Below are 112,750 nucleotides of genomic sequence, written 5' to 3'. Positions count from 1 at the left end.
GGGCAATGCTGGTCGAGTCCAGCTCCGGCAACCGGGAGTTGTAGAGCAGCGCCACCGAGACCAGCAGCAGGCAGCCGGCGGCAATCAGCGCGCCCTGTACACCCATGGTTTCGGCGAAATGCCCCCAGAGGAAGGAGCCCGCCGCCAGGCCGCCGTAGATGGCGGTCTGGTACAGCGCCAGGGCGCGCGCCTTGACCCAGTCGGGCACGAGGATCTGCACGGCGGAGTTGTAGGTGGCGACAGCGGCGATCCAGCAGGCGCCGCCCAGTACCAGTGCGGGGAAGATCACCCAGAGGTTGTCCACCCAGCCGAGGATGAGCATGACCACCGCGAGCGTGGCGGCGGCGAAGCTGATCAGCCGGCTGCTGCCCAGCCACTGCCGCGCCTTGCTCACCACGGTACTGGCAACGATGGCACCCAGGCCCAGGGCGCCGAGCATGTAGCCGTACACCGAGGCGCTGCCGTCCGGGTTGCGGTGCGCCAGCAGCGGCAGTAACGCCCAGACGGCGCTGGCCGAAAGACCGAAGACTGCCGAACGCAGCATCACCAGGCGGGTGACGCTGGAGTACTGGGTGAAGCGCAGCGCGGCGATCACGCCCTCGAAGATGTGCTCCGGCGGCAGCGTGCGCTTGGGCACGTCGCGGCGCCATTGCCAGATTGCCCAGATCAGCGAGGCGTAGCAGATGCAGTTGAACAGGAATACCCAGGAGGCGCCGGTGGCCGACAGCAGCAGACCGCCGATGGCCGGGCCGACGGCGCGGGCGACGTTGTAATTGACGCTGTTGAGCAGCACCGCATCGCCGAGCATGCGCGGCGGCACCTGCTCGTTCACCGCCGCCTGCCAGGCGGGAATGGTGATCGAGCTGCCCAGCGACAGCCAGAGGATCGACACGATCAGCATCAGGGGGTCGAGGTAACCCATGAACGCCAGCACCGTCACCAGCGCGGCGCCGGAGAGCTCCACCGTCAGGCCTACCAGCATGATCTTGCGCCGGTCGTGGTTGTCGGCCAGCACCCCGGACATGATCGACAGCAGCACCAGCGGTAGCGCCGACGCCACCTGGATCATCGCCACCATCAGCGGGCTCGCATGCGCCTCGGTGACCACCCAGGCGGCGGCGACCGATTGTGCCCAGGTGCCCAGGTTGGCGAACAGGTTGCAGATCCAGATGATGCGGAATGCGGCGATGCTGAAGGGGGCGAGGACGCCGCTGCGGGGTTCGACTGGATCGGGCTTGAGGGGGAGGTCTTGCTTGGGTGAAACGGACTGCAGCATGGGAACGCCCTTATTTCGAGTGGTCGGCACACCTGCGGAACCGGTGCCTTTCCATGCCGGGCAAGTGTAGTGGCTGGGGCGGTTCGCGCCATTGATGATGGTCAGGCGTGGCGTTATCGGTGATACGCGCTGGCAAGCTTGGACAGTGCCGATGGGGTTTCTGATTGGTAGGCTGCGTCGGAATTTTCCGCATTGCACTGCCAAATAAGAGCGAAGAGCCGATGAAGCGACTTTCCATCAGCCTGCCCACCTGCCTGCTGGTGGGCCTGCTGGCCCTGCCGCAAAGCCTCTGGGCCTGGTCCAATCACACCCTGGGCAGCTACATCGCCCTGCAACAGTTGCCGGCGCTTGCCCAGGCGCCGGAAGTCGAGGTGGAGCCGCTGGAAAGCTTCGTCAGCCAGCAGCGCGCCGGCCTGGTGCAACTGCTGGACGAGCAGGAGGCCTACGCCCGCGAGCACTTTCGCCAGTATCCACCGCGCCCGGACGACCTGCGCCTGACAGAAGAGGGCCGTGACGACCTGCGCAAGGCCTTCCTCATGGCGCTGCGCCTGAATCCCGAGATCAAGCTGGCCACTGCCGTGCAGCCGCCGCCCGGAGGTGAACTGCCCAATCATGCGGCGTTGCAGCCGGCGGACGTGCTGGTGTTCCGTAACCTCTCCGGCTGGAACCCATGGCGCTTCGTGCAGTTGCAGGCGGGGGAGAAGATTCCCGCGCTGGACGTGCTGGCCAGTGCCGCCGATGAGCCGGACTTCGGCCACGACATCAACCTGTTCAGCGACAACCCCGGCGAAGCCGGCCAGCGCTACGGCTTCGGTACCCAGCCGTTCGGCGACCCGCGCTACGAATTCAGCTCCCAGGCGCCATTCCACATGGGCTTCTACCACGAGGACGCGATCATCTTCACCGGCGCGCCGTACCTTGAGCGCAACTGGCCGGAATGGCGCGCCTATCAGTTCTACGGCCTGGCGCGTTTTGCCTTCGAGAAGGGGCATCCGTACTGGGGCTACCGCTTCCTCGGCTGGGCGATGCACTACATCCAGGACATGACCCAGCCCTATCATTCGACGCCGCTGCCGGGTGAGACCACCGCCAGCATGCTGTGGACGGCGGGCAAGTCCATGGCTGGCTTCGATGCCGACAAGCAGGCGGCGATCCAGCGCGTGGCGGACCGGCATACGGGCGTGGAACGCTACGAGGTGGACTGGCTGCGCGAGACGCTGCGCCTGGGTGGGCAGTCGCCGTTGCTGGCGGCCTATGCGGATGTGAGCGAGGACGGCAGCTATCCGCCGTATTCGACCCAGTATCTGCGCGAGGTGGTGGCGAGCGAGTCCCATGCCCGTGCCGCGGCTTTTGATGCGGCAATCGGCCATTGGCTGGAGAGCGAGAAGGCGCCGGCGGGGGATTTCAGCGCGGGGAACTCACCGGAGCCGTTCCGCCACGATGAGGCATTGGATGAGCAGATCGTGCAATTGATCCGGCATTTCGGCGCGCACAGTCGCAACATTGCGAAGGCGGCCCTGCAGCCGTAACAGGGGTGTGCATTCCCGCCGGGGCTGCGTGGGCCGCGGCGGGAGTGCGCAACTCGCTTAGCCGCCGGAGCAGCCGTTGCCCCACACCTGGTATTCGACGGTGTGGCGCTGGCCCTGGGAGTCTTCGTAGGTCATGCGTGCCGGCACGATGCCGCACGCGTTGGAGACGTCGGTGGTCGAGATGACGTGGGCGACGTCCATTTTCATGTCGTAGGTGTACTGCTCCACGGCCGTGCTTGGCGCCTGGTCGGCGGCATTCACCTGCTCGGCCAGGGCGAGCGAAGAGAAGCCCAGCATGGCCAGGATGACTACAGCTTTCATGAATTTACCTGCCTTGTTCCCGGAGTCCGGACGTGACGGGGCCGTGACGTTCAGCTCATGGCTGCATCGGGAAGCGTTGGGGAATGATTACGGGTCTTGGGTGGTGTTGCGGCGCGCGCTGTAACAGCACGGAAATAATAGAATTTGCCTGACTTGAGTCATATATCCAGGCGCCAACAAGACTTCGTACTCAGAGGCAACAATCCAGACGTGGTGCGGGTTTGAGGAGTGGTCTTGCGGCGGGCTGTCGCAGATTCGAGGGATTCGCGCGGGGTTGCCGGCGGCGTAGGAGCGGACTCCGTCCGCGATCGGTCCGCATCGCGCCGGAAAACATCGCGGACGGGGTCCGCTCCTGCGGAAGATGGCAGTGCTGTGCGCTGATCTCAATCGCGCAGCGGCGACTGCGGATCGAGCAGCGAAGTGCGGATGAAATGCAGGTAGCTGCACACCCGGCGCAGGGGCGAGGAATCGAAGTGCGGCGGGCGCCGGTCGTCCGTGGTGCGCGTGGCGTGGATGGCATGTTCCACCGCCGCCAGGGCGCGCTGGCGGTTGCTCTCGCTGGGCTGGATGAACAGCCGGATCAGCGCCCTGCCCAGCGCGCGAATGGCCCGGCGCCAGGGCATGCGCTCGGCGTACCAGGGCTCTTTCGGCAGCGCTTCCTGCTCGCGGCGCAGTTCGATGATCGACAGGCCGATCTCCTGTACCTGGAAGGTCCAGCGCAGCAGCCGCCGCTGCACGTCCGGACGGCCTGTGGATAACCCGTAGGCCTGGTTCAGCAGGTCGCGGGTGCCGCTTTCGAAGCTCGATGACAGACCCTTCAGCGGATCGCTGATCACCCGCACCACGCGCAGGCGCAATTCGGCCTCCAGGCGTTCCCACAGCCAGGGCCGGTTCGGCGGCAGGATGACGATCGCCGCGACCACCGCCATGCCCATGGACAACAGCATCGCCAGGTATTCGTTGATGAAGGTGTAGGCGTCGTAGCGCGCGAGGTTGGCCGGCAGCGAGGCGATGCAGAACCACACCAGCAGGCCGACGCCATAACCGCTCCATTTGGGCCGGGTAATCAGGAAGGCGCCGAGGGCGAACACCGGCGCGAGCACGAAGCACAGCAGCGGGAAGCCATCGATGTGCGGGAGCACGCGGAAGGTCAGGATGAAGCCCAGCGTCGCGCCGAGCAGCGTGCCGAGCGTCAGTTGCAGCGACAGGCGCTTGGGATTGGGCGAAGCGGAGGAGAGTGCGGCGATCAGCACCGAGGTCAGCGCGAAGGTCGCGCCGCTGAGCCAGGAGGTCTCGATCCAGAACACCCCTCCGACTATCACCAGCAGCGCACAACGGAAGCCCGCGACTGCGGCGGCGAGTGCATTCGCCTTGGGCGTGAAGCGTTCCTTCCACTGCTCGCGTTCGTGCTTGTGCGCAGCCAGCGAGGCGTGGGTCTGGGCATAGTTGTGCATGTCGTCGGCGAAGCGGTAGAGCAGTTCGGCGGCGGTCTCGAAATCCAGCTGATCGGCTTCCCGCGGGCAGGTGTGGCCGAGGGTGGCGCGAGCTTCGCGGATGCGCGGCATCAGGTGGTGCTTGCACAGCTCCAGCTGCACGCTCAGGCGCTCCGCGTCCGCCTCGCTCAGAGGGCGGCCATGCCAGCTGGCGAGCAGTTCGCTGACGTCGATCAGGCACGGCATGAGCACTTCCAGCACGTTGCTGGCCTGGCGCTCGCGCAGGCGATCGAGCAGGCGCTGCAGGGCGTGGAAGCGAGTGGTCAGCTGCATGAACTCGCTGTTCAGCCGCGCCAGGCGGCCGCTGCGCAGGCGCATGTGAGGGTCTTCGAAGGCGGTGACGTTGCGCAGGCTTTCCAGGCCCACCACTTCGGCGGCGATGCGCGCGCTGGCCTGTTCGAAGCGCTCACGGTCCAGGGTGCCGTCGAGACCGGCGCTGGCCAGGCCGGCGAAGTCGCCGAAGCGGGTGTTCAGCGCGTTGCGCAGGGCGGCGGTGCTGGTCTGCGGCAGGACCACGGCGCTGATCACCCCGGTGCAGAGAATCCCCAGGGTGATCTCGATCACCCGCCACAGGGCCTGCATGAAGGCGCCTTCGGGGTGCAGGGTGGCGGGGATGCCGATCATTACCGCTGTATAGCCGGCGAGCAGGCAGGCGTACGCACGGAAGTCCCGGTAGCGCGCCGCGCCGGCGGTGCACAGGCCGACCCAGATCGCCACGCAGAGCAGGAACAGCACCCGCTCCTGGGCGAACAGGGCGATGAAGGTGACCATCATCGTGAGCCCGGCCAGCGTGCCGAGGATGCGGTAGAAACTCTTCGCCAGCACCTGGCCGCTCTGCGGTTGCAGCACGATGAAGGCGCTCACCAGCACTGTGCTGGGCTGCGGCAGCTCCAGGCGGTAGGCCAGCCACAGCGCCGTGAAGGCGGTGACCAATGTCTTGAGGATGAACATCCAGGTGACGCCGTCGGTGTGCGCCCAGTCGGACAGGGCGAAGCGCAGCGCGGCAGCCTTGGGCAGGCGCACGGAGAGACTGCTCATCAGGCTTATCTCGGCAGGCGTTGTTTGGGGCGGATCGGGTTTTGATAACCCTGTAAATCGAAAGTGGAGCGAAGGGGTGGAAGCACGTTGCACGAAAGGCGGAGCACGGCTGCTTGTCCTGGGAGGTTGCGGGAGACCGCGTTGGGGACGGCGATTCTAGAAGTGCGCCGGGGGCAGGATAAGCTGACGGATGGGCGAATTATTGTTACCTGAAAGTACAATAATCCCCGCCCGGCACCTGTGCGACAATTCGCCGCCTGTCATGAAACTGTAACAAGGCGTTGCTCGTTCGAGCGCCGTTGCAGAGGCCGCCCGCCGTGGCGTGGACAGGCTCTCAGGAGAAATGATGGACCTGCTGCACAATATGCGTGCTTTCGTCTGTGTCGCCGAGACCGGCAGCTTCACCGCCGCCGCCCAGCGCATGGACCTCACCACCGCCTACGTCTCGCGGACGGTGGCCAAACTCGAAGCGCACCTGCGCACCCGACTGCTACATCGCACCACCCGCCGCATCGCCCTCACCGAAGCCGGCCAGCGCTACCTGCTGCGCTGCCAGCAGATCCTCGGCTACATCGAGGAAGCCGAGGCCGAGGCGGGCGACGCCCACGCCCGGCCCCATGGCAAGGTGAAGGTGCATGCGATGACCGGCATCGGCCAGCACTACCTGATCCGCGCGATCTCCCAGTATTGCGAGATCTACCCGGAGGTCACCTTCGACCTGACCCTGGCCAACCGCATCACCGACATCCTCGACGAGGGCTACGACATCTCCGTGGTCATCGCCCAGGAGCTGCCGGATTCGGGCTTCGTTTCCAAGCGCATCGGCAAGACCTACAGCGTGCTCTGCGCCTCGCCCGACTACGTGGCGCGCCATGGCATGCCGAAGAAGCTCGGCGAGTTGACCGAGCACCGTTGCCTGCGCCTGGTGAACTCGGTGATGTCGCTGGACAAGTGGCTGTTCGACGGTCCTGATGGCCAGGAAATGGTCGGCATCAACCAGACCCATTTCCAGGTCAACACCGCCGACGCCATGACCGAGGCGGTACGCGCCGGCATGGGGATCGGCGCGCTGCCGGTTTACTCCGCCGTGCAGGGGCTGAAGGACGGTAGCCTGGTGCGCGTGCTGCCCGACTACAGCCTGTTCCACCTCAACGTCTATGCGCTGTATCCGTCGCGCCAGTACCTCGACGCGAAGATCCGCACCTGGGTGGAGTTCCTCCGCGACTGCGTGCCCGGCATGCTCGAAGAACACGAGCGGATGATGCTCGAGCACCGCGCCCGAGTGCCTGCCTGACCCACCGCCGCATAGCGGCATGCTGTGGAAACCCCAAGCGCCCGGCCCTCGCCGGGCGCGTCTTTTTCGTACCTTGCGTTCTGCTTTGTCGAACGCCGCTTTGGGAAAAGACGAATTCTCCGAACGCGAATATTTGCGTCAGTCTCCTCACGGGCCTGCCACCGGGCTCACCTCGCAAGCACAAGAACAAATTGAGGGTGACGCGATGTTTGGATCGATGTTCGGATCGACGGGGCGGGCGTTGCTCGCCGTCCTGGCGTTGGCCTGCGCTTCTGTCATACAGGCTGCCGATGAACCGCAGACTGCCAATCAACCGACTATCCATGAACCGACTGTTCATGAACCGGCTATTCATGAACCGATAGTGATCAAGTTCGCCCACGTGGTCGCGGAGAACACGCCCAAGGGGCAGGGGGCGCTGATGTTCAAGCGCCTGGCCGAGGAGCGCCTGCCCGGCCGGGTGCGCGTGGAGGTCTACCCGAACTCCTCGCTGTTCGGCGACGGTAAGGAGATGGAAGCGCTGCTGCTGGGCGACGTGCAGATGCTTGCGCCGTCCCTGGCCAAGTTCGAGCAGTACACCCGGAAAGTGCAGCTATTCGACCTGCCATTCCTCTTCGACGACATCGATGCCGTCGACAGATTCCAGCGCAGCCCGCAGGGCCAGGGCCTGCTGACCAGCATGCAAGGCAAGGGCATTCTCGGCCTCGCCTATTGGCACAACGGGATGAAGCAGCTGTCGGCCAATCGCCTGCTGCTGGAACCGGGCGATGCGCGCGGGCTGAAGTTCCGCGTGCAGGCTTCCGACGTGCTCAACGAGCAGTTCCGCCAGCTGCGTGCGATCTCCCGCAAGATGTCCTTTGCCGAGGTCTATCAGGGCTTGCAGACCGGCGTGGTCAATGGCACCGAGAACACCTGGTCGAACTACGAGAGCCAGAAGGTCAACGAGGTGCAGAAGTACTTCACCGAGTCCAACCACGGCCTGGTGGACTACATGGTGATCACCAACGCCAAGTTCTGGAACGGCCTGCCGCCGGACCTGCGTGCCGAGTTGGAGCAGATCATGGCCGAGGTCACCGTGCAGGTGAACCAGGAGGCCGAGCGGCTGAACCGCGATGCCCGCCAGCGTATCCTCGCCAGCGGCAGCAGCGAGATCCATTCGCTCACTGCGCAGCAGCGCGCCGACTGGCGCGAGGCGATGCAGCCGGTGTGGCGGAAATTCCGCGACAACGTCGGCGCCGATCTCATCCAGGCCGCTGAAGCCTCCAACCGTCCCCATTGATCCGTCCGGCCCTGCCGGATGGCGGGGCTTTCTGGAGCCTTTCCCATGAACCGACTCGTGCGCGTCTGGAACCACTTCGAGGAGGGCGCCATCGCCTTCCTGCTGGCGGCCATGACGCTGGTGACTTTCGTCTACGTGGTGATGACCAACGTCTTCACCCTGTTCTATGACCTGGGCGACCGCCTGCCCTCGCTGCAAGGGCCGTTCTACGGCATCGGCGACGCGATCCTTGGTGTCGCCCAGGACATGTCCTGGAGCAACGCGCTGACCAAGGCGCTGTTCGGCTGGCTGATCTTCTTCGGCATTGCCTATGGCGTGCGCACCGCCGGCCACCTGGGCGTGGACGCGCTGGTGAAGCTGGCGCCACGCCGGGTGCAGCGCTGCATCGGCGTACTCGCCTGCCTCTGCTGCCTGGGCTACGCCGGGCTGTTCATGGTCGCCAGCTTCGATTGGGTGAAGACCCTGTTCAATGCCGGCATCGGCGCGGAAGACCTCGACCACTTCGGCATCCTCCAGGCCTACATCGCGGTGATAGTGCCCATCGGTTTCGGCCTGGTGCTCCTGCGTTACCTGGAAATCCTCGTCAACCTGTTGCGCGGCCGCCAGCTCGGCCTGGGCCTTGCCGACGAGGCCGCGGAAGCCTCGAAGCTGGCCGGCGAAGAAGCCGCGGAGAATCGTCCATGACCGTGATGATGCTGTTCCTCCTGCTGTTCGTCTTCATGTTCATCGGGGTGCCCATCGCGATTTCCCTGGGCCTGTCTGGCGCGCTGACGATTCTCTTGTTCAGCCCGGATTCGGTGCGCTCGCTGGCGATCAAGCTGTTCGAGACGTCCGAGGCCTACACGCTGTTGGCGATCCCGTTCTTCCTGCTCTCCGGTGCCTTCATGACCACCGGCGGCGTGGCGCGGCGGCTGATCGACTTCGCCAATGCGTGCGTCGGCCACATCCGTGGCGGTTTGGCTATCGCCGCGGTGCTGGCATGCATGCTGTTCGCGGCACTGTCCGGTTCCTCGCCGGCGACCGTGGCGGCCGTGGGCTCGATTGCCGTGGCCGGCATGGTGCGTTCGGGCTACCCGCGCGAGTTCGGCGCCGGGATCATCTGCAACGCCGGTACCCTGGGCATCCTGATCCCGCCGTCGATCGTCATGGTGGTGTATTCCGCGGCCACCGAGACCTCGGTGGGCAAGCTGTTCGTCGCCGGCGTGGTGCCGGGTCTGCTGCTGGGCGTGATCCTGATGGTGGTGATCTACATCGTCGCGCGGGTGAAGAAGCTGCCAGCGCAACCGCGCGCCAGCCTGCGTGAATGGCTGTCCGCCGCGCGCCGGGCGATCTGGGGGTTGTTGCTGCTGGTGATCATCCTCGGCGGTATCTACTCCGGACTGTTCACGCCCACCGAGGCGGCGGCGGTGGCGGCGGTCTACTCGGCCTTCGTCGCGCTGTTCGTCTACAAGGACATGCGCCTGCGCGACTGTCCCAAGGTACTGGTGGAATCGGGGCGGCTGAGCATCATGCTGATGTTCATCATCGCCAACGCCATGCTCTTCGCCCATGTGCTGACCACCGAGCAACTACCCCAGCAGATCACCGAGTGGGTGATGCAGGAAGGACTGACGCCGATCGGCTTCCTGCTGATGGTCAACATCGTGCTGCTGGTCGCCGGCAGCTTCATGGAGCCTTCGGCCATCGTGCTGATCCTCGCGCCGATCTTCTTCCCCATCGCCATGCGCCTGGGGATCGACCCGATCCATCTGGGGATCGTCATGGTGGTGAACATGGAGATCGGCCTGGTGCATCCGCCGGTGGGGCTCAACCTGTTCGTCACCTCGGCGGTCACCGGCATGCCGCTGGGCGCGACCATCCGAGCGGCGTTGCCGTGGCTGATGATCCTGCTGCTGTTCCTGATCCTGGTGACCTACGTCCCCTATATTTCGCTGGCGCTGCCCCACGCCCTTGGCATGTGACAGGTTGTCGCGGCCCCCTGAGTCCGTTGCCAAAACAACGGCTTATGGGGCCCATCACTACGACTAAGGATTGGTAAGACCATGGTCGTATGGTTCGGAGGAGGGTGTCGCCGTTACAACTGGTGGCAACAAAAACAACACTCTTCACCGAGGTAGAACGCCATGACAGCGGCATCCGTGTACCCCGTGCGTCCCGAAGTGGCCGCGACCACTCTGACCGACGAGGCCACCTACAAGAAGCTGTACCAGCAGTCGGTAGTCAACCCCGACGGCTTCTGGCGCGAACAGGCCCAGCGCATCGACTGGATCAAGCCGTTCACCAAGGTCAAGCAGACCTCCTTCGATGACCATCACGTGGACATCAAGTGGTTCGCCGATGGCACCCTGAACCTCTCCTACAACTGCCTCGACCGCCACCTGGCCGAGCGCGGCGACCAGCTCGCCATCATCTGGGAAGGCGACGATCCTTCCGAGCACAAGGAAATCACCTACCGCGAACTGCACGAGCAGGTCTGCAAGTTCGCCAACGCCCTGCGCGGCCAGGATGTTCACCGTGGCGACGTGGTGACCATCTACATGCCGATGATTCCGGAAGCCGTGGTCGCCATGCTGGCCTGCGCCCGCATCGGTGCGATCCACTCCGTGGTGTTCGGCGGCTTCTCCCCCGAAGCCCTGGCCGGCCGCATCATCGACTGCCGTTCCAAGGTGGTGATCACCGCTGACGAAGGCCTGCGTGGCGGCAAGAAGACGCCGCTCAAGGCCAACGTCGACGACGCCCTGACCAACCCGGAAACCAACAGCGTGCAGAAGATCATCGTCTGCAAGCGCACGGGTTCGGACATCAAGTGGAACCAGCACCGCGACGTGTGGTTCGAGGACCTGATGAAGGTCGCCGGCTCCACCTGCGCACCGAAGGAAATGGGCGCCGAGGACCCGCTGTTCATCCTCTACACCTCCGGCTCCACCGGCAAACCCAAGGGCGTGCTGCACACCACCGGCGGCTACCTGGTCTACGCCTCGCTGACCCATGAGCGCGTGTTCGACTACCGTCCGGGCGAAGTCTTCTGGTGCACCGCCGACATCGGCTGGGTCACCGGCCACACCTATGTCGTCTACGGCCCGCTGGCCAACGGCGCGACCACCGTGCTGTTCGAGGGCGTGCCGAACTACCCGGACATCTCCCGCGTCGCAAAGATTGTCGACAAGCACAAGGTCAACATCCTCTACACCGCCCCGACCGCCATCCGCGCCATGATGGCCGAGGGCAAGGCTGCGGTCGAAGGCGCCGACGGCTCCAGCCTCCGCCTGCTGGGTTCGGTCGGCGAGCCGATCAACCCGGAAGCCTGGCAGTGGTACTACGAGACCGTCGGCCAGTCGCGCTGCCCGATCGTCGACACCTGGTGGCAGACCGAAACCGGCGCCTGCCTGATGACCCCGCTGCCGGGCGCCCACGGCCTGAAGCCGGGCTCCGCCGCCAAGCCGTTCTTCGGCGTGGTGCCGGCCCTGGTGGACAACCTGGGCAACATCCTGGAAGGCGCCACCGAGGGCAACCTGGTGATCCTCGATTCCTGGCCGGGCCAGGCGCGCACCCTGTACGGCGACCACGACCGCTACGTGGACACCTACTTCAAGACCTTCAAGGGCATGTACTTCACTGGCGACGGCGCCCGTCGCGACGAGGACGGCTACTACTGGATCACCGGCCGCGTGGATGACGTGCTCAACGTCTCCGGCCACCGCATGGGCACCGCCGAGATCGAGAGCGCCCTGGTCGCCCACCCGAAAGTGGCCGAGGCCGCGGTGGTTGGCGTACCGCACGACATCAAGGGGCAGGGCATCTATGTCTACGTCACCCTGAATGCCGGTGAGGAATCCAGCGAGCAGCTGCGCCAGGAACTGCGTGCCTGGGTGCGCAAGGAAATCGGCCCGATCGCCACCCCGGATGTTATCCAGTGGGCGCCCGGCTTGCCGAAGACCCGCTCGGGCAAGATCATGCGCCGCATCCTGCGCAAGATCGCCACGGCCGAGTACGACACCCTGGGTGATATCTCCACCCTGGCCGATCCGGGTGTGGTGCAGCATCTGATCGATACGCACCAGGCCATGCGCGCGGCCTGACCGCCGCTTGATGAAAACGCCCCGCTTGCCGGGGCGTTTTTCATTTCCGCGTTCTTATTCCAATGGCCGGCCGATACCGGAATACCCGCCGAGCGCGAGCGCAGGATGGCGTGGAGCGCAGCGATACCCATCAGTTCCGGCCAGGGTGCGATGCGGTTCGCGAGCAGGCTCGCCCCTGCGAAAAGCCCAAGAGCCAAAAGCAGTGTGCTTCCTGCCCACCGGTAACATTTCCCCGCGACAAAATGAGGCGGCAGGAAACATTTCGCACAGCTTCGGTGCGTCTTTTCTCTGCGCACAGAATGAGTCAATATCGCGCACCCCGCGCAGGGGCTGGGTTCTGATATTTGTGGCCCAATTACTGCAAGAACATTGGGTTTTACTATCCGCTTTCAGATCACGTAAAATCCGCGCCGTCAAGCCATCGGGGCTCCGCCCCCAGCGCTTCTATAATTACTTGTCGCATTGAAGAAATAACCGCTCGGGGGCTGTCGCTAGAATGCCGCTCACCCCGGTAGGCGCGCCTTTCACAAGAATCGCGCCGGCAATGCGCAGACGAACAATAACCTTCACTTCTGCACGGGCAGCCTGGGCCAACCCCTTTCTCCTGCCAATCGAAGTCCTACCCTCGAAGGAGTTACTGATGAAGAAGTTTGCACTTCTCGGTGCGCTGGCCCTGTCCGCGCTTTCCCTGGTTGCCCACGCTGACGAGAAGCCGGTCCGCATCGGCATCGAAGCCGGCTATCCGCCTTTCTCCTTCAAGACTCCCGACGGCAAGCTCGCCGGTTTCGACGTGGATATCGGCAACGCCCTGTGCGAAGAAATGAAGGTCAAGTGCACCTGGGTCGAGCAGGAATTCGACGGCCTGATCCCGGCGCTGAAGGTTCGCAAGATCGACGCCATTCTCTCGTCCATGACCATCACCGATGAGCGCAAGAAGTCCGTCGACTTCACCAACAAGTACTACCACACCCCCGCGCGCTTCGTGATGAAGCAAGGCGTGACCCTGAACGATCCGCTGGCGGACCTGAAGGGCAAGAAGGTCGGTGTGCTGCGCGCCTCGACCCATGACCGCTATGCCACCGACGTCCTGGCCCCGGCCGGTATCGAAGTCGTGCGCTACAACTCCCAGAACGAAGCCAACATGGACCTGGTCTCCGGCCGCATCGACGCGACCATGGCCGACTCGGTCAACCTCGACGACGGCTTCCTGAAAACCGACGCCGGCAAGGGTTACGCCTTCGTAGGTCCGGAATACAACGATCCGAAGTACTTCGGTGGCGGTGCCGGCATCGCCGTGCGCAAGGGCGATACCGCCCTGGCCGAGAAATTCAACACGGCCATCGCCGGCATCCGTGCCAACGGCAAGTACAAGCAGGTACAGGACAAGTACTTCAAGTTCGACGTCTACGGCGAGAACTGATCCACGTCCAGAAGTGGCGCAAACCCAGGCCCGGTCCTGAAGTTTGTGCCACTTTTTTATTGGGGGTGAGCCTGCAGTCGCGCTTGCCCTGAGCGTCCGTGTCGTTGCGGGCGGCGTCCGGTTTCACGAGGTACGAAATTATGCTCAATGGCTACGGAGCCACCATCGTCGATGGTGCCTGGCTGACGCTTCAGCTGTCGTTGCTGTCGATGGCCCTGGCAATCGCCCTGGGCCTGCTCGGTGCGGCCATCCGCCTGTCGCCGGTGAAATGGCTGGCCTGGTGCGGCGACCTCTATTCCACCGTGATCCGCGGCGTACCGGACCTCGTGCTGATCCTGCTGATTTTCTACGGCGGCCAGGCTGCTGTGAACTGGGTGGCGCCGATGGTCGGCTACGACGACTACATCGACCTCAACCCCTTCGCCTCCGGCGTCGGCACCCTGGGCTTCATCTTCGGCGCCTACCTGTCCGAGACCTTCCGTGGTGCCTTCATGGCCATTCCGAAAGGGCAGGGCGAAGCCGGTTTCGCTTACGGCATGAGCCCGCTTCAGGTGTTCTTCCGCATCCAGGTGCCGCAGATGATCCGCCTGGCGATTCCCGGCTTCACCAACAATTGGCTGGTGCTGGTCAAGGCCACCGCGCTGATCTCCGTGGTCGGCCTGCAGGACATGATGTTCAAGGCCAAGCAGGCCTCGGACGCCACCCGCGAACCCTTCACCTACTTCCTCGCCGTGGCGGCGCTGTACCTGGTGGTCACCACCGTCTCCCTGGTACTGCTGCGCATGCTCGAACGCCGCTATTCGGTCGGCGTGAAAGTCGCCGAGCTTTGAGACCGGGAGCCTGATCATGATTTTCGACTTCTCCGTCATCTGGGACAGCCTGCCGCTCTACTTCAGCGGCCTGCTGGTGACCCTCAAGCTGCTGGCGATCTCGCTGTTCTTCGGCCTGCTCGCGGCGGTACCGCTGGCGCTGATGCGCTGCTCGAAGAACCCTGCGGTGAACCTGCCAGCCTGGCTCTACACCTACGTGATCCGCGGCACCCCGATGCTGGTGCAGCTGTTCCTCATCTACTACGGCCTGGCGCAGTTCGAGTTCGTGCGTGAAAGCGCGATGTGGCCGCTGCTGTCCAACGCCACTTTCTGCGCCTGCGCGGCGTTCGCCATCAACACCAGCGCCTACACCGCCGAGATCCTCGCCGGCAGCATCCGTGCGACCCCGCACGGCGAGATCGAAGCGGCCAAGGCCATGGGCATGTCGCGGATCAAGCTGTACCGCCGCATCCTCCTGCCCTCGGCCCTGCGCCGCGCGCTGCCGCAGTACAGCAACGAAGTGATCATGATGCTGCAGACCACCAGCCTTGCGTCCATCGTGACCCTGGTGGACATCACCGGCGCCGCGCGCACCGTCTACTCGCAGTACTACCTGCCGTTCGAGGCGTTCATCACCGCCGGCATCTTCTACCTGATCATGACTTTCACCCTGGTGCGCCTGTTCAAGCTGGCCGAGCGCCGCTGGCTGGCCTATCTCGCGCCGCGCAAGCACTGAGGAAAGACCGTGGAACGTATCGATCATCTGTTGCCATGGAGCAGCCTGGGTAGCGAGCGCCGCCTGAGCGTGTTCCGCTACGGCAAGGGGCCGCGCAAGGTCTACATCCAGTCCAGCCTGCACGCCGACGAGCTGCCGGGCATGCGCACCGCCTGGGAGCTCAAGCAGCGCCTGGCCGACCTCGAGTCGCGCGGGCAGCTCAAGTGCGTCGTCGAACTCGTGCCGGTGGCCAACCCCATCGGCCTGGGGCAGACCCTGCAGGCCAGTCACCTGGGCCGTTTCGAGTTCGGCAGCGGGAAGAACTTCAACCGTGACTTCGTCGAACTCTCCGCCCTGGTGGCCGAGCGTGTCGGCAGCCAGCTGGGCGCCGACGAAGCCGCCAACGTCGAGCTGATTCGCCAGGCCATGCGCGATGCTCTCGACGCTCTGCCGCCGGCCTCGTCCGAGCTGCAGGGCATGCAGCGCATCCTGCTGCGCCACGCCTGCGATGCCGAGGTGGTGCTCGACCTGCACTGCGACTTCGACGCCGCCATCCATGTCTACGCGATCCCGCAGCACTGGCCGCGCTGGAAATCCCTGGCTGCACGCCTGAAAGCCGGCGTGGCGTTGCTCGCCGAAGATTCCGGTGGCAGCTCCTTCGACGAGTCCTGCTCGCTGCCCTGGCTGCGCCTGGCGCAGGCCTTCCCGCAGGCGGCGATTCCCCTGGCGTGCCTGGCGACTACCGTCGAACTGGGCGGCGTGGGCGATACCCGCGTCGAGCAGGGGCAGGCCAACGCCGAAGCCATCCTCGGCTTCCTCGCCGAGCAAGGCCTGATCGGCGGCGACTGGCCGGCGGCACCGGCCGAATGCTGCGAAGGCATGCCTTTCGAAGGCACCGAATACCTCTACGCACCCCACGTTGGCGTGGTGAGTTTCCTGCGCAAGGCGGGGGAGTGGGTGGAGAAGGGCGACGCGCTGTTCGAGGTCGTCGACCCGCTGAACGACCAGGTCAGCACCGTTTGCGCCGGGACGTCCGGCGTGCTGTTCGCCATCGAGCGTGGGCGCTACGCCCAGCCGGGGCTTTGGCTGGCCAAGGTGGCCGGGCGTGAGCCGTTCCGCAAGGGCCGGCTGATCAACGACTGAATTCGAGAACCGACACCATGTACAAACTGGAAATCCAGGACCTGCACAAGCGCTACGGCACCCACGAGGTACTCAAGGGTGTCTCCCTGGCGGCGAAGGCGGGCGACGTGATCAGCATCATCGGCTCCTCCGGTTCGGGCAAGAGCACCTTCCTGCGCTGCATCAACCTGCTCGAGCAACCTCACGCCGGCAAGATCCTGCTCAACGGCGAGGAACTCAAGCTGGTGCCGAACAAGGACGGCGCGCTCAAGGCCGCGGACGCCAAGCAGCTGCAGCGCATGCGCTCGCGCCTGTCGATGGTGTTCCAGCACTTCAACCTGTGGTCGCACATGAGCGCCCTGGAAAATGTCATCGAAGCGCCGGTCCACGTGCTGGGCGTATCGAAGAAGGAAGCGCTGGAAAAGGCCGAGCACTACCTGGCGAAAGTCGGTGTGGCGCACCGCAAGGATGCCTATCCGGCCCACATGTCCGGCGGCGAGCAGCAGCGCGTGGCCATCGCTCGTGCCCTGGCAGTCGAGCCGGAAGTGATGCTGTTCGACGAACCGACCTCGGCGCTCGACCCCGAGCTGGTCGGCGAAGTCCTGCGCGTGATGCAGGACCTGGCCCAGGAAGGCCGCACCATGGTGGTGGTGACCCACGAGATGGGCTTTGCCCGAGAGGTCTCCAACCAGCTGGTGTTCCTGCACAAGGGGCTGGTGGAAGAGGCGGGCTGCCCGAAGGAAGTCCTGGCCAATCCGCAATCGGACCGCCTGAAGCAGTTCCTTTCCGGCAGCTTGAAGTAAGCTGTCTGTTACCGTCGCCTGGTGATCTAGCCGCATGACCGCACAACGCATCGGATTCCTGCTCTGGCCGCACACGCGGGCGCTGACGCTCGGTCTGGCCGAGGAGGCCCTGCGGGTCGCCCGCCGGCTGCACCCCGAGGCGCTCTACGAACCGGTGTTCATGAGCGCCGAAACGGTGGCCGAGGCCGAGGGCTGGCGCCTTCCGGGGCAGCCCTGGAATGGCGCGCTGGAACAGTGCCAGCGCATCTTCCTGGTGGCCGACGAGGTTCCGCAGGCTGTTTCCGCGCCCCTGGCCAATACCCTCAAGCAGCTCTCGCGCAGCGGCGTAAGCATCGGCGCGCTGTCCGCCGGTATCTATCCGCTGGCGCAACTGGGCCTGCTCGACGGCTACCGTGCCGCCGTGCACTGGCGCTGGCACGACGATTTCACCGAGCGTTATCCCAAGGTCATCGCGACCAACCACCTCTTCGAATGGGACCGTGATCGCCTGACTGCCTGCGGCGGCATGGCAGTGCTCGACCTGCTGCTGGCCGTGCTGTCGCGCGATCATGGTGCCGAGCTGGCGGGCGCGGTCTCCGAAGAGCTGGTGGTGGAGCGCATCCGCGAAGGCTCCGAACGTCAGCGCATCCCGCTGAAGAACCGCCTCGGCTCCAGCCACCCGAAGCTTACCCAGGCGGTGCTGCTGATGGAGGCGAACATCGAGGAGCCTCTGACCACCGACGAGATCGCCCAGCACGTGTGCGTTTCGCGCCGCCAGTTGGAGCGCATCTTCAAGCAGTACCTGACCCGCGTGCCCAGCCAGTACTACCTGGAACTGCGCCTGAACCGCGCGCGGCAGATGCTCATGCAGACCAGCAAGTCGATCATCCAGATCGGCCTGTCCTGCGGCTTCTCCAGCGGCCCGCACTTCTCCAGCGCCTACCGCAACTTCTTCGGCGTGACCCCGCGCGAAGACCGCAACCAGCGTCGTGGGCAGAGCGCCGCGGAAGCTGCTCCGGTGGCCGCCGAACGCGGCTGAGTCCGCGCTTTTGTAGGATGGCGTGGAGCGCCGCGATACCCATCAATGGGTTTGCGCCGAACGCCGCCCCCACCATTACCTTCGGCGTGCAAAAAGTCCTCGGCCGGTTCGTTGGCAGCATGGGTATCGCTGTGCTCCACGCCATCCTGCGAACGCCAACCGCCTATCTCGTGGCTTATTCCTTTTCCCGCCCTTCGCCGGGCGAACAAATTCCACGGTAGCTTGTACCCGCAGCGGGTCGCAGGCCTTACACTGCGCCTTCCCGACGCTTTCTGTCGCATTTGCGTAAGCCTCGGCAATTCGCGGGTTGGCGCTATAACAAGTTGTCGCATGGCGGCAATGCCGGCCCGCTGTTCGTCCCTACAATCCATCCATCGATAGCCGCCTCAACCAGGCAGGAGAACACCGATGTCCGCTCCGCAAGCTCAGGTCCAACGCTCCGACTTCGACCAGGTCATGGTTCCCAACTATTCGCCGGCTGCCTTCATTCCGGTGCGTGGCGAGGGTTCCCGAGTCTGGGATCAGAGCGGCCGAGAGCTGGTGGACTTCGCTGGCGGGATCGCGGTCAGCTCCCTGGGCCACACCCATCCGGCGCTGATGCAGGCGCTGACCGAGCAGGCCGGCAAGATCTGGCACGTCTCCAACGTCTTCACCAACGAGCCGGCGCTGCGCCTGGCCAAGAAGCTGATCGACGCCACCTTCGCCGAGCGCGTGTTCTTCGCCAACTCCGGCGCCGAGGCCAACGAGGCTGCGCTCAAGCTGGCGCGCCGCTATGCCCATGACGTCTACGGCCCCGAGAAGTTCGAGATCATCTCCATGGTCAACAGCTTCCACGGCCGCACCCTGTTTACCGTCAACGTCGGCGGCCAGGCCAAGTACTCCGATGGTTTCGGCCCGAAGATCGAAGGCATCACCCACATTCCGTTCAATGACCTGGAAGCCCTGAAGGCCGCCATCTCCGACAAGACCTGCGCCGTGATCATCGAGCCGGTGCAGGGCGAGAGCGGCGTGCTGCCGGCCGACAAGGCCTACCTGGAAGGCGTGCGCAAGCTGTGCGACGAGAACAACGCGCTGCTGATCTTCGATGAAGTGCAGAGCGGCTTCGGTCGTATCGGCTACCTCTACGCCCACCAGTACTACGGCGTGACCCCGGACATCCTGTCCAGCGCCAAGGGCCTGGGCGGCGGCTTCCCGATCGGCGCCATGCTGACCACCGCGAAGATCGCCGAGCACCTGGTCGTCGGCACCCACGGCACCACCTACGGCGGCAACCCGCTGGCGTGCGCCGTCGCCGGTGCGGCCTTCGACGTGATCAACACCCCGGAAGTGCTCGAAGGCGTAAAGGCCAAGCACGAGCGCTTCAAGGTCCGCCTGGAGAAGATCGCCGCCGAGTACGGCATCTTCACCCAGGTACGTGGCATGGGCATGCTGATCGGTGCGGTGCTCAACGATGCCTTCAAGGGCAAGGCCAAGGACGTGCTCAACGCCGCCGAGAAGGAAGGCGTGATGGTCCTGCAGGCCGGCCCGGACGTGGTGCGCTTCGCCCCCAGCCTGGTGATTCCGGACGCGGACATCGACGAAGGGCTGGATCGCCTCGAGCGCGCCATCGCCAAGCTGACCCGCGGCTGATCCCCCGGCTACGCTGAACCGGCGAGGCTCGCGCTTCGCCGCTCAACCGGCCGGATCGTCCCGGCCGGTTTCCGAGAATGCCCTGATGAGCGCGGCACAGGCTGTGTCGCGCCCGCGAATCAGAAAGCAAGAATCACGAACTTTTGTCTGGTTAGAGGAGTGACGCCATGCTGGTGATGCGCCCCGCCCAAGTGGCCGACCTGCAGCAAGTGCAGCGTCTCGCCGCGGACAGCCCGGTCGGCGTCACGTCGCTGCCGGACGACGCGGAACGCCTGCGCGAGAAGATTCTCGCTTCGGAGGCTTCGTTCGCCGCCGAGGTGAGTTTCAACGGTGAAGAGAGCTATTTCTTCGTGCTCGAGGACAGCGAGACCGGCCGACTGGTCGGCTGCTCGGCCATCGTTGCTTCGGCCGGCTTCTCCGAGCCGTTCTACAGCTTCCGCAACGAGACCTTCGTGCACGCCTCCCGCGAGCTGAAGATCCACAACAAGATCCACGTCCTCTCGCTGTGCCACGACCTCACCGGCAACAGCCTGCTGACCAGCTTCTATGTCGAGCGCGACCTGGTGAATACGCCGATCGCCGAGCTCAACTCCCGTGGTCGCCTGCTGTTCATGGCCAGCCATCCGGAACGCTTCGCCGATGCAGTGGTGGTGGAAATCGTCGGCTACAGCGACGAGCAGGGCGAGTCGCCGTTCTGGAACGCCATCGGTCGCAACTTCTTCGACCTCGACTACACCGAGGCCGAGAAGCTCTCCGGGCTGAAGAGCCGCACCTTCCTCGCCGAGCTGATGCCGCACTACCCGATCTACGTGCCGCTGCTGCCGGACGATGCCCAGGAAGCCATGGGCCAGGTGCACCCGCGTGCGCAGATTACCTTCGACATCCTGATGCGCGACGGCTTCGAGTCCGACAACTATGTCGATATCTTCGACGGCGGCCCCGCGCTGCATGCGCGCACCAGCAGCATCCGCTCCATCGCGCAGAGCCGGCAGGTGCCGGTGCGCATCGGCGAAGGCGCCAAGGGCAGCCGCGGCTACCTGGTCACCAATGGCCAACTGCAGGACTTCCGCGCCGTCGTCGCCGAACTCGATTGGGTACCGGGCAAGCCCGTCACCCTGAACCAGCAAACCGCCGAAGCCCTGGGCATCGGCGAGGGCGCCAGCGTGCGCCTGGTCGCGATCTGAGGGGAGAGAGCATGATCGTCCGTCCCGTAACCAGCGCAGACCTGCCGGCTCTCTTTGACCTGGCGCGCAGCACCGGCACCGGCCTGACCACGCTGCCGGCCAACGAGCAGCGCCTGCAGCACCGCGTGAGCTGGGCCGAGAAGGCCTTCCGCGGCGAAGCCGAGCGCGCTGACGCCGACTACCTGTTCGTCCTCGAGGACGACAGCGGCAAGGTCGTCGGCATCTCCGCCGTGGCCGGCGCCGTCGGCCTGCGCGAGCCCTGGTACAACTACCGCGTCGGCCTGACCGTCAGTGCCTCCCAGGAACTGGGCATCCACCGCGAGATTCCCACACTGTTCCTGGCCAACGATCTCACCGGGCAGTCCGAGCTGTGCTCGCTGTTCCTGCATGCCGACCACCGTGCCGGCCTGAACGGTCGCCTGCTGTCCAAGGCGCGCTTCCTGTTCATCGCCGAGTTCCGCGAACTGTTTGGCGACAAGGTGATCGCCGAGATGCGCGGCATGTCCGACGAGGATGGCCGCTCGCCGTTCTGGGAAAGCCTGGGCCGACATTTCTTCAAGATGGAATTCAGCCAGGCCGACTACCTGACCGGCGTGGGCAACAAGGCCTTCATCGCCGAGCTGATGCCCAAGTTCCCGCTCTACACCTGTTTCCTCTCCGCGGATGCGCGGGAGGTGATCGGCCGCGTGCACCCGCACACCGAGCCGGCGCTGGCCATGCTCAAGGCCGAGGGCTTCAGCTACCAGGGTTACGTCGACATCTTCGACGCCGGCCCCGCCATCGAGGCGCCGACCGAGAAGATCCGCGCCATCGCCGACAGCCAGAGCCTGGTGCTGGCCATCGGCACGCCGGGTGACGACGCCGAGCCTTACCTGATCCACAACCGCAAGCGCGAGGAGTGCCGCATCACCGCAGCCCCGGCGCGCGTGGCCGCCGGCTCGCTGGTGGTCGATGCGCAGACCGCCAAGCGTCTGCGCCTGTCCGCCGGAGCTTCGGTCCGTGCGGTGCCCCTCTCCGGAAAACGCAACTGACGCCGCCCGGCGTCAGGGGAGCCTGATGATGAATACCCACTACATTGCCGGCCAGTGGCTGGCGGGCGAAGGCGAGCCGCTGCAATCGCTCTGCCCGGTCAGCCAGGCCGTGGTCTGGTCCGGCCGTGCTGCTTCGCAGCAGCAGGTCGCCGCCGCCGTCGCCGCGGCGCGCAATGCCTTCCCGTCCTGGGCCCGTCTCCCGGTGGAAGCGCGCATCGCCGTACTGGAGCGCTTCGCTGCCGCCCTCAAGGGCCATTCCGAGGCGCTGGCCCGCGCCATTGGCGAGGAGACCGGCAAGCCGCTGTGGGAAGCCGCCACCGAAGTGACCAGCATGGTCAACAAGGTCGCCATTTCGATTCAGGCCTTCCGTGAACGCACTGGCGAGAAGAGCGGCCCGCTGGCCGACGCCACCGCCGTGCTGCGCCACAAGCCCCACGGCGTGGTTGCGGTGTTCGGCCCGTACAACTTCCCGGGCCACCTGCCCAACGGCCACATTGTGCCGGCCCTGCTGGCGGGCAATGCCGTGGTGTTCAAGCCCAGCGAGCTGACCCCGAAGGTCGCCGAGCTGACCCTGCAGGCCTGGATCGAGGCGGGGATTCCCGCCGGCGTGATCAACCTGGTGCAGGGCGCCCGCGATACCGGCGTGGCGCTGGCGGGCAACGACGATATCGATGGCCTGTTCTTCACCGGCTCCAGCCGTACCGGCAACCTGCTGCACAGCCAGTTCGGCGGCCGTCCGCAGAAGATCCTGGCGCTGGAGATGGGCGGCAACAACCCGCTGATCGTCGACGAAGTGAAGGACGTGGACGCGGCCGTCTACACCATCATCCAGTCCGCCTTCATCTCCGCCGGCCAACGCTGCACCTGCGCCCGCCGCCTGCTGGTGCCGCAGGGCGCCTGGGGCGATGCGCTGATCGAGCGCCTGGTGGCCGTGGCCTCGACCATCAAGGTCGGCCGTTTCGATGAACAACCGGCGCCCTTCATGGGCTCGGTGATCTCGCTGGCTGCCGCGCAGCACCTGATCAAGGCCCAGGAACAACTGCTGGCCAAGGGCGCCAAGCCGCTGCTGGTCATGACCCAGCCGCTGGACACTGCCGCGCTGCTGACCCCCGGCATCCTCGATGTGACCACTGTTGCCGAGCGTCCGGACGAAGAGTTCTTCGGCCCGCTGCTGCAGGTGATCCGCTACGCCGACTTCGATGCCGCCGTGCGCGAAGCCAACGCCACCCAGTACGGCCTCGCCGCCGGCCTGCTGTCGGACTCCCGCGAGCGCTATGAGGACTTCCTCATCGAGAGCCGCGCCGGCATCGTCAACTGGAACAAACAATTGACCGGCGCCGCCAGCAGCGCGCCGTTCGGCGGCATCGGCGCCTCGGGCAACCACCGCCCGAGCGCCTACTACGCAGCCGACTACTGCGCGTACCCGGTCGCCTCGCTGGAAAGCGACAGCCTGAGCCTGCCTGCAACCCTGACTCCGGGAGTGAGCCTGTGATGACCGCCTATGAAATGAACTTTGACGGCCTGGTCGGACCGACGCACAACTACGGTGGCCTGTCCTACGGCAACGTCGCTTCGCAGAGCAACAGCCAGGCGTCGTCCAATCCGCGCGAAGCGGCGAAGCAGGGCCTGTCGAAGATGAAGGCACTGATGGAGATGGGCTTCAAGCAGGGCGTGTTCGCCCCGCAGGAGCGTCCGGCCGTTGCCTCGCTGCGCGCCCTGGGCTTCTCCGGCACTGACGCCGAAGTGATCGCCAAGGCTGCGAAAGACGCCATGCCGCTGCTCGCCGCGGTCAGCTCGGCGTCCTGCATGTGGACCGCCAACGCCGCCACCGTCAGCCCCGGCGCCGACACCGCCGATGGCCGCGTGCACTTCACTGCCGCCAACCTGAACTGCAAGTTCCACCGTTCCATCGAACATCCGCAGACCAGCCGCATCCTCGCCGCGATGTTCAACGACGAACAACACTTCGCCCACCACGCCGCGCTGCCGGCAGTCGCCCAGTTCGGCGACGAGGGCGCGGCCAACCACACGCGCTTCTGCAAGTCCTACGGCGAAGCCGGTGTCGAGTTCTTCGTGTTCGGTCGCAGTGCCTTCGACAGCCGCTTCCCGGCGCCGCAGCGCTACCCGGCGCGGCAGACCCTGGAAGCCTGCCAGGCGGTTGCCCGCCTGCACGGCCTGAGCGATGACGGTGTGGTCTACGCCCAGCAGAACCCGGCGGTGATCGACCAGGGTGTGTTCCACAACGACGTGATCGCGGTCGGCAACGGCGAGGTGCTGTTCCACCACGAAGACGCCTTCCTCGACACCGAGCGCGTGCTCGCCGAGCTGCACGACAAGCTGGGCCGTCGTGGCGGCCGGTTCCGCGCCGTGTGTGTGCCGCGCGACCAGGTCACGGTCGAGGACGCGGTGAAGTCCTACCTGTTCAACAGCCAGCTGCTTACCCGCGCCGATGGCAACATGCTGCTGATCGTCCCGGAAGAGTGCCGCAAGAACGAGCGCGTCTGGAGCTACCTGTCGCGCCTGACCGCCGAGGACGGCCCGATCCGCGAGGTGAAGGTGTTCGACCTCAAGCAGAGCATGCAGAACGGCGGCGGCCCCGCTTGCCTGCGTCTGCGCGTGGCGCTGACCGAGAAGGAGCTGGCGGCGGTCAACCCGGGCGTGATCATGACCCCGACCCTGCACGACACCCTGGTCACCTGGGTCGACAAGCACTACCGCGATCGCCTGGCCGAAGCCGACCTGGCCGATCCGCAATTGCTCGTCGAGTGCCGGACGGCGTTGGATGAATTGAGCCAGATCCTTAAACTGGGCTCGGTTTATCCTTTCCAGCAGATCTGAGTGACCGAAATGACCGAAAGCCTCCCGCTGATTCTCGAAGACAACAAGGGCGAGCGCCGCGAGACCCACACCGCGCGCCTGGCCATCCGCCTGGAAGGGCGCGAGCTGTGGCTGGAGGCCGATGGCAAGGGCGGCCTTACGATCTACGCCGACTCCCATGACGACGACACCGAGATCCCGCTGCTGGTGGTGCGTCCGCAGGCAGTGAACCAGTTGGGGCTGAGCCTTGAACTGGAGGCCGCCGAAGTCCACGAACATGGTCCAGACTGTGGATGTGACCATCACCACTGATCGCGGAGCCCGCGGCCGCTCCGGCCGCGGGGAATGATGGAGGCGTCCGCATGCTAGCTCTGGGCAAACTGCTCGAACTGACCCTCGCCGGCCGTGAGCCGACGGAAAAGATCCAGCTCACCGCGGACGGCACCCGTCTGCACTGGCTGGCTGAAGGTGCCCTCGAAGTCACTCCGCCGGTGGCGCGCGACAATGGCCGCGACCTGCTGCTCTCGGCCGGTATCCACGGCAACGAGACGGCCCCCATCGAGCTACTCGATCGCCTGGTACACCGCATCGCCCGTGGCGAGCTGAAACCGGCGGCCAGGGTACTGTTCCTGCTCGGCAACCCCGAGGCCATGCGCCGCGGCGAACGTTACCTGGAACAGGACATCAACCGCCTGTTCTGCGGCCGCCACGAGGAGGGCAGCGGCAATGAGGCCCTGCGTGCGTCGGAGCTGGAGCGTCTGGCCGCCGCGTTCTTCGCCCGTGAAGGGCGAGCGCGCCTGCACTACGACCTGCACACGGCCATCCGTGGCTCGAAGATCGAGCAGTTCGCGCTCTATCCCTGGGCCAGTGGTCGCGAGCATTCCCGCGATGAGCTGGCGCGCCTGCGGAGCGCCGGCATCGATGCGGTGCTGCTGCAGAGCAAGCCGGGCATCACTTTCAGCGCCTACACCTACAGCCAGCTCGGCGCCGAGGCGTTCACCCTGGAGCTGGGCAAGGCCCGGCCCTTCGGACAGAACCAGTCGGTGAACCTGGATCGCCTGGAGGCCATGCTGCAGGGCGTGATCAGCGGCGAGGAAGCCGACGGCGCACAGATCGACGGCTTGCAGTTGTTCGCCGTATCCCGCGAAGTGATCAAGCACAGCGACCACTTCCGCCTGCACCTGGACGACGCGGTGGACAACTTCACCGAACTGGACCATGGCTTCCTGCTCGCCGAGGACATCGGCGGCACCCGCTGGATCGTGGAAGAGCAGGGCGCGCGGATCATCTTCCCCAACCCGCGGGTGAAGAATGGCCTGCGCGCCGGCATTCTGGTTGTCCCCACCGAACTTTGACCTCCCCGGCGCGCGCCCATCGCGCGCCTTGTTTCCCCTCCGGCGAGCGCTTAGCATCGGGCCTTTTCCGCCTGATGCCCGAGGAGTTCCGCCATGTCCATCATCGACCTTCGCAGCGACACCGTGACCTTGCCCACCGCCGGCATGCGCGAGGCCATGGCGCGGGCCGAACTGGGCGATGACGTCTACGGCGAAGACCCGACGGTGAACCGCCTGGAAGCGACCCTGGCCGAGCGCCTGGGCTTCGCCGCCGCGCTGTTCGTGCCCACCGGCACCATGAGCAACCTGCTTGGCCTGATGGCCCATTGCGGCCGGGGCGACGAGTACATCGTCGGCCAGCAGGCGCACACCTATAAATATGAAGGCGGTGGCGCCGCCGTGCTGGGCTCCATCCAGCCGCAGCCCATCGATGGCGAGGCGGATGGTTCGCTGGACCTGGCCAAGGTCGAGGCGGCGATCAAGCAGGACGATTTCCACTTCGCCCGCACCCGCCTGCTGGCGCTGGAAAACACCATGCAGGGCAAGGTCCTGCCGCTCACCTACCTCGCTGCCGCACGGGAAATGACCCGCCGCCGCGGCCTGGCACTGCATTTGGACGGCGCGCGCCTCTACAACGCGGCGGTGAAGCTGGGCGTGGATGCTCGGGAGATCACCCGCCACTTCGATTCCGTCTCGGTGTGCCTGTCCAAGGGCCTCGGCGCGCCGGTGGGTTCGGTGCTCTGTGGCGATGCCGAACTGATCGGCCGCGCGCGTCGCCTGCGCAAGATGGTCGGCGGCGGCATGCGCCAGGCCGGTGGTCTCGCAGCCGCCGCGCTGTATGCGCTGGACCATCAGGTCGAGCGCCTGGCCGAGGACCACGCCAACGCCGAAGCGCTCGGCCGCGGCCTGGCTGAACTGGGCTACGCCATCGAGCCGGTACAGACCAACATGGTCTACGTCGGCATCGGCGAGCAGGCCGGCGCGCTGGGTGCGCACCTGGCCGAACGGGGCATCCGCGTCAGCCCGGCGGCGCGCCTGCGGCTGGTCACCCACCTCGATGTGAAAAACGCCGATATCCCGCGTATCGTCGAAGCTTTTGCCGCCTTTCGTCGTTCCTGACAGAAATTATTGCGCGATAGCGGTTAACTATCGCGCAAAGACACTACAACCTTGATGCGGGGCCGATATAATGCGGCCCTTTGCCGGCGATTCGTGGCCGCATTTTTCCGTGGAAGAACCTATGAAAAGCGCTGAAATCCGTGAAGCCTTCCTCCGCTTCTTCGAAGAGAAGGGGCACACCCGCGTAGCGTCCAGTTCGCTGATCCCCGCGAACGACCCGACCCTGCTGTTCACCAACGCCGGCATGAACCAGTTCAAGGACTGCTTCCTGGGCCTGGAAAAGCGCGCCTACACCCGCGCCACCACCAGCCAGAAGTGCGTGCGTGCCGGCGGCAAGCACAACGACCTGGAAAACGTCGGCTATACCGCGCGCCACCACACCTTCTTCGAAATGCTGGGCAACTTCAGCTTCGGCGACTATTTCAAGCGCGACGCCATCACCTACGCCTGGGAATTCCTGACCTCGGACAAATGGCTGAACCTGCCCAAGGAAAAGCTCTGGGTTACCGTCTACGCCAGCGATGACGAGGCCTACGACATCTGGACCAAAGAGGTCGGCATTCCGGCCGAGCGCATGGTCCGCATCGGCGACAACAAGGGCGCTCCCTACGCTTCGGACAACTTCTGGGCGATGGGCGACACCGGTCCGTGCGGCCCGTGCACCGAGATCTTCTTCGACCACGGCGCCGACATCTGGGGCGGCCCGCCCGGCTCGCCGGAAGAAGACGGCGACCGCTACATCGAGATCTGGAACAACGTCTTCATGCAGTTCAACCGCACCGCGGACGGCGTCATGCACCCGCTGCCGGCGCCGAGCGTGGATACCGGCATGGGCCTCGAGCGCATCAGCGCCGTGCTCCAGCACGTCCATTCGAACTACGAGATCGACCTGTTCCAGAGCCTGCTGAAGGCTTCGGCCGATGCCATCGGCTGCGCCAATGACGACGCGCCGTCGCTGAAAGTGGTCGCCGACCACATCCGTTCCTGCGGCTTCCTGATTGCCGACGGCGTACTACCGTCCAACGAAGGCCGTGGCTACGTGCTGCGCCGCATCATCCGTCGCGCCTGCCGCCACGGTAACAAGCTGGGTGCCAAGGGGACCTTCTTCCACAAGATCGTCGCCGCGCTGGTCGGCGAGATGGGCGAGGCCTTCGTCGAGCTCAAGCAGCAGCAGGCGCACATCGAGCGCGTGCTCAAGACCGAGGAAGAGCAGTTCGCCAAGACCCTGGAACAGGGCCTGAAGATCCTCGAGCAGGACCTTTCCGAGCTCACGGGCAGCGTCATCCCCGGCAACGTGGTATTCAAGCTGTACGACACCTACGGCTTCCCGGTGGACCTGACCAACGACATCGCCCGCGAGCGCAGCCTGACCCTCGACGAGGAAGGCTTCGAGCGCGAAATGGAGGCCCAGCGCGAGCGCGCCCGCTCCGCCAGCGCCTTCGGCATGGACTACAACAGCCTGGTGAAAGTGGATGGTGACACCCGCTTCCTCGGCTACCAGGGCGTTTCCGGTGCAGGCCAGATCATCGCCCTGTTCAAGGATGGCAAGGCCGTCGAACAACTGGGCGAAGGCGAGGAGGGCGTGGTCGTCCTCGACCAGACTCCGTTCTACGCCGAATCCGGCGGCCAGGTGGGCGACAGCGGGTTCCTTGAAGCGGCCGGCGTGCGCTTCGACGTGCGCGACACCACCAAGGCTGGCGGCGCTCACCTGCACCACGGTGTGGTTGCCCAGGGCAGCCTGACTGTTGGCGCCGCCGTGAAGGCCGAAGTCGACGCTTCCGTGCGCCAGGCAACCGCGCTGAACCACTCCGCCACCCACCTGCTGCACGCTGCGCTGCGCCAGGTACTGGGCGATCACGTCCAGCAGAAGGGCTCGCTGGTCGATAGCCAGCGCCTGCGCTTCGACTTCAGCCATTTCGAGGCGATCAAGCCCGAACAGCTGAAGCAGCTGGAAGACATCGTCAACACCGAGATCCGCAGGAACTCCGAGGTCGAGACCGAAGAGACCGACATCGAAACGGCCAAGAACAAGGGCGCCATGGCGCTGTTCGGCGAGAAGTACGGCGATCAGGTGCGTGTGCTGAGCATGGGCGGCAAGTTCTCCGTCGAGCTGTGCGGCGGCACCCACGTATCCCGCACCGGCGACATCGGCCTGTTCAAGATCACCAGCGAAGGCGGCGTGGCTTCCGGTGTGCGCCGTATCGAAGCGGTCACCGGCGGCGCTGCGCTGGCCTATCTCAACGGTGCCGAAGAGCAGCTCAAGGAAGCGGCCGGCCTGGTCAAGGGCAGCCGTGACAACCTGCTGGACAAGCTCTCCGGCCTGATCGAGCGCAATCGTCAGTTGGAAAAAGAGCTGGAACAGCTCAAGGCCAAGGCGGCCAGTGCAGCCGGTGACGACCTGGCGGGCTCCGCCGTGGAAGTCGGTGGTGTGAAGGTGCTTTCCTCGCGCCTCGATGGTCTGGACGGCAAGGCGCTGCTGGCGCTGGTCGATCAACTGAAGAACAAGCTGGGTAGTGGTGTCATCCTGCTGGGCGGCGTGTTCGAGGAGAAGGTCGTGCTGGTCGCCGGCGTGACCCAGGACCTGACCGCCAAGCTGAAAGCGGGCGATCTGATGAAACAGGCCGCTGCGGCCGTGGGCGGGAAGGGCGGTGGTCGCCCGGATATGGCCCAGGGCGGTGGTGTCGATGCCGGCAAGCTGGACGAAGCTCTGGCGCTGGCCGTGAAGTTTGTCGAGCAGGGTCTCTAAAGGCCTTGAAAAACGGGGCCCGCAGCGCGTCCGGCGGGCCTTGGCAGCATGCGGTGATGCATGTTTAATGGGCGCCCTTCAGGAATCAGGCGGCTTTTGAAATGGCTTTGATCGTACAGAAGTTTGGAGGGACCTCCGTCGGCACCGTCGAGAGAATCGAGCAGGTAGCCGAGAAGGTGAAGAAATTCCGTGAAGCGGGCGACGACATCGTCGTGGTGGTGTCCGCCATGAGCGGCGAGACCAACCGCCTGATTGGTCTGGCGAAACAGATCATGGACCAACCGATTCCGCGCGAGCTGGACGTGATGGTCTCCACCGGCGAGCAGGTGACCATCGCCCTGCTGAGCATGGCGCTGATGAAGCGTGGCGTGCCGGCGATTTCCTACACCGGTAACCAGGTCCGCATCCTGACCGACAGTTCCCACACCAAGGCGCGTATCCTGAGCATCGATGATGCGAACATTCGCGCAGATCTGAAAGCCGGCCGCGTAGTAGTGGTCGCGGGCTTCCAGGGTGTGGACGAGCAGGGCAACATCACCACCCTTGGCCGTGGCGGCTCCGACACCACCGGCGTGGCGCTGGCGGCGGCACTCAAGGCCGACGAATGCCAGATCTACACCGATGTCGATGGCGTCTACACCACCGACCCGCGCGTCGTGCCGCAGGCTCGTCGTCTGGACAAGATCACCTTCGAAGAGATGCTGGAAATGGCCAGCCTCGGCTCCAAGGTGCTGCAGATCCGCTCGGTGGAATTCGCCGGCAAGTACAACGTCCCGCTGCGCGTGCTGCACAGCTTCCAGGAGGGTCCGGGCACCCTCATTACCCTTGATGAAGAGGAATCCATGGAACAGCCGATCATCTCCGGCATCGCCTTCAACCGCGACGAAGCCAAGCTGACCATCCGTGGCGTACCGGATACCCCCGGCGTTGCTTTCAAGATTCTCGGCCCGATCAGTGCCGCCAATGTAGAAGTCGACATGATCGTGCAGAACGTCGCGCACGATAACACCACCGACTTCACCTTCACCGTGCACCGCAACGACTACCAGGCCGCCCTGGAAATCCTCAAGCAGACCGCCATCGCCATCGGTGCGCGCGAAGCTACCGGCGACACCAACATCGCCAAGGTTTCCATCGTCGGCGTCGGCATGCGCTCCCACGCCGGTGTCGCCAGCCGCATGTTCGAAGCCCTGGCCAAGGAAACCATCAACATCCAGATGATCTCCACCTCGGAAATCAAGGTTTCCGTGGTTATCGAAGAGAAGTACCTCGAGTTGGCGGTCCGTGCCCTGCACACCGCTTTCGAACTCGACGCCCCCGCCCGACAGGGCGAGTAAGGCGGGAGATATCGAAAGGCGCGGCTACCCCGCGCCTTTTGTCGTTTTTGACTGTCTGACAGGAACTTTCTTTCCGGCAGGACTGGTCAATACTTGGGTGAAGGATTCGCGCACTTGATCTATACGAATCTGCCACCATTTCTTTTTTTGCAGACTGCTTATCCCGTAACACGTAAGGAGAAAGGAATGCTGATTCTGACTCGCCGGGTCGGAGAGACCCTGATGGTCGGTGATGACGTCACCGTGACTGTATTGGGCGTCAAAGGAAATCAGGTGCGTATCGGTGTGAATGCGCCGAAGGAAGTTGCTGTGCACCGTGAGGAAATCTACCAGCGCATCCAGAAAGAGAAAGACCAAGAACCAAACCATTAATTTTTCTAAAATTTTTCTTTGCAAACGGGGAAAACATGGATATCATGCGCCCCGTGTTGCGGAGAGGTGGCCGAGTGGCCGAAGGCGCTCCCCTGCTAAGGGAGTACACCTCAAAAGGGTGTCGGGGGTTCGAATCCCCCCCTCTCCGCCATTGCATCCTCTGGTGCGATGAGTTGTCCGGTTACGTAAGTGGCTGAAAAGATTGAAAAATCTTGTTGACAGGTCAGAAAAATCGCTCTAGAATTTGCGCCCTCATCAGCGCACTCATAGCTCAGCTGGATAGAGTACTCGGCTACGAACCGAGCGGTCGGAGGTTCGAATCCTCCTGAGTGCGCCATATAAGAGGCAACGCGAAAGCGGGGCTTCGGTGGCGAAAGGGCTGAAAGGCCATTAGCTGCAACCAGTTGGTGAATCTGGTTAAACTTTACCATCGACGCACTCATAGCTCAGCTGGATAGAGTACTCGGCTACGAACCGAGCGGTCGGAGGTTCGAATCCTCCTGAGTGCGCCATATGCCGAAAGGGGCCTGCAGAAATGCAGGCCCCTTTTTCTTTGCCTTCGAAAAGGTTCGGGCTTTGCTCAACGCTTCGCCTTGCCCTGCACGCAGCCGTCTTCATCGAAGGTGACGGTGCGAGCGCCGTGTTTCTTATCCGCTTCGTAGTGATAGCGCAGCGTCTCGTTGTGCTGGCTGACCCTGTCGGGTCGTCCCAGGGCACTCTCCACGTCGCTGCGCGTCATTCCTGTCCTGATGCGCCCCTCGATGATCGCCTTGCGCCGAGCGCTGCCGGTGACGCGGTTGCCGCAGCCGTTCTGCTGCTCGCCTACCACCACGACGGACTCTCGCTCGGCTTCCTTGCTCGCGCCTCTGCTGCGCGCCACAGGCTTCTGCACGACGGTTTCCTGCGGGATCGCCATCGGCACCGGTTCGCCGCTGCCGGGTGTGGGATTGCTTGCTTCCTGGATTTCCTGCTGGCGCTCCACGGGGCAGCCATACTGGCTGAACAGCACGCTGCCGTCAGCCGCCGTGCAGCGGAACACCGAGGCCGCCTCGCTGGTCGGTACCAGGGGAATCAGGAGTGAGCAGAGCAGGGCGGGCAGGCGCATGGTTTCCTCCGGGATGGCGGGCCTGCCTGCAGCCTAGGAGTGGAAATTGTCAGTCGCAGCCGGGTGTCCTGTGGGAGCTTTCGGGCGTCGAACCGGGCAGTGATTCAGCAGTGAACTTTCGCCTGCAAGCGATTGTTCTTGCCGCCATTTTGTAACGCCTAATACACCCCGGAGTGTTATCATTTCCCGCATCTGCCCTCGATGGGCGCATGGGACACCACCATGGACTTACCCAGTAGTTACTCAGAACCCCGATTGCGTACACACGACCTGATGTATTGATCCCCTCTGGCCCGTTCTGCCACTGGGGGTGGAGCGTGCTATGACCGAAGTAGAAGCCAAGAAGCCGCAGGAAAGCCTGCAGGACCGCCTCAACCAGGTGGTCGACCTGCTGCACAAGCACAAGCTGGTGGAAGACCTGACGCACCGTCAGGAAGGCCAGCATCAAGACCTCGTCGAAAACCTCGTGCACCGCCAGAACCTGGCGGAGCTCCAGCGCAAGCTGGACGAGCTGCACCCGGCCGACATCGCCCATATCCTCGAATCCCTTCCGCTGGACGACCGCCTGACGGTCTGGCAGTTGGTCAAGGCCGAGCGCGACGGCGACATCCTTCTCGAAGTATCGGATTCCGTGCGGGAAACCCTGATCGCCGACATGGACGATCACGAGATCCTTGCCGCAGCCAGGGAGATGGACGCCGACGAACTGGCGGACCTGGCGCCGGAACTGCCTCGCGACGTCGTTCATGAGCTCATGGAGACCCTCGATCAGCAGCAGCGCGAGCGTGTTCGTTCAGCTCTGTCCTACGAGGAGGACCAGGTCGGCGCGCTGATGGACTTCGAGATGGTCACCATCCGCGATGACGTCAGCCTGGAAGTGGTACTGCGCTACCTGCGCCGCCTGAAGGAACTGCCCGGCCATACCGACAAGCTCTTCGTGGTCGACTATGACGGCGTGCTCAAGGGTGTGTTGCCGATCAAGCGCCTGCTGGTAAACGATCCGGACAAGGACGTAGCCGAAGTCATGGCCACCGATCCGGTGACCTTCAGCCCCGACGAGGACGGTTACGATGCCGCCCAGGCGTTCGAGCGTTACGACCTGATTTCCGCTCCCGTGGTGGACAAGAACGGCAAGTTGATCGGCCGTCTGACCATCGACGAAATGGTCGACCTGATCCGTGAGGAGAGCGAAAGCGAAGTCCTGAACATGGCCGGTCTGCGCGAAGAGGAAGACATCTTCGCCTCCGTCTGGAAGTCGGTCGGCAACCGTTGGGCCTGGCTGGCCACCAACCTCGTTACAGCCTTCATCGCTTCGCGGGTGATCGGCCTGTTCGAAGGATCGATCGAGAAACTGGTGGCGTTGGCCGCGCTGATGCCCATAGTCGCCGGCATCGGCGGCAACTCCGGCAACCAGACCATCACCATGATCGTCCGCGCCATGGCACTGGACCAGATCCAGACCAGCAGCGCCAACCGCCTGCTGCGCAAGGAGCTCGGTGTAGCGCTGGTGAATGGCCTGGTATGGGGCGGTGTGATCGGCCTGGTTGCGTTCTACCTGTACGGCAACTGGGAACTGGGCGCGGTCATGACCGGCGCCATGACGCTGAACCTGCTGCTCGCGGCGCTGATGGGCGTGTTGATTCCGATGACACTGCTGCGCCTGGGGCGCGATCCGGCGATGGGTTCCAGCGTGATGATCACCGCCATGACCGATAGCGGCGGTTTCTTCATCTTCCTGGGACTGGCCACGCTGTTCCTGATGTGACGCCAGCTCCGCCGAAAGGCCGCCTGCCAGGCGGCTTTTTTGTGCCTCGCGTTCCCGTGACAGCCGTAGATCGCGAGCATGAAAAAGCCGGCTCGAGGCCGGCTGTTTCGGGTGTCGCGAACGATTCAGGCGTCGTTCTGTGCCATTTCGGCGTCGTGCGCGATCAGGGCGATCAGCGCGTTCTGCTGACGGTGGGTCAGCTGGCGGAAGCGTTGCAGCAGTTCGCGTTCGTGCAGGCTGAGTTCGGGGCTGTCCAGACGGATACCGAGGTTGTCCTGCAGCGCGCCTTCCTGCAGCAGGCTCTGTTCGAGACGCGCAATGATCTCGGAGTTCATGCTGCGGTGGTGGCTGCGAGCGACGTCGGCGATACGCTCACGCATGCCTTCGGGCAGACGTACGACGAATTTGTCAGCAGTACGGCTGGAGTAGGTGGGGGTTGCCTGTTTCAATGGGCGCATACTTTAAACCTGTAAGTCAGGGAGGCCGATGCCATGGGTCAGCGTTGGTTCAGGCCCTTTGACAGCGATTTCCAATGGCCGTTCAGCGCGTCGTCAAAGCTTTTGAAAAATAATCCAATAACTTGACGTCAAACCTTCGGCATATTGTGTCTCGAGTGAAGGCTAAATGCCAGCACCAATCGTCCGAAATGAGACCGCTTAGGCAGACCCTTCTTTGGATGGGACCTGAAGGAAAAAATGGCGATATGCCGCTTCCCTCAGCGTAGTCGATAGGTGTGAAGCCCCTGCCTGCCGTTGAGCAGTCTGATAAGGGTATTTCGTCGCGGATGGGCATGATGGCACAGCTCGAAACAGCGAGGCGGGGCAGCCATCCGAAGCGGGATTTGGCAGGATGTTTTCACCGATATCGCACAAGGCGCGGAGTATTATCCCCCGCGCGGGTCAGAATTGAAGTAGCGCCGAGCCGCCGGCGAACCGAGAGTCATATGATCCCTGGCAGACTGATTTACCTGATGGGCCCTTCCGGCTCGGGCAAGGACAGCGTGTTGCAAGCCGCCAGCGTTCCGCTGGCGCAGATGGGTTGCCGGATCGTCCGGCGTGTCATCACCCGCTCTGCCGAGGCGCGCGGGGAAGAAGCGCACTCGGTGAGCGCCGAAGAATTCAACGCCCTGGAGCGCTCCGGCGCCTTCGCCATGAGCTGGCGCGCCAACGGCCTGCACTATGGCATTCCTCGCGACATCGATGACTGGCTCGCCGCGGGCCACGACGTGCTGGTCAATGGCTCGCGGAAATACTTGCCCGAGGCGCGCCGTCGTTACCCACAGTTGATCGCGGTGCTGCTGAGGGTCGATTCCGCGGTGTTGCGTCAACGCCTGATCAGGCGAGGCCGGGAGACGCCGGTGGAAATCGAAGAACGCCTCGCGCGCAATGCGCACTTCGCCGATGGCCTGCCCGGGCCGCTGGTGGAGTTGGACAACTCGGTGTCCCTGCAGGTGACGGTCAGCCACTTGCTCGATCTGCTCGCCCCGCCGGACGCCCAGGCCGGCTGAGCTCAGCCCAGGCTCAGCGACAGACTGACGCCGTGGGGCTCGAAACCCATCGCTGCGTAGAAGCGGTGCGCCATTTCCCGGTCCTGGTGGCTGGAAAGCGCCAGCTTGTAGCACTTCCAGTCCCGCGCCCATTCCACGGCCCGGCCAATGAGCGCCTGGCCGATGCCCTGGCCGCGCGCGCGGCTGTCCACCACCATGTCCTCGAGGATCGCCGAGCGGGCGAAGCCGTGGGCGATGTGTTCGATCAGATGCAGGGTGCAGGTGCCCAGCAAGGCGCCATCGCGCTCGGCGACCAGCGTCACCCGCGACGGCTGTTGGTTGTCCAGCGCAAGCGCCAGCAGTGCGGTGTCGGGTAGCGGGTCGCTCGCGCCCAACTGCTGGAGCAGCGGCGCGAGGGCCACCGCATCACCGGCCGAAGCGACGCGTACATCGAAGGTGGCAAAGGGGGAATCGGGCAGGGCGCCGTCGTCTGTGGTCATGGTCTTTCTCCGGCTGACGGCAAAATTATGAACCGGGTCGGTGGCGGCGGCATGACAAATCGTCCGTCGGTGGTTAACATGCCGACCCGATTGTCCCGGTAGCTCAATTGGATAGAGCGTCCCCCTCCTAAGGGGAAGGTTGGAGGTTCGACCCCTCTCCGGGACACCAGAACGCCAAGGCCCGCATCTGCGGGCCTTTGTCGTTTTCGGCTATCGCTCAAGGCGAGTAGGTCACCCGGTTGCGCCCTTTGTGCTTGGCCTCGTAGAGCGCCTGGTCGGCCTTGATCAGGGCCTGGCTGAGGGTTCCATCGGCGGTGACATGGGCCAGGCCCAGGCTGATGGTGACCTTGGGCGTGCCGGGCAACTCGGCGGTGAGGCGGCGCAATTTTTCGACCCGCGACTGTGCGTCCTCCGCGCTGATCCCCCACAGGTACAGGCCGAACTCCTCGCCGCCCAGGCGCGCGAACTCGAAGTCCTGCATTTCCTCCTCGATGGTGCGTGCGACCCGGGCAAGCACTTCATCGCCGACGTCGTGTCCATAGGTGTCGTTGACCCGCTTGAAGTGGTCAATGTCGACCATCGCCAGGTAGCGCTGCTCGCCGTCACCCTCCAGGCGCTGGCCTACGCGGGTCATGAAGGAGCGGCGGTTGGGGATATTGGTGAGCACGTCGAGGTACGCCTGATCCAGCAGCAGCCTTGCCATGGCGTAGTTGTACAGCTTGGCCTTGCTCAGGTGGTGGAAGATGTAGATCGACAGCGCGCTGATGAACAGCGGGTAGCAGACCAGCATGCTGCGCCGCGCGTCCAGGGCCGGCACGTCGCCCAGCAGCGGGTTGAGGAAGGTCCAGGTCACTGCCAACACCGAGTAGAAGGCGACAGCGTTGAGTGGCATAGCGGTGGCGCTATAGAGCACCGTGGCGGCGGCGATCACCAGCCAGGCCGGCCGGAGGATTTCCGGCAGGCCGTCGATCACCAGCCGCGCGCCGAAGCTGAAGGTGATGACGAAGGCCAGGTTGAGCCAATGGAAGTGCGTGGCCTTGCGCACGAAACTGGCCATCACGGTGATGAGGAAGAACATGCCGAGGAAGATCACCGAGACATAGGTGAAGCCCTGGCCGGCCTGGAAGCTGACGATGAGGTCGAAGAGCAGCCACATGCCGGCGCTCACGGCAAAGATCAGCAGGCTGAGCCCATGGAGTCGCTCGAAATCGTGCTGGAGGAATTCAGCCCTGATCCCGGCCGGGACGCTTTGCTTGAGTACTTCGGATTCAATGGTCTTGAACATGAACCGCCCTGGGGGTGTGGGGTCGCTCGCGCGAGCATAGCCGAACCCCAACCGCCCCGCCCAAGCGGGCGGGGCGAATCGTGGTGGCGATGTTTCAGCGGCAATGTTTCAGGGCGTGGCGGAAGGGCTGGGGTGGGCGCGCTGGTTGTCCAGCAGCACCTTGCCCCAGGGCCGGTAGCGCACCTCGAACACGGCGCTGGCGTGGCAGCCGGTGGACGCGCTGGAAGGCGCGGCAGGCTCGGCATGGAACGGCTGACCGGCGGTACTGGTCTGGCGGAAGGCTTCGCGGACGATGCCGACCGGGCAGGGCAGGGCCGCGGCATAAGCCTGGCGCACGCGCTCGGGCAGCGCGCCGGTGCCGGTGCCGTCCTGCCACCAGACCTGCACGCCGAGCCCGGCAATCTGCCCCAGCCAGTCGCCGTACACTTGCGGCGCCAGTTTGGCGCCGGTGAAGGCGCTCAGTTGCAGCGGCGCCTTCAGCTGTCCGAAGAAATCCCTGAGCTGATGTTGCAGTGCCTGGCGACGCTCGGCGGCCTGGAAGTTCCAGTCGTCCAGCTCCATCGGCAGGTACCAGGCGGAAACCGGCAGTTTCCATTGCTCGCTGATCTTGCGCTGCTGCGCCAGGGAACGGCCCAGCTGGTGCTGCCAGTAGGCTTCCAGGCTGGGCGTGTCCAGCTCGCTCTGGCGCTGGTAGTAGGCCGGATCCATGTACAGCCCGAGGACCAGTTGCAGGCCGTTGTCGTGGGCGCTTTTCAGGGAGCGTGCGAGCCAGCCGTTGGCGCCACCGAAGTCGGAGTCACCATAGGCGGTCCATTGCACGATCAGGGTCTTCGCACCCTGCGCCGCGCTGGCGCGCCAGACTTGCTGCCACTGCGCGTCGCTCAACGCGGCATCGACATTCAGCGGCTGATAGAACAGGCGTTCATCGGCCTGCGCCGAGACAGTGGAAAAGAGCAGGGCGAGCGCGAAAATCAGACGGCGCATCAGAAGTTCACCTCCAGTCCCACCAGCCAGCCGTTGGCCTGTTCATAGAGATTGCCGGCCATGCCCAGCTGGTATTCGGTGCGCACGGTGACGTGGGCGCGGTAGGCGTTGTAGCGGTCCTCGCCGTACCAGTACTGCCAGCGCAGGCCGACGCCGCTGCGCAGGTCCTGGCGCCAGTCGTTGCTCGGGTCTTGGGCGGAGAACTCGGCAAAGCCGTAGGGCATGATCGTCTGCGGCGAATCCACGGGCAACTTCCAGGTGTGGCCCTGCTGGTAGCGCGAGACCCACTGGTGATCGCCAGCATGGGTCCACCAGGCGAAGTCGGTGTAGAGGAATCGCTCGTCCCAGTCGCTCTCGTCCACGCGCCAGTCGTTGCGGTACTCGCCCTGATCGAGGAAGGAGGCGGTGGCGCGCAGCAGGATGTCGGTGGAGGTCTGGCCGTACTTGTCGCGCTGGCGTACGTAGCGCTCGAACTTCTCCGGCGTGCCGATCTCGTGCAGGCGGATGCCGTCGAAGGCGTCTTCCGAATCGCCGTCGTTCTTCACCGTGTTCTGCTTGTACAGCTCGCTGTAGAGGTTGAGGTTGTAGTCGCCGAAGGGCTTGTAGCGCAGGCCGAAACCGGCGGCGAGGGTCTGGGTGTATTGCTTGCGCCCTTCATTTCCGGCAATCGCCCGGCCATACACCGACAGGGTGCTGCCGTTGCGGGTCGGTTCCTCGCCCAGGGCGTGGTCCCAGATGAAGGTCTGCAGGTTCTGCGATTGCGCGCGTCGGCGGTCGCCGGTCTGGTTGTCGCCATTGAGGATCGGCACCGTGGTGACGCCAGCGGGCGACCAGGTGCTGGCGATGGTCAGGTTGTCGCGCTGGGACATCACCTGGTGTGCGCGGCGCTGGCGGAAGCGACGGGCCTCCAGGCTGCCATATTCGTCGTCGGCGGCGACCGGGTCCTGTTCCAGGTCGATCACCCGGCGCAGTTCACGCCGGGCGGCGAAGCTGTCCTCGGCCTCGTCGTAGCGCCAGGCGAGGGTTTCGCCCAGGCGGAAGTCCTCGGGGTAATCGCGGGTGGCGCGCTCCAGATAGGGGATCGCGGTACGCCGCTCTTCCGGCGTGTCGGTGCCGGCCAGGCGCATGCCGTAGTCGGCGCGGAAGCGTGGGTTGTCCGGTTCGCGGCGTACTGCCTCGGCCAGCCAGAGCTTGCTCTGCTGCTTGTCGCCGGCCTTCTGTGCGCTGCCGGCGGCGTTGTAGAAATGCTGGCCGCCGGGCTCGTGTTTGAGCGCCTCGCGGTGTCGCGAAAGTGCCTGAGAATAGTCGCCGCGGGCGTCGGCGATGTTGGCGCCCAGGGCCCAGTCATTCGCGCTGCCTTTCTTCGCCTGCTGCCAGTAGCGCTCGGCGCCGGCATTGTCGTGGGTGAGCAGCGCGGCGCGGCTGGCGGTGAGGCGCGCGTTGTCGTTGAGTTCGTTGGCGGGCAGGGCGTTGAAGATGCGCAGCGCACCGGCCGGGTCGCCGGCGGCTTCCAGGGCGTAGGCCAGTGGCAGCTGGCTTTGTTTGTCGCCTTGGGCGAGGGCGGCCTGGTAGTAGACCACCGCTTCGCCGGGGCGCGCGGGCATGGAACAGCGGCCCAGGGCGCGCAGTTCGCCGGGGGTGTTGGAATCCGGGCTCAGATAGCGTTGCAGGGCGTCGCAGCGCCCGGCTTCGGCCAGACGACCAAGCAGGTAGCCGCGCGAGACCGGGTCGGCCTTGGGCAGCAGGGCTTCGATACGTGCGACATCCAGAGGGGTCTCGCTGCGCGCGTGGATGCTGGCCAGGCGTTGCAGCAGTGCAGGCGGCAGGTTGCCGCCGCGGCGGTCGTAGGCGCTTTCCAGCAATTGCCTGGCGCGCTCGGTTCGCCCGGCGTTGAGGGCGAGGTAACTGGCCTGATCAAGCGCCTTGAGGTCGCCGGTCTGGCGGTAGCGTTGCTCCCACAGTGCCGCTGCTTCGCCGGTGCGGCCACGGGCCTGCAGCAGCTCGGCGCGCTGGCGTACGGTATCGGGTGTCTGTGGCTGGCGCGAAAGCCAGGCCAGTGCCAGGTCGGTGCGCCCCAGACGGCGCCAGGAGTCCACCAGTTGGTTGCGCCGGGTCGTGTCCCAGGGCTCGGGCAGACGGGTGGTTTCCAGCAGGCCGGTAGCGTCCAGGCGTTGGGCCAGCACCAGCCAGGTCTTCGGGTCGTCAGCGGGCTTGCACTGCGCAAGCTTCTGCAGCGCTGCGGCCTGGTCATGGCGCGACAGCCATTCGGTGGTTTCCAGACAGGGGCGGTTCTGTGCGTCACTGAGTTTTTCCACCAGCGCCGTGTCGCTGCTGTCACGGGCGACCTCCAGCAGTTGCGCCTGGCGTGCCGGGTCGTTGCGGTCCTGCTCGGGCAGGGTGAGCAGCCAGCGCTTGGCGACTTCAGTCTGCTCGACGGCGATGGCCCGGTCGATGATCGCCAGTCGCGCCTGGCGTGCGGCGTTGGCATCCGGAGCCTGCTGGATCAGCTGCTCCAGCGGCTTTTCATCCAGGCGCTGGGCGTAGGCATTGGCCAGGCGCCGCCAGTCCTCGGTCGAAAGCTGATGGGCCGTGGCCAGCGGGGCGAGCTGGGCGATGGTGGTGTCCCAGTCGCGCAGCTGTTCGGCCCAGTTGGCGCGGGCCTCGCGCAGCACCCGACCGTCGTTGCCCGGCGGCAGGGTGCCGAGCCAGTCCAGCGCCTTGGCGGCGCCCTGGGTCTGGCCGAGCTTGAGGCTGTAGGCCTGCCACAGGCGTACGCGCTCGTTGGCGTTGCTGGTGTGGGCCAGCCACTGGTTGATCTGGGCTTCGGGTGGCGGGCCGTTCTCGATCAGGTCCAGGCGCAGTTCGGTCAGGGCCTGCGCGCCAGTGACGGTGCCGGCCAGGGCCTGGGCTTCCTGCTCGGCCTCGGCGAAACGCTGCTGCTTGGCCAGGGATTGGATCAGCAGGGAGCGCGCCTCGGTGTTGTTCGGCACTCGGTCCAGCAGGTGGCGCATCAGGCGTTCGACTTCCGCCCAGTTGTTCTTCTTCGCTTCCTTGTAGCCCTTGTCGAGGTAGGGAAAGCTGCGGAAACGCTGGAATTCGCTGAGCTGATCGTCGGCGGCCTGCGCCAGTGGCGCGGCGATGCTCGCCAGGATCAGGCAGTAAAGCAGGGTTTGTTGCGGTTTCACACGGCCTCCCGGGCGATGCGATAGGCCTCGTGCTGTTCGCTGGCCTGTTCCTGGAGCGCTTCCTCGAGCACCTGCTGGGTAATCATGCCGCGCCTGATCAGGTGTTCGCCGAGGGAGTCCTGCTCCGGGTCGAAGTCGATCAAAGCCTGGTTGAACAGGCTGGGCGGGACCATCCCGCGCACCTGCAGCAGGGCGCCGAACATCACCACGTGCCCGCTGAGGCGCTCCATCAGGGCTTCGTCGCCCTGGCGCTGCCTGAGCACGTCGATGATGGCGCGGGTTTCGTCGGTCTGGTTACGGCCGCCGTACCAGTGCCGCAAACCGAGGGTGACGCGCCCCTGGGGAGCCAGGCGGCCGCGTACCGGGCGCTTGAGCTGGCGGCTGATGGCGCCAAGGGAGACCTGGCTGATCTGCTGTTCGCTGGCCAGCACCAGAGTGTCGCCCTCGATGGCCACCGGCAGCACCGCGTAGCGCAGGGCCAGCTTGCGCGGCAGCGCCTGGATCAGCTTCTCGTCGAGGGTGAAGGGGTTGAGCGGCGCCCATTCCTCGCCCAGCTCCTCAGCCAGGGTTTCCACCAGCTGGGTGCTGGTGATCAGCTCGCGCAGCAGCAGTTCGCGGCCCAGGCGCCGGCGCACCGGGCTGGTCAGTGCCGATTGCAGCTGTTCCTCGGTGATCAGCCCCTGCTGGATCAGGCGTTGGCCCAGCGGCGTGCGCTGCGGGCCGGCGAGGGCGGGGAACTCGTGGGTGGTCTTGTCCCAGGCCACCCGGCGCGAGTCGCCCATTTCCATCACTTGCTTGAGGGCGCGCAGGTTGGCGAAGAAGTTGACGAAGTTGCTCCACATCATCCGCGGCGCCGACAGCAGCCCCTCGAAGATGCCGTAGAAGCGGGTGACGAACCAGAAGCGCTGGAACAGCCGGTTGAGCAGCATCAGCCCGTTGAGGAACAGCAGTACCACCAGCAGCCGGCTGCCCTCGAGGATCGACGGGAAGTGCCAGGCGTTGGGCGCCAGGGTGGTGATCAGCCACAGGGTGATCAGCACCAGGAACAACAGGTTGACCAGGAAGCTCAGCAGATAGGCGATCAGCCCTCGGCGGTCGCGCCAGAGGAAGTAGTTGAGCATGGTCTTGCTGCTCCAGCCCAGGTTGCGCGTGCCCTGGAAGACGATGCCGGTGATCCACCGGGATTTCTGCCGGATGGCGTGCTGCCAGGTGCGCGGGAAGTGTTCGCGCACGCAGATGACCTGGGAGAAGCGCCGGTCCATGCCCGGCACCCAGTCGCTTTTCAGCGCCAGCTGCGGGTCGGTGATGGAGTAGCGGGCGAAGATGCACTTCATGCCCTTCTGCTTGAGGCGGAAGCCGATGTCGTAGTCCTCGGTGAGACTCTGCACGTCGAAGGCAATGCCGTCGCCATCTTCCAGCAGCGCGGCGATGGCGCGGCGACTGAAGCAGGTACCGACGCCGGCGCTGGGCACCTGGCCGGTCAGCGCCTCGCGCACCGGCACGTCCTTGCCGTGGTTCTCGGCGAACTCGTCGACGTAGTGGCCGGCGGTGAAGCCGGTCCACTCCGGGGCATAGGGGTACACCGGAATCTGGATCAGGTCCTTGGCCGGCAACAGGTAGTTGAACAGGCGCAGTTCCAGCGGCGAGATGACGTCCTCGGCGTCATGCAGGATGAAGCCGGAGAACTCGATGCGGGCATCGGCCTCGAAGCGCAGGATCGCGTCGATGATGTTGTTCAGGCAGTCCGCCTTGCTGGTGGGCCCGGGGCGCGCGCAGACCACCTTGTGCACGTTGGGGTAGTGCAGGCACACCGCGTCCACGTCGGCCTGGGTCTGCGGATCGTTGGGGTAGGTGCCGACGAAGATCTGGTAGTTCTCGTAGTCCAGGGTGGAGGCCGCCAGGCGGGCCATCTCGCCCACCACGCCGACCTCGTTCCAGGCTGGCACCATGATCGCCAGCGGCTTCTCCGGGGCGGCAAAGAGACGCTCCTCGTCGGCCCGGTCGAAGCGGTTGTAGATGCGGAAGCGCCGCACCAGCACCCGGCCCCAATACACCAGGTCGATGAACAGGTCGTCCAGGCCGAGCAGGAACATCAGCGCGGCCAGGATGATCGCCAGGTACTTCAGGGCATAGAGAACGTAAGTGAGGATATCGACCAGTTCCAGGCTCATTCGAACTCGCTTGCTGTGCGCGTTTCACCGAACCAGGAGAGCAGCCGGGCAACGATCTTCTCGCTGGCGTGGCCGTCGCCGTAAGGACTGAAGACCCGGCTCATCTGCTCGTAGACTTCCTCGTCGCGCAGCAGATGGCTGGCTTCGCTGACGATGCGGCTGGTGTTGGTGCCCACCAGCACCACGGTGCCGCCTTCCAGCACGGCCGGGCGCTCGGTGACGCGGCGCAGTACCAGCAGCGGTTTGCCCAGCGCCGGGGCTTCTTCCTGGATGCCGCCCGAGTCGGTGAGAATGATGTATGCGCGGTCCATCAGCCAGACGAAGTGCTGGTAGTCCTGCGGGGCGATCAGGTGGATGTTGGGCTTGTCCGAGAGCAGGCCGTAGACGGCTTTCTGCACTTGCGGATTGAGGTGTACCGGATAGACGAAGTCCACGTCGGGGAAGCGCTGGGCAAGCTCGGCCAGGGCCTGGCAGATGCGTTCGAAACCCTTGCCGAAGTTCTCCCGGCGGTGGCCGGTGATCAGCACCACGCGGCGATCCCCGGTGAACTTGGCCAGGGGCGAGTCGGCGGCGGGTGTCCAGTGGGTTTCGTGCAGGTGCTCGCGCATCCACAGCAGGGCGTCGATCACCGTGTTGCCGGTGACCTCGATCTGGTCGATGTTCACCCCTTCGCGCAGGAGGTTGTCGCGCGAGGCCTTGGTCGGCGGGAAATGCAGGTCGGCGATCACCGCGGTGAGGCGGCGGTTGGCTTCTTCCGGCCAGGGCTGGTGGATGTTGCCGGTACGCAGGCCGGCCTCGACGTGCCCCACCGGGATCTGCCGGTGAAAGGCGGTGAGGGCGGCGATGAAACTGGTGGTGGTATCACCGTGGACCAGCACGATGTCCGGCCGATGACGGTCGTAGCTGTCGTCCAGCTTGCCCATCATTTGCAGGGACAGGCTATTGAGCGTCTGCCCCTGGGTCATGACGTCGAGGTCTTCGTCCACCTGCAGTTCGAAGGAGTCCAGCACTTGCTGTAGCATCTCGCGGTGCTGGCCGGTCGAGCAGATGCGTAGTTCGATTTCGGGAGTGCGGCGGAGGACGCGGGCGAGGGGGGCCATTTTGATGGCTTCCGGGCGGGTTCCGAAAACCATGGTGACTTTGTACTTCATCAATTGCTCCTTGGGCGCACCCTTGTGAGGCCGCCTTCGGTTTTCCGTGTGGGATTTTTCCAAGGGCAATAAAAGTCGCTCAAGTCCGGGCTGTCCAGCCGCAATGGGGCGCGCCAGTGATTCAGGTCAGGCATATTGACCTTTTAAGGTCTTCTGTCGCCCCGCTGCAGGCCCCGTCGTCAGTGGGCTGGCGCCGAATTTCCGCCGTCGTGCAGGAAAATTATGGGCAAATTTTTCGAGAGGCCGGTCACGTAGATGCTCAGCGCGGAACTGAAAGCGTTTTATCGAGTTGCAAAGCTCGGAAGTATCACTCAGGCGGCAAAGAAGCTCGGTCTCAGTCAGCCGACCGTGACCACGCAGATCCGCAACCTGGAAAGCCAGTACGCGGTGGAGCTGTTCTATCGCGGCGGACGTCGCCTGACCCTGAGCGACGAGGGTGTGCGCCTGTTGCCAATGGTCGAGGCGTTGCTGCAGCAGGAAGCCGACATCGAGTTCTACCTGCGCAACTGCGGGCAGTTGCAGGGTGCTCTGCGCATCGGTGCCACCTCACCTTATTACGTGCTCGGGCTGATCAAGAGCTTCCGCGAGCGCTTCCCGCAGGTCGAAGTGTCGGTGGAGATCGGCAACTCCCAGCAGGTGCTCGAGTCGCTGATCGAATGCCGGGTGGACCTCGCCGCCTCCTCGCAGCAGGTGGACGATGCGCGCCTGACCCGCGTGGTGCTGGGGAGCGATCCGCTGGTGCTGGCGGTGCACCGCAGCCATCCGCTGGCGGCGCTGCAGTCGGTGAGCCTGGGCGACTTGCGCAACCATTGCCTGCTGATGCGCGAGGCGGGCTCGACGACCCGCCAGCTGACCGAGGCGATGTTGCAGCAGGCGGGGGTGACGCCGGCGTCCATGCTGGAGATCGGCAGCCGCGAGTCGATCCGCGAGGCGGTGATCCGCAACCTCGGCGTGAGCATCATCGCTCGCCAGGAGGTGCCGGATAACCCGCAGCTGTGCGTGCTTCAGATCAAGGGCGCGAGCCTGATCGATGAGTACCTGTATTGCCTGAAGGATCGGCGACAGGCGCGGTTGCCGAGTGCGTTTCTGGCGTTGGCGCAGGTGTAGAGGCTGATTCCTGGCACAGGCCATACCCGCGATTCGTTGGCGGAGCCGGTGCGTGCCCACAGGCTTTCCTGCTTCGGCTTTTGTATTTCAGCGCCGCTTTGGCGCCCGCGGTGAGATCTTGTTTCGCCCCCTCGGGCGACCTCCTTTGGAAAGACCCAAAGGAGGCAAAGGTCTTGCCCCTGTCATCCGGTTTTTCGCCTAGGCGAAAAATTCCCTCGTTGAAGCGAAGTTTCAGGGGCACGCCACGACGGGCCGTCCCTGGCCCATCGTGGCTCTCGCGGCATCCATGCCGCTCAACCCCTGAAACTCCGCTTCAACGAGGCCTCCTGAACGGGGCGGTCCGGAGTGTGCGGCTGTTTCTCTGGAAGTCTTCTATAAGCCGTAGCCGTAGCATGTCTTTCCTACAGGTCGGCTTCGGTTCTGGAGGCAAGACTGGCCCATCTACGCAAATTTTTTCACCCCCATACCCAAATCTGCCTATGGATCTATCGGCGCACTTGGCCCTTTGGCAATAGTGCCGTCGCAATCCGTCCCTAGCATGGACCTCGTTCCTTCACGCCATGGCTCACGCGGCGTGGACCACAAGAAGACGAGGTACCGCCATGCATCCCACCCTCACCGGCACACCGCTCAGCGTGCGCCACATCCGCAAGCGCTTCGGCCAGTTCGTCGCCCTCGACGGCGCGTCGCTGGACGTCAAGGCCGGTGAGCTGGTCTGCCTGCTCGGTCCCTCCGGGTGCGGCAAGACCACGCTGCTGCGCTGCATCGCGGGCCTGGAGCAACAGGACGATGGCAGCCTGCATCTGGGCGAGCGCGATGTCTCGAACCTGCCGCCGCAGGCGCGGGACTACGGCATCCTGTTCCAGTCCTATGCACTGTTCCCCAACCTCACGGTCGAGCAGAACATCGCCTATGGCCTGACCAACGCAAGCAAGGACGAAGCGCGCCGCCGTGTTGCCGGGATGCTCGAACTGGTCGGTCTCACCGGCAGCGAGAAGAAGTACCCCGGCCAACTCTCCGGCGGCCAGCAGCAGCGCGTTGCCATGGCCCGTGCGCTGGCGCCGAGCCCCTCGTTGCTGCTGCTCGACGAACCCATGTCGGCGCTGGACGCCCGCGTCCGCGAGCACCTGTGCGGCGAACTGCGCCAACTGCAGAAGAGCCTGGGCATCACCACCGTGATGGTCACCCACAACCAGGACGAGGCCATGCTGATGGCCGATCGCATCGCGGTGATGAACCACGGCCGCATCGAGCAGTACGGCACCGCCCAGGAAATCTACAGCACCCCGAGCACGCCCTTCGTCGCCGAGTTCGTCGGCCAGGGCAACTGGCTGCCGTTCGAGCGCGGCAGCGATGGCCACGCCCGCGTTGGCAGCCTCAACCTGCGCCTGCACAGCCAGGCGACGAGCGCATCGGGCCGGCTGTTCTGCCGCCCGGAGGCGATCAGCGTGAACCCCGCCGTGCATCAGGAAAACCTGTTCCGCGCGCAGGTCCGCGAGATCACCTTCCTCGGTAACCGTTGCCGCATGAGCTTCGAGCTGGAGCAACTGCCCGGCCACGCGCTGCTGGCGGAGCTCGCGCCCGAAGACATGCCGCGCCTGGGCACGCCGGACATCTGGGTGTCGCTGCCACCGCGCAGCCTGCAGGTGTTCGCCTGAGATGGAAGCCGTGGTGAAACACAGCCCGGCGTTGACCGCCGGCAAGATTCGCGGCGATCTGGGGGATCGCCTGTTCGTCCGGGGCGGCAAGTGCCTGTTGCTGATCCTGTTGACCCTCGCGGTACTGATGCCCCTGCTGGCCATCTTCTGGCGCGGCTTCAGCGGCGAGGCGGGGCAGGGCGGTGGTGTCGCCGCCATGGGCGAGTTGCTGCGCAGCGACAACTTCCACTGGTTGCTGGGCAACAGCCTGAAGGTCTCGGTGAGCGTGGCGTGCATCGTCGTGCCGGCGGCCTACCTGTTCGCCTACGCCCTGCAACGCACGCTGATCCCGGCCAAAGGCCTGTGGCGCGGGATTTCCCTGCTGCCGCTGCTGGCGCCCTCGATGCTGCCAGGCATCGCGCTGATCTACCTGTTCGGCAACCAGGGCCTGCTGCGCCATCTGCTGCCGGACAACATCTACGGTTTCTGGGGCATTGTTCTCGGCGAGGCCATCTACACCTTCCCCCATGCCTTGATGATCCTGCTGTCGGCACTGTCGCTGGCCGATGCGCGCCTGTTCGACGCTGCCTCCAGCATGGGCGCCGGTCCATGGAAAGCCTTCCGCAGCATCACCTGGCCGGCGTCGCGCCAGGGCGTGTTCGCGGCCTTCTGCCTGGTGTTCACCCTGACCATCACCGACTTCGGCGTGCCGGTCGTGGTGGGCGGCGATTACCAGGTGCTGGCCCTGGAAGCCTACAAGGCGGTGGTCGGCCAGCAACAGTTCGGCCGTGGCGCGCAGATCGGCATGATCCTCCTGCTGCCGGCGCTGCTCAGCTTCGCCGTCGACACCTGGCTGCGACGCCGCCAGGGCGACGCCATGAGCGGCCGTGCACAGGTCTACCATCCCAAGCCTTCGCGTCGCCGCGATGCCGCCTTCCTCGCCATCGTCGTGCTGATCAGCGCAGTGCTGCTGGGCGTGCTGGGCATGGCCGTGTACTCCTCGCTGGTGAAGTTCTGGCCGTACAACCTCTCGTTGTCGCTCAACCACTACGACTTCAACACCACCGCCGGCGGCGGCTGGCTGGCCTACCGCAACAGCCTGACCATGGCCGCGTGCACCGCGATCATCGGCAGCGCGCTGATCTTCACCGGCGCCTACCTGATCGAGAAGACCCGCGAGCAGCGCTGGCTGAGCCAACTGCTGCGCATGTTGTGCTTCGTGCCCATGGCCGTGCCGGGGCTCGTGCTGGGCCTGGGCTACGTGTTCTTCTTCAACCTGCCAGGCAACCCGCTGCATGTGTTCTACGGCAGCATGGCGCTGCTGGTGGTGTGCACCATCGCCCACTACCTGACCACCGCGCAGATGACCGCCACCGCCGCGCTGCGTCAGCTCGACGGCGAGTTCGAGGCCGCTGCGCTGTCGCTGAAGATGCCGCTGTGGCGCCACTACCTGCGCGTCACCGTGCCGATCTGCCTGCCGGCACTGCTGGACATCACCCGCTACCTGTTCGTCTCGGCGATGACCACCGTCTCGGCGGCGATCTTCCTCTACAACCCGGACACCATCCTCGCCGCCGTCGCCGTGCTGAACATGGACGACTCCGGCAACGTCGGCGGCGCCGCCGCCATGTCGACCCTGATCCTGCTCACCTCCGCGGCCGTGTCGTTGCTGCTGGCCGGCGCCTCGCGCGGCCTGCTGCGCCGCTCCCAGGCGTGGAGAACCTCATAACACCGCTGGACGCTGTCGCCCTCGTTTGCGCGAGGCTCAACCCCTGACAAACCCGCCCGTGCGGGGAAAAACACTGCCAAGGAGCTCCACATGTTCAAACGTCTTGCCCTCGCCGCCGCCGTGGTAGCCGGTTTCGCCGCCCAGGCCCACGCCGCCGACACCGAACTGACCGTCTACACCGCCCTGGAGCCGGAACAGCTGACCGCCTACAAGCAGGCCTTCGAAGCCGAGAACCCGGACATCAAGATCAAGTGGGTGCGCGACTCCACCGGCATCGTCACCGCCAAGCTGCTGGCCGAGAAGGATCGTCCGCAGGCTGACGCCGTCTGGGGCCTGGCTGCTTCCAGCCTGGCCATCCTCGATCAGCAGGGCATGCTGGAGAAGTACGCGCCCAAGCACCTGGACGCCATCGGCAAGAACTACCGCGACCCGGCCAACCCGCCGGCGTGGGTCGGCATGGACGTCTGGGCCGCGACCATCTGCTTCAACACGGTCGAGGCCGAGAAGCTGGGCCTGGAGAAGCCGGTGAGCTGGCAGGACCTGACCAAGCCGGAATACAAGGGCAAGATCGTCATGCCCAACCCGGCATCCTCGGGCACCGGCTTCCTCGACATCTCCGCCTGGCTGCAGACCTTCGGCGAGAAGCAGGGCTGGGCCTACATGGACGCCCTGCACGAGAACATCGGCCAGTACGTCCACTCCGGCTCCAAGCCGTGCAAGCTGGCCGCCGCCGGCGAGTTCCCGATCGGCATCTCCTTCGAGTACCCGGCCGTGCAGCTCAAGCGCCAGGGTGCGCCGCTGGACATCGTCCTGCCCAAGGAAGGCCTGGGCTGGGAAATCGAAGCCACCGGTATCGTGAAAGGCACCCAGCATGAAGCCGCCGCGAAGAAACTCGCCGACTTCTCTGCCAGCCCGAAAGCCATGGAGCTGTACAAGGAAAACTTCGCCGTGCTGGCCCAGCCGGGCATCGCCAAGCCGCAGACCGAACTGCCGGCCGACTACGAGCAGCGCCTGATCAAGAACGATTTCGCCTGGGCCTCGAAGAACCGCGACGAGATCCTCGCCGAGTGGCGCAAGCGCTATGACGGCAAGTCGGAAAAAGTCGCTCAGAAGTAATTGCCTGAGCGGGGGCTCCCTCTCCCTAGCCCTCTCCCTGAAGGGAGAGGGAACCCTCCGCAGTGGAGCGTGATTCCGCGTTCATCCTGCTGCGCTCCTGATTTTGTTGCCGTTGTTCGCCTGGGCGCACATGGCAGAACCCGCACACCGAACAGCCCCCTCTCCCTTCAGGGAGAGGGTTGGGGAGAGGGGCTCTTCGCCACGCAGGAAACCACCCTATGAGCCACACCCACTGCGACGTCGCCATCGTCGGCGCCGGCATCCTCGGCCTTTCCCACGCCTACGCGGCTGCCCGTCGCGGCCTCTGCGTGCGCGTCTTCGAGCGCACCGCCACGCCCCTGGGGGCCTCGGTACGCAACTTCGGCCAGGCGCTGGTCACCGGCCAGCCGCCGGGCGTGATGTCCGACCTGGCCCGCGCCAGCCGGCCGATCTGGGCGCAGTGGGCGGAAGGCGCGGGGTTCTCCCTGCGTCGCAACGGTTCGCTGCTGTTCGCCCGCAGCGAAGCGGAGGAGCATCTGCTGGAAGCCTTCTGCAGCGGGCGTGCCAGGGAGCTGGACTACCGCGTGGGCCTGTTGCGCGGCAGCGAACTGAACGACCTCTACCAGGGCCATTTCCGCCACCACCGCGCGGCGTTGCTGGGCTTCGACGACCAGCAGCTGTATTCCCGCGAGGCGCTGCCGAGCCTGATCGACTACCTGCGCCGCGAGTATGGCGTGGCGTTCCACTTCTCCACCCTGGTGCGTGACGTCGACACCGGCGTGCTGCGCACGACGGCGGGCACCTTCACCGCCGGGCAGGTGCTCGTCTGCTCCGGGCATGACTACCAGACCCTGCTGGCCGAGGTCATTGCGCCGCTGGAGCCACAGGTGTGCCGCCTGCAGATGCTGCGCGCCCGCCCGCAGGTCGACTTCGGTCTCGCTCATTCGATCCTCACCGGCTTGAGCTGCGTACATTACGGCGCCTTCTCCGATCTGCCCGAGGCCGAGGCAGTGCGCGAGCAGGTCCGCCGCGAGACGCCGGAGCTGGAAAAGCAGGGCATCCACCTGCTGGTCAGCCCCACGCCCCATGGCGAGCTGATCATCGGCGATTCCCACCATTACGGCAGCGACGCGGCGCCGTTCAACGCCGAGTTCGTCGACCGGCTGCTGCTGGAGCTGGCCGAGGACACCCTGGGCATGCGCGTCGACGTGGTCGAGCGCTGGCAGGGCGTGTATGGCTCGCGCGGACCGGGGCCGTTCTCGGTGCTGCAGGCCGCCGACGGCATCACCGCCGTGCTGATGCATACCGGCGTGGGCATGAGCATCGGTCCGGCGCTGGGCGAGCGCACTGTCGCGGCGCTGTTTGGCTGAGGCCTGTCACACGGCTGTCATTCGTCATTCATGGGCCTCTGATAACACCAGAGGGGGGGCGTGATCTGCTCTTCGTAGGAGCGAGCTTGCTCGCGAACAGTCCGTGCCGTGCGGGTTCGCGAGCAAGCTCGCTCCTACAGGGCCGGTTTCAAGCCCGCATTACGGCCTCAAGAACCGCAGCCCCATGAACCACAGCATCGTCCAGAGCCATCAGGATTCCGACCTGTTCGGCCTGCTTTATGGCTTCAGCTTCCGCCCCGACCAGCCTGGCCTGGAGATCGACTCACCCACCGCCCTGCAACGCCTGCGCGAGCCACGCGCGGCAGATGAATTCCTCTGGCTGCATTTGAACCTCGCGCACGCGGCCTGCGAGCGCTGGATGAAGTCGCACCTGGAGCTGCCCGACTACTTCTTCGAGACCCTGCGCGAAGGCTCGCGCTCCACCCGCATCGAGCATGTGGATGGCGCGTTGCTGGCGGTGGTCAACGACGTGGTGTTCGATTTCGGCAGCCGCATGTCCTCGGACGTCGCCACCCTCTGGGTCTGCGCCCGTGGCCGCCTGCTGGTCACCGCCCGTGCGCAGCCGCTGCGCTCGGTGGATACGCTGCGCTCCTCGGTGAAGCACGGCGAGCGCTTCAATTCGCCGCTGGAACTGCTGATCCACCTGCTGCGCGACCAGGGCGAAATCCTCACCCGCATCGTCCGCGAGACCAGCATCAGCGTGGACCGCATCGAGGACCAGCTGCTGTCCTCGCGCCTCTCCGCCAGCCGCGCCGACCTGGGCGCCATGCGCCGTGTGCTGGTGCGCCTGCAACGCCTGCTTGCGCTGGAGCCGGGCTCGCTGATGCGCCTGCTCAACCGCCCGCCGGTGTGGCTGACGGAGGACGACGTGCGCGTGCTGCGCGAGGCCACCGAGGAGTTCTCCCTGGTGATCAATGACCTCACCGCGCTGGGCGAACGCATCAAGCTGCTGCAGGAAGAGATCGCCGCGAAGATCAACGAGCAGAGCAACCGCACGCTGTTCACCCTCACCGTGGTCACGGTGCTGGCGTTGCCGATCAATATCATCGCCGGCTTCTTCGGCATGAACGTCGGCGGTATTCCCTTCTCCAGCGATCCGGAAGGCTTCTGGATTCTGGTGGTCCTGGTGGCCAGCTTCACCGCCCTGGCCGGGCGCTGGGCGTTCCGCAAGCGCGACGACTACTGACGGAGCCTCCCTGTTGCGGCGGGCCATGCCCGCGATCGCGCGCATGGCGCGCTCCTACAGGCCTACGCCGGCGTAACCAGCCTGCGTAGGAGCGGACTCTGTCCGCGATGTGCTGCAGGCCAGCTCGGAGCAGCCGGAAAACGATCGCGGACGGAGTCCGCTCCTACGCTCGGGCCAAACCTCGCCTAGGCAAAAAAAGACCGGCCCAATGGCCGGTCGAGGGGGAAGAATTCGTCGTCAGCGGCAGACGCGGGCGATGGCCGCCGCCAGGTGGTCCAGGCGCTCGCCGTCGAGGCCGGCGATGTTGGCGCGGCCGCTGCTCACCAGGTAGATGCTGTGCTCCTCGCGCAGGATGCGCACCTGCTCGGCCTGCAGGCCGGTGTAGGAGAACATGCCGCGCTGGATGGCGATGTGCGCGAAACGCTCCGCCAGCCCATGGGGACGCAGGGCCTCGACCAGGCCGATGCGCAGGTCGGCGATACGTCCGCGCATGCCGTCCAGTTCTTCCAGCCAGAGATTCTTCAGCTCCGGATCGCCAAGGATGGTGGCGACCACCTCCGCGCCGTGGGCCGGCGGGGTGGACCAGAGGTTGCGGGCGAACAGCGCCAGCTGGCTGCGGATGTCAGTGAGCTTGTCGGCGTTTTCGGCGCAGACGATCAGCGCGCCGACGCGGTCGCGGTAGAGGCCGAAGTTCTTCGAGCAGGAGCTGGTGATCAGCACCTCCGGCAGGCTTTCGGCGAGCAGGCGCACGGAGTAGGCGTCCTCTTCCAACCCGTCGCCCAGGCCCTGGTAGGCGAAGTCCAGCAGCGGCAGCAGTTCGCGGCGGCGGACGATTTCCAGCACGCGCTGCCACTGGTCATGATCCAGGTCAAAGCCGGTGGGGTTGTGGCAGCAGGCGTGCAGCAGCACCACGTCGCCCTGGGGAATCTTCTCCAGCATGGCGAACATGGCATCCGCGTCGAGCCGGTTGTCCGCGCCGACGTAGGGGTAGTGCTTGATCGGCACGCCGACGGCGGCGAACAGGGTCTCGTGGATCGGCCAGGTCGGGTCGCTCAGCCAGATGCTCTTGCCCGGCAGGCAGTGGGCGATGAACTCCGCCGCCAGGCGCAGGGCGCCGGTGCCGCCCGGCGTCTGGGTGGCATCGGCGCGGGCATCGGCCAGCAGCGGCGAGGTGACGCCCAGCACCAGCTCGCACAGGCGCGCGGCAAACAGCGCGTCACCGTGACTGCCGACGTAGCTCTTGGTGGTCTCGGTATCGACCAGGCGCTGTTCGGCGAGCTTCACCGCGCGGGGGATCGGCGTGAGGCCCTGGGCGTCCTTGTAGACGCCCACGCCAAGGTCGAGCCGCGCGGGATTGGGGTCCGCCCGGTAGGCTTCGAGCAGGCCCAGGATCGGGTCGCCCGGTACGCGGGTGACCTTGGCGAAATGGCTCATTTGCGTCCCTCTGCTTTCGCGGCCAGCTCGTCGGTGCGTGCGGCCATGATGAAGTCGTTGCGGTGCAGGCCCTTCAGTTCGTGGCTCCACCAGGTAACGGTGACCTTGCCCCATTGGGTCAGCAGGTCGGGGTGGTGGCCTTCTTCCTCGGCGATGGCGCCCACCGCGTTGGTGAAGGCCAGGGCGTGCCTGAAGTTCTTGAACAGGAAGACCCGCTCCAGTTCCATGTGATTGTCGCGGACCTCGATGTTCCAGTCCGGAATCTGCTTGATCAGCACCGCCAGTTCTTCGTCGGACACCTTCGGGGCGTCGGCGCGGCAGGCTTCGCAATGGGCTTGGGTAAGTGCGGTCATCAAAGGTTCTCCTTGTCGTGGGGTGGCATAGGAGTGCGCCCGCGAACCATCTTAGGCTCGCGAGCCTGTCTCATCCTAGGCACAGATGGGATCGATTGCAGCGGATCAGGCGGCCTGTTTCGGCGGAAACTTCGGCGCGTGCAGGCCCAGGCGCATGGCTTCGCGCACCAGCGCCATGATGTCCTCATGGGCCAGTTCGAACAGACGCTTGAGCTCGGGCAGCACGAAATACAGGGGCTGCAGGATGTCGATGCGGTACGGCGTGCGCATGCATTCCAGCGGGTCGAAGGCCCGGTGCTCGGGTTCGCCGGAGAGGCTGTAGACCGTCTCCTTGGGCGAGGAAAGGATGCCGCCACCGTAGATGCGCAGGCCCTGCGAGGTATCCAGCAGGCCGAATTCGATGGTCATCCAGTACAGGCGGGCGAGATACACCCGCTCTTCCTTGCTGGCGGCCAGGCCGAGCTTGCCGTAGGTGTGGGTGAACTCGGCGAACCAGGGGTTGGTGAGCAGCGGGCAGTGGCCGAAGATCTCGTGGAAGATGTCCGGCTCCTGCAGGTAGTCCAGTTCTTCCGGAGTGCGGATGAAGGTGGCGACGGGGAACTGCTGGCTGGCCAGCAGCTCGAAGAAGGTCTGGAAGGGGATCAGCGCCGGCACCCGCGCCACACGCCAGCCGGTGGCGGCCTGGAGCACCTGGTTGACTTCGCCCAGTTGCGGGATGCGCTCATGGGGCAGGCCGAGCTGCTCGATGCCGTCCAGGTATTCCTGACAAGCGCGGCCCTCGATCACTTTCAATTGACGAGTGATCAGGGTATTCCAGACCTGATGCTCGGTTTCCGGGTAGTGGATGAAACCGTCTTCGTCAGGTTGGCGGGCCACGTACTGCGATGTCTTCATGGAGCCTCCGGCGTCGAGCTGCCTGTTCTTGTGATGACTCACAAATAGCGCGGCGCGTGCCGGCGAACAGCCCCCCTGGTGCGGCTCTGGCAAGCGCCATGCGCGGTAATTCGTAAAGAAATGATTACGCTGCGCGGCGTGGGCACCCGGCAATGGCTTGAAGGTGCGGTCATCTGTCACATATTCTTGACGGTAAATTCCGGCCGCCATGCGAAAATCCGTGCCGGAGCGCCCACCACAACGACAACCACGGGCCCGCCATGCGCATCAAAGTGCACTGCCAGAACCGCGTCGGCATCCTGCGCGACATCCTCAACCTGCTGGTCGACTACGGCATCAACGTCAACCGCGGCGAAGTCGGCGGCGAGCAAGGCAACGCCATCTACCTGCTCTGTCCGAACCTCATCAACCTGCAGTTCCAGTCGCTCAAGCCCAAGCTCGAAGCGGTGCCCGGCGTGTTCGGCGTCAAGCGCGTCGGCCTGATGCCCAGCGAGCGCCGCCACCTGGAGCTGAATGCGCTGCTGGCGGCGCTGGAATTCCCGGTGCTGTCCATCGACATGGCCGGGCAGATAGTCGCGGGCAACCGCGCCGCCGCCCAGCTGCTGGGCGTTCGCGTCGACGAAGTACCGGGCATCCCTCTGTCGCGCTACGTCGAGGATCTCGACCTGCCGGAGCTGGTGCGGGCCAACAAGGCACGCATCAATGGCCTGCGGGTGAAGGTGAAGGGCGATGTGTTCCTCGCCGACATCGCGCCGCTGCAGACTGAACACGACGAAAGTGAAGCATTGGCCGGCGCCGTGCTCACCCTGCACCGTGCCGACCGCGTCGGCGAGCGCATCTACAACGTACGGCGCCTGGAGCTGCGCGGCTTCGACAGCATCTTCCAGAGTTCGCGGGTGATGGCTGCCGTGGTGCGCGAGGCACGCCGCATGGCGCCGCTGGACGCGCCACTGCTGATCGAGGGCGAGACCGGCACCGGCAAGGAGCTGCTGGCCCGCGCCTGCCACCTCGCCAGCCCGCGCGGACAGTCGCCATTCATGGCGCTGAACTGCGCCGGCCTGCCCGAATCCATGGCCGAGACCGAACTGTTCGGCTACGGCCCAGGCGCCTTCGAAGGCGCGCGCCCGGAAGGCAAGCTCGGCCTGCTGGAGCTCACCGCCGGCGGCACGCTGTTCCTCGACGGTGTCGGCGAGATGAGCCCGCGGTTGCAGGCCAAGCTGCTGCGCTTCCTGCAGGACGGCTGCTTCCGCCGCGTGGGCAGCGACGAGGAGGTGTACCTGGATGTGCGGGTGATCTGCGCGACCCAGGTGGATCTGTCCGAGCTCTGCACCAAGGGCGAGTTCCGTCAGGACCTCTACCACCGTCTCAACGTGCTGTCGCTGCACATTCCACCGCTGCGCGAATGCCTGGACGGCCTGGAGCCGCTGGTGGAGCACTTCCTCGACCAGGCCAGCCGGCAGATCGGCTGTGCGCTGCCCAAGCTCTCGCCGCAGGCACTGGACCGTCTGGGCCGCTACCACTGGCCGGGTAACGTACGGCAGCTGGAGAACGCGCTGTTCCAGGCGGTCTCGCTGTGCGAAGGCGGCACCATCCGCCCCGAGCACATCCGCCTGCCGGACTATGGCGCACCGCATCCGCTGGGGGACTTCTCCCTGGAAGGCGGGCTGGATGCCATCGTCGGCCGGTTCGAGAGGGCCGTTCTGGAGCGCCTCTACCGCGAGCACCCGAGCAGCCGGCAACTGGGCAAGCGCCTGGGGGTGTCGCACACCACCATTGCCAACAAGCTGCGGATGCATGGGTTGGGGCACAACGAGGAGTCCTGAGCGCGCTCCCCTGTAGGGGCGAGCCCTGCCTGCGATCCGCCGGAAAGGCCAGCGCACTGTGACTTGGGTGTTTCTGCGTCGCTTCGGCGTACGCATGACCTTTGTTTTTCGCCCCCTTGGGCGAGTTACTTTGCCAAGCGACGCAAAGTAACCAAAGGTCTTGCCCCTCCATCCGGTTTTTCGCTTAGGCGAAAAATCCCCTCGTTGGATCGAAGTTTCAGGGGCACGAACTAGGCGTCCCCCCACGAAGGGCCATCCCTGGCCCATCGTGGCTCTCGCGGCATCCATGCCGCTCAACCCCTGAAACTCATCCAACGAGGCCTCCTGAAAGGGGCCGTCTGGTGCGTGCGGATGTTTCTCTGGAATACTTCACGTGGCAGCATGACGTACTTCGCGTAGAGATCTTATCCGCGATCCGTTCTTAGGGTTGCGGGACTTCTGTCACCAGGTCCTGGGCCTGTACCCCTTCACGCAAGCCCGTACCTCATCGTCGATCACATTCCCCGGCTTGATGCAGTCGGACAGCTTGCGTGGGCTGTCGCTATAGGGCGAGGCCGCGGGCGCCGCGCCGACTTCGGTCGGAGACAGGCCCAGCCGGCTTTGCAGGACCACCCAGCGCTCCGCCAGCCATGCATGGCTGGCCGGATCACGCCACAGGGTGGTGCCGGCGGCGAGCGTCAGCAACGGAACGAGAAACCACAGCAGCGGCTTCACCAGCATCCGCCAGTTGCGCTTCGGGCCTTCGGGCGGCTTCTGCCGGTTCTGTTGCCGGACCTGCTCCCAGTAATAGTCGCGATCGCGGTCGCTCATCGAATGTCATTCCGCCGGGGGGATGACTGAAGAGTAATGGCTGGCGCTGCCCGCGGCGAGGCGCGATCAGCGGTCCTTGTGACGGGCTTCGCGCGCCGCCATATTGGTTTGCATGGCTGCTCCCCGAACCTCCTCCCGCGCCCAGCGAGCCGATGTGCTGTCCACCTTCCATCCGGCGGTGGCCGGCTGGTTCCGTGCGCACTTCCCGGCACCGACCCAGGCGCAGGTGCTGGCCTGGCCGGCGATCCAGGCGGGCGAGTCGACCCTGGTGGCGGCCCCCACCGGTTCGGGCAAGACGCTCACGGCTTTCCTGGCCGCCATCGATACCCTGGTCCGCGAAGGGTTGGCGAACGGTGGCCAGTTGCCCGACCGCACCAGCGTGGTCTACGTCTCGCCGCTCAAGGCGCTGTCCAACGACATCCGCATCAACCTCGACGAGCCCCTGGCCGGCATCCGCGCCGCGCTGGTGAAGAGGGGCTTGCCGGAGGTGGAAATCCGCACCGCGGTGCGTACCGGCGACACGACGTCCAGCGAGCGCGAGGCCATGCGCCGGCGCGTGCCGCACATCCTGGTCACCACGCCGGAATCGCTCTACGTACTGCTCGGATCGGAATCCGGCCGGGCCATGCTGGCCGGCGCGCGCAGCGTGATAGTCGATGAAATCCATGCCATCGCCGCGAGCAAGCGCGGCAGCCACCTGGCGCTGTCGCTGGAGCGCCTGCAGGCGCTGTGCGAGGGGCCGCTGGTACGGATCGGCCTGTCTGCCACGCAGAAGCCCATCGAGGCGGTGGCGGGCTTCCTCGTGGGTCGTCACCAGGCCTGCCGCATCGTCGACATCGGCTACACCCGCCAGCGCGACCTGGGGCTGGAAGTGCCGGCGGCGCCGCTGGAAGCGGTGATGTCCCACGATGTCTGGGACAAGGTCTATGACCGCCTGGCCGAGCTGGCCAACCAGCACCGCACCACGCTCATCTTCGTCAACACCCGGCGTCTGTCCGAACGCATCACCCGGCACCTGGCCGAGCGCATCGGTGCCGGCTGGGTGGCGGCGCACCACGGCAGTCTGTCCAAGGAGCAGCGCCTGGGCGCCGAGCGGCGGCTCAAGGCCGGCCAGCTGCGCGTGCTGGTGGCCACCGCTTCCCTGGAGCTGGGCATCGATATCGGCGACGTGGAGCTGGTCTGCCAGATCAGCTCGCCGCGCTCCATCGCGGCCTTCCTGCAGCGTGTCGGACGCTCCGGCCACAGTGTCGGCGGGACGCCCAAGGGACGGCTGTTCCCGACCTCGCGGGACGACCTGATCGAGTGCGTGGCGCTGCTCGACAGCGTGCGCCGCAACGAGCTCGATACGTTGAGCATTCCCCATGCGCCGCTGGATGTCCTGGCCCAGCAGATCATCGCCGAGGTGGCCTGCCGGGAATGGCAGGAGGATGCGCTATTCGTACTTTTCACCGCGGCGCAGCCCTATGCCGACCTCGACCGGGAAAGCTTCGACGCCCTGCTGCGCACCCTGGCCGAGGGTTATGCCAGCCGCAGCGGCCAGCGTGGCGCCTATCTGCACCGCGACGCCGTGCACCAGCGCCTGCGTGGCCGACGTGGCGCCAGGCTGGCGGCCGTGACCTCGGGCGGCACCATCCCCGAGTCGGGCGATTACTGCGTGGTGCTGGAACCCCAGGGGCTCAACGTCGGCACGGTGAACGAGGACTTCGCCGTGGAAAGCCTGGCCGGCGACGTGTTCCAGCTGGGCAATGTCTCCTACCGCATCATGCGCGTTGAGCCGGGGCGGGTGCGGGTCGAGGACGCCCACGGCCAGCCGCCGAACATTCCCTTCTGGCTCGGCGAGGCGCCCGGGCGCAGCGACGAGTTGTCCATCAGCGTTGCACGCCTGCGCGGACAACTGGACGAACTGCTTGTGCAGGGGCAGGACGAGCCCGAACCGCTGGCACGTGCCATCGACTGGCTGCAGGACCAGTTGGGCCTGGGCGAGGGCGCGGCGCGGCAGTTGGTGGAATACCTGGCGCGCGCCCGTCACGCCCTGGGCGCGCTGCCCACGCGCAGGACGCTGATCCTCGAGCGCTTCTTTGACGAGTCCGGCGGCATGCAGCTGGTTCTTCATTCGCCCTACGGCAGTCGTGTGAACCGCGCCTGGGGCCTGGCATTGCGCAAGCGCTTCTGCCGCACCTTCAATTTCGAGCTGCAGGCCGCTGCCACCGAGGACGCCATCGTTCTCTCCCTGGCCACCAGCCACAGCTTCGCGCTGGACGAAGTGTGGCGCTACCTGCACTCCCATACTGCCGAGCAGGTGCTGATCCAGGCGCTGCTCGATGCGCCGCTGTTCGGCGTGCGCTGGCGCTGGAACGCCGCCACCGCGCTGGCCTTGCCGCGGTTTTCCGCTGGCCGCAAGGTACCGCCGCCGCTGCAGCGCATGCGCAGCGAAGACCTGCTGGCCTCGGTGTTCCCCGATCAGGTCGCGTGCCTGGAGAACATCGTCGGCGAGCGCGAGATTCCCGATCATCCGCTGGTGGCGCAGACCCTCGACGACTGCCTGCACGAGGCCATGGACAGCGAAGGCTGGCTAGCACTGCTGCGGCGCATGGAGCGTGGCGAAATCACCTTGTTGGCGCGCGACCTGCCGGCGCCGTCGCCGCTGGCGGCGGAAGTGTTGTCGGCCAGTCCCTACGCCTTCCTTGATGATGCGCCGCTGGAAGAGCGCCGCACCCAGGCCGTGCAGAGCCGCCGCTGGACCGACCCGGAAAGCGCCGATGACCTTGGCGCGCTGGATGCCGAAGCCATCGCCGCGGTGCGCGCCGAGGTCTGGCCGCAGGCGCGCGATGCCGACGAGATGCATGAGGCGCTGACCGGCCTGGGCGGCATCCGCGATAGCGAAGCACAGGCCAATGAGGGCTGGCCGCGGCTGCTCAAATGTTTGACCAGGGCCGGCCGGGCGACTTGCCTGCAGTTGCCCGCCGGCGCCGTTTGGGTGGCAGCGGAGCGGGTGAGCCAATGGCATGCAATACATCCGCAGGCCACGGCCGAACCCGTGCTCGACCTACCGCCAGCGCTGCGGGAAACCTGCACGGCCGACGAGGCGCAAGTCGAACTGGTGCGGGCGCGCCTGACCGGTTTCGGCCCGCGGCTGGTGCATGAGCTGGCGCAGGACCTGGGCATTTCCGCAGGCGAAGCCAGCTTCGCCCTGGCCAGCCTGGAGCGTGAAGGCTACGTGCTGCGCGGGCGCTTCACGCCCGGCGCAGCCGAGGAAGAATGGTGCGAGCGCCACCTGCTGGCGCGCATCCATCGTTACACGGTCAAGCGTCTGCGCCGGGAGATCGAACCGGTGGCACGGGCGGATTTCATGCGCTTCCTGTTCGACTGGCAGCGCGTCTCTGCCGGAACGCGGACACGCGGGGCGGAGTCGCTGGCCGGCGTGCTCAGCCAGCTGGAGGGCTTCCAGGCCGCCGCCAGCGCCTGGGAAAGCGACATCCTGCCCAGCCGTGTGGCCGACTACGGGATCAACTGGCTGGACGACCTGTGCCGCGCCGGTCGTATCGTCTGGGCGCGCCTGCCGGGCCGAACGGCGGTGAAAGGGCGGGGAGGGCCGCTGAAGAGCACGCCCATCGTGCTGCTGCCGCGCGCGCAGATGGCGCAATGGAGCATGCTGTGCGCGGGTCAAGCGGATGCCGAGCTTTCCGCCAAGGGCCACAAGGTACTGGACGTGCTCAAGGAGCACGGCGCGTCCTTCTTCGAAGAGCTGGCCAGCGACAGTCACCTGTTGCGTACGGAGCTGGAAACCGTACTGGGCGAGTTGGTAGCGGCGGGGCGGGTGAATGCCGACAGCTTCGCCGGCCTGCGCGCGTTACTGATGCCGGCGGCGCGGCGTCATCCGCAACGGCGCTCGCGTACGCCGCTGTTCGGCATGGCCGACGCCGGGCGCTGGGCTATGCTGCGCCGCACTTCGCTGGAGCCGGGCGCGCGGTTGCCTGTGGAAGTGCTCGAACACGTCGCCATGACCCTGCTGCGCCGCTACGGTGTGGTCTGCTGGCGCCTGCTGGACCGCGAGGCCGATTGGCTGCCGCCCTGGCGCGACCTGCTGCGGGTCTACCATCGCCTGGAAGCGCGCGGGGAAATCCGTGGCGGGCGCTTCGTCGCCGGGCTGACCGGCGAGCAGTTCGCCCTGCCCGAAGCCGTCGGCCTGCTGCGCGAGGTGCGCCGCCGCGAGGCGAGCGGCGAGTGGGTGGTGGTTTCGGCGGTCGATCCATTGAACCTGGCCGGCACCCTGCTGCCGGGGCGCAAGGTGCCGGCGGTGAGCGGCAACCGCGTGCTCTATCGCGATGGTGCGCCGGCGGGCGCGTTGATCGCCGGCGAAGTGGAGCTGTTCGCGGAGCTGGCGCCGGACGACCAGGCCCGCGCGCGGGAACTGCTGATTCGCCGCTGAAACCTCAGAAGCGAATACGCCCGGTGAACGCATCCTTGAGCATCACCCAGTCGCCCATCAGCGACCACAGCGGATATTTGAAGGTGGCCGGGCGGTTCTTCTCGAACACGAAGTGGCCGACCCAGGCGAAGCCGTAGCCGGCCAGCGGCATGGCCAGCAGCCACAGCCAATGCCCGCTGACCAGGGCGTAGGCGAGGATCGACAGTACCAGCAGGCTGCCCACGTAATGCAGGCGCCGGCACACGGCATTGCTGTGTTCCTGCAGGTAGTAGGGGTAGAACTCGGCAAAGCTCTGGAATCGATCGGCGGTCTGGGTGCTCATGACGCACTTCCTATTCTTGTGATGCCTTCAGTTTAGGCCCGCTCCAGCGCTTGCGGGTGACCCTGGGCGCCAGTTTAGTGTCCGCGCGCTGCCAGTCGGATTGGCGCCTGGATCAACTGGAAAAGGAATGCACCGAAGTGGACATGGCTGAATTCAAATGGGCGGCGGTCGTGTTCGGCATGCTGCTGGGGCTGGGAATCACCCGGGTACTGTCCAGCGTGGTGGCGGCTATCCGCTCACGCAGGACTGCCGGGATGGATTGGGTGGCATTGGCCTGGGCCGCCTGTGTCTTCGCGACGCAGCTGGAACAGTGGTGGGCGTTCGCCGATTTCAGCCAGATCGTCAAGCAGTGGACGTTCCTGACCTTCCTCACCCTCATCAGCTCGCCGTTGCTGCTCTACTTCACCGCCGCGCTGATCCTGCCCAACCATGAACTCAAGCCCGGCGAGGACCCTCGTGAACTCTTCAGCCAGCACGGTCGGTGGGCGCTGATGTTCATCGCGCTCTACTACGTGTTGAACCTGGTCGAGACGCAGTATTTCTGGCACGAGTCGCTGCTCAACGGTTGGGCAGGGTTGAATCTGCTGCTGATCGTTCTGCCCCTGCTGGCCTTCTTCGCCCATGACCGGAGGGCGCGCCTGATTGCGCTCTGCAACCTGGGTCTGACCGGCGTGTTCATCTTCGTCGATATCAGTATTCCCGTTCCGGTCGACTAATCCGGCAGGCGTTGCGCTGGCCTGCTCGTTCTATAAACTGGGCGGCGCCCGCCGGTCGGACGGGGACCGCGTGGGGTGATACCGCATTCGCCTGCCGAGTGGGCGGATGCGGCCAGAACAATAATCGAGCAAGACGAGCCGAGCATGCCTGAGCGTACGACCCTGTCCAGTTGGGTGCGGGGGATCGTCCAGTCCCTGGAACTGGAGGGTCTCGACAGCCGAGCGCTGTTCGCCGAACTGGGGCTGGATTTTGCTGCCCTCGACGACCCCGATGCGCGCTTCCCGCAGGATGCCATGAGCCGCCTGTGGAACCGCGCCGTGGAGCTGTCCGGCAACCCGGCCATCGGCCTGAACATTGCTCGCGTGCATACGCCGGCGTTCCCCGTGGTGGGTTACGCGCTGATGTCCAGCCGCAACCTGGGCGAAGGTTTCGAGCGTTTGGAGCGCTACCAGCGGATCATTGCCGAGGGCGCCGACCTGACCTTCCGCCGCCTGCCCGAGGGCTGCCTGTACCGCATCGTGGTGCATGGTGATCGCCTGCCGGTGCCACGCCAGAGCGCGGAGTGCTCGCTGGCGAGCCTGATCGCGATGCTGCGCTGGATCACCGGGCGGACGATCAAGCCGCTGGAAGTGCGCCTGGCGGGCGAGGCGCCTCCGGACATCGAGCCTTACCGCGAGCTGTTCCAGGCGCCGCTGAGCTTCGGCCATGCGGACTGCGCGATGCTGTTCTCCCACGAGGACATGAGCGCGCCACTGCCCACTGCCAATGAGGAGCTGGCGCGCCTGCACGACCGTTTCGCCGGGGAATACCTGGCGCGTTTCGTCAGCAGCCGCTTCAGCCACCAGACGCGCCAGGTGCTGTGCCGCCTGCTGCCCCAGGGCGAGCCCAAGCGCGAGAGCGTGGCGCAGGCGCTGCACCTGTCCGAGCGAACCCTCCAGCGCCGCTTGCAGGAAGAGGGCACGAGCTACCAGCAACTGCTCGACGATACCCGCCGCGAACTGGCCCAGCAGTACCTCGCCACGCCGCGCATGACGCTGCTGGAAATCGCCTACCTGCTGGGGTTCTCGGAGCCGAGCAACTTTTTCCGCGCCTTCCGCCGTTGGTTCGGCAAGACGCCGGGGGAGTACCGCGAGGAGCTTTGAGCTGTTGTAGAAGCGAGCTTGCTCGCGAACCGCCTGACGCTGGAGCTTCCGGGAAATCTGTTCGCGAGCAAGCTCGCTCCTACAAGGGCTGCACCACGTGCCAGCGCTCCCGACATGCGCGTTTGTAGGATGGGTATCGCTGCGCTCCACGCCATCCTACGACGTGCTCAACCTGCAACCCAGGTTGCAGGGGCGATCAGTGCCGCCAGAAAGCCGGGGTGAACAGCACCAGCACGGTGATGATCTCCAGGCGCCCCAGCAGCATGCCGCCGCAGAGCAGCCACTTGGCGGCATCCGGCAGCGAGGCGAAGTTGCCCGAGGGGCCGATGATCGGGCCCATGCCCGGGCCGACGCCGGCCACGGTGCTGGCCGCGCCGGTGAGCGAGGTCATCCAGTCCAGGCCGAGGAACGACAGGCCCAGCGCCAGGCCGCCGACGGTGGCGCCGAAGAAGAACGAGAAGGTCAGGATCGAGCGCACGATCTCTTCGTCCAGGCGATGGCCGTTGTAGCTCTGCTTGAGCACCGCGCGCGGGTGGATCAGCTGGTAGAGGCTGGCGCGCAGCAGGGTGTAGGCCACCTGGAAGCGGAAGATCTTGATACCCCCGGCGGTGGAACCGGAACAGCCGCCGATGAAGCCCAGGTAGAAGAACAGCATGATCGAGAAGTGACCCCAAAGGCCGTAGTCGCCCAGGGCGAAACCGGTGGTAGTCATCACGGAGGTCACGTTCACCGCCACGATACGGAAGGCGTCGAACCAGGCCAGGCCCGAATTCACCGAATACCAGGTGCCCATCACCAGCCAGGTGAACACCAGCAGACCGAGGAAACCATGCACCTGGTGGTCGCGGATCAGTGCCCTGCGATTGCCGCGCAGGGTGGAGACATAGAGCACGAAGGGAATGCTGCCCAGGATCATCACCATCACCGCGACCCAGTGCACCGCCGGTTGGTGCCACTTGGCCAGCGACTGGTCGGAAGTGGAGAAGCCGCCGGTGGAGATCGCCGACATGGCGTGGTTGAGCGAGTCGAACAGGCCCATGCCGGCCCACCAGAAGGCCAGGGTGCCCGCGATGGTGATGGCGACGTACACCCCGACTATGTACTTGGCCACCATGTGCGAGCGCGGCATGACCTTGTCGGAGCGGTCGGAGGATTCGGTCTGGAACAGGCGCATGCCGCCGATGCGCAGCATGGGCAGGATCGCCACCGCCATGGCGATGAAGCCGATACCGCCCAGCCAGTGCAGTAGCGAGCGCCAGATGAGGATGCCCGGCGACATCTTGTCCAGCCCGGATAACACGGTCGAGCCGGTGGCGGTGATGCCCGACATGCTCTCGAAGATCGCGTCGGTGAAGCTGATGTGCCTCGCGAACATGAAGGGCAGGGAGGAGAAGAAGCAGACGATCACCCAGCTCGACACCGTGAGCATGTACATGTCCCGCGGGCGCAGGTGTACCTGCTCCGGGCGGCCGGGGATGACCAGGCCCAGGCCGCAGGTGAAGGTGATGATCGCCGACCAGATGAACGGGTGCAGCTCGTTGGCGCGGCCGTAATACAGCAAGGTGGCCATGGGGACCAGCATGGCGACCGCCAGCGTGATCACGAAGATGCCGATGATGAATCCGAGAGTACGAAGTGTCGGCAGGGCCATGCGCTGAGGTCTGAATCCAGTGGGAATCGGCCATTTTACCTGCCGTCTGCCGAGAGTAAACCGCGTGACGCCGTTCCCCTTTACAAGATGCGCAGCGAGCGTGGGCTTGGTCTTTCCCGGACAAATGCGAACCCTTTGCGTCTACAATGGCGGCTTTCGAGATTGACTGGAGGCAGCCCATGGAGGCTCTCGACGCGTTGCTCAACCGTGTGTCCCATGCCCGCCTGAGCGAGCCGGCGCCGTCCGCCGAGCAACTGGACCGCCTGTTCCGCAGTGCCTTGCGCGCCCCGGACCATGGGCAACTGCGCCCCTGGCGTTTCCTCACCGTGGAAGGCGAGGCGCGCAAGGAACTGGGCGAGTTGTTCGCCCGCGCCGTGGCGGCCAATGAGCCGGACGGCAAGCCCGAGGCGCTGGACAAGGCGCGCGCCATGCCGTTGCGCGCGCCGTTGCTGGTGGTGGCCGTAGCGCGGCTGCAGGATCACCCCAAGGTGCCGGAAATCGAGCAGTGGCTGGCGGCGGGTTGCGCCGCCCACGGCATCATCCAGGCGGCCTACGTCGAAGGATTGGGCGCGATGTGGCGCACCGGCGCCATGGCGTTCGATCCGCTGGTGCGCGAAGGCCTGGGCCTGGCCGAGAACGAGCGCATCGTCGGTTTCATCTACCTCGGCACGCCGGTCGGCGAGCTGCGCCGCCCGGCACCGCTGGACCCGGCCGGGTTCGTCAGCGCCTGGCGGGGCTGAGCGGCAATTCCAGGCGCACCGTCCAACCGCTGGCGCGGGCGCGCCAGAGCAGGTGGCCGCCCTGCCAGGCGGCCAGGCGTCGTGCCGCAGGCAGGGCGTCTGGCAGCCAGGCCCGTGCCTGCGGGTCGTAGCCTTGCAGGTCCAGGCGCAGTTCGCCGTGCGCGGAGCTGAGCGACAGTTCCAGCGCAGCATGCGGATGGCGCCTCAGCGCCCCTTCCAGCAAGGCATCCAGTGCCTCGCCCAGCGCATCCGGCCAGCTTTCCAGCGGCCAGGTGCCGCTCAGCGGCAGGCTCAGGTTCAGGCCCGGCCAACGTGCCCGCCACTGAGTGGCGAGGCGCGCCAGTTCAACCGCCAGCACCAGGTATTGCGGATCGTCACAGGGTTCGCTGCGCAGCAGGGCTGCCGGCAGTAGCGGCCGTTGCAGGGCGGGAATCGGGGTAGCGAAGGCGGGAAGGCTCATGGTGCTCTCCGAAAGTGCGCTCAATTCAGGCGGCCTGGCGGCGCAGCGGCAGGTCGATGCTGGCCAGGAAACCGCCGTCGGGATGGTTGCTCAGGCGCAGCCGACCGTGGTGGCGCTCGATGGCGCGGCGGGCGATGGCCAGGCCCAGGCCATGGCCGGGGCTGCTCTGGTTGGGCGCGCGGAAGAAGGGTTCGCCCAATTGCGCCAGGTGATCTTCTCCGGCGCCGGGGCCGTGGTCGCGCACGCTGATGTGCAGGCGTTCGCCATCGATCCGCGCCTGCACCTGAAGCGGCTGCCCCGCCGGGTTGAAGCGCAGGGCGTTGCGCAGCAGGTTGTCGAGGGCGCGTTCGAGCATGTCCGGCCAACCATCGAGCGCCAGCTGCGGGGCGACGTCGAGCTGGATGTCCTGTTCCGGGTAAAGCAGTTGTGCGTCGTTGCGCAGGCGCTCGAACAGCGGCAGCAGGTCGATGCGGCTGGTCGGGCCGGGCTCGGCGTCGAGCCGGGCGAGGGCGAGGATTTCGCCGATCAGGGCTTCCAGGCGGTCGCATTCCTGCTCCAGGCGCGGCCACATGGCGGCGCGCTGCTCCGGGTCTGCGCGTTCGGCCAGGGCCAGGGCGATACGCAGGCGCGCCAGCGGTGAGCGCAGTTCGTGGGATACATCGCGCAGCAGCTGGCGCTGGCTGCCGATCAGGCCCTGCAGGCGGGCGCCCATGCGGTTGAAGTCGCGGGCCAGTACGCCCAGCTCGTCGCCACGGCGAGACAGGCGAGCCAGGCTGTCCTGTTGATAACTGGTCTGGCCCAGGTCATGCACCGCGCGGCGCAGGCGATTCAGCGGACGGGTGATGGACAGCGTCAGCAGCAGGCTGAACACCGTCAGCACCACCAGGGCGATGCCCAGGGCGCTCAGCGGCCAGAGCAGGCTGCTGCGGTGCCAGGCCTGCAGCGTCGGGTGCGGGATGCGGTAGATGAACAGGTAGGTCTGGTCGGTGCGGCTGCTGGTGTATTCCTGGCTCAGCTGGCGCCAGGGGAAGCGCGGCAGGTTCTCGCGGTCGAAGTTGCCGTGCGGACGCGGCGGGCGGGGCAGGTAGGTGCCGTTGACCAGGCGCTGGCCAGTCTCGTCGAGTACCTGCACCGAGAGTTCGAATTGCTGCCGCCGGCTTTCCAGCAACTGTTGCGCGGCGGCGGGCCCTTGCGTTTCGTAGAGCAGCGTCCACTGCTTGGCGATGTCGTGCAGCCCGGGATAGCGGGCGATGACCCAGGTGTCCTGGTTCAGGGCGCGGCCCAGCAGGATCGACAGTCCGGCCACCAGCAGCAGGGCAAGCCAGAAGGCGGCGAGGATCCGCCAGAAGAGTGAGCGCATGGTCTTCCTGTTCAGCCGCATGGTCTATCCGTTGTCAGGGGCTCCACGGCAAGGCGCCGGGTAGAACCCGGCGCCTGCGCTTTGCGGAGCGAATCAGTTGGTCTTGGCGCCGTCCTTCTGGGCCTTCCAGCTCTGGAATTCAGCCCATTCGGCCTTGCGCTGCTCGCGCTGCTTCTTCAGCTCGTCGAACTTTTTCTGCTGTTCGGGAGTGAGGATGCCGCGGATGCCGGCATCGGCCTTGTCGCGGTTGGCCTTGAGTTCTTCCTGCATGGCCTTGCGGTCGGCCTCGGGCAGCTTGTTCCAGTACTTCTCGGTGATCGCGCGGCGATCTTTCATCGAGTCGCCCATCAGCTTGCCGACCTGCTGGCGCTGCTCCTGGGTCAGGTTCAGCTCGCGCAGCGCGCCACCGTGTTCGCCGCGGTGCATGCCCGGGCCGTGGTCTTTCATGAACGGGGCCGGCGGCGGAGCGTCGGTCGGCGCCGGAGTGGCTGCCAGCGCGACGGTCGGCAGGGCGGCAGCGATCAGCAGGGCGGTCAAGGTCTTGCGCATGGTGTTTCTCCTTTCAGGGGCCGGTCGTTACCGGATGAGCCCAGTCTAGGGTCGGCAAGGTCAAGGGCGGTCAGGCCCACGTAAAGCTTGGGTAAAGATTACGTGAGGCCCTGCCGGAACATTTACGAAGCCCGGGCCAGAGCGGCCCGGACGTCCTGCAGGGCGAGGTTCAGGCGGCGTAGAAGTAGCCGCGCCCGCGCAGGGCGAGGATGCGCGGGCGGCCATCGGGGTGGCTGCCGAGCTTCTTGCGCAGGTTGCTGACGTGCATGTCCAGGCTGCGGTCGTACAGCGTCAGCTTGCGGCCCAGTGCGAGCTGCGCCAGGGCCTGCTTGTCCAGCGGCTCGCCCGGCTGGCGCAGCAGGGCTTCGAGGATGCGGCTCTCGGAGAGGGTCAGGCTGATTTCCTCGGCGCCGATGGTGGCCACGCCGCGCGACAGGTTCAGCGCCAGGTCGCCCAGCTCCAGCTGCGCGGCAGGTTGCGCCGGGTGGCTGCGGCGCAGCACGGCGCGCAGGCGGGCGGTCAGCTCGCGGGGGTCGCAGGGTTTGGCCAGGTAGTCGTCGGCGCCCAGTTCCAGGCCGAGGATGCGATCCAGCGGCTCGCCGCGGGCGGAGAGCATCAGTACGGGCAGGTCCGGGTGGTCGCTGCGCAGCGACTTGAGCAGTTCCAGGCCGCTGCCGTCGGGCAGCATGACGTCGAGCACGACTGCGTCCGGCGCGTGGCTGCCCAGCGCGGCGCGGGCCTGCGCGCCATCGTGGGCGGCGCGGATGCTGAAGCCTTCCTGGGTCAGCCAGGTGGTCAGCAGTTCGCAGAGTTCGACATCGTCGTCGATCAGCAGCAGTTCACTCATGAAGAGGCTTCTTTCAGTTGATCCATTCTCGGCGCGAGCGGCGGCGACCGCGGCTCAGTATGCCCAGGACGAACGCCAGCAGGGCGGTGCCGGCACCGCTCACGTACCAGGTCTGCTGCTCGGTGAGCAGGCGTGGCGGCTGGTTGGCCTGGGCCTCGCGCAGCTGCAGTTTCAGGCGCTGGTTTTCCTGGGTCAGGCGGGCGATGCGGGCTTCGTCCTGGCTGTTATCCGGGTTGGCCAGTCGTGCGGCCAGTTCGGCACGCTGCCGTTCACTGTCGGCCAGGCGCAGTTCCAGTTCGGAGGGGGCGGCGGGCGACTGGGCAAGGGGTTGGACAGCGCTTGGCGCCGGTTGCTCCGCGACGGGCTCTTCGGCGAGGGCGGCCAGCGGCAGGGCGAGGCAGGCGAGCAGGGGCAAACGGCGCATCGGGACTCCTTGTTCGATGATGTGCCGCCGTCCATGGCCATCCCGGCGCTGTCCGGCTGCGATGCCCCGTGGCGCTCCGTGCCGCGGGGTGCAACGCTTGCGCGCTGTTAGGGCAGGACTTTCTTGAATGGCTTGACCACGACTTCGGCGTAGACGCCGGCGGCGCGGTACGGGTCGGCGTCGGCCCAGGCCTGCGCGGCGGCCAGGGAGTCGAACTCGGCAACGATCAGGCTGCCGGTGAAGCCGGCGGCGCCCGGGTCGTTGCTGTCGATGGCCGGATGCGGGCCGGCCAGCACCAGGCGGCCTTCTTCCTTCAACTGCTCAAGGCGAGCGATGTGCGCGGGACGGGCGGCCAGGCGGCGTTCTTGGGATGCGGTGATATCACGGGCAATGATCGCGTAGAGCATGTCAGTCCTTGGGTTTTTCGCCGGTAGGCTCATCGTGCATGTGGCGGGCCAGGAACACGCCCTGACCGATCAGGAACAGCAGGGTCATGCCCAGGCTGCCGAACACCTTGAAGTCCACCCAGTAGTCCTGGAAGGTGAAGGCGACGAACAGCTGGACGCAACCGCAGATCAGGAAGAACAGTACCCAGGCGAGGTTCAGTTTCGCCCAGAGGGAATCGGTCAGGTGCACCGCGTGGCCCATGATGCGCTGGATCAGCGGCTGGCCACCAATGAAGTGACTGCCGGCGAAAGCCAGGGCGAACAGCCAGTTCACCACCGGCGCCTTCCATTTGAGGAAGGTTTCGCTGTGGAAGGCCAGGGTCATGCCGCCGAACACCAGGCAGGCGGCGAGCGTCACCCACTGGCCCTTGTCCAGCTTGCGCTGCTTGATCAGCAGGGCGCCGTAGACCACCACGGAAGCCGCGATCAGTACGGCCGTGGCGCTGTAGATTCCCCCGACCGAGAAGCTCTGGCCGGCGAGTTCGACGTTGCGCGGGTCGAGCTTGTAGACGATGAAGAAAAGGATGAGGGGGATGAAATCGATGAATTGCTTCATTACGGCAGCCAGAGCCCAGTAGAGCCGGCATAATACCAAGCCGCGGATGAACTGAAAGAGCCATCCGCCCAACGCTGCGTCAGATCATGGTTTCAATCCATTGCCGCGGGAGCGTTGGCACAGAAGCGTCTATACAGAAAGCTATCCCGACACAAAGCTGCTCCGACACAAATTCACCCTGCATCCCCTGGGAGCCCCATGCGAGTCGACCTGCACTGCCACAGCACCGCGTCCGACGGACAGCTCAGCCCGACGGCCCTGGTCGAGCGTGCCCATGGGCGCGGCGTGCGCGTGCTGGCGCTGACCGACCACGACACCCTCGATGGCCTGGCGGAGGCCCGCCGCGCCGCGCAGGCGCTGGGCATGGAGCTGGTGGACGGGGTCGAGGTGTCCTGCACCTGGGGCGGGGCGACCATTCACGTGCTGGGCTACGGCTTCGATGTAAAAGCCGAGCCGCTGGTCAGGGCGTTGGACGACCTGCACCGCGCCCGCTGGACCCGTGCCGAAGAGATCGGCCGGCGCCTGGAAGCCAAGGGCATGCCCGGCGCCTTCGAGGGCGCGCGGGCGATCCAGGCCGAGCTGGGCGACAGCGAGAACGCCCCGGCGCGCCCGCACTTCGCCGAGTTCCTGCTGCGCCAGGGCCATGTCAAGGACCGCGCCGAGGCCTTTCGCAAGTGGCTGGGCGCCGGCAAGCTGGGCGACGTCAAGCAGCACTGGCCGAGCCTCGCCGACGCTGTCGGCACGCTGCGCGCTGCGGGGGCCTGGATCAGCCTGGCGCACCCGTACCAGTACGACTTCACCCGCACCAAGCGGCGCAAGCTGGTGGCCGACTTCATTGCCGCCGGCGGCCACGCGCTGGAAGTCTGCAACGGCCCGCAACCGGCCGAGCAGGTCGGCGTGCTGAGCATCCTCGCCCGTGAGTTCGGCCTGATGGTCACCGCCGGCAGTGACTTCCACGGCCCCAGCGACTGGTCGGAGCTGGGCCTTTACCGGAGCGTGCCGGACGACCTGGCGCCGCTCTGGCCGCGCTTCGCCAGCGCCGAGAATGCCATCGGGATCAAGGAGACTCCATGAGCCAGTTCTTTCAGATCCACCCGGAAAATCCCCAGCCGCGCCTGATCAAGCAGGCGGTGGAGATCGTCCGGCAGGGGGGGGTGATCGCCTATCCCACCGACTCGTCCTACGCCCTGGGTTGCCGCATCGGCGAAAAATCGGCGGTGGAGCGCATCCGCCACATCCGCCGGCTGGACGACAAGCACAACTTCACTCTGGTGTGCCGCGACCTGTCCGAGCTCGGCCTGTACGCCAAGGTCGACACCGGTCTGTTCCGCCTGCTCAAGGCGCACACGCCCGGCCCCTATACCTTCATTCTCAACGCCACCCGCGAAGTGCCGCGCATGCTTCTGCACCCCAAGCGGCGCACCATCGGCCTGCGCGTGCCGGCCTGCCCGATCGCCCTGGCGCTGCTGGAAGAACTGGGCGAGCCGCTGATGAGCGTCAGCCTGATCCTGCCCGGCCAGAGTGAGCCGCTGAACGATCCGTACGAGATGCGCGATTCGCTGGAGCACCTGGTCGACCTGGTCATCGATGGCGGTTTCGGCGGCGGCGAGGCCTCCACCGTGATCGCCCTGACCGATGAAGACCCGGTAGTGGTACGCGTCGGCTGTGGCGACCCGGAACCCTTCATGGTCAACGCCTGAACACGCCCGGCGTGCTGGCTATACTCCCTCGTTCCATCGCTGAACCCGCGAGGTTGACCGCTTGACCAGCGTCGAATCCCTGCGCCGTGTGCTGTCCGGCATGCGCCCCACCGGGCGCCTGCACCTGGGGCATTACCATGGTGTGCTGCAGAACTGGGTGAAACTGCAACACGAGTACGAATGCTACTTCTCCATCGTCGACTGGCACGCCCTGACCACCGAGTACGACGAGACCGCCAGCATCCGCCAGCACGTGCGCGACATGGCCATCGACTGGCTGGCGGTGGGCGTCAGCCCCAGCGCGGCCACGCTGTTCATCCAGTCCCAGGTGCCCGAGCACGCCGAGCTGAACCTGCTGCTGTCGATGATCTGCCCGCTGTCCTGGCTGGAGCGCGTGCCGACCTACAAGGAGCTGCAGGAGAAGCTCAGCCACAAGGACCTCTCCACCTTCGGTTTCCTCGGCTACCCGCTGTTGCAGGCCGCGGACATCCTGATCTATCGCGCAGGCCTGGTGCCAGTGGGCTCGGACCAGTTCCCCCATGTCGAATTCACCCGCGAGATCGCCCGCCGCTTCAACCACCTGTACGGCGGCGAGGTGGACTTCGAGGACCGCGCCCAGACCGCCATCGCCCGCCTGGGCAAGAAAACCGGCAAGCTCTACAGCAATCTGCGCCGCGCCTGGCAGGAACAGGGCGACGCCCAGGCGCTGGAAACTGCCCGCGCGCTGCTCATGGAGCAGCAGAGCCTGACCCTGGGTGACCGTGACCGCCTGTTCGGCTATCTCGAAGGCAGCAGCCGGATGCTGCTGCCCGAGCCGCAGACCCTGACCAGCCACGCGCCGAGGATGCCGGGGCTGGATGGGCAGAAGATGTCCAAGTCGCACCACAACACCATCGCCCTGCGCGACAGCCCGGCAGTGATCGAGGAGAAGATTGCACGCATGCCCACCGACCCGGCGCGCGTGCACCGCCGCGATCCCGGCGAGCCGGAGCGTTGCCCGGTGTGGCAGTGGCACCTGATCTACTCCGACGACGGCTGCCGCCAGTGGGTGCAGGAAGGCTGCCGCAGCGCCGGGATCGGTTGCCTTGACTGCAAGCGGCCGGTGATCGAGGCGATCCTCCACGAGTTGGCGCCGATCCAGGAGCGGGCGCTGGACTACGAGGACAATCCCGAGCTGGTGCGCAGCATCCTTGCCGAAGGCGCCGAGCGCGCCCGCGAGGCCGCGCGGGAGACGCTGGTGGAGGTGCGTCACGCCATGGGGCTGTCCTATCGCTGAAGCCCACCCTGATCGCGGTGTCACCGGCTGCGCAGGAGCGGACTCCGTCCGTGATAGGTCCGCCACGTGCCGCAAGCCAATCGCGGACAAAGTCCGCTCCTACCCCAAGGCATGCCGCGTGCGAGGCAAATCCGCCAAAAGCCCCTCGCGCCGCCGACAAAAGCAGGGATAATGCCGCCTTCCAACCCCAGCGCCTGACGAGTGGCCGATGAGTGACCTGACCGAGCCGGAAGCCCCCGCCGCGGCCCCTGAATACCAGGTGCCGGTGCAGCTGGCGCTCGTCTACGGCGAGGCCCTGACGGAGATGCCGCAGGACCTGTACATCCCGCCGGACGCCCTGGAGGTTTTCCTCGAAGCCTTCGAAGGCCCGCTCGACCTGCTGCTCTACCTGATCCGCAAGCAGAACATCAACATCCTCGACATCCCCGTGGCGGAGATCACCCGCCAGTACATGGGCTATGTCGAGCTGATGAAATCAGTGCGCCTGGAACTCGCCGCCGAATACCTGGTGATGGCCGCCATGCTCGCCGAGATCAAGTCGCGCATGCTGCTGCCGCGCTCGGCCGAGGCCGAGGAAGAAGAGGAAGACCCGCGCGCCGAGTTGATCCGCCGCCTGCAGGAGTACGAGCGCTTCAAGAAGGCCGCCGAGGACCTCGACGACCTGCCGCGCCTGGGCCGCGACTACGTGGTTCCCACCGTCGCCGCACCGGATGCGCGGGCGCGCCGGCTGCTGCCGGAAGTGGACATGCAGGAGCTGATGCTGTGCATGGCCGAGGTACTGCGCCGCGCCGACCTGTTCGAAAGCCACCAGGTCACCCGCGAGATGCTGTCCACCCGCGAGCGCATGACCGAAATCCTCGAACGCCTGAAGGGCGAAGGCTTCGTGCCCTTCATCACGCTGTTCCGCGTCGAGGAAGGCAAGCTCGGCGTAGTGGTGACCTTCATGGCGGTGCTGGAACTGGTCAAGGAACAACTGGTGGAACTGGTGCAGAACGAAGCCTTCGCGCCCATCCACGTCCGCGCCCGCACGGAAGTGCAGGAAGGCGCCGCACGTTTCGGGGAAGCATCGGAAGACGTGCTGGAAGAGGGCGACGAAGACGTCTTCGAGCCACGCGAGGAGCCGCCGGCCGAGCTGACCTTCGAGGACGGCCATTTCGACGGCCTCGAAGGCGAGGCGGCGCTCGACCAGGCACTGGATGGCGAGCCGGACGACGAGCCGCTCTGATCGTTGCCCTGGCGCCGCGCTTTGAGTAGCTTTCCCGGCTGAACCGCTTAACCTTCAACTCCGATCCGAGCCGCCGATGAATCTCTCCGACCCGCAAGAACTGGCGACCCTGCTCGAAGGCATCCTCCTGGCTGCCGGCAAGCCCATGTCGCTGGAGCGCCTCGGCGAGCTGTTCGAGGAGGCCGAGCGCCCCGAGCCACAGCAGTTCCGCGATGCGTTGGCGGTGCTGAGCCTGTCCTGTTCCGGACGCGCCTTCGAGTTGAAGGAAGTCGCCACCGGCTACCGCCTGCAGGTGCGCGAGAAGTTCGCCTCCTGGGTCGGCCGTCTCTGGGAGGAGCGCCCGCAGCGCTATTCCCGTGCGCTGCTGGAAACCCTGGCGCTGATCGCCTACCGCCAGCCCATCACCCGGGGCGAGATCGAGGAAATCCGTGGCGTCGCGGTGAACACCCAGATCGTCAAGACGCTCATGGAGCGCGAGTGGATCCGCATCGTCGGTTACCGCGAAGTCCCCGGTCGCCCGGCCATGCTCGCCACCACCCGTACCTTCCTCGACTACTTCAACCTGAAAAGCCTGGAGGACCTGCCGCCGCTCGCCGAGCTGAAACTGATGGAGCCCGAGCCGCAGCCGATCCTCGAGGACATGGCGCCGGTGGCCAGCCTGCCGAGCCCCGAGGAGTACGACGAGGACTATATTCCGCCGTCCCTGCAGGCCCTGGCCGACCAGGCCGTGCGCGATGCAGGCGAGGAGCCGGAGCCCGCACCGCCGGAGGAGCCGAAGGAGGAAACCAGTTTCCGCAGCCTGCTCGCCGAGCTGGACGAGATGGAACAGGGCCTGAAGACCGACTTCGATGACCTGATCGATCGTCCGCCGAGCGACGACGAGGACACCGGGGTGGACGCCGACTTCAGCGGCGTGCATGGGCTGCCGGAAGTCGAGCCGCAGGACGAAGCCCAAGTGCCTGTCCAATCCGGTGCGCAAGGCCAGCCTGAAACGCAGGCCAGGCCTGACCTGCCCGCGCCATCGCCGGCCCCCGCACCGCCTGTACCGGCGCAAGACGAGTGGGACGAGGAGCGTGCCCTGCGCGAAGCCATGCTCGAGGAAATGGAGTTCAACGCGCGCAATCGCGACCATTGATCCCAGGCTCTGGCGCATTTGCCCCAGGCTTTCCAGCCGTTCGGTGATTGACTTCCGCCCGCGGCGCGACGACCTTATGTGCCGCGTTCGCAAGGCGCTGGCGGCAACACCCGGGGATGCCGCCCGAACAACCGCCCTGACGACGCCTCTTAACCACATTCCACAGTGAGCTGGCGCCTCGCGCAGGCTGCTGAGTACCCATATGAAAAGAACTCCAATCAGCCGTATCTGCTGGCTCGGCCTCCTGCTGGGCCTGAGCAGCGCTTCGCTTTCCGCCGCCCAGGCGCCCGCCGCCGCACCTGCCGTGCCGCTGGCCGGGCAGTCGAAGGACGCCTTCATCGACAGCCTGATGCAGCGCATGACGCTGGAAGAGAAGATCGGCCAGCTGCGCCTGGTCAGCGTCGGACCGGACCATCCCAAGCCGGTTTTGCTGAAGGAAATTGCCGAAGGAACCACCGGCGCGGTGTTCAACACCGTCGTCCGCCCGGGCATCCGCGACCTGCAGGATGCGGCCATGAAGAGCCGGCTGAAGATTCCGCTGTTCTTCGCCTATGACGTGGTCCACGGCCATCGCACCGTGTTCCCCATCGGCCTGGGCCTGGCGGCGAGCTGGGACCTGGCGGCCATCGAGCGCAGCGCGCGCGTCTCGGCCATCGAAGCCAGCGCCGATGGCCTCAACCTGACCTATTCGCCCACCGTCGACATCGCCCGCGATCCGCGCTGGGGCCGTGTTTCGGAAGGCTTCGGCGAAGACGCCTGGCTGACCAGCAAGGTCGCCGCCGCGGTGGTCAAGGGCTACCAGGGCAAGGGGCTGAACCAGCCGGAAACCATCATGGCCGGGGTCAAGCACTTCGCCCTGTACGGCGCCGGCGAAGGCGGCCGCGACTACAACACCGTGGACATGAGCCCGCAGCGCATGTTCCAGGACTACCTGCCGCCTTACCGCGCGGCCATCGACGCCGGCGCCGGCGCGGTGATGGTCTCGCTGAACAGCATCAACGGCGTGCCGGCCACCGCCAACAAGTGGCTGCTGCAGGACCTGCTGCGCGGCCAGTGGGGCTACAAGGGCCTGACCCTGAGCGACCACGGCGCGGTGCTGGAGCTGATCAAGCACGGCGTGGCCGCCACCGAGCGCGACGCCACCCAGGCGGCGATCAACGCCGGGGTCGAGATGAACATGAACGACGACCTCTACGGCAAGCACATGCCCGAGCTGCTCAAGGCCGGCCTGATCAGCCAGGACGAGATCGACCGTGCCTGTCGCGACGTGCTCGCCGCCAAGTGGGACATGGGCCTGTTCCAGGACCCGTACCGCTACCTGCAGGGCAAGGACCCGGTGGACACCGACGCCGAGGAGCGCCTGCACCGCGCCGACGCCCGCGAGATTGCGCGCAAGGGCATGGTCCTGCTGAAGAACGAAGGTGGCGTGCTGCCGCTCAAGCGTGACGGCGTGATCGCCCTGATCGGCCCGCTGGCCGACAGCAAGCGCGACGTGATGGGCAGCTGGTCCGCCGCCGGCAAGGCCTTCCAGGCCGTGACCGTGCTCGAAGGCATGGGCGCCGCCACCCGCGGCCACGCCGCGCTGCTCTATGCCAAGGGCGCCAACGTCACCGACGATCCCGAGATCGTCAAATACCTCAACGAGTACAGCGAAGACGTCAAGGTCGACCCGCGCAGCCCGCAAGCCATGATCGAGGAAGCCGTCGAGAAGGCGAAGCAGGCCGACGTGGTGGTGGCCGTGGTCGGTGAATCCCAGGGCATGGCCCACGAGGCGTCGAGCAAGACCAACCTGCACATCGCGCAGAGCCAGGTCGAGCTGCTCAAGGCCCTCAAGGCGACCGGCAAGCCCCTGGTGCTGGTGCTGATGAACGGCCGGCCGATGGACCTGCGCTGGGAAAGCGCCAACGCCGACGCCGTGCTGGAAACCTGGTTCAGCGGCACCGAAGGCGGCAACGCCATCGCCGACGTACTGTTCGGCGACTACAACCCCTCGGGCAAGCTGACCATGACCTTCCCGCGCTCGGTGGGCCAGGTGCCGATCTACTACAACCACCTGAACACCGGCCGCCCGTTCGACCACGAGCACCCGAACAAGTACACCTCGCGCTACTTCGACTCGCAGAATGGCCCGCTGTACCCCTTCGGCTACGGCCTGAGCTACACCGAGTTCAGCGTCTCGGAGGTGAAACTGTCGGGCAGCAAGCTGAAGAAGGGTGACCAGCTGACCGCCAGCGTGACCGTGAAGAACACCGGCAAGCTCGCCGGCGAGACCACCGTGCAGCTCTACCTGCGCGACGTCGCCGCGTCCATCAGCCGCCCGGTCAAGGAGCTCAAGGGTTTCGAGAAGATCATGCTCAAGCCGGGCGAATCGAAGGTCGTGCAGTTCCCGATCCGCGAGGAAGACCTGCGCTTCTACGACAGCCAGCTGCGCTATGCCTCGGAGCCGGGCGAGTTCAAGGTCTACGTCGGCCTGGATTCGGACAACGTGAAGGAGCAGAGCTTCACGCTGCTCTAAGTGCTACCGACGGGTGCAACAGAAAACGCCACGGCTGATCCAGCCGTGGCGTTTTGCTTTCAGGCGGTTTTGGCTGTCCTGCGGGAGCGAAGCCCGATCAGCCAGCGCACTGCGGCTTGTACCAGCACGGCAAGCAGCGCCGCCTCGGCAAAGCTGGGCAGGGTGTCGTTGTCCGGCAGGCGCAGCGCCAGCCACAGGCAGAAGGCCGCGAAGGCCGGTCGCCCGCTGACCATGCCGCGCAGCAGGGCGATGACGAAGCCTGCGCCGTGCAGCCGCTGCGACGACACGCAGAGCACGATGGAGAGCAGCGGGAACACGGCCAGCAGGCCGCTCCAACTCGGCCCGGCCCAGCCGGCGAGGGCGGTGACGGCCAGGGTGAGCAGCGCGCCGGCGAGCATGCGCAGGCCCAGCTCCAAGCGGCCCAGTGCGGTGACGCTGGCCGGCAGTTCGGCGCGGGGCATGAACAGCTGGCTGGTCAGCGTACCCAGGGCTGCGGCGGCCAGTGCCCAGATGGGAAAGGCAGGCAGTTGCGCCAGCCCCCAGGCAGCGACCAGCCAAGCCAGCATTGCGCCGCTCAGGGCCAGCGGCCAGGCATGTCGTCGGCACAGCCAGGCATAGGCGAAGTTGAACGCTTCCGAAGCGAAGATCGCCGCCAGCGCCAGCACTGCGGCCTGGGCGCCGAACGCATGGCCGTGCGCCACGGTGATCAGGTAGAGGATCGGCCCCGCGATGGCGGGCAGGGCGGCGAGACAGCCGGCAACGGTCGGCCCCCACCAGCGCCCGGAGAGGGAGACCAGCAGCAGGAACAGCGGAACCAGGGTGAGCTTGAGGGCGAGCATGGGCGCAGTCGGAAAGCGTGGAGGGCGGATTCTAGCGCTTCGATTGCCTGGGTCGATGGCACCGATGGGGAAATCGAGTTGGACCTTGGCGCCGCGCGGGTGTCCATTGTCCAGGCCCACTGACGTTCATCCACCCCGTCGAGAGGAAGTCCGTGAAGAGTCCGTGCATCAAGATTTGCGAGTTCGAAGAGGGCATCTGCCTGGGCTGTGGCCGCAGCCGCGAGGAAATCAAGGCGTGGAAGCGCGTCGATCACCTGGGCCAGGAGGCGATCCGGGCCGAGGCGGACATGCGCCTGCTGGTGCTGGAGGCGCAGGGCAAAAGGCTTTATCGCTGAGCGGCGTTCGGCGTGGCGGCTGTTCGCGAGCAAGCTCGCTCCTACGAAGAGCTAGCGCTCCGCCCCCTGTAGGAGCGACCTTGCTCGCGAACCCCGACAGCAGCGGAGTTTCAGCCCCGCGCAGCCATCGCCCGCGCCGTATCCAGCATGCGGTTGGAGAACCCCCACTCGTTGTCGTACCAGGCCATCACCTTCACCAGCCGGCCGTTCACCCGCGTGTGGCTGGCATCGAAGATCGCCGAGCGCGGGTCATGGTTGAAGTCCACCGACACCAGCGGCTGGCGGTTGAAGCCGAGGATCGCCGAGGTCTCGCCGACGCGTTCCATCAGTTCGTTGATCTCCTGCGCGCTGGTGTCGCGGGCGACCTGCACCGTGAGGTCCACCAGCGAGACGTTGATCACCGGTACTCGAACCGCCAGGCCTGTGAGCTTGCCCGCCAGCTCCGGCAGCACCAAACCCACGGCCTCGGCGGCGCCGGTCCTGGTCGGGATCATCGAATGGGTGGCCGAGCGGGCGCGGTACGGGTCGCTGTGGTAGACATCGGAGAGGTTCTGGTCGTTGGTATAGGCGTGGATGGTGGTCATCAGCCCGTGCTCGATGCCCAGTTCGCGGTGCAGCACCTGGGCCACCGGTGCCAGGCAGTTGGTCGTGCAGGAGGCGTTGGAGACGATGCGGTGCTCCGCGCGCAGGACGCCTTCGTTTACGCCGAACACCACCGTGGCGTCGACGTCCTGGCCGGGAGCGGAGATCAGCACCTGGCGCGCTCCGGCCTGCAGGTGCGCCGCGGCCTTGTCGCGGGAGGTGAAGAGGCCGGTGCACTCCAGCACGATATCCACCCCCAGCGCCTTCCACGGCAACTCGGCCGGGTTGCGGATGGCCGTGACGGCGATGCGGTCGCCCTCTACCCTGAGGCTTTCGGCGTCATGCTCGACTTGGCCGGCAAAACGCCCGTGCACGCTGTCGTACTGGAACAGGTGGGCGTTGATCGCGGAGTCGCCCAGGTCATTGATCGCCACCACTTGCAGGTGCTGGCGATAGGGGCCCGAATAAAGCGCGCGGAGGATGTTCCGACCGATGCGGCCAAATCCGTTGATTGCCAGGCGTATAGTCATGGAGGTCGTCTCTTTTCTTTTGTTGTGGTAAAAACCATTAAATTTCGCCATCGATGAAAAGTAAATGCTTAGTAATCGATGATTATGTTGTAAAAACAACAACCGATAGTCTGTAGGAGAATGCTGCCATGCACCCTCGTGTGCTTGAAGTCACCCAGCGCATCCAGGCCCGCAGCGCGGCCACGCGCCAGCGCTACCTCGACCTGGTCAAGGCAGCCGCCACCAAGGGCCCGCACCGCGGCACGCTGCCCTGCGGCAACCTCGCCCACGGCGTCGCGGCTTGTGGCGATTCCGACAAACAGGCGCTGCGGCTGATGAACCAGGCCAACGTCGCCATCGTCTCCGCTTACAACGACATGCTCTCCGCGCACCAGCCGCTGGAGCGCTTCCCGGAGCTGATCAAGGACGCCCTGCGGCAGATCGGCTCGGTCGGTCAGTTCGCTGGCGGCGTGCCGGCCATGTGTGACGGCGTGACCCAGGGCGAGCCGGGGATGGAGCTGTCCCTGGCCAGCCGCGACGTGATCGCCATGGGCACCGCCATCGCCCTGTCGCACAACATGTTCGATGCCGCGCTGTGCCTGGGCGTGTGCGACAAGATCGTCCCCGGCCTGCTGATCGGTTCATTGCGCTTCGGCCACCTGCCGGTGGTGTTCGTGCCCGCCGGCCCGATGCCCACCGGCATCTCCAACAAGGAGAAGGCCGCGGTGCGCCAGCTGTTCGCCGAAGGCAAGGCCACCCGCGAGGAGCTGCTGGCCTCGGAAATGGCCTCCTATCACGCGCCGGGCACCTGCACCTTCTATGGCACCGCCAACACCAACCAGCTGCTGGTGGAGGTGATGGGCCTGCACCTGCCGGGCGCCTCCTTCGTCAACCCGAACACCCCGCTGCGCGACGAGCTGACCCGCGAAGCCGCCCGCCAGGCCGCACGCCTGACCCCGGAGAACGGCCAGTTCGTGCCCATGGCGGAGATCGTCGACGAGAAGGCCATGGTCAACTCGGTGGTGGCGCTGCTGGCCACCGGCGGCTCGACCAACCACACCCTGCACCTGCTAGCCATCGCCCAGGCCGCCGGCATCCAGCTGACCTGGCAGGACATGGCGGACCTCTCCGAGGTGGTGCCGACCCTGGCGCGCATCTATCCCAACGGCCAGGCCGACATCAACCACTTCCAGGCGGCAGGCGGCATGTCCTTCCTGATCCGCCAGCTGCTCGATGGCGGCCTGCTGCATGAAGACGTGCAGACCGTGATGGGCAAGGGGCTGCGTCGCTACCTGCAGGAGCCTTTCCTCGACGGCGGCAAGCTGGTCTGGCGCGAAGGCCCGGCGGCGAGCCTGGACGAGAACATCCTGCGCCCCATCGACAAGCCGTTCTCGGCCGAAGGCGGCCTGCGCCTGATGGAAGGCAACCTCGGTCGCGGGGTGATGAAGGTGTCCGCCGTGGCGCTTGAGCACCAGATCGTCGAAGCCCCGGTGCGCATTTTCCACGATCAGGCCAGCCTGGCCGCCGCCTTCAAGGCCGGCGAGCTGGAGCGCGACCTGGTCGCCGTGGTGCGCTTCCAGGGCCCGCGCGCTAACGGCATGCCGGAACTGCACAAGCTCACGCCGTTCCTTGGCGTGCTGCAGGACCGTGGCTTCAAGGTGGCGCTGGTCACCGACGGGCGCATGTCCGGCGCTTCCGGCAAGGTCCCGGCGGCCATCCATGTCTCCCCGGAAGCCCTCAACGGGGGGCCGCTGGCCAAGCTGCGCGATGGCGACATCGTGCGCGTCGATGGCACCACCGGCGAGCTGCGCGTGCTGGTGGATGCGGCGCAGTGGGAAGCCCGCCCGCTGGTGGAAACCCCGGTCATCGATAACCTTGGCATGGGCCGCGAGCTGTTCGCCTTCATGCGCAACGCCTTCAGTCCGGCGGAGCAGGGCGCCTGCAGCTTCACGGCGGAGCTGAACGGTCCGAGCTGACCCGTCCGACGTCCTGTGTGACGGACTGCCTGTCCGTTGCACGGGGCGTTCCCGGCGCTGTCCTATGCTGGCATGATCCCGCGCCGCAACCTTCAATCCCACTTCCAGGCCCGAGCCCGCAATGAACTCCAATAATGCTCAGTCCTCTTCCAACGGTTTCGCCCTGGTGGGCGATATCGGCGGCACCAACGCCCGCTTCGCCCTGTGGCGCGGTGAAGTCCTCGAATCCATCCAGGTCCTGGCCTGCGCCGATTATCCGCGCCCGGAAGACGCCGTACGCGACTACCTGCAGCGCGTCGGCCAGCCGCTGTCGGCGATCGACAACGTCTGCCTGGCCTGCGCAGGTCCCGTTGGCGCTGGCGACTTCAAGTTCACCAACAATCATTGGGTGATCCAGCGCGACGCCTTCCGCGCCGAGCTGGGCCTGAGCCATCTGCTGCTGGTCAACGACTTCAGCACCATGGCCTGGGCGGCCTCGCGGCTGTCGGAAGAACACCTGGTGCAGGTGCGTCCGGGCAAGGCCCTGGAAGGCCGCGCCAAACTGATCATCGGCCCGGGCACCGGCCTGGGCGTCGGCAGCCTGATGCCATTGCCGGGTGGCGGCTGGGAAGTGCTGCCCTGCGAAGGCGGCCACGTCGACCTGCCGGTGACCTGCGAGCGAGATTTCGCCCTCTGGCAACTGCTGCGCGAGAAATACGGCCACGTCTCGGCAGAGCGCGTGCTCTCCGGCAGCGGCCTGGAAAATCTCTACCGCATGAGCTGCCAGCTCGATGGTGTGGAGCCCAAATGCGCCACCGCCGCCGAGATCGGCGAGCGCGCCATGGCCGGCGACGCCTACGCCGACGCAGTGCTGGAACACTTCTTCGTCTGGCTGGCGCGGGTCGCCGGGAACGCCGTGCTGACGGTCGGTGCGCTGGGGGGCGTGTACATCACCGGCGGCATCGTTCCGCGCTTCCTCGAACGCTTCCAGCGCAGCGGTTTTGCCGAGGCCTTCCGCACCCGTGGCAAGACCAGCGGGCCCTACCTCGACCCGGTGCCGGTGTGGGTCATGACGGCGGAGCATCCCGGTCTGTTCGGCGCCGGTGTCGCCCTGGAACAGGCCCTTCGCAACGAAGGTTGATTCAGCGCTTTATCCATTAGAACAACAAGAAAGGACGCCCGAAGTGAACCAGCCTGCCAAATCCATCCTGCTGGTGGACGACGACCAGGAAATCCGCGAGCTGCTGGAAACCTACCTCAGCCGCGCCGGCTTCCAGGTGCGCAGCGTGGCCGACGGCGAGAGCTTCCGCCGCGCGCTGTGCGACGAGGACGCCGCCCTGGCGATCCTCGACGTGATGCTGCCCGACGAGGATGGCTTCAGCCTGTGCCGCTGGATTCGCTCGCACCAGCGGCATGCCTGCATGCCGGTGATCATGCTCACCGCCAGCTCCGACGAGGCCGACCGCGTGGTGGGCCTGGAGCTGGGCGCCGACGATTACCTCGGCAAGCCCTTCAGCCCCCGTGAGCTGCTGGCGCGGATCAAGGCGCTGCTGCGCCGCGCGCAGTTCACCCAGGTGCGCGGCGGCGAGGTGCTGGCCTTCGACGACTGGCGGCTGGATACCATCAGCCACCGGCTGTTCCACGAGGACGGCGAGGAGCATTTCCTCAGCGGCGCCGACTTCGCCCTGCTCAAGCTGTTCCTCGACAACCCCCGGCAGATCCTTGACCGCGACACCATCGCCAGCGCCACCCGCGGCCGCGAGGTGATGCCGCTGGAGCGCATCGTCGACATGGCCGTGTCGCGTCTGCGCCAACGCCTGCGTGACACCGACAAACCGGCACGGCTGATCCAGACCGTGCGCGGCAGCGGCTACCTGCTGGCCGCCCAGGTTCGCCCGCACCTCGCCGGCCATGAGTGAGCGCCGCCGCTGGTCCCTGGTGCCGCGCTCGCTGCTCGGCCGCATGCTGCTGCTCACCCTGCTGGCGGTGCTGATCGCCCAGGGCCTGTCGAGCCTGTTCTGGATTTCCCACCTGCGCAGCAGCCAGCGCGACGGCCTGCTCACCAGCTCGCGCAGCCTGGCCTACTCCATGGCCGCCAGCGTCAGCTATTTCCGCTCGCTGCCCATCGGCTACCGCCCGCTGGTACTCGACCAGTTGCGCAGTATGGGCGGCACGCGCTTCTTCGTCTCGCTCAACGAACGCCCGCTGGACATGCGCGCGCTGCCGGACACCTCCAACAAGCAGGCGGTGATGGATATCGTGCAGGACGTGCTGCGGCAGAAGCTGGGCAAGGATGTCGAGTTGCAGGTGGAGTTCGTCAGCCCGGACGACCTGCGGCTGTTCAACGGCGAGCTGAAGCTGGAGGAGCTGCCGCGCTCGTGGGCGCACTACGCGCTGACCCTGGAGCCGGTGAACCCGCCGGTGCTGGTCACGCAGATCCGCATCGGCGAGAGCGAGTGGCTGTACATCGCCAGCCTGATGCCGGCGCCCTACGTCACTCTGGAGCCCGAAGGCCTGCCGCCGCAGCAGGTCATCTCCATCGCCTTCACCAGCCTGCTGTTGCTGCTGTTCACCGGCCTGCTGGTGCACTGGCAGAGCCGCCCGCTCAAACGCCTGGCCCGCGCCGCCCGCGACATCGCCCTGGGCGGCCAGGACCAGCCGCTGGAAGAGAGCGGAGCGAGCGAACTGGTGGAGGTCTCCCGCGCCTTCAACACCATGCGCGAGCGCATCGACCGCTACGTCAACGAACGCGCCCAGCTGTTCAGCGGCATCTCCCACGACCTGCGCACGCCGATCACCCGCCTGCGCCTGCGGGTCGAATTGCTGGAAGACGAGCAGGCCCGCGACAAGTTCAGCCACGACCTCGACGAACTGGAACTGCTGGTGAAGGGCGCGCTGCAATGCGTGAAGGACACCGACATCCACGAGAACGTCGAGCCGGTAGACCTCAACCAGCTGCTGCAGTACGTCGCCGGCCCCTACATCGCCGACGGCCGCGTCGAGGTGCTGGGCGCGGCGCTGGAGCCCTATCCGGGCAAGCCGCTGGCGCTCAAGCGCTGCATCGGCAACCTGCTGGACAACGCCCTGAAATACGGCGGCCGCGCCCAGCTGAGCATCGAGGATGATGCCGATGCCGTGGTGCTGCACGTCGACGACCAAGGCCCCGGCGTGCCGGAACAACGCCTGGAGAAGGTCTTCGAGCCGCGCTTCCGGTTGTCCGAGCGGGGCCAGGGCTATGGCCTGGGCTTGGGCATTGCACGCAATATTGCGCATACCCATGGCGGGGAAGTGACTCTGCAGAATCGCCGCGAGGGTGGGTTGCGGGTGACCTTGCGCTTGCCGCGGTTGGAGGTGGAGTAGGGGCTCGGAGAGTACCGGTTGGTTCCGAGTCCATTGAAGCCGCTGCCCTCTCCCTAACCCTGGCTACGCGCCCCGCTCCGAAGGGAGAGGGGATTGTTCGGAGTGAGCGGTGCCATCGGAGTCCTCCTCAAGCAGCAGCTTGAAAGTGCGCAAGAACCTACAGACAGCTCGGAAAGCTCCCTCTCCCTTCACGGATAGGGCTGGGGAGAGGGCGGTGGGCCGAGGCACTAGCCTCCAGACGTACTCCCGCTGGAGCTCCGACAATGTCGTCCCACCTCACCCGATTCTCCAAACAACTCCGCACAGACCAGACCGAAGCCGAACGCGCCCTCTGGCACCAGCTGCGCGCTCACCGCTTCCTCGGCCTCAAGTTCCGCCGGCAGAAAATCATCGGCCCCTACATCATCGATTTCATCTGTCACGAACGGATGTTGATCATCGAGCTGGATGGCGGGCAGCATCTGGATTCTGATGCGGATCAGGAGCGTGACGCATGGCTCAGGAACAAAGGTTTCACGGTGCTGCGTTTCTGGAATCATGATGTGCTGTTGAGGTTGGGGGCGGTGTTGGAGGCGATAAGCCTGGCGCTCGACGCTGGCTCCGCTCCCTCTCCCCAACCCTCTCCCTGAAGGGAGAGGGGGCTGTCCTCTGCCGTGCCGGGTGCGCCGTGCTCCTGATGCTGTCGCAGCTTTCAGATATTGGGGAGGAGACCGGCTGAAGCCGGAGTTTCGCTTCACGCCGACCGGCTCCCTCTCCCTTCAGGGAGAGGGCAGGGGAGAGGGCGGTGGGCCAAGACTCGGTGCTCCCTGAACCTCCCACAGCAGCCCCAAAATGTGCCCGACGCTACACCCACCAAAGAACCCCAAATGTCACCACCTCGTGACAATCAAAGATCGCTTCGTTACCCGGAGACCGGAATGCCTTGGATAGACTCGGACCATCGCAAGCGCAGACTTGCCTCCAATAACAAGAACAAGGTGCTCCCCATGAATGCGATCCGTCGCCTGTCGGCCGCCATCTGTCTGTCCTCTTTCTGTCTCTCCCCAATGCTTGCCCACGCCGGTGAAGTCGAAGTGCTGCACTGGTGGACGTCCCCCGGCGAGAAGCGCGCTGCCGAAACCCTGAAGAAACTCGTCGAAGCCAAGGGCCACACCTGGAAGGACTTCGCCGTTGCCGGTGGCGGTGGCGAAGCGGCCATGACCGTGCTGAAGACCCGCGCCGTCTCCGGCAACCCACCGGCCGCCGCGCAGATCAAGGGGCCGGACATCCAGGAGTGGGGTGAACTCGGCCTGCTCGCCGACCTCAACGATGTCGCTGCCGAAGGCAAGTGGGACCAACTGCTGCCGCCGCAGGTGGCGCAGATCATGAAGTACAAGGGCGACTACGTTGCCGTGCCGGTCAACGTGCATCGTGTCAACTGGCTGTACATCAATCCGGAAGTCTTCAAGAAGGCCGGCGCCACGCCGCCAACCACCCTTGACGAACTCTTCGCCGCCGCCGACAAGCTCAAGGCCGCCGGCTTCACGCCGCTGGCCCATGGCAGCCAGCCCTGGCAGGACGGCACCCTGTTCGAGAACCTGGTGCTGAGCAAGATGGGCCCGGAAGGCTACCGCAAGGCCTTCGTCGAGCTGGACAAGGAAACCCTCACCGGCGCGCAGATGGCCGATGTCTTCGCCGCGCTGAAGAAGCTGCACGGCTACGTCGACGCGGACGCCGCCGGCCGCGAGTGGAACGTTGCCACCGGCATGGTCATCAACGGCAAGGCCGGCATGCAGATCATGGGTGACTGGGCCAAGAGCGAGTTCACCGCCGCCGGCAAGGTGGCGGGCAAGGACTACCAGTGCCTGCCGTTCCCCGGTACGCAGAAGGCCTTTGACTACAACATCGACTCCCTGGTGATGTTCAAGCTGAGCAACGAGGAAAACCGCAAGGCCCAGGAAGACCTGGCCCGCGCGGTGCTCGACCCGTCCTTCCAGAAGGACTTCAGCCTGAACAAGGGCTCCATCCCGGTGCGCCTGGACGTCGACATGACGCCCTTCGACAGCTGCGCCCAGCAGTCGATGAAGGACTTCAAGGCCGCCTCCGCCAGCAACAACCTGGTGCCGAGCATGGCCCACAGCATGGCCGCCTCCAGCTACGTGCAGGGCGCGATCTTCGACGTGGTCACCAACTTCTTCAACGACCCCGCCGCCGATCCGCAGAAGGCCGCGCAGCAACTGGGCGCCGCCATCCAGGCCGCTGCGCAGTAAGGCGCAAGCCGGCCCCTTGGCGGGCCGGCCTTTCTTCCAACCGAACGACTCCGGGCCGCGACGGCAGCCCGGGCGGGTTCACTCATCCTCGAGAAGGCAGATGGCGACCCAATCTCCGACTTTCACTCCCGCCGCCAGCCCGCGTGCTTCGCTGCTCGACGGCCTGCAGGCCTGGCTGCCCAAGCTGGTGCTGGCCCCGAGCATGCTCGTGGTGCTGGTCTGCGTATACGGCTACATCGGTTGGACGCTGCTGCTGTCCTTCACCAACTCGCGCTTCATGCCGGCCTACAGCTGGGCCGGGCTGACCCAGTACTTGCGCCTGTGGGACAACGACCGCTGGTGGGTGGCGAGCAAGAACCTGCTGCTGTTCGGCGGCCTGTTCATCGGCATCTGCCTCGCGCTCGGGGTGTTCCTCGCCGTGCTGCTGGACCAGCGCATCCGCCGCGAAGGCTTCATCCGCACCGTCTACCTGTACCCCATGGCGCTGTCGATGATCGTCACCGGCACCGCCTGGAAGTGGCTGCTCAACCCCGGCCTGGGCCTGGACAAGCTGCTGCGCGACTGGGGCTGGAGCGGTTTCCGCTTCGACTGGCTGGTGGACCCGGAGCGGGTGGTCTACTGCCTGGTGATCGCCGCTGTGTGGCAGGCCTCGGGTTTCGTCATGGCGCTGTTCCTCGCCGGCCTGCGCGGGGTCGACCCGGCCATCGTGCGGGCCGCCCAGGTAGACGGCGCGAGCCTGCCGACCATCTACCTGCGCATCGTCCTGCCGAGCCTGCGCCCGGTGTTCTTCAGCGCGCTGATGATCCTTGCGCACATCGCCATCAAGAGCTTCGACCTGGTGGCCGCGATGACCGCCGGCGGCCCCGGTTATTCCTCCGACCTGCCGGCGATGTTCATGTACGCCCATACCTTCACCCGCGGCCAGATGGGCCTGGGCGCGGCCAGCGCGATGCTGATGCTCGGCGCCGTGCTGGCCATCGTCGTGCCTTACCTGTATTCCGAACTGCGGGGCAAGCGCCATGCATGACTCGACCCTGAAACCATCTTTCAGCCTGAGCCGCCTGGCGGTGCATGCGACCCTCTGGGGCGCCGTGGCGCTGTACGTGATCCCGCTGCTGGTGATGCTGCTGACCAGCTTCAAGACCCCGGAAGACATCCGAAACAGCAACCTGCTGGCGCTGCCGGACGTATTCACCCTGATCGGCTGGGTGAAGGCCTGGGGCGCGGTGGGCGACTACTTCTGGAACTCGGTGAAGATCACCGTGCCCGGCGTGCTGATCTCCACCTTCATCGGCGCCATGAACGGCTACGTGCTGTCGATGTGGCGCTTCCGCGGCTCGCAACTGTTCTTCGGCGCGCTGCTGTTCGGCTGCTTCCTGCCGTTCCAGGTGATCCTCCTGCCGATGTCCTTCACCCTCGGCAAGCTCGGCCTGGCCAACACCACCACCGGCCTGGTGATGGTGCACTGCATCTACGGCCTGGCGTTCACTACGCTGTTCTTCCGCAACTACTTCGTGGCGATTCCCGATGCCCTGGTGAAGGCCGCGCGGCTGGACGGCGCGGGGTTCTTCACCATCTTCCTGCGCATCCTGATGCCCATGTCCACGCCCATCGTGATGGTCTGCCTGATCTGGCAATTCACCCAGATCTGGAACGACTTCCTCTTCGGTGTGGTGTTCGCCAGCGGCGATGCCCAGCCCATTACCGTGGCGCTGAACAACCTGGTGAACATCAGCACCGGGGTGAAGGAATACAACGTCGACATGGCCGCCGCGATGATCGCCGCACTGCCCACGCTGGTGGTCTACGTACTGGCCGGCAAGTACTTCGTGCGCGGGCTTACCGCCGGCGCCGTCAAAGGTTGAGGTAAGCACCGATGTCCACCCTTGAACTGCACAACCTGCACAAGTCCTACGGCGCCGGCCTGGCGGACACCCTGAAGTCGATCAACCTGTCGATCGATTCGGGCGAGTTCCTGATCCTGGTCGGCCCCTCGGGCTGCGGCAAATCCACCCTGATGAACTGCATCGCCGGGCTGGAGAACGTCACCGGCGGCGCGATCCTGGTGGATGGCCAGGACATCAGCGGCATGAGCCCGAAGGATCGCGACATCGCCATGGTGTTCCAGTCCTATGCGCTGTACCCGACCATGAGCGTGCGCGAGAACATCGCTTTCGGCCTGAAGATCCGCAAGCTGCCCAAGGCCGATATCGATGCCGAAGTGGCGCGCGTCTCCAGGCTGCTGCAGATCGAGCACCTGCTCGAACGCAAGCCTTCGCAGCTTTCCGGCGGCCAGCAGCAGCGCGTGGCCATGGGCCGGGCGCTGGCGCGGCGGCCGAAGATCTACCTGTTCGACGAGCCGCTGTCGAACCTCGACGCCAAGCTGCGCGTGGAGATGCGCACCGAGATCAAGCTGATGCACCAGCGCCTGAAGACCACCACGGTGTACGTGACCCACGACCAGATCGAGGCCATGACCCTGGGCGACAAGGTGGCGGTGATGAAGGACGGCATCGTCCAGCAGTTCGGCACGCCGCAGCAGATCTACAACGACCCGGCGAACCTGTTCGTCGCCAGCTTCATCGGCTCGCCGCCGATGAACTTCATCCCGCTCAAGGTGCAGCAGCAGGGCGGCCGGTCGGTCGGCCTGCTGGACAGCGGCCAGGACCGTTGCGAACTACCGCTGCAACTGGATGCCGGGCTGATCGAGGGCCGCGAGCTGATCCTCGGCGTGCGCCCGGAACAGGTGCAGTTGGCCACCGATGGCGCCAACGGCCCGAGCGACCTGCGCGCCGAAGTCGAGGTGGTCGAGCCTACCGGCCCGGACACCCTGGCCTTCGTCACGCTCAACGGTGCCAAGGTCTGCTGCCGCCTCGCCCCGGACCAGGCGCCGCAGCCGGGCTCTTCGCTGCAACTGCGTTTCGATCCTTCCCGCGCTTTGCTGTTCGACGCGCAAAGCGGCGAGCGCCTGCGTGCCGAGCCCCGCGGCGACGGTGCGAACAAGGTCACGCCGCTCGCGCGCCAGAAGCATTCCTGAGCTGTATGACCGCTGCTTGAAATCCACTGCCTGAAACTACGCTAGAAACCAAGACAACGAGGACGCTGGAGATGCACAAGAACAACAAGAACCGGCCCGCCGCACGAACCCTGGGCTGCCTGCTCGCACTGGGTTGCGTGGGCAACGTCGCCCATGCCGCCGATGCCTTCTCATCCGAGTCCAGGTGGGGCCTGGGGGACTGGGGCGGCAAGCGCACCGAGCTGCTGGAGAAGGGCTACGACTTCAAGCTCGACTACGTCGGCGAGGCCGCCAGCAACCTGGGTGGCGGTTATGACCAGCACACCACGGCGCGCTACTCCGACCAGTTCGCCCTCGGCACTCACCTGGACCTGCAGAAGATCCTCGGCTGGGACGCCACCGAGTTCCAGTTGACGGTCACCGAGCGTAGCGGCCGCAACCTCTCCAACGACCGCATCAGCGACCCGCGCGCCGGGCAGTTCAGCTCCGTGCAGGAAGTCTGGGGCCGTGGCCAGACCTGGCGCCTGACGCAGATGTGGATCAAGCAGCAGTACTTCGACGGTGCGCTGGACGTGAAGGTCGGCCGCTTCGGCGAGGGCGAGGACTTCAACAGCTTCCCCTGCGACTTCCAGAACCTGGCCTTCTGCGGCTCCCAGGTGGGCAACTGGGTCGGCGGCATCTGGTACAACTGGCCGGTCAGCCAGTGGGCGGCGCGGGTGAAGTGGAACTTCAACGACCAGTGGTACGCCCAGGTCGGCGCCTACAACCAGAACCCGTCGAACCTGGAGACCGGCAACGGCTTCAAGCTCAACGGCAGCGGCACCAAGGGCACCATCCTGCCGGTGGAGCTGGTGTGGATGCCCAAGGTCGGCGCGCAGCAACTGCCCGGCGAATACCGCCTGGGCTACTACTACAGCACTGCCGAGGCCGACGACGTGTACGACGACGTCAACGGCAACCCGCAGGCGCTCACCGGCGAGCCGGCCAAGACCCACAGCGGCAAGCACGGCTGGTGGGTGGTGGCGCAGCAGCAGGTCACGGCGCACAACGGCGATGCTTCGCGCGGCCTGAGCCTGTTCGCCAACTTCACCGTGCATGACAAGGCCACCAACACCGTCGACAACTACCAGCAACTCGGTGTCATCTACAAGGGCCCGTTCGATGCGCGGCCCAAGGACGACATCGGCTTCGGCGTGGCACGCATCCACGTCAACGACGATGTGCAGGATCGCCAGCGACTGGTGAACCAGGTCAGCGGCATCGACGACTACGACAACCCGCTGTACCAGCCCATCCAGGACACCGAGTACAACGCCGAGCTGTACTACGGCGTGCATGTGACCAATTGGCTCACCGTGCGCCCGAACCTGCAGTACATCCGCCATCCGGGCGGGGTGGACGAGGTCAACAACGCCGTGGTGGCCGGCCTGAAGATCCAGTCCAGCTTCTGATTGCTCCCGGTGCGAACCTGGCCCGTCCTTGCGACGGGCTTTTTTTGCGCGTTCCCCGGTGCTTGAACGGGGCGGCTTTTCGTAGGAGCGAGCTTGCTCGCGAATGACCTGGCACCGATGTTCGTGTGGTTCGCGAGCAAGCTCGCTCCTGCAGAAGCCAGAGGCGGGCGTACCCGGAGCGGGCGAGGAACCCTTTTTCAGTGGCGCGGACGCTGCGCGTGACTAGGCTTTGCGGTTAGAATCGCGGCCTTTTCTGTAAGATGTAGTGAAACTACAGAGATCTTCACGCCCCGGAATGTCCGGGCAGGGATTGGATCAGGACATCCGGACAATGCTCGAGCATCCGCTGCAGCGCTTTTTTCATTCCATGCGGGGCAAGCGCCCCTTCGACTGGGTGCGCTTCCAGCGTCGCGACCTGCTGCTCATCGATCACCCGCAGTGCCAGGCGGTCTTCAGCCGCCAGGGCGCGCAACTGCTGCACTTCCAGCCGCGCGGCGCGCGCCCGCTGCTGTGGTGTTCCAGCCAGTGGCCGAGCCTGAGCACCGCGCCGATCCGCGGCGGCATCCCGGTCTGCTGGCCCTGGTTCGGCAGCCATCCCACCGAGGCCGACTGGCCGCAGCATGGCTGGGCCCGCCAGCGCGAGTGGCGCATGCTCGATGCCTGGGCCGACGATCAGAAAGCAGTGGTCAGCTGGCAGCTGGATATCGAGGACTGGCACGTGCGCCTGGAAGCGCGCCTGGGCCAGGACCTGGACATCGAACTCTCCAGCTACCACGAGGATGACAGCGACTGCCTCTTCAGCTTCGCCCTGCAGCCATACTGGCGCGTGGGTTCGCTGCGTCGCTCGGTGGTCCATGGCATGGAACTGGACGGCAAGGCCAGCGGCCTGCCCAATACCTGGGCGCCCCGTGGCGCGGTCAAGCAGGTGCTCTACAACACCGGTTCCCTGGTCCTGGAAGATGCCGGCTGGCAGCGCCGCCTGCGCATCGACAAGAACACCAGCGCCGGCAGCGTCATCTGGCACCCCGGCAGCCGCGCGGTGGAGCAGGTGGAGCCGGGCGAAGCGGAGCGCTTCCTGTGCATCGGCGCGGCCGGTTATCGCGCGGGCGGGCTGATCCTCGCCCAGGGTGAACGCATGCTGCTGAACCTGCGCGCCGGTCTGGTCTGACCGGCTGATTTCAACGGGTTGGCCAAGCTGTAGGAGCGAGCTTGCTCGCGAACCGCTTGATGCTGTCGTCTCCGGCGAGCTTGTTCGCGAGCAAGCTCGCTCCTACGAAAAGCAGGGAGGCGGACAGCCCCTCGGCGAGGCCATCCGCGAGACGAGGGGCGAACCCTCAGGACGGTTGCTGCGGCGTGCCCAGCAGCGACTTGCCGGTTTTCTTCTGCCGCTTGGCCATGCGTTTTTCGTGCGCGGTTTTCAGCGGCTTCTTCTTCGCTTGCTTCTTCGCGTCGAGACCTTTCATGAGCCTGTCCTCCGACGGGACGCCCTCGGGTCGAGAGCTGACTGCTTCAGCATAGTCCTGTCGCAGGCGCCTGTTCAGCCGGCGGTCTGGCGCTCCAGCTCGCGGCGCACCATGTTGGCGTAGTGCGGCGGGCTCAGCCGGTACAGCTCGCTGGCTACCCAGTGCAGCCAGCGGGCGCCGAACCGGTCGCGTTCGGCCAGCAGGCGCCGGGCTTCGGCCTCGGCGCGCTGGGCGTTCTCCTGGTGATAATCGGCACGGCTCATCGCGGGTCTTCGGTGCAGCCTCAGGACTTCGCGCAGCTCAGGGTCTGCGGATCGATGGTGATACTGGCCAGCGGTTTGGCGTCGCTGCCGGCATATTCGTGGGTAACGCTCAAGTGGTGCTCGCGGAAGCGCTGCAACAGATCGGGCTGCTGGCAGGTGGTGCCTTCAAGCTGCTTCTTCAGGCCATTCTCGAACTTGGCGCGTGCGCCCAGGTCCATGGCGTCCAGGCGCAGGTTGGAGATGGCATAGCGGTAATACAGCATCTTCTTCGCCGGGTCGAGCTGCACGCTGTTGAGGGTGGTCACCTTGTCCACCTGGCGCGGCAGGTTGGACTTGGTCACCTGGTCGAAATAATCCGCCGATTCCTTGAGGAATTTCGCCTCATCGGCAGCGTCGTCGGCGTGGACGGCCAGGCTGGTGAACAGCAGGAAGGGCAGGGCGAGACGGGCAAACGGCATGGGGAATTCCTGTACGGCTGATGGGAGTGGAGCGAAGTGCAGGCTCAGTAGCTGCGACAGCCAGGGCGAGATCGCGTTCTGCCCTGCGTGCGCGTAACAACGCACATGGTCAGTGAGTGTAGAGCACCGCCAGCCGCTGGCCGCTCGCTGCAGCACTCTTTTGCGAGTAGCCTTGCGCGCGGCCACCCACCCCCTTTCGCAGGTTTGCTTCCACACCATGATCGAACTGAACCAGGTTGACCTTCGCACCGACCCCGCCGCGCAATGCGTGGTGAAGGACGAAACCGTCACCGTCGAATTCGCTGCCGCGCCGGGTGAGCTGATGAGCCTCGAAGGCCCGAACCGCTACGCCGTCGGTGACGCGATCATCAGCGGCGCCACCGGCGAGCGCTGGGTCGTTTCCCGCGAGCGTTTCGATCCGAAATACCGGCCCGCCGACGCCGCGCTCGCTCACGGCGAACCCGGTGCCTACCGCAATATTCCCAGCCCCGTGCTGGCGCGGCGCATGGACGAAGCCTTCACCCTGCTGCGCTCGGCGGGCGGCGACCGCCTCACCGGTGCGGCCGGCGACTGGGTCATGCAGTACGCGCCTGGTGACTATGGCGTGGTCAAGGCCGAGCGCTTCGCCAAGGTCTATCGCCTGGCCGAGTGATCGCGACACCGGCCTGGCCTCCGTGGCCCGCCAGCGGCTATGGTCTGTGCTGGCGGGCGCTCTGCGCCGTGCATTTGTTGCAACTTTGCCGGCGTCGCGGGGGTCCACCCTGCAGCCGCCGGTGGGCGGGATGCTCATGGGAGGACAATGCGGGATGCGATTCATGGACATGCGCGGGCTCAGTCTGGGGCCCTGGAAACTGATCAGCCTGACGGTGAAGGAATTTCTCGACGACGAGATGCCCACCTACGCTGCCGCCCTGGCGTACCAGGGGTTGTTCTCGCTGTTTCCCTTCCTGCTGTTCCTCATCGCCCTGCTGGGCTTTCTGCACCTGCCGGAGTTCTTCGACTTCCTCCGCCAACAGGCCGACTACGTGCTGCCGGCGCAGGCGCTGGAACAGGTCAATCCGGTGATCGACCAGTTGCAGCAGCGCCAGGGCGGCCTGCTGTCCATCGGTATTGTGGTGGCGTTGTGGTCGTCCTCGGCGGCGGTGCGCTCGCTGATGATCGCGCTCAATGCTGCCTATGACGTGCGCGAGGGCCGCCCGGCCTGGAAGCGCATTCCGCTGTCGCTGTTCTACACCTTCGGCCTGGTGGCGATGCTGATGATGATCGCCGCGCTGATGATCCTCGGACCGCAGGTGATGGGCTGGATCGCCGCCAAGGTGGGCCTGGAGGACTTCGTGGTGATCCTCTGGAGCATCCTGCGCTGGCCGGTGATCGTGATGCTGATGATGATGGCAGTGGCGATCATCTATTACGTCACGCCCAACGTGCAGCAGCGCTTCCGCTTCATCACCCCCGGCTCGGTGCTTGCCGTGGTGCTGTGGATTTGCGCTTCGCTGGGCTTTGGCTACTACGTGAAGAACTTTGCCGACTACAACGCCATGTACGGCAGCGTCGGCGCCATCATCGTGCTGCTGCTGTATTTCTACATCTCATCGGCGGTGCTGTTGCTGGGCGCGGAGCTCAACGCGGTGATCGAACACCATCTGCCCCATGGCAAGGACGAAGGCGAAAAGACTTTCGACCAGGCTGAGCCGGAACCCGGGCCGGACAGGGGCTAGGGCTGTGCCGGCTGGCCGGCGACGGCGGGCGGCTCGTTGAGCAGGGCGTTGACCAGCGCGGTGGCCTTCTCGAAGGAGGGGTAGCCGCTGCGGGCGACGTCCAGGCTGCCATAGGCCGTCTGGTAGCGCTGCGCCTTGCCCGGGTCGGCCTGCTCGACCAGGAAGGGCTCGGACCAGATCTTGTAGAGCAGCGCAACGGCATAGGGCTGGCCGGCTTCGGCGGCGTTCTCCAGCAGCGGGAGCACCTCGTCCACCTGCGGGCCTTCCTTGATTTTCAGCAGCGCCATGTAGAAGCTCGCCTCGCCGCGCTCGTCCTGTTCCATGGCGCGGGCGAGCAGGGCTTCGGCCAGCTCGTAATTGGCCAGGTCGCCGCTGGCGATCAGCAGCTTCGCCTGCAGCATGTCGTTCTGGTAGAGCAGGCGCTCCTGGCGGCAGGCTTCGCCGCTCAGCGGCTCGTCGCAGGGGTTGCTGGCCTTGGTCGAGCAGCCGGCCAGCAGCAGCGGCAGGACCAGGGCGGCCAGCCGGAAAGGTGTGTGTGGCTTGCCCATGCAAGTCCCTCGGGGGCGAATGTCAGGGTTCGACCAGTCGCGGGTGCGCCGGTTCTGCTTATTGGCCAACAGCATAGCCGCTGCTCGTCAGAGAGCCTGGAAACCGGGCAGGCGCGGCAGGCGTTCGCTGAGGAAGTCGATCAGCGCGCGGGTCCGGGCCGGCAGGAATCGCCGCGAAGGATACAGCAGGCTGGCCTCCTGGGTTGGCCCGCGCCACTCCGGAAGAATGCACTGCAAGGTGCCGTCGGCCAGCAGATCCGCCACAAGCCAGGCCGGCGTCAGGCCGAAACCGGCGCCCAGGCAATAGCTCTCGCGGATCGCCAGCGAGCTGTTCACCGTGTAGCGACTGCGCGTGGCGAGGTTCAGCTCGCGGCCGTCGGCGTGGCGCAGCAGCAGGTTCTGCCCGGCGTCGAGCCAGGCAAATCGCAGGTATTGCGCCAGCGGCAGGTCTTCGGGAGTAGCGAGAGCCGGCAGACGGGAAAGCCACTTCGGTGACGCCACCAGGTAGCGCGGCGAGCGGGCCAGCGGGCGGGCGATCAATGGTTCCGGCAGTTCACCGCCCAGGCGCAGGGCGAGGTCGATGCCTTCCTCGGCAAGGTCGACGAAGCGGTCGTTGAGCAGCAGCTCCACCTCGACTTCCGGGTGCAACTGCATGAACTCCAGCAGCAGTGCATTCAGCCTCAGCACGCCCAGGCTTACCGGTGCGCTGACCCGCAGGCGGCCAAGCACCTGTTCGGTCTCGCCACGCGCCTCGCTGACGCCCTCTGCGTAGCTTTCCAGTGTCTGCCGGGCGTGCTCGTAGAAGCGTCGGCCCTGTTCGGTGGGCTGCACGCGGGTAGTGCTGCGGACCAGCAGTTGCGCGCCGACCTGGCGCTCCAGCGCCGCCATGGTCTTGCTCACCGTCGGCTGGCTGCTGCCGCACTCGCGCGCCACCGCGGAAAGGCTGCTCAGCTCTACGGCGCGGACGAAACAGTGCAACGCCTTGAGAGTATCCATGTCCTATTCGTTTATCGAATGACGGGTCTGCCAATATGCCGTCTACCGCCGTGATTGGGAATGACCGAGGCTGCGCCCATCCCATCGCCCGATATCGAGGAACACCATGAAGAACCTGCTGCTCGCCGCCCTGATTGCCCTGGCCCTGCCGCTGGCGCAGGCTGAAGAAGGACACTGGCAGGCGACCTGGAGCGCCAGCCCGCAGCGCACCTGGGGCAAGGAAGTGCCGTTGCCATTGGGCGTGCCGCCGGTGATCGGCAACCACACCCTGCGGCAGATCGTGAAAGTCAGCCTGGGCGGCCGGCGCGTGCGCATCGTGCTGTCCAACGCCTACGGCAGCCAACCGGTGGCTATCGGCGGCGCGGCTGTCGCGCTGGTGGCGCCGGCCGGGCGCTTGGGTGGCCCGAGTCGCCGACTGACCTTCGCCGGCCAGCCGACGGCCTACATCGCTCCGGGTGCTGAGCTGTTCAGCGATCCGCTGGACCTCGCCGTTCCGTCGCTGGGCGAATTGTCGGTATCCCTCTACCTGCCGCAGCCGACCGCCATCGAAAGCTTCCACTGGGACGGCAAGCAGCGCGTCTACGGTGCGCCGGGAGAACAGCTCGACGCCGCGCACCTGCCCGCGGACGGCAAGATGGAAGCGCGCCTGTTCCTTGCCGATGTGCTGGTTGAAAACCCCGAGCCGCGCCCGGTGGTGGCGGTGCTTGGCGACTCCATCACCGATGGTCGTGGCGCCGGCCTGGACGGCAACCAGCGCTGGCCGGACGTGTTGGCGCAGCGGCTGGCTGCGCACAACGTGGGCGTGATCAATGCCGGAATCTCCGGCGCCCGCCTGCTCTCCGACGGCATGGGGCAGAGCGCCCTGGTGCGGTTCCAGCGCGACGCGCTGGGCAAGCCGGGAGTGAAGGTGGCTATCGTGCTGCTGGGGATCAACGATATCTCCTGGCCCGGCAGTACCTTCGCGCCGAACAACCCGTTGGCGCAGTACGAAGACCTGGTCGCCGGTTACCGGCAACTGATCGCCCAGGCCCAAGTGCGCGGCGTGCGTATCGTCGGCGCAACCCTCCTGCCATTCGAGCGCGCCCTCAGCGGGTCGCCCATCGAGAATTACCACGCGGCCAACAAGGAAGCGCTGCGCCAAAGGGTGAACCAGTGGATTCGCCAGAGCGGGGAATTCGACGCGGTGGTGGACCTGGATGCGCAGTTGCGTGACCCGGCCCGTCCGTTGCGTCTGCTGCCCAGGTACGACAGCGGCGATCACCTGCATCCCAATGATGCGGGGAACCGGGCGATGGCTCAGAGCGTGGATATCGAGCAATTGCTGAAGGGGATGTGATGTCTTCCGCGAGGGTGGGAGTGGCCGGGAAGCGATCGCGGACGGAGTCCGCTCCTACGCACGTCCTGACCGGCTACGTAGGAGCGGAGTCTGTCCGCGATAGGACTGATATCGGCACGTTCGGAACAGGCCCGCTCAACTGCCGAACGCCGGCCCGATGCTGTCGTCGTCCATGCCGCGCTCCAGCTTGATCTTCAGCGCAAGATCGGTGCGCGAGTCGGCGAACTTCAGGGCGTCGGCCACGCTCACGCGCCCTTCTTCCAGCAGCTTGTAGAGGCTCTGGTCGAAGCTCTGCATGCCGCTCTCCAGCGCGCGTTCGACGGCTCCCTTGAGCTCGGGCAGCTCGTCGCGCTGGATGATGCCGCGGATGTGCGGCGTACCCAGCACCAGCTCCACCGCTACAGCGCGGCGCTGGTGGCTGCCGGGCACCAGGCGCTGGCCGATCAGCGCGAGGATGTTCTGCGACAGGTCGGCCAGCACCTGCGGGCGCGCCTCGTCGGGGAAGAAACGGGTGATGCGCTCGATGGCGTGGCGGCAACTGGTGCCGTGCAGGGTGGCGACGCACAGGTGCCCGGTTTCGGCGTAATGCAGCGCGTGCTGCATGGTGGCGGCGTCGCGGATTTCGCCGAGCATGATCACGTCCGGTGCCTCGCGCAGCACGTTGCGCAGGGCGTCCTCGTAGCTGTGGGTGTCCAGGCCGACTTCGCGCTGGTCGATGATCGACTTCTTGTGCATGTGGAGGAACTCGATGGGGTCCTCGATGCAGACGATGTGCCCGGAACGGTGGCGGTTGCGAAAATCCAGCATGCTCGCCAGGGTCGTCGACTTGCCCGCGCCGGCCGCGCCGATCACCAGGATCAGCCCGCGGTCCTGCATCGCCAGCTTGTCGAGGATCGATGGCAGGCCGAGGGAGGTGACGTCCGGAATCACCTGCTTGATCAGGCGCACCACCATGGCCACTTCACCACGCTGGTAGTAGATGTTCGCGCGAAAACGCCCGATGTCCGGCACGCTCAGCGCCAGGTTCATCTCCAGGTCGCGCTCGAAATCCTGCACCTGGGCTGGCGACATCAATTGCCAGGCCAGGGTCTTCACCTCGCCGGGCTCCAGCACGCGATCATCCGCCGGCTGGCTGTGGCCTTCGGCCTTCAGGTGCGGCGGCGCGCCGACGCTGAAGAACATGTCCGAGCCGCCACGCTCGGGCAGCAGGCGCAGGTACTGGATGACGTCGGGGAGGGGAGTGTTGCTCATGGTGTCGTCCTGGGATGGCGGGAGGGCGCATCTGCATTGAGCCTAGCTGCAATGCCGGACGGGAGCCTAGGCGAGGCTGCGGCACGCCGTTTTGACGTGCCGCAGGGAAGTGCCTCAGGTCGACAGTTGATTGGCGAACTGGCCCACGGCGTTGACCACGCGCTGGGCGCTGTCCTGGATTTCGATGATCACCGTGCCGGCCTGGCCGGACAGCTGCAGCCCCAGTTCGGCCTGCTGCTTGCCGCGGTCGATCATGGCCACCGCTTCGCCGGCGAGGTGCTGGTTCTGTTCCACCACGCGGGTGATTTCCTCGGTGGCGGCGCTGGTGCGCGAGGCGAGCTGGCGAACCTCGTCGGCGACCACCGCGAAGCCTCGCCCCTGGTCGCCCGCGCGGGCTGCTTCGATGGCGGCGTTGAGCGCCAGCAGGTTGGTCTGGTCGGCGATGCTGCGGATGCTCTGCACCAGCGCACCGATGGCCTGGGACTGGCGGTCCAGCGCCTCGATGCCCTGGGTGGCCTCCTGCATGCGGTCGGCCAGTTCCCGCATCACCTCCACCGTCTGCTGGACCACGGCGGCGCCCTTGGTGGCGCTGTTGTCGGTGCTTTGCGAGGTATCGAAAGCGATGGTCGCCGCTTGCGCGACGGCGTTTTCACGGTGCACCTGCTCGGTGATCACGGTGGCGAACTTCACCACTTTGTACAGGCGGTCGTGGGCATCGATGATCGGGTTGTACGAGGCCTCAAGCCAGACCTCGTGGCCACGGTTGTCGATACGCTTGAAGCGACCGGTGACGAACTCGCCACGGCGCAGCTTGGTCCAGAACGCCTCGTACTGCGACGAGTTGTATTCAGAAGGCTCGCAGAACATCCGGTGATGCTTTCCCTTGATCTGCGCCAGGCTGTAACCCATGGCGTTGAGAAAGCGGTCGTTGGCGGTGAGCACTTCGCCCTGCAGGTTGAATTCGATCACCGCGGTGGAGCGTTGCAGGGCCTCGATCAGGTTCTCGTGCTCGCGGGAATTTTCGATGGTGCGGGTGAGGTCGCTGGCGTAGATCGAAAAGCGCTGGACCGCCCCGGTGCGGTCGTGCACCGGTTGCAGGATCGAGCGCAGCCAGGCCTCTTCGCCGTCGCCACGCAGCAGGCGGATCACGCCGGCCAGATGCTCGCCGCGCTCGATGGCGTGCTTCACCCTCAGGTGGAAGTCCAGGCCGCGTACGTGGTCGGGGATCAGGTCCAGCAGCGGGCGGCCGATGAGCTGGTCGCCGCGGTGCAGCATCTCCTTCTCGAAGTTGGCATTCACCGACTCGATGCGCCCGCGGGGGTCGAGGAACAGCACGAGCATTTCCTGATCGAGGCTGGCGCGGATCTCCTCGATGGAGGCGAGCTCTTCACGCAGGGCGGCCAGCTCCTGCTTCAATCGCGAGTTGAACATGCGTGGGCTTTCTCTAGGGGTGAGGCACGAAGACTGCTGCCGGGTCGTTTCGCCATTGCATCGGCCGATACGGCCACGACTTTAGCCCCGGATGAACCGGCGTAAGCCCCACCCATCAAGACCTGGTGCGTGTTTCAGACGGTGCTGGTCACTTCCTGACTGACGGCGTTGGCGGCACGCAGCAGGTGGGTGTCCAGCGGCTTGTGCAGCAGCTGGCTGCCGCTGGCAGCGGCCTCCCGGATGCGCTCGGCAGAGGTGTCGCCGGTGATGATCCGCGCCGGCAACATCATCGTCGAGGTACCCGACCCCGAGACGGCGCTGTTCTTCCTGGCGCAGTGCGTCGACCCGGCCGCCAGCCTGCCGGTGGGCCTGCATTTCGTCCTGGGGATGATCGTCAACCTGGTGTATTCCACCGCCGACGCGCTCGCCGTGCTGTTCGCCGCGCTGCTGCTCGGCACGCCGGGCAAGGGGCGTGGACGGCTGTACGGTTCGATTCCGGTGGGATTGGGGGTGACGCTGGTGGCCCGGGGCGGGCCGGAGAGGGAAGGGACACGCCGCCCCCGCAAATGGGCGCGGCGCGGGCGAAGGGGATCAGTCTTCGCGGCTGGTCACTTCCACCAGGTGGTAGCCGAACTGGGTCTTCACCGGACCCTGGACGACATTCAGCGGGGCGCTGAAGACGACCTGGTCGAACTCGCGAACCATCTGGCCCGGGCGGAAGGTACCCAGGTCACCGCCGCTGCGGCCGGACGGGCAGGTGGAATTGTCGCGCGCCACCTGGGCGAAGTCGGCGCCGCCTTCGATGGCAGTTTTCAGTTCATTGCACTTGGCTTCGCTGGAAACCAGGATGTGACGGGCGGATGCACGGGCCATGGAATAACTCCTGAACAGGCAGTAGGAAAGGGCGAAGCCTAGCCGATTCCAGGCCTGAACCCAATGCCAGGCGCCGGGTGACTTGCCCCTTTTCGTAGGACGGCGTGGCGCGCAGCGATACCCATGGATTTCCGCGGGGGGAATTGCTGAGGGGTGTCGCAGGCTCCACCCATCCTGCGTTCTATTGCAGCGGGTTGCATGAGCGCAGGAGCGGATTCATCCGCGATCGGCGTCGCCCGGCGGAAAACGATCGCGGACGCAGTCCGCTCCTACGCAGATGTTCGCCTCAGGCGCCGAACACTTCGCTCAGGTGCTGCTGGTAGCGCTGCACATCGCCCTCGATGTTCGGGCGCTTCATCACATCCACGCAGAGGAAGGTCGGCAGCGGGCTCATGCCCAGGAACTGGTTGGCCTTGTGGAAGGGGAAATACACCGCGTCCACGCCCTTGCCCTCGAAGAAGTCGGTCGGGTCGTCGAAGGCCTGCTGGGGGGCGTTCCAGGTGGCCGAGATCATGTACTGCTTGCCCTGCAGCAGGCCGCCGCTGCCGTACTTCTGCGAAGCGTCGGAACGGGTACGGCCGTCGTTGGCGTAGAGGCTGCCGTGGCCGGCGGTGAACACCTCGTCGATGTACTGCTTGACGGTCCAGGGCGCGCCCATCCACCAGCCAGGCATCTGGTAGACGATGACGTCGGCCCAGAGCATTTTCTGCACTTCTTCCTGGATGTCGTAGCCGCCGTCGATGAAGGTTTCCTTCACGTCGAAACCGGCGCGGTCCAGATGGGCGATGGCGGCTTCGTGCAGGGTGGCGTTGTAGCGGCCGTCGGAGTGGGCGAACTGTTTGCCGCCATTGATCAGCAGAATCTTTTTCATGAGTGGGCTCCGCAAGGGAATGGAAAGTCGATGACGGCAGAATATCGATCCGCCCGGTGCGGAAAAACCCGTTCCCGGACAAATGATCCGTGCGTGAGAATCAATAATGTGAGTGATTGATTTGCGTCAGGATTAGGCAATCTTTCCACCACAAGGATCGCCGTCCGATGTATGCCTTCATCCTCCAGGCCCATACCCGCCCTGAAAAATCCCAGGCTTTCGAAGACCTGTTCCGCGCCTACCTGACCCCCAGCCGTGCCGAGGAAGGTTGCATCCAGTACCACATGCTGCGCGATGTGAGTGATCCGACGCTCTTCACCTTCTTCGAGGTCTGGCAAAGCCGCGAGCACCTGGCCATCCACACCGCACTGCCGCATATGCGCGAGTTCCATGAGCGGCGCATGGAGTACCTGCGCCGCGATTTCGCCATTCAGGAAATCGAGGTGATGGACCCGTTGCCGCGTTGAACGCTCAGGCCACCACCCGGTTGCGCCCACCTTCCTTGGCCTTGTAGAGGTTGGCGTCCGCTGCGGCGATCAGCGCTTCGATGCTGCCGGCTTGCGTGCACGACGTGCTGGCCACGCCGACACTGATGGTGACGATGCCGCGCGCGCCCTTCTCGTGGGGCAGCGCGGCTTCCTCCACCGAGCGGCGGATCGATTCCGCCACCGTCGCGGCTGCCGCGGTGTCGCAGCCAGGCAGGATCACCACGAACTCTTCGCCGCCGTAGCGTGCAGCGCCGTCGTCCTCGCGCTGGCAGCCCTGGCTGACCAGGTGTGCCACGCTGACCAGCGCCAGGTCGCCGCGCGGGTGTCCGTAGTGGTCGTTGTAGGCCTTGAACTGGTCGATATCCATCATCAGTACCGCCAGGTTGCCGTCGCCTGCCCGGCGGCGGTGCCATTCGCGATGGGACTTTTCATCGAACCAGCGGCGGTTGTGCAGGCCGGTCAGCGGGTCGGTGTCGGCCTGGTTGCGCAGGTGGCTTTCCTTGGCGTCGCGGCGACGCAAGTCACGGGTCAGGCGGTAGGCGAAGAAAATCGTCGCGGCGTTGATTGCCACCAGCAGTCCACTGGTGATCAGGGTGCGTGCGGTCCAGGTGTTCAGGATCGCCTCGCGGCACAGCTCCACCGACACCACCGCCTGGTAGTCGCCGATGCGCCGGTAGCCGCGCCAGTAAGCGTTCGAGGTGCCGTTCTGCTGGCGGAAATAGTCGTTGCGCCCGCTATCGACGAACTCGCGGAAGGTATCCACCTCATCCCCGTGCGCGCGGGTCGGGTCGTGTGGCCATTGGGCGAGCACCGTGCCGTCGAGCAGGCGGATGGTGATGACGCCATGCTTGCCCAGATCGAGGTCGCGCACGAAGGACTCCATGTGCTGCAGCTCTTTGATCGCCGCGACGACACCGACGAATTGACCATCCTTGTCCAGCACGGCGCGGCTCAGCGCGGTGCTGGTCGAGGAGCGGGGATAGGACGGCATGAACGGATGGCTGAGCAGCAGCCGGCCCGGGTTGTCGCGCGCTGACGTGAAGTATTCGCGCATGGACAGATCGCGGCTGGATTCGCCGGCGTGGTTCAGGTCCGCCAGCAGTTCGCCCCGTGCGTCGGTGACCACCAGCGTGCCCGATTGCACGGAGCCTGCGGCATGGCCTTCCACCAGTTCCTGCAGGACTTGCTGCGACAGCGCCGGAGTTGTCGGGCCGGTGATCACGTTGGAGAGCGTCAGCAGGGTCTGCGCGTGCACGTCCAGGTCGCGGTGGAATTCGCGCTCCACCAGCAACAGGGTGTTCTTGCCGGTGGCGTGGGCGTAGGCCAGTGCATCCTGCTTCATCTGCAGCATGTGCCAGCCGGCGAGCAGCGAGGCGAGCACCGCCAGCAGGAAGGTAAGGCAGAACACTCGGATCGGTTTGAGCACTGCGCTCCTCCTGCTATGGCTCGGACTTTGTTCAGTTACCTGAATTGTCCGATATGTCGGGTGGCATACAACGGTAGTTGGCAGGACCCTTGCCTTATGTCAGGCCGCGTAGGAATTTTTCGTACAGGGCGGCAGCCATTCTTTGCCGGGTTTTTCCATCCACGGAACCTGTTCGAGCCGGCCGCAGCCAAACGCCGAGAAATCCCGCATCATTGAGCCTTTTCGACCATCGGAGCCTTCCATGCCCAGCCAGTCGTTCCTTCCGCGTAGCCTGCTGTTGTCGCTTGGCCTGCTGGCCGCCGCCGGCGCCAGCGCGGCCGACCAGGACCAACTGCTCGAAGCCATCAACGCCTACCGTGGCGACGTGCAGTCCTGCGCGGGCCAGGCTTCCCAGGTGCTGCCGCCGCTGTCGCCGGACCCGCGCCTGGCGCTGCCGGCTTCGGCAGGGGAATGGAAGGCCGCGCTGAACCAGGCCGGCTACCCGATGAGCAGCGTGCGCATGCTCAGCCTCACCGGCCCGCGCGACGTCACGGCCGCCATGAAGGCGCTGCAGGAGAGCTTCTGCCAGGTGTTGCTGGACCCGCAGTTCGTCGATGTCGGCATCGTCCGCGAGGGCGATGACTGGCGCGTCCTGCTCGGCCGCCCGCTGCTGCAGGGCAAGCTGGGGACCTGGGAAACCGAAGGCCAGCAAGTGCTGCAGGCGATCAACGCCGCGCGCGGCAAAGGCCGCCAGTGCGGCGGGCAGGCCTTCGGCCCGGCTGGCGCATTGAGCTGGAATGCGACCCTGGGCGGCACCGCCGAGGCCCATAGCCGCGACATGGCCAACAACAACTACTTCGATCACAAGGGCCGCGATGGCAGCACGCCGGGCGACCGCGCGGAGCTCAACGGCTATGCCGGCCAGCGCATCGGCGAGAACATCGCCGCCGGCCAGGGCAACGCGCAGAAGGTGGTGGACAGCTGGCTGGCCAGCCCCGGCCACTGCGCCAACCTGATGAACCCGCAATACAGCGAGCTGGGCGCGGCCTACGCGGCGGACCCGAAGAGCGACGCGGGCATCTACTGGACGGCGATGTTCGGCTCGCCCTGAGCCGTCACCGGGCGCCGCCGGGCTCGCTGGCCTGGCGCTTCACCTTTGCCGCGAGAATGGCCGCCTCGACCGCCGCCAGGGTGCCCGAGGCCGCGGGAAGTTCGAAGACGCGGCTTTCGGCAAGGGAAGAGACCCGCTCGCCGCTGTCCAGGGTGAACTCCACGAACGCCAGGTGCTCCGACCAGGAACGGTAGCGCCGCACCATGAACAGGCTGTGGCGGCTGCGCACCGAGCTGATCTTCTCCAGGGAAATCTGCCGGTGGCTGTCCTTGCCGCACAGCACCAGTTCGCCCTTGTCGATGAACGCCGGCTCGGCGCGCGAGACGCGGCGCCACTCCACGGCGAAGCGCGCGACCAACAGCAGCAGGCAGAGCGGCAAGGCAGAGAACAGGCCGACCACGCCACTGAACATCTTGATCAGCGTGAAGACGGTCATTGCCAGCAGGATCAGCAGGGTGAAGGCGCGGTAGAAATGGACGTTGTCGAACTCGGTCTGCGGCAGGAACCGGACTTCCATGTGCGTATGTCCTCGGCGAGTACGAAACCTCTCTCAGCCTGCCTTTTTAGCAGACCGGGCGCCTCTTGCCATGCGCGGTGGGTCACGCTGCGCGGCGTTGCAAAAAGAAAAACCGGCGCCTGGGCGCCGGTTTTTCATTTGCTGCTGCGGGAATCAGGCTGACTTCCCACCTGAACCATCCACTCAGTGCGGCTGGTTCAGGGTCAGGCGCATGTGACGGTTCACATCCTTGTACAGCAGGTAGCGGAAGCGACCGGGGCCGCCGGAGTAGCAGGCCTGCGGGCAGAAAGCGCGCAGCCACATGAAGTCGCCGGCTTCCACCTCGACCCAGTCCTGGTTCAGGCGGTACACCGCCTTGCCTTCCAGCACGTACAGGCCGTGTTCCATCACGTGGGTCTCGGCGAACGGAATCACACCGCCCGGCTCGAAGTTCACGATGTTCACGTGCATGTCATGGCGCATGTCGGCCATGTCGACGAAGCGGGTGGTGCTCCAGCGGCCTTCGGTATCGGGCATCACCTTCGGCTCGATGTCCTGCTCGTTGGTGACGAAGGCTTCGGGCAGCGCTACGCCGTCGACTTTCTGGTAGTGCTTGCGGATCCAGTGGAAGCGGGTGTGCTGGCCGCTGGTGTTGCGCACCTTGTAGTCGGCGCCCGGCGGAATGAACGCGTAGCCGCCCGGCTTCATGGTGTGCACTTCGCCCTGCAGGGTCAGGCTCAGCTCACCTTCGACGATGAACAGCACCGCCTCGGCGTTGACGTCCTGCTCGGGCTTGTCGCTGCCGCCCTGGGGCGCCAGTTCGACGATGTACTGCGAGAAGGTTTCGGCGAAGCCCGACAGCGGGCGGGCGATGACCCACATGCGCATGTTGTCCCAGAAGGGCAGGTGGCTGGTGACGATGTCACGCATCACGCCCTTGGGGATCACGGCATAGGCTTCGGTGAACATGGCGCGGTCGGTGAGCAGCTCGGTCTGTGCCGGGTGCCCGCCGTGCGGCGCGTAATAAGTGGATTTGGCCATGGGGTAATTCCTCATTGTTGTCTTGCTGCCCGGCGCGTAAGGCGCCGTGGTGAGCAATGCGTGCAGAGCGGCGCGCTTGTCGGTGCGCTGGCCGTCGCTGGAAACCACGATATCCAGCGGCGTGTTCATGCACAAATTAAATGTTGGAATCCGATGTATTCGGTTTCTGAATGCGGTTCAGCCTTTCGTATCCTGCGCCAGGACCCGTGACAGTACGCGCGCCAGCTCCTTCACCATCGGGTCCACCGCTGGCCGGTGCAGCATCGCCACCTCGAACACGTCCACCGAGGGGAGCCCGATATTCTTCGGCAGCACGGCGTGCTCCGCCGTCACCGCGCGCTGGGGCAGCAGGCCGATGCCCATGCCGTCGGCGATGGCCGACTGGATGCCGGAAAGGCTCGAACTGGTGAAGCTTATGTGCCAGCGCCGGCCGATGGACTCCAGCGCCGCGATCATCTCGTCGCGGTACACCCCGCGCGGCGGGAAGGTGACGATGGGCAGCGGGTCCAGCTCGATGCAGGCGTTCTTCGCGCTGTCCACCCAACGCGTCTTCTCCGGCCAGCAGGCCACCGCTTCGCGGGCGTTCTGCCGCTGCTTGAGCAGCACCAGGTCCAGTTCGCCGCGGTCGTAGCTGGCGGACAGGTCGCGGCTCAGCCCGCTGGTGACTTCCAGCTTCACCTGCGGGTAACGGCGGTTGAACGCGGCCAGTTGCTCGGTGGTGCGCCCGGTGGCGAAGTCGTCCGGCACGCCGATGCGCACCGTCAGCGCCACGGTGGCGCCGGACAGCGCCTCGACCATCTCGTCATTCAACGCCAGCAGGCGCCGGGCATAGCCCAGCAGCGTATCGCCCGCGTCGGTGGGCAGCACATCGCGGTTGCCGCGCTCGAGCAGGCGATGCCCGGCCATCTCCTCCAGCCGACGGATCTTCTGGCTGACCGTGGACTGGGTCGAATGCAGGCGCGTGGCGGCAGTGGTGAAACTGCCGCAGTCAGCCACCGTAACGATGGCTCGCAGCAGGTCTAGGTCGAAGAGGCGGGTATTGGGTTTATCACTATCGCTCATGGCGGTATCGGAAATCTGAATGCGATACCGCTTTCTAACAGCTCAGCCCGCGCCCCGGCAATTCACCTGCATCGTCGGCGCTCAGAAGTCGACGGTCTTCGCCCAGGGATCGCTGATGCTGCTACCGCGCCGGTCGCCCTTGCGGCGGTCGTCTTCGAAGCGGATGGATTGTCGTCGGTCGGCGCTGCAACGGCGTTCGCCGTGGCGGGTGTCGATCTGGAACGTGGCCTTTGCCTTGGCCGGCATCGCCGCAACGGGCGGGGCGGCGGGTTCCATGGGAACCAGGCTGAGCTCATCGATGGTCAGGTCATCGAAGTTGAAATCACTGAGGTCGAAATCGTCGTCGAGATTCATCACGCGTCGCTCCACTGCAATACCCTCAGAGGTGAGCGTAGAAGCGTAGTGGCGTTGCGCTTCCTCAGCCGACGGACTGCAGGTGGGGCGCTGCCTGCTGACGCTTCCTGTCGGCCGCAGTGGCGGGTTTCCCCGCGCTGTTCAATCCAGCCAGCTGTGCCACGCCAGTCGAATCGCGCCGTCCTGCAGGGGCAGCAAGGTGAGGTTCGGCGTCTGGCGAAGATCGGTGACCAGTTGGCTCCAGGCGGCGGAATCGTCGTTGGGTTCGCGGCGCAGGGTGATGCCGAGGTTCTTCAGGGTGGTCGGGTCTGCCAGCAGGGCGTTCACGCGGGCGGACAGCTGGTTATAGGTTGCGGCGTGCATGGGTGGCCTCCGGTTCGGGTGGATGGAAAATACTGTATGTAAATACAGTATTTCTTGTAAAGACCCGCGTGATCATCGGCAGGAGGGTTTCCGATGGGCGTGCAATCGGGCGGCCCTGGGGCGGGGTTCCGGGTGATGGTGGTATGTGTCTCAGCCCTTGAGTGCCGAGGGTTTGAGGGTTGGTCTGCTGTAATCGTTCTGAAAATGGAACGCTAGAGGCTATTTTTGCCGTCTGGTGCACCAAGGGTGTCGAAATTAATCTTTGTTCCATGCAGTGACGCACTGCAAGACGAGTCCAAAACCTTTCCGGCCCAGCCGGCACCCACTGAAAGCAAATCGAGGATTTCACCATGACCAACGCCACCTACAACCGCCTGGACAAAGACAACGCCGCCGTACTGCTGGTCGACCACCAGGCGGGTCTGCTCTCGCTGGTCCGCGACATCGATCCGGACAAGTTCAAGAACAACGTGCTGGCGCTGGGCGACCTGGCGAAGTTCTTCAACCTGCCGACCATCCTCACCACCAGCTTCGAAACCGGCCCCAACGGCCCGCTGGTTCCCGAGCTGAAGGCCC

101 protein-coding genes, 4 tRNA genes and 2 pseudogenes (1 of these 107 cut by a window edge) are annotated in these 112,750 nt (G+C 65.8%); 64 read left to right on the top strand and 43 right to left on the bottom strand.

The genetic code is table 11. From position 1 onward, the window contains the following. Nucleotides 1–1,276 carry the 5' portion of an MFS transporter gene (locus tag MJ122_RS28480; RefSeq protein ID WP_088418012.1) on the bottom strand. Its footprint begins 389 nt before the window's first position, so the window shows 1,276 of its 1,665 coding nt (coding positions 1–1,276); the start codon lies at nt 1,274–1,276; its stop codon lies beyond the left edge, outside the window. Nucleotides 1,277–1,497: 221 nt separating this feature from the next. On the opposite strand from MJ122_RS28480, the gene MJ122_RS28475 reads away from it, so the two are divergent. Further along, on the top strand, nt 1,498–2,805 hold the full coding sequence (locus MJ122_RS28475; protein WP_239747012.1) for a phospholipase: 1,308 nt from the start codon (nt 1,498–1,500) through the stop codon (nt 2,803–2,805). 57 nt (nt 2,806–2,862) lie between these two features. On the opposite strand, the gene MJ122_RS28470 is transcribed toward MJ122_RS28475, so the two are convergent. Beyond that, on the bottom strand, nt 2,863–3,126 hold the full coding sequence (locus MJ122_RS28470; RefSeq protein WP_017517959.1) for a DUF2790 domain-containing protein: 264 nt from the start codon (nt 3,124–3,126) through the stop codon (nt 2,863–2,865). A 383-nt stretch (nt 3,127–3,509) separates the two neighbouring features. Then, a complete protein-coding gene (locus tag MJ122_RS28465) occupies nt 3,510–5,657 on the bottom strand; it encodes an FUSC family protein (RefSeq protein ID WP_239747011.1) in 2,148 nt (715 codons plus the stop codon). A gap of 346 nt (nt 5,658–6,003) precedes the next feature. Here MJ122_RS28465 and MJ122_RS28460 point away from each other — a divergent pair, with 346 nt between their 5' ends. The 25 genes from MJ122_RS28460 (at nt 6,004) to MJ122_RS28340 (ending at nt 32,277) form a co-directional block, all read left to right on the top strand. Beyond that, a complete protein-coding gene (locus MJ122_RS28460; protein WP_088418015.1) occupies nt 6,004–6,951 on the top strand; it encodes a LysR family transcriptional regulator in 948 nt (315 codons plus the stop codon). 217 nt (nt 6,952–7,168) lie between these two features. Next, on the top strand, nt 7,169–8,230 hold the full coding sequence (locus tag MJ122_RS28455; protein WP_239747010.1) for a TRAP transporter substrate-binding protein: 1,062 nt from the start codon (nt 7,169–7,171) through the stop codon (nt 8,228–8,230). Nucleotides 8,231–8,275: 45 nt separating this feature from the next. Further along, nucleotides 8,276–8,914 (top strand): TRAP transporter small permease, encoded by a 639-nt coding sequence (locus tag MJ122_RS28450; RefSeq protein ID WP_088418017.1) that lies wholly within the window; start codon nt 8,276–8,278, stop codon nt 8,912–8,914. Continuing rightward, a complete protein-coding gene (gene dctM / locus MJ122_RS28445) occupies nt 8,911–10,191 on the top strand; it encodes a C4-dicarboxylate TRAP transporter large permease protein DctM (protein ID WP_239747009.1) in 1,281 nt (426 codons plus the stop codon). The genes MJ122_RS28450 and dctM overlap by 4 nt, the downstream gene beginning before the upstream one ends. A gap of 162 nt (nt 10,192–10,353) precedes the next feature. Then, nucleotides 10,354–12,309 (top strand): acetate--CoA ligase, encoded by a 1,956-nt coding sequence (gene acs, locus MJ122_RS28440; protein ID WP_239747008.1) that lies wholly within the window; start codon nt 10,354–10,356, stop codon nt 12,307–12,309. Nucleotides 12,310–12,949: 640 nt separating this feature from the next. Further along, complete coding sequence (locus MJ122_RS28435; RefSeq protein ID WP_088418020.1) at nt 12,950–13,729, top strand: ABC transporter substrate-binding protein; 780 nt, start codon at nt 12,950–12,952, stop codon at nt 13,727–13,729. A 140-nt stretch (nt 13,730–13,869) separates the two neighbouring features. Beyond that, nucleotides 13,870–14,559, top strand: a complete 690-nt coding sequence (locus MJ122_RS28430) for an ABC transporter permease (RefSeq protein WP_017517951.1) — start codon at nt 13,870–13,872, stop codon at nt 14,557–14,559. 16 nt (nt 14,560–14,575) lie between these two features. Beyond that, nucleotides 14,576–15,274 carry an ABC transporter permease gene (locus MJ122_RS28425; protein ID WP_088418021.1) on the top strand — a complete coding sequence of 233 codons (699 nt, stop codon included), beginning with the start codon at nt 14,576–14,578 and terminating at the stop codon, nt 15,272–15,274. Nucleotides 15,275–15,283: 9 nt separating this feature from the next. Beyond that, entirely contained in the window at nt 15,284–16,396 is a 1,113-nt protein-coding gene (locus MJ122_RS28420; RefSeq protein WP_239747007.1) for a succinylglutamate desuccinylase/aspartoacylase family protein, read from the top strand. Between the two features lie 17 nt (nt 16,397–16,413). Continuing rightward, complete coding sequence (gene aotP / locus MJ122_RS28415; protein ID WP_017517948.1) at nt 16,414–17,178, top strand: arginine/ornithine transport ATP-binding protein AotP; 765 nt, start codon at nt 16,414–16,416, stop codon at nt 17,176–17,178. 34 nt (nt 17,179–17,212) lie between these two features. Then, a complete protein-coding gene (gene argR / locus MJ122_RS28410; protein WP_239747006.1) occupies nt 17,213–18,196 on the top strand; it encodes a transcriptional regulator ArgR in 984 nt (327 codons plus the stop codon). Between the two features lie 408 nt (nt 18,197–18,604). Next, a complete protein-coding gene (locus tag MJ122_RS28405; protein ID WP_239747005.1) occupies nt 18,605–19,825 on the top strand; it encodes an aspartate aminotransferase family protein in 1,221 nt (406 codons plus the stop codon). A gap of 167 nt (nt 19,826–19,992) precedes the next feature. After that, the gene (gene aruF, locus MJ122_RS28400; RefSeq protein WP_017517945.1) at nt 19,993–21,009 is read left to right on the top strand and encodes an arginine/ornithine succinyltransferase subunit alpha; all 1,017 of its coding nucleotides are present in this window, start codon (nt 19,993–19,995) and stop codon (nt 21,007–21,009) included. 11 nt (nt 21,010–21,020) lie between these two features. Further along, the gene (gene astA / locus MJ122_RS28395; protein ID WP_239747004.1) at nt 21,021–22,040 is read left to right on the top strand and encodes an arginine N-succinyltransferase; all 1,020 of its coding nucleotides are present in this window, start codon (nt 21,021–21,023) and stop codon (nt 22,038–22,040) included. A 25-nt stretch (nt 22,041–22,065) separates the two neighbouring features. Continuing rightward, nucleotides 22,066–23,532, top strand: coding sequence for a succinylglutamate-semialdehyde dehydrogenase (gene astD / locus MJ122_RS28390; protein ID WP_239747003.1), 1,467 nt, complete (start codon nt 22,066–22,068; stop codon nt 23,530–23,532). After that, nucleotides 23,532–24,878 (top strand): N-succinylarginine dihydrolase, encoded by a 1,347-nt coding sequence (gene astB, locus MJ122_RS28385; protein ID WP_239747002.1) that lies wholly within the window; start codon nt 23,532–23,534, stop codon nt 24,876–24,878. Before astD ends, astB begins: the two co-directional genes overlap by 1 nt. A gap of 9 nt (nt 24,879–24,887) precedes the next feature. Next, nucleotides 24,888–25,169, top strand: coding sequence for a GTPase (locus MJ122_RS28380; RefSeq protein WP_088418260.1), 282 nt, complete (start codon nt 24,888–24,890; stop codon nt 25,167–25,169). A gap of 50 nt (nt 25,170–25,219) precedes the next feature. Further along, the gene (astE, locus tag MJ122_RS28375; protein ID WP_239747001.1) at nt 25,220–26,212 is read left to right on the top strand and encodes a succinylglutamate desuccinylase; all 993 of its coding nucleotides are present in this window, start codon (nt 25,220–25,222) and stop codon (nt 26,210–26,212) included. A 93-nt stretch (nt 26,213–26,305) separates the two neighbouring features. Further along, complete coding sequence (gene ltaE / locus MJ122_RS28370; RefSeq protein ID WP_239747000.1) at nt 26,306–27,310, top strand: low-specificity L-threonine aldolase; 1,005 nt, start codon at nt 26,306–26,308, stop codon at nt 27,308–27,310. Between the two features lie 121 nt (nt 27,311–27,431). After that, the gene (alaS, locus tag MJ122_RS28365) at nt 27,432–30,056 is read left to right on the top strand and encodes an alanine--tRNA ligase (RefSeq protein WP_239746999.1); all 2,625 of its coding nucleotides are present in this window, start codon (nt 27,432–27,434) and stop codon (nt 30,054–30,056) included. Nucleotides 30,057–30,157: 101 nt separating this feature from the next. Next, nucleotides 30,158–31,393 carry an aspartate kinase gene (locus MJ122_RS28360; protein ID WP_017517936.1) on the top strand — a complete coding sequence of 412 codons (1,236 nt, stop codon included), beginning with the start codon at nt 30,158–30,160 and terminating at the stop codon, nt 31,391–31,393. 186 nt (nt 31,394–31,579) lie between these two features. After that, nucleotides 31,580–31,765, top strand: a complete 186-nt coding sequence (gene csrA, locus MJ122_RS28355) for a carbon storage regulator CsrA (RefSeq protein ID WP_003085981.1) — start codon at nt 31,580–31,582, stop codon at nt 31,763–31,765. A gap of 60 nt (nt 31,766–31,825) precedes the next feature. Continuing rightward, nucleotides 31,826–31,916: transfer RNA gene (locus MJ122_RS28350), tRNA-Ser, on the top strand. Between the two features lie 109 nt (nt 31,917–32,025). After that, a tRNA-Arg gene (locus MJ122_RS28345) sits at nt 32,026–32,102 on the top strand. Nucleotides 32,103–32,200: 98 nt separating this feature from the next. Continuing rightward, nucleotides 32,201–32,277 (top strand) — tRNA-Arg (locus MJ122_RS28340). A gap of 68 nt (nt 32,278–32,345) precedes the next feature. Here MJ122_RS28340 and bamE read toward each other — a convergent pair. Continuing rightward, nucleotides 32,346–32,870, bottom strand: a complete 525-nt coding sequence (gene bamE / locus MJ122_RS28335) for an outer membrane protein assembly factor BamE (protein ID WP_239746998.1) — start codon at nt 32,868–32,870, stop codon at nt 32,346–32,348. Nucleotides 32,871–33,192: 322 nt separating this feature from the next. Between bamE and mgtE the strand changes: the two genes are divergently transcribed. Further along, on the top strand, nt 33,193–34,635 hold the full coding sequence (gene mgtE / locus MJ122_RS28330; protein ID WP_017517195.1) for a magnesium transporter: 1,443 nt from the start codon (nt 33,193–33,195) through the stop codon (nt 34,633–34,635). 125 nt (nt 34,636–34,760) lie between these two features. Here the strand turns inward: mgtE and amrZ are convergent, their stop codons facing one another. Then, nucleotides 34,761–35,093 carry a transcriptional regulator AmrZ gene (gene amrZ / locus MJ122_RS28325; protein WP_017517196.1) on the bottom strand — a complete coding sequence of 111 codons (333 nt, stop codon included), beginning with the start codon at nt 35,091–35,093 and terminating at the stop codon, nt 34,761–34,763. Nucleotides 35,094–35,581: 488 nt separating this feature from the next. On the opposite strand from amrZ, the gene phnN reads away from it, so the two are divergent. Beyond that, nucleotides 35,582–36,142 (top strand): phosphonate metabolism protein/1,5-bisphosphokinase (PRPP-forming) PhnN, encoded by a 561-nt coding sequence (gene phnN, locus MJ122_RS28320; protein ID WP_172419225.1) that lies wholly within the window; start codon nt 35,582–35,584, stop codon nt 36,140–36,142. A 2-nt stretch (nt 36,143–36,144) separates the two neighbouring features. On the opposite strand, the gene MJ122_RS28315 is transcribed toward phnN, so the two are convergent. Further along, a complete protein-coding gene (locus MJ122_RS28315; RefSeq protein ID WP_239746997.1) occupies nt 36,145–36,621 on the bottom strand; it encodes a GNAT family N-acetyltransferase in 477 nt (158 codons plus the stop codon). 92 nt (nt 36,622–36,713) lie between these two features. On the opposite strand from MJ122_RS28315, the gene MJ122_RS28310 reads away from it, so the two are divergent. Further along, nucleotides 36,714–36,790, top strand: a tRNA-Arg gene (locus MJ122_RS28310). Between the two features lie 48 nt (nt 36,791–36,838). Here MJ122_RS28310 and MJ122_RS28305 read toward each other — a convergent pair. The 5 genes from MJ122_RS28305 to wecB form a co-directional block, all read right to left on the bottom strand. After that, entirely contained in the window at nt 36,839–37,906 is a 1,068-nt protein-coding gene (locus MJ122_RS28305; protein ID WP_088418034.1) for a GGDEF domain-containing protein, read from the bottom strand. 108 nt (nt 37,907–38,014) lie between these two features. Continuing rightward, on the bottom strand, nt 38,015–38,890 hold the full coding sequence (locus MJ122_RS28300; RefSeq protein WP_239746996.1) for a DUF4434 family protein: 876 nt from the start codon (nt 38,888–38,890) through the stop codon (nt 38,015–38,017). Next, nucleotides 38,890–42,075 (bottom strand): phage receptor, encoded by a 3,186-nt coding sequence (locus MJ122_RS28295; protein WP_239746995.1) that lies wholly within the window; start codon nt 42,073–42,075, stop codon nt 38,890–38,892. The genes MJ122_RS28300 and MJ122_RS28295 overlap by 1 nt, the downstream gene beginning before the upstream one ends. After that, complete coding sequence (gene nrfB / locus MJ122_RS28290) at nt 42,072–44,246, bottom strand: cyclic di-3',5'-guanylate-activated glycosyltransferase NrfB (RefSeq protein ID WP_017517202.1); 2,175 nt, start codon at nt 44,244–44,246, stop codon at nt 42,072–42,074. Before nrfB ends, MJ122_RS28295 begins: the two co-directional genes overlap by 4 nt. Then, a complete protein-coding gene (gene wecB / locus MJ122_RS28285) occupies nt 44,243–45,397 on the bottom strand; it encodes a UDP-N-acetylglucosamine 2-epimerase (non-hydrolyzing) (protein WP_239746994.1) in 1,155 nt (384 codons plus the stop codon). Before wecB ends, nrfB begins: the two co-directional genes overlap by 4 nt. Nucleotides 45,398–45,652: 255 nt before the next feature. On the opposite strand from wecB, the gene MJ122_RS28280 reads away from it, so the two are divergent. The 6 genes from MJ122_RS28280 (at nt 45,653) to MJ122_RS28255 (ending at nt 53,542) form a co-directional block, all read left to right on the top strand. After that, the gene (locus MJ122_RS28280) at nt 45,653–46,504 is read left to right on the top strand and encodes a LysR family transcriptional regulator (protein ID WP_088418039.1); all 852 of its coding nucleotides are present in this window, start codon (nt 45,653–45,655) and stop codon (nt 46,502–46,504) included. Nucleotides 46,505–47,106: 602 nt separating this feature from the next. Then, nucleotides 47,107–48,162, top strand: a complete 1,056-nt coding sequence (locus MJ122_RS28275) for a putative 2-aminoethylphosphonate ABC transporter ATP-binding protein (protein ID WP_239746993.1) — start codon at nt 47,107–47,109, stop codon at nt 48,160–48,162. A 1-nt stretch (nt 48,163) separates the two neighbouring features. Next, entirely contained in the window at nt 48,164–49,870 is a 1,707-nt protein-coding gene (locus tag MJ122_RS28270) for a putative 2-aminoethylphosphonate ABC transporter permease subunit (protein ID WP_239746992.1), read from the top strand. A 90-nt stretch (nt 49,871–49,960) separates the two neighbouring features. After that, nucleotides 49,961–50,986: a putative 2-aminoethylphosphonate ABC transporter substrate-binding protein gene (locus tag MJ122_RS28265; RefSeq protein WP_239746991.1), complete on the top strand. Its 1,026-nt coding sequence runs from the start codon at nt 49,961–49,963 to the stop codon at nt 50,984–50,986. Between the two features lie 218 nt (nt 50,987–51,204). Next, nucleotides 51,205–52,335, top strand: a complete 1,131-nt coding sequence (locus tag MJ122_RS28260; protein ID WP_239746990.1) for a TIGR03364 family FAD-dependent oxidoreductase — start codon at nt 51,205–51,207, stop codon at nt 52,333–52,335. A gap of 184 nt (nt 52,336–52,519) precedes the next feature. Beyond that, nucleotides 52,520–53,542: a transporter gene (locus tag MJ122_RS28255; RefSeq protein ID WP_088418044.1), complete on the top strand. Its 1,023-nt coding sequence runs from the start codon at nt 52,520–52,522 to the stop codon at nt 53,540–53,542. Between the two features lie 237 nt (nt 53,543–53,779). On the opposite strand, the gene MJ122_RS28250 is transcribed toward MJ122_RS28255, so the two are convergent. The 3 genes from MJ122_RS28250 to phhA form a co-directional block, all read right to left on the bottom strand. Further along, nucleotides 53,780–54,976, bottom strand: coding sequence for an amino acid aminotransferase (locus MJ122_RS28250; RefSeq protein ID WP_239746989.1), 1,197 nt, complete (start codon nt 54,974–54,976; stop codon nt 53,780–53,782). Beyond that, nucleotides 54,973–55,329 (bottom strand): 4a-hydroxytetrahydrobiopterin dehydratase, encoded by a 357-nt coding sequence (locus MJ122_RS28245; protein WP_017517211.1) that lies wholly within the window; start codon nt 55,327–55,329, stop codon nt 54,973–54,975. The genes MJ122_RS28250 and MJ122_RS28245 overlap by 4 nt, the downstream gene beginning before the upstream one ends. 105 nt (nt 55,330–55,434) lie before the next feature. After that, nucleotides 55,435–56,223 carry a phenylalanine 4-monooxygenase gene (gene phhA / locus MJ122_RS28240; protein WP_239746988.1) on the bottom strand — a complete coding sequence of 263 codons (789 nt, stop codon included), beginning with the start codon at nt 56,221–56,223 and terminating at the stop codon, nt 55,435–55,437. 260 nt (nt 56,224–56,483) lie between these two features. On the opposite strand from phhA, the gene MJ122_RS28235 reads away from it, so the two are divergent. Next, entirely contained in the window at nt 56,484–58,046 is a 1,563-nt protein-coding gene (locus tag MJ122_RS28235) for a sigma-54-dependent transcriptional regulator (RefSeq protein ID WP_088418047.1), read from the top strand. Nucleotides 58,047–58,487: 441 nt separating this feature from the next. Here the strand turns inward: MJ122_RS28235 and MJ122_RS28230 are convergent, their stop codons facing one another. Beyond that, nucleotides 58,488–58,856 carry a hypothetical protein gene (locus tag MJ122_RS28230; RefSeq protein WP_239746987.1) on the bottom strand — a complete coding sequence of 123 codons (369 nt, stop codon included), beginning with the start codon at nt 58,854–58,856 and terminating at the stop codon, nt 58,488–58,490. Between the two features lie 112 nt (nt 58,857–58,968). Here MJ122_RS28230 and MJ122_RS28225 point away from each other — a divergent pair, with 112 nt between their 5' ends. Continuing rightward, nucleotides 58,969–63,285: a DEAD/DEAH box helicase gene (locus MJ122_RS28225; RefSeq protein ID WP_239746986.1), complete on the top strand. Its 4,317-nt coding sequence runs from the start codon at nt 58,969–58,971 to the stop codon at nt 63,283–63,285. A 4-nt stretch (nt 63,286–63,289) separates the two neighbouring features. On the opposite strand, the gene MJ122_RS28220 is transcribed toward MJ122_RS28225, so the two are convergent. Further along, nucleotides 63,290–63,607, bottom strand: coding sequence for an Mpo1-like protein (locus MJ122_RS28220; protein WP_081518014.1), 318 nt, complete (start codon nt 63,605–63,607; stop codon nt 63,290–63,292). 143 nt (nt 63,608–63,750) lie between these two features. Here MJ122_RS28220 and MJ122_RS28215 point away from each other — a divergent pair, with 143 nt between their 5' ends. Beyond that, complete coding sequence (locus MJ122_RS28215; RefSeq protein WP_239746985.1) at nt 63,751–64,323, top strand: hypothetical protein; 573 nt, start codon at nt 63,751–63,753, stop codon at nt 64,321–64,323. 144 nt (nt 64,324–64,467) lie between these two features. After that, nucleotides 64,468–65,466: an AraC family transcriptional regulator gene (locus tag MJ122_RS28210; RefSeq protein ID WP_088418051.1), complete on the top strand. Its 999-nt coding sequence runs from the start codon at nt 64,468–64,470 to the stop codon at nt 65,464–65,466. Between the two features lie 196 nt (nt 65,467–65,662). On the opposite strand, the gene MJ122_RS28205 is transcribed toward MJ122_RS28210, so the two are convergent. Next, nucleotides 65,663–67,117 carry a TrkH family potassium uptake protein gene (locus MJ122_RS28205; RefSeq protein ID WP_017517218.1) on the bottom strand — a complete coding sequence of 485 codons (1,455 nt, stop codon included), beginning with the start codon at nt 67,115–67,117 and terminating at the stop codon, nt 65,663–65,665. 179 nt (nt 67,118–67,296) lie between these two features. On the opposite strand from MJ122_RS28205, the gene MJ122_RS28200 reads away from it, so the two are divergent. Next, nucleotides 67,297–67,857 carry a nitroreductase family protein gene (locus MJ122_RS28200; RefSeq protein ID WP_017517219.1) on the top strand — a complete coding sequence of 187 codons (561 nt, stop codon included), beginning with the start codon at nt 67,297–67,299 and terminating at the stop codon, nt 67,855–67,857. Here MJ122_RS28200 and MJ122_RS28195 read toward each other — a convergent pair. From MJ122_RS28195 to MJ122_RS28165, 7 genes are all read right to left on the bottom strand, one after another. Next, the gene (locus MJ122_RS28195; protein WP_239746984.1) at nt 67,838–68,317 is read right to left on the bottom strand and encodes a hypothetical protein; all 480 of its coding nucleotides are present in this window, start codon (nt 68,315–68,317) and stop codon (nt 67,838–67,840) included. The two genes, MJ122_RS28200 and MJ122_RS28195, sit on opposite strands and share 20 nt — an antisense overlap. A gap of 25 nt (nt 68,318–68,342) precedes the next feature. Next, nucleotides 68,343–69,677, bottom strand: coding sequence for a HAMP domain-containing sensor histidine kinase (locus tag MJ122_RS28190; protein WP_239747034.1), 1,335 nt, complete (start codon nt 69,675–69,677; stop codon nt 68,343–68,345). Between the two features lie 93 nt (nt 69,678–69,770). Beyond that, a complete protein-coding gene (locus MJ122_RS28185) occupies nt 69,771–70,226 on the bottom strand; it encodes a Spy/CpxP family protein refolding chaperone (RefSeq protein ID WP_088418053.1) in 456 nt (151 codons plus the stop codon). A gap of 169 nt (nt 70,227–70,395) precedes the next feature. After that, nucleotides 70,396–71,073, bottom strand: coding sequence for a response regulator transcription factor (locus MJ122_RS28180; RefSeq protein ID WP_017517223.1), 678 nt, complete (start codon nt 71,071–71,073; stop codon nt 70,396–70,398). A gap of 13 nt (nt 71,074–71,086) precedes the next feature. After that, nucleotides 71,087–71,497: a translation initiation factor 2 (IF-2, GTPase) gene (locus tag MJ122_RS28175; RefSeq protein ID WP_239746983.1), complete on the bottom strand. Its 411-nt coding sequence runs from the start codon at nt 71,495–71,497 to the stop codon at nt 71,087–71,089. Nucleotides 71,498–71,604: 107 nt separating this feature from the next. Continuing rightward, a complete protein-coding gene (locus MJ122_RS28170) occupies nt 71,605–71,904 on the bottom strand; it encodes a YciI family protein (RefSeq protein WP_037011035.1) in 300 nt (99 codons plus the stop codon). A 1-nt stretch (nt 71,905) separates the two neighbouring features. Continuing rightward, nucleotides 71,906–72,499, bottom strand: coding sequence for a septation protein A (locus tag MJ122_RS28165; protein ID WP_088418055.1), 594 nt, complete (start codon nt 72,497–72,499; stop codon nt 71,906–71,908). Nucleotides 72,500–72,697: 198 nt separating this feature from the next. Here MJ122_RS28165 and MJ122_RS28160 point away from each other — a divergent pair, with 198 nt between their 5' ends. The 6 genes and pseudogenes from MJ122_RS28160 (at nt 72,698) to bglX (ending at nt 80,350) form a co-directional block, all read left to right on the top strand. Continuing rightward, entirely contained in the window at nt 72,698–73,573 is an 876-nt protein-coding gene (locus MJ122_RS28160; protein ID WP_088418056.1) for a PHP domain-containing protein, read from the top strand. Continuing rightward, nucleotides 73,570–74,199 (top strand): L-threonylcarbamoyladenylate synthase, encoded by a 630-nt coding sequence (locus MJ122_RS28155; RefSeq protein WP_239746982.1) that lies wholly within the window; start codon nt 73,570–73,572, stop codon nt 74,197–74,199. The genes MJ122_RS28160 and MJ122_RS28155 overlap by 4 nt, the downstream gene beginning before the upstream one ends. 61 nt (nt 74,200–74,260) lie before the next feature. Beyond that, a complete protein-coding gene (locus tag MJ122_RS28150; protein WP_017517229.1) occupies nt 74,261–75,475 on the top strand; it encodes a tryptophan--tRNA ligase in 1,215 nt (404 codons plus the stop codon). Nucleotides 75,476–75,812: 337 nt separating this feature from the next. Next, a pseudogene (locus MJ122_RS28145) lies at nt 75,813–76,520 on the top strand (ScpA family protein); the annotation flags it as partial. Nucleotides 76,521–76,776: 256 nt separating this feature from the next. Then, nucleotides 76,777–77,835 (top strand): SMC-Scp complex subunit ScpB, encoded by a 1,059-nt coding sequence (gene scpB, locus MJ122_RS28140; protein WP_088418058.1) that lies wholly within the window; start codon nt 76,777–76,779, stop codon nt 77,833–77,835. A 217-nt stretch (nt 77,836–78,052) separates the two neighbouring features. Continuing rightward, complete coding sequence (gene bglX / locus MJ122_RS28135) at nt 78,053–80,350, top strand: beta-glucosidase BglX (protein WP_239747033.1); 2,298 nt, start codon at nt 78,053–78,055, stop codon at nt 80,348–80,350. Between the two features lie 59 nt (nt 80,351–80,409). Here bglX and MJ122_RS28130 read toward each other — a convergent pair whose 3' ends face one another. Then, entirely contained in the window at nt 80,410–81,189 is a 780-nt protein-coding gene (locus MJ122_RS28130) for a hypothetical protein (RefSeq protein ID WP_239746981.1), read from the bottom strand. Nucleotides 81,190–81,341: 152 nt separating this feature from the next. On the opposite strand from MJ122_RS28130, the gene MJ122_RS28125 reads away from it, so the two are divergent. After that, complete coding sequence (locus MJ122_RS28125; RefSeq protein WP_088418061.1) at nt 81,342–81,524, top strand: DUF1289 domain-containing protein; 183 nt, start codon at nt 81,342–81,344, stop codon at nt 81,522–81,524. 110 nt (nt 81,525–81,634) lie between these two features. On the opposite strand, the gene gap is transcribed toward MJ122_RS28125, so the two are convergent. Beyond that, complete coding sequence (gene gap, locus MJ122_RS28120) at nt 81,635–82,636, bottom strand: type I glyceraldehyde-3-phosphate dehydrogenase (protein WP_239746980.1); 1,002 nt, start codon at nt 82,634–82,636, stop codon at nt 81,635–81,637. A 128-nt stretch (nt 82,637–82,764) separates the two neighbouring features. Here gap and edd point away from each other — a divergent pair, with 128 nt between their 5' ends. The 11 genes from edd (at nt 82,765) to MJ122_RS28065 (ending at nt 95,814) form a co-directional block, all read left to right on the top strand. Further along, on the top strand, nt 82,765–84,591 hold the full coding sequence (gene edd / locus MJ122_RS28115; protein ID WP_239746979.1) for a phosphogluconate dehydratase: 1,827 nt from the start codon (nt 82,765–82,767) through the stop codon (nt 84,589–84,591). A 121-nt stretch (nt 84,592–84,712) separates the two neighbouring features. Beyond that, a complete protein-coding gene (locus tag MJ122_RS28110) occupies nt 84,713–85,711 on the top strand; it encodes a glucokinase (RefSeq protein ID WP_088418064.1) in 999 nt (332 codons plus the stop codon). Between the two features lie 43 nt (nt 85,712–85,754). Then, nucleotides 85,755–86,489 carry a response regulator gene (locus MJ122_RS28105; protein WP_088418065.1) on the top strand — a complete coding sequence of 245 codons (735 nt, stop codon included), beginning with the start codon at nt 85,755–85,757 and terminating at the stop codon, nt 86,487–86,489. A 19-nt stretch (nt 86,490–86,508) separates the two neighbouring features. Then, nucleotides 86,509–87,930, top strand: a complete 1,422-nt coding sequence (locus tag MJ122_RS28100; RefSeq protein WP_239747032.1) for an ATP-binding protein — start codon at nt 86,509–86,511, stop codon at nt 87,928–87,930. A gap of 263 nt (nt 87,931–88,193) precedes the next feature. Beyond that, nucleotides 88,194–88,559: an endonuclease domain-containing protein gene (locus MJ122_RS28095; protein ID WP_088418066.1), complete on the top strand. Its 366-nt coding sequence runs from the start codon at nt 88,194–88,196 to the stop codon at nt 88,557–88,559. Nucleotides 88,560–88,916: 357 nt separating this feature from the next. Beyond that, nucleotides 88,917–90,179, top strand: coding sequence for an ABC transporter substrate-binding protein (locus tag MJ122_RS28090; RefSeq protein ID WP_239746978.1), 1,263 nt, complete (start codon nt 88,917–88,919; stop codon nt 90,177–90,179). A gap of 100 nt (nt 90,180–90,279) precedes the next feature. Next, on the top strand, nt 90,280–91,206 hold the full coding sequence (locus MJ122_RS28085) for a sugar ABC transporter permease (protein ID WP_088418068.1): 927 nt from the start codon (nt 90,280–90,282) through the stop codon (nt 91,204–91,206). Then, nucleotides 91,199–92,044, top strand: a complete 846-nt coding sequence (locus MJ122_RS28080; protein ID WP_088418070.1) for a carbohydrate ABC transporter permease — start codon at nt 91,199–91,201, stop codon at nt 92,042–92,044. The genes MJ122_RS28085 and MJ122_RS28080 overlap by 8 nt, the downstream gene beginning before the upstream one ends. An 11-nt stretch (nt 92,045–92,055) precedes the next feature. After that, nucleotides 92,056–93,216: an ABC transporter ATP-binding protein gene (locus MJ122_RS28075; RefSeq protein WP_239746977.1), complete on the top strand. Its 1,161-nt coding sequence runs from the start codon at nt 92,056–92,058 to the stop codon at nt 93,214–93,216. A 71-nt stretch (nt 93,217–93,287) separates the two neighbouring features. Beyond that, nucleotides 93,288–94,646, top strand: a complete 1,359-nt coding sequence (locus MJ122_RS28070; protein ID WP_088418074.1) for a carbohydrate porin — start codon at nt 93,288–93,290, stop codon at nt 94,644–94,646. A gap of 331 nt (nt 94,647–94,977) precedes the next feature. Further along, nucleotides 94,978–95,814 (top strand): D-hexose-6-phosphate mutarotase, encoded by an 837-nt coding sequence (locus tag MJ122_RS28065; RefSeq protein WP_017516670.1) that lies wholly within the window; start codon nt 94,978–94,980, stop codon nt 95,812–95,814. A 166-nt stretch (nt 95,815–95,980) separates the two neighbouring features. Here MJ122_RS28065 and MJ122_RS30125 read toward each other — a convergent pair whose 3' ends face one another. The 3 genes from MJ122_RS30125 to MJ122_RS28055 all read right to left on the bottom strand — a co-directional run bounded on the left by MJ122_RS30125 (nt 95,981) and on the right by MJ122_RS28055 (nt 96,830). Next, nucleotides 95,981–96,109 (bottom strand): hypothetical protein, encoded by a 129-nt coding sequence (locus MJ122_RS30125; protein ID WP_017516671.1) that lies wholly within the window; start codon nt 96,107–96,109, stop codon nt 95,981–95,983. A gap of 74 nt (nt 96,110–96,183) precedes the next feature. Further along, entirely contained in the window at nt 96,184–96,372 is a 189-nt protein-coding gene (locus tag MJ122_RS28060; protein WP_239746976.1) for a hypothetical protein, read from the bottom strand. Between the two features lie 20 nt (nt 96,373–96,392). Beyond that, a complete protein-coding gene (locus MJ122_RS28055) occupies nt 96,393–96,830 on the bottom strand; it encodes a hypothetical protein (RefSeq protein ID WP_239746975.1) in 438 nt (145 codons plus the stop codon). Nucleotides 96,831–97,047: 217 nt separating this feature from the next. Here MJ122_RS28055 and MJ122_RS28050 point away from each other — a divergent pair, with 217 nt between their 5' ends. After that, nucleotides 97,048–97,482: a PGDYG domain-containing protein gene (locus MJ122_RS28050; RefSeq protein ID WP_239746974.1), complete on the top strand. Its 435-nt coding sequence runs from the start codon at nt 97,048–97,050 to the stop codon at nt 97,480–97,482. Nucleotides 97,483–97,636: 154 nt separating this feature from the next. Continuing rightward, nucleotides 97,637–98,548 (top strand): YihY/virulence factor BrkB family protein, encoded by a 912-nt coding sequence (locus MJ122_RS28045; RefSeq protein ID WP_088418082.1) that lies wholly within the window; start codon nt 97,637–97,639, stop codon nt 98,546–98,548. On the opposite strand, the gene MJ122_RS28040 is transcribed toward MJ122_RS28045, so the two are convergent. Together MJ122_RS28040 and MJ122_RS28035 are read right to left on the bottom strand one after the other, a co-directional pair. Next, a complete protein-coding gene (locus MJ122_RS28040; RefSeq protein ID WP_017516676.1) occupies nt 98,545–99,096 on the bottom strand; it encodes a hypothetical protein in 552 nt (183 codons plus the stop codon). The two genes, MJ122_RS28045 and MJ122_RS28040, sit on opposite strands and share 4 nt — an antisense overlap. Nucleotides 99,097–99,183: 87 nt before the next feature. After that, entirely contained in the window at nt 99,184–100,092 is a 909-nt protein-coding gene (locus MJ122_RS28035) for a LysR family transcriptional regulator (RefSeq protein WP_239746973.1), read from the bottom strand. A 106-nt stretch (nt 100,093–100,198) separates the two neighbouring features. Here MJ122_RS28035 and MJ122_RS28030 point away from each other — a divergent pair, with 106 nt between their 5' ends. Beyond that, nucleotides 100,199–101,428, top strand: a complete 1,230-nt coding sequence (locus tag MJ122_RS28030) for an SGNH/GDSL hydrolase family protein (RefSeq protein WP_239746972.1) — start codon at nt 100,199–100,201, stop codon at nt 101,426–101,428. 135 nt (nt 101,429–101,563) lie between these two features. Here the strand turns inward: MJ122_RS28030 and MJ122_RS28025 are convergent, their stop codons facing one another. The 5 genes from MJ122_RS28025 to MJ122_RS28000 form a co-directional block, all read right to left on the bottom strand. Continuing rightward, nucleotides 101,564–102,679 carry a PilT/PilU family type 4a pilus ATPase gene (locus tag MJ122_RS28025; protein WP_239746971.1) on the bottom strand — a complete coding sequence of 372 codons (1,116 nt, stop codon included), beginning with the start codon at nt 102,677–102,679 and terminating at the stop codon, nt 101,564–101,566. Nucleotides 102,680–102,793: 114 nt separating this feature from the next. Further along, nucleotides 102,794–104,110: a methyl-accepting chemotaxis protein gene (locus MJ122_RS30120; protein WP_275590862.1), complete on the bottom strand. Its 1,317-nt coding sequence runs from the start codon at nt 104,108–104,110 to the stop codon at nt 102,794–102,796. Nucleotides 104,111–104,244: 134 nt separating this feature from the next. Next, nucleotides 104,245–104,400: a hypothetical protein gene (locus MJ122_RS28010; protein WP_172419206.1), complete on the bottom strand. Its 156-nt coding sequence runs from the start codon at nt 104,398–104,400 to the stop codon at nt 104,245–104,247. A 301-nt stretch (nt 104,401–104,701) separates the two neighbouring features. Then, on the bottom strand, nt 104,702–104,983 hold the full coding sequence (locus MJ122_RS28005) for a peptidylprolyl isomerase (RefSeq protein ID WP_017516439.1): 282 nt from the start codon (nt 104,981–104,983) through the stop codon (nt 104,702–104,704). A 286-nt stretch (nt 104,984–105,269) separates the two neighbouring features. Continuing rightward, nucleotides 105,270–105,854 (bottom strand): NAD(P)H-dependent oxidoreductase, encoded by a 585-nt coding sequence (locus MJ122_RS28000; protein ID WP_239746970.1) that lies wholly within the window; start codon nt 105,852–105,854, stop codon nt 105,270–105,272. Between the two features lie 167 nt (nt 105,855–106,021). On the opposite strand from MJ122_RS28000, the gene MJ122_RS27995 reads away from it, so the two are divergent. Next, nucleotides 106,022–106,321 carry a putative quinol monooxygenase gene (locus tag MJ122_RS27995; RefSeq protein WP_088418094.1) on the top strand — a complete coding sequence of 100 codons (300 nt, stop codon included), beginning with the start codon at nt 106,022–106,024 and terminating at the stop codon, nt 106,319–106,321. A gap of 4 nt (nt 106,322–106,325) precedes the next feature. Here the strand turns inward: MJ122_RS27995 and MJ122_RS27990 are convergent, their stop codons facing one another. Both MJ122_RS27990 and MJ122_RS27985 read right to left on the bottom strand, forming a co-directional pair. Continuing rightward, nucleotides 106,326–107,768, bottom strand: coding sequence for a diguanylate cyclase (locus MJ122_RS27990; RefSeq protein WP_239746969.1), 1,443 nt, complete (start codon nt 107,766–107,768; stop codon nt 106,326–106,328). A gap of 99 nt (nt 107,769–107,867) precedes the next feature. Continuing rightward, on the bottom strand, nt 107,868–108,011 hold the full coding sequence (locus MJ122_RS27985; protein ID WP_239746968.1) for a hypothetical protein: 144 nt from the start codon (nt 108,009–108,011) through the stop codon (nt 107,868–107,870). Between MJ122_RS27985 and MJ122_RS27980 the strand changes: the two genes are divergently transcribed. Then, on the top strand, nt 108,010–108,858 hold the full coding sequence (locus MJ122_RS27980) for a CAP domain-containing protein (protein ID WP_239746967.1): 849 nt from the start codon (nt 108,010–108,012) through the stop codon (nt 108,856–108,858). The two genes, MJ122_RS27985 and MJ122_RS27980, sit on opposite strands and share 2 nt — an antisense overlap. Before the next feature lie 4 nt (nt 108,859–108,862). On the opposite strand, the gene MJ122_RS27975 is transcribed toward MJ122_RS27980, so the two are convergent. The 5 genes from MJ122_RS27975 to MJ122_RS27955 form a co-directional block, all read right to left on the bottom strand. Next, nucleotides 108,863–109,375, bottom strand: a complete 513-nt coding sequence (locus tag MJ122_RS27975; protein ID WP_088418100.1) for a hypothetical protein — start codon at nt 109,373–109,375, stop codon at nt 108,863–108,865. A gap of 183 nt (nt 109,376–109,558) precedes the next feature. Next, nucleotides 109,559–110,395: a bifunctional allantoicase/(S)-ureidoglycine aminohydrolase gene (locus MJ122_RS27970; protein ID WP_239747030.1), complete on the bottom strand. Its 837-nt coding sequence runs from the start codon at nt 110,393–110,395 to the stop codon at nt 109,559–109,561. Nucleotides 110,396–110,572: 177 nt separating this feature from the next. After that, nucleotides 110,573–111,457, bottom strand: a complete 885-nt coding sequence (locus tag MJ122_RS27965; protein ID WP_088418102.1) for a LysR family transcriptional regulator — start codon at nt 111,455–111,457, stop codon at nt 110,573–110,575. 81 nt (nt 111,458–111,538) lie between these two features. Further along, nucleotides 111,539–111,811, bottom strand: coding sequence for a hypothetical protein (locus MJ122_RS27960; RefSeq protein ID WP_017516447.1), 273 nt, complete (start codon nt 111,809–111,811; stop codon nt 111,539–111,541). 141 nt (nt 111,812–111,952) lie between these two features. After that, nucleotides 111,953–112,174, bottom strand: coding sequence for a DUF1654 domain-containing protein (locus MJ122_RS27955; protein WP_017516448.1), 222 nt, complete (start codon nt 112,172–112,174; stop codon nt 111,953–111,955). A 350-nt stretch (nt 112,175–112,524) separates the two neighbouring features. Between MJ122_RS27955 and MJ122_RS27950 the strand changes: the two are divergent. Beyond that, nucleotides 112,525–112,750: pseudogene (locus MJ122_RS27950) on the top strand (hydrolase); the annotation flags it as partial.

The sequence above is a fragment of the Pseudomonas sp. DP-17 genome, assembly GCF_022380625.1.
GTDB lineage: Bacteria > Pseudomonadota > Gammaproteobacteria > Pseudomonadales > Pseudomonadaceae > Pseudomonas > Pseudomonas nitroreducens_A.
The sequence above is the reverse complement of the archived record's forward strand: the minus strand, read 5'-3'. Positions and strand labels throughout refer to the sequence as shown.

What these genes read in the sequence shown, in the direction of transcription:
- MJ122_RS28475 (WP_239747012.1), top strand. Translation starts at nt 1,498, where the DNA reads ATGAAGCGACTTTCCATCAGCCTGCCCACCTGCCTGCTGGTGGGCCTG.
- MJ122_RS28470 (WP_017517959.1), bottom strand. Translation starts at nt 3,126, where the DNA reads ATGAAAGCTGTAGTCATCCTGGCCATGCTGGGCTTCTCTTCGCTCGCC.
- MJ122_RS28465 (WP_239747011.1), bottom strand. Translation starts at nt 5,657, where the DNA reads ATGAGCAGTCTCTCCGTGCGCCTGCCCAAGGCTGCCGCGCTGCGCTTC.
- MJ122_RS28460 (WP_088418015.1), top strand. Translation starts at nt 6,004, where the DNA reads ATGGACCTGCTGCACAATATGCGTGCTTTCGTCTGTGTCGCCGAGACC.
- MJ122_RS28455 (WP_239747010.1), top strand. Translation starts at nt 7,169, where the DNA reads ATGTTCGGATCGACGGGGCGGGCGTTGCTCGCCGTCCTGGCGTTGGCC.
- MJ122_RS28450 (WP_088418017.1), top strand. Translation starts at nt 8,276, where the DNA reads ATGAACCGACTCGTGCGCGTCTGGAACCACTTCGAGGAGGGCGCCATC.
- dctM (WP_239747009.1), top strand. Translation starts at nt 8,911, where the DNA reads ATGACCGTGATGATGCTGTTCCTCCTGCTGTTCGTCTTCATGTTCATC.
- acs (WP_239747008.1), top strand. Translation starts at nt 10,354, where the DNA reads ATGACAGCGGCATCCGTGTACCCCGTGCGTCCCGAAGTGGCCGCGACC.
- MJ122_RS28435 (WP_088418020.1), top strand. Translation starts at nt 12,950, where the DNA reads ATGAAGAAGTTTGCACTTCTCGGTGCGCTGGCCCTGTCCGCGCTTTCC.
- MJ122_RS28430 (WP_017517951.1), top strand. Translation starts at nt 13,870, where the DNA reads ATGCTCAATGGCTACGGAGCCACCATCGTCGATGGTGCCTGGCTGACG.
- MJ122_RS28425 (WP_088418021.1), top strand. Translation starts at nt 14,576, where the DNA reads ATGATTTTCGACTTCTCCGTCATCTGGGACAGCCTGCCGCTCTACTTC.
- aotP (WP_017517948.1), top strand. Translation starts at nt 16,414, where the DNA reads ATGTACAAACTGGAAATCCAGGACCTGCACAAGCGCTACGGCACCCAC.
- argR (WP_239747006.1), top strand. Translation starts at nt 17,213, where the DNA reads ATGACCGCACAACGCATCGGATTCCTGCTCTGGCCGCACACGCGGGCG.
- MJ122_RS28405 (WP_239747005.1), top strand. Translation starts at nt 18,605, where the DNA reads ATGTCCGCTCCGCAAGCTCAGGTCCAACGCTCCGACTTCGACCAGGTC.
- aruF (WP_017517945.1), top strand. Translation starts at nt 19,993, where the DNA reads ATGCTGGTGATGCGCCCCGCCCAAGTGGCCGACCTGCAGCAAGTGCAG.
- astA (WP_239747004.1), top strand. Translation starts at nt 21,021, where the DNA reads ATGATCGTCCGTCCCGTAACCAGCGCAGACCTGCCGGCTCTCTTTGAC.
- astD (WP_239747003.1), top strand. Translation starts at nt 22,066, where the DNA reads ATGATGAATACCCACTACATTGCCGGCCAGTGGCTGGCGGGCGAAGGC.
- astB (WP_239747002.1), top strand. Translation starts at nt 23,532, where the DNA reads ATGACCGCCTATGAAATGAACTTTGACGGCCTGGTCGGACCGACGCAC.
- MJ122_RS28380 (WP_088418260.1), top strand. Translation starts at nt 24,888, where the DNA reads ATGACCGAAAGCCTCCCGCTGATTCTCGAAGACAACAAGGGCGAGCGC.
- astE (WP_239747001.1), top strand. Translation starts at nt 25,220, where the DNA reads ATGCTAGCTCTGGGCAAACTGCTCGAACTGACCCTCGCCGGCCGTGAG.
- ltaE (WP_239747000.1), top strand. Translation starts at nt 26,306, where the DNA reads ATGTCCATCATCGACCTTCGCAGCGACACCGTGACCTTGCCCACCGCC.
- alaS (WP_239746999.1), top strand. Translation starts at nt 27,432, where the DNA reads ATGAAAAGCGCTGAAATCCGTGAAGCCTTCCTCCGCTTCTTCGAAGAG.
- MJ122_RS28360 (WP_017517936.1), top strand. Translation starts at nt 30,158, where the DNA reads ATGGCTTTGATCGTACAGAAGTTTGGAGGGACCTCCGTCGGCACCGTC.
- csrA (WP_003085981.1), top strand. Translation starts at nt 31,580, where the DNA reads ATGCTGATTCTGACTCGCCGGGTCGGAGAGACCCTGATGGTCGGTGAT.
- bamE (WP_239746998.1), bottom strand. Translation starts at nt 32,870, where the DNA reads ATGCGCCTGCCCGCCCTGCTCTGCTCACTCCTGATTCCCCTGGTACCG.
- mgtE (WP_017517195.1), top strand. Translation starts at nt 33,193, where the DNA reads ATGACCGAAGTAGAAGCCAAGAAGCCGCAGGAAAGCCTGCAGGACCGC.
- amrZ (WP_017517196.1), bottom strand. Translation starts at nt 35,093, where the DNA reads ATGCGCCCATTGAAACAGGCAACCCCCACCTACTCCAGCCGTACTGCT.
- MJ122_RS28315 (WP_239746997.1), bottom strand. Translation starts at nt 36,621, where the DNA reads ATGACCACAGACGACGGCGCCCTGCCCGATTCCCCCTTTGCCACCTTC.
- MJ122_RS28305 (WP_088418034.1), bottom strand. Translation starts at nt 37,906, where the DNA reads ATGTTCAAGACCATTGAATCCGAAGTACTCAAGCAAAGCGTCCCGGCC.
- MJ122_RS28300 (WP_239746996.1), bottom strand. Translation starts at nt 38,890, where the DNA reads ATGCGCCGTCTGATTTTCGCGCTCGCCCTGCTCTTTTCCACTGTCTCG.
- nrfB (WP_017517202.1), bottom strand. Translation starts at nt 44,246, where the DNA reads ATGAGCCTGGAACTGGTCGATATCCTCACTTACGTTCTCTATGCCCTG.
- wecB (WP_239746994.1), bottom strand. Translation starts at nt 45,397, where the DNA reads ATGAAGTACAAAGTCACCATGGTTTTCGGAACCCGCCCGGAAGCCATC.
- MJ122_RS28280 (WP_088418039.1), top strand. Translation starts at nt 45,653, where the DNA reads ATGCTCAGCGCGGAACTGAAAGCGTTTTATCGAGTTGCAAAGCTCGGA.
- MJ122_RS28275 (WP_239746993.1), top strand. Translation starts at nt 47,107, where the DNA reads ATGCATCCCACCCTCACCGGCACACCGCTCAGCGTGCGCCACATCCGC.
- MJ122_RS28270 (WP_239746992.1), top strand. Translation starts at nt 48,164, where the DNA reads ATGGAAGCCGTGGTGAAACACAGCCCGGCGTTGACCGCCGGCAAGATT.
- MJ122_RS28265 (WP_239746991.1), top strand. Translation starts at nt 49,961, where the DNA reads ATGTTCAAACGTCTTGCCCTCGCCGCCGCCGTGGTAGCCGGTTTCGCC.
- MJ122_RS28260 (WP_239746990.1), top strand. Translation starts at nt 51,205, where the DNA reads ATGAGCCACACCCACTGCGACGTCGCCATCGTCGGCGCCGGCATCCTC.
- MJ122_RS28255 (WP_088418044.1), top strand. Translation starts at nt 52,520, where the DNA reads ATGAACCACAGCATCGTCCAGAGCCATCAGGATTCCGACCTGTTCGGC.
- MJ122_RS28250 (WP_239746989.1), bottom strand. Translation starts at nt 54,976, where the DNA reads ATGAGCCATTTCGCCAAGGTCACCCGCGTACCGGGCGACCCGATCCTG.
- MJ122_RS28245 (WP_017517211.1), bottom strand. Translation starts at nt 55,329, where the DNA reads ATGACCGCACTTACCCAAGCCCATTGCGAAGCCTGCCGCGCCGACGCC.
- phhA (WP_239746988.1), bottom strand. Translation starts at nt 56,223, where the DNA reads ATGAAGACATCGCAGTACGTGGCCCGCCAACCTGACGAAGACGGTTTC.
- MJ122_RS28235 (WP_088418047.1), top strand. Translation starts at nt 56,484, where the DNA reads ATGCGCATCAAAGTGCACTGCCAGAACCGCGTCGGCATCCTGCGCGAC.
- MJ122_RS28230 (WP_239746987.1), bottom strand. Translation starts at nt 58,856, where the DNA reads ATGAGCGACCGCGATCGCGACTATTACTGGGAGCAGGTCCGGCAACAG.
- MJ122_RS28225 (WP_239746986.1), top strand. Translation starts at nt 58,969, where the DNA reads ATGGCTGCTCCCCGAACCTCCTCCCGCGCCCAGCGAGCCGATGTGCTG.
- MJ122_RS28220 (WP_081518014.1), bottom strand. Translation starts at nt 63,607, where the DNA reads ATGAGCACCCAGACCGCCGATCGATTCCAGAGCTTTGCCGAGTTCTAC.
- MJ122_RS28215 (WP_239746985.1), top strand. Translation starts at nt 63,751, where the DNA reads ATGGCTGAATTCAAATGGGCGGCGGTCGTGTTCGGCATGCTGCTGGGG.
- MJ122_RS28210 (WP_088418051.1), top strand. Translation starts at nt 64,468, where the DNA reads ATGCCTGAGCGTACGACCCTGTCCAGTTGGGTGCGGGGGATCGTCCAG.
- MJ122_RS28205 (WP_017517218.1), bottom strand. Translation starts at nt 67,117, where the DNA reads ATGGCCCTGCCGACACTTCGTACTCTCGGATTCATCATCGGCATCTTC.
- MJ122_RS28200 (WP_017517219.1), top strand. Translation starts at nt 67,297, where the DNA reads ATGGAGGCTCTCGACGCGTTGCTCAACCGTGTGTCCCATGCCCGCCTG.
- MJ122_RS28195 (WP_239746984.1), bottom strand. Translation starts at nt 68,317, where the DNA reads ATGAGCCTTCCCGCCTTCGCTACCCCGATTCCCGCCCTGCAACGGCCG.
- MJ122_RS28190 (WP_239747034.1), bottom strand. Translation starts at nt 69,677, where the DNA reads ATGCGCTCACTCTTCTGGCGGATCCTCGCCGCCTTCTGGCTTGCCCTG.
- MJ122_RS28185 (WP_088418053.1), bottom strand. Translation starts at nt 70,226, where the DNA reads ATGCGCAAGACCTTGACCGCCCTGCTGATCGCTGCCGCCCTGCCGACC.
- MJ122_RS28180 (WP_017517223.1), bottom strand. Translation starts at nt 71,073, where the DNA reads ATGAGTGAACTGCTGCTGATCGACGACGATGTCGAACTCTGCGAACTG.
- MJ122_RS28175 (WP_239746983.1), bottom strand. Translation starts at nt 71,497, where the DNA reads ATGCGCCGTTTGCCCCTGCTCGCCTGCCTCGCCCTGCCGCTGGCCGCC.
- MJ122_RS28170 (WP_037011035.1), bottom strand. Translation starts at nt 71,904, where the DNA reads ATGCTCTACGCGATCATTGCCCGTGATATCACCGCATCCCAAGAACGC.
- MJ122_RS28165 (WP_088418055.1), bottom strand. Translation starts at nt 72,499, where the DNA reads ATGAAGCAATTCATCGATTTCATCCCCCTCATCCTTTTCTTCATCGTC.
- MJ122_RS28160 (WP_088418056.1), top strand. Translation starts at nt 72,698, where the DNA reads ATGCGAGTCGACCTGCACTGCCACAGCACCGCGTCCGACGGACAGCTC.
- MJ122_RS28155 (WP_239746982.1), top strand. Translation starts at nt 73,570, where the DNA reads ATGAGCCAGTTCTTTCAGATCCACCCGGAAAATCCCCAGCCGCGCCTG.
- scpB (WP_088418058.1), top strand. Translation starts at nt 76,777, where the DNA reads ATGAATCTCTCCGACCCGCAAGAACTGGCGACCCTGCTCGAAGGCATC.
- MJ122_RS28130 (WP_239746981.1), bottom strand. Translation starts at nt 81,189, where the DNA reads ATGCTCGCCCTCAAGCTCACCCTGGTTCCGCTGTTCCTGCTGCTGGTC.
- gap (WP_239746980.1), bottom strand. Translation starts at nt 82,636, where the DNA reads ATGACTATACGCCTGGCAATCAACGGATTTGGCCGCATCGGTCGGAAC.
- edd (WP_239746979.1), top strand. Translation starts at nt 82,765, where the DNA reads ATGCACCCTCGTGTGCTTGAAGTCACCCAGCGCATCCAGGCCCGCAGC.
- MJ122_RS28110 (WP_088418064.1), top strand. Translation starts at nt 84,713, where the DNA reads ATGAACTCCAATAATGCTCAGTCCTCTTCCAACGGTTTCGCCCTGGTG.
- MJ122_RS28095 (WP_088418066.1), top strand. Translation starts at nt 88,194, where the DNA reads ATGTCGTCCCACCTCACCCGATTCTCCAAACAACTCCGCACAGACCAG.
- MJ122_RS28090 (WP_239746978.1), top strand. Translation starts at nt 88,917, where the DNA reads ATGAATGCGATCCGTCGCCTGTCGGCCGCCATCTGTCTGTCCTCTTTC.
- MJ122_RS28085 (WP_088418068.1), top strand. Translation starts at nt 90,280, where the DNA reads ATGGCGACCCAATCTCCGACTTTCACTCCCGCCGCCAGCCCGCGTGCT.
- MJ122_RS28080 (WP_088418070.1), top strand. Translation starts at nt 91,199, where the DNA reads ATGCATGACTCGACCCTGAAACCATCTTTCAGCCTGAGCCGCCTGGCG.
- MJ122_RS28075 (WP_239746977.1), top strand. Translation starts at nt 92,056, where the DNA reads ATGTCCACCCTTGAACTGCACAACCTGCACAAGTCCTACGGCGCCGGC.
- MJ122_RS28070 (WP_088418074.1), top strand. Translation starts at nt 93,288, where the DNA reads ATGCACAAGAACAACAAGAACCGGCCCGCCGCACGAACCCTGGGCTGC.
- MJ122_RS28065 (WP_017516670.1), top strand. Translation starts at nt 94,978, where the DNA reads ATGCTCGAGCATCCGCTGCAGCGCTTTTTTCATTCCATGCGGGGCAAG.
- MJ122_RS30125 (WP_017516671.1), bottom strand. Translation starts at nt 96,109, where the DNA reads ATGAAAGGTCTCGACGCGAAGAAGCAAGCGAAGAAGAAGCCGCTGAAA.
- MJ122_RS28060 (WP_239746976.1), bottom strand. Translation starts at nt 96,372, where the DNA reads ATGAGCCGTGCCGATTATCACCAGGAGAACGCCCAGCGCGCCGAGGCC.
- MJ122_RS28055 (WP_239746975.1), bottom strand. Translation starts at nt 96,830, where the DNA reads ATGCCGTTTGCCCGTCTCGCCCTGCCCTTCCTGCTGTTCACCAGCCTG.
- MJ122_RS28050 (WP_239746974.1), top strand. Translation starts at nt 97,048, where the DNA reads ATGATCGAACTGAACCAGGTTGACCTTCGCACCGACCCCGCCGCGCAA.
- MJ122_RS28045 (WP_088418082.1), top strand. Translation starts at nt 97,637, where the DNA reads ATGCGATTCATGGACATGCGCGGGCTCAGTCTGGGGCCCTGGAAACTG.
- MJ122_RS28040 (WP_017516676.1), bottom strand. Translation starts at nt 99,096, where the DNA reads ATGGGCAAGCCACACACACCTTTCCGGCTGGCCGCCCTGGTCCTGCCG.
- MJ122_RS28035 (WP_239746973.1), bottom strand. Translation starts at nt 100,092, where the DNA reads ATGGATACTCTCAAGGCGTTGCACTGTTTCGTCCGCGCCGTAGAGCTG.
- MJ122_RS28030 (WP_239746972.1), top strand. Translation starts at nt 100,199, where the DNA reads ATGAAGAACCTGCTGCTCGCCGCCCTGATTGCCCTGGCCCTGCCGCTG.
- MJ122_RS28025 (WP_239746971.1), bottom strand. Translation starts at nt 102,679, where the DNA reads ATGAGCAACACTCCCCTCCCCGACGTCATCCAGTACCTGCGCCTGCTG.
- MJ122_RS30120 (WP_275590862.1), bottom strand. Translation starts at nt 104,110, where the DNA reads ATGTTCAACTCGCGATTGAAGCAGGAGCTGGCCGCCCTGCGTGAAGAG.
- MJ122_RS28010 (WP_172419206.1), bottom strand. Translation starts at nt 104,400, where the DNA reads ATGATGTTGCCGGCGCGGATCATCACCGGCGACACCTCTGCCGAGCGC.
- MJ122_RS28005 (WP_017516439.1), bottom strand. Translation starts at nt 104,983, where the DNA reads ATGGCCCGTGCATCCGCCCGTCACATCCTGGTTTCCAGCGAAGCCAAG.
- MJ122_RS28000 (WP_239746970.1), bottom strand. Translation starts at nt 105,854, where the DNA reads ATGAAAAAGATTCTGCTGATCAATGGCGGCAAACAGTTCGCCCACTCC.
- MJ122_RS27995 (WP_088418094.1), top strand. Translation starts at nt 106,022, where the DNA reads ATGTATGCCTTCATCCTCCAGGCCCATACCCGCCCTGAAAAATCCCAG.
- MJ122_RS27980 (WP_239746967.1), top strand. Translation starts at nt 108,010, where the DNA reads ATGCCCAGCCAGTCGTTCCTTCCGCGTAGCCTGCTGTTGTCGCTTGGC.
- MJ122_RS27985 (WP_239746968.1), bottom strand. Translation starts at nt 108,011, where the DNA reads ATGGAAGGCTCCGATGGTCGAAAAGGCTCAATGATGCGGGATTTCTCG.
- MJ122_RS27975 (WP_088418100.1), bottom strand. Translation starts at nt 109,375, where the DNA reads ATGGAAGTCCGGTTCCTGCCGCAGACCGAGTTCGACAACGTCCATTTC.
- MJ122_RS27970 (WP_239747030.1), bottom strand. Translation starts at nt 110,395, where the DNA reads ATGGCCAAATCCACTTATTACGCGCCGCACGGCGGGCACCCGGCACAG.
- MJ122_RS27965 (WP_088418102.1), bottom strand. Translation starts at nt 111,457, where the DNA reads ATGAGCGATAGTGATAAACCCAATACCCGCCTCTTCGACCTAGACCTG.
- MJ122_RS27960 (WP_017516447.1), bottom strand. Translation starts at nt 111,811, where the DNA reads ATGAATCTCGACGACGATTTCGACCTCAGTGATTTCAACTTCGATGAC.
- MJ122_RS27955 (WP_017516448.1), bottom strand. Translation starts at nt 112,174, where the DNA reads ATGCACGCCGCAACCTATAACCAGCTGTCCGCCCGCGTGAACGCCCTG.